Origin of the sequence: Haladaptatus sp. DYSN1 (assembly GCF_029489995.1) — an archaeon.
In the GTDB taxonomy this organism is placed as follows: Archaea; Halobacteriota; Halobacteria; order Halobacteriales; family Halococcaceae; genus QDMS2.
Genome location: NZ_CP120472.1, coordinates 287,261 through 402,603, shown reverse-complemented (window position 1 = coordinate 402,603; position 115,343 = coordinate 287,261). Strand labels below are relative to the sequence as shown.

Genomic DNA, 115,343 nt, shown 5'->3' with positions numbered 1-115,343 from the left:
GAACTCGAATCCCCCGAGCAGTTGCCCTACTACATCAACTCCTACGAGGCAAACTCGGTAAGCGGTATCTACCTCGGGTTCATGATGTTCATGCAACTCGACCCGCCGTACAACGAGGGGCTCTACCGACCCATCTCGGCGGACGTGGGCGAACCCGGCACGATGACGAACGCGACGTCACCGGCCCCGCACGTAAACTGCACGACGACGCCGAGCGAGACGATTACGGACGCGGTTCGGACGGCGCTCGAACACGCGGTTCCAGAACGCGCTGTCGCGTCCTGGGGTCACACGAGTGGTGTGAACATCGCCGGAACGAAACCCGACACCGGGGCCGCCTATACGACCATGGTGCTCGCCTCCATCATCAGTGGTGCCGGTGCCTCGAACGACGACGACGGCTGGCACTCGCGCGGGCCGCTTTGTTGCTTCGGCGCGCTGTCGAGTGGCGACGTCGAAATCATGGAGCACATGTACCCGTTCATCCTCCACCAGTACGCGCTGCGCCCCGACAGCGGCGGAGCGGGCCACCACCGCGGCGGCTGTGGCACGATCTGGGAGGTCGAACCGCGTGACCACCAGATGCAGGTCATCATGTGGGGCGAAGGGCGCAAGAACGAGACGCCGAACGCGCTCGGGTCGTACAACACGCTCACCGAACCGAAACTCGGTCGCGTCGAACACGAGACGGCGGACGGAACCGTGACCGAGTACCGCGAGAACACCATCATCGAGGTGGCCCCCGGCGAGCGGGCGCGGAACTACAACCCCGGGGGCGGCGGCGTCGGTGACCCGATGACCCGCCCAATCGAACTGGTCGAAGCAGACCTCAAAAACGGCATCGTCACCGCAGAAGGGGCGACGACGGAGTACGGTGTCGTGGTGAACGAAGACGGAACCGTGGACGTGACACAGACGACACAGCGCCGCGAAGCCGCGGCCAACGGAGGGGCGAACTGATGTACCGACTCGGCATCGACAGCGGCGGAACGTTCACCGACTTCGTCCTCGCGGGCGACGGCACGCTGAACGTCTACAAGACGCCCTCGACCCCAGACGACCCCTCGCAGGCGGTAGTCGATGGCCTCGAACTCATCGCCGCGGACCACGACACCAGCGTCTCCGGCCTGCTCGAATCTATCAACATCATCATCCACGGGACGACCGTCGCCACGAACGCGCTCATCGAACACACCGGCGCGAAGACGGGCCTCATCTGCACGGCGGGCCACGAGGACTCCCTCGAAATCCGGCTCGGCCACAAGGAGGACGGCCACCGCTACGACGCCTCCTACCCGATGGCGGAGATGCTCGTCCCCCGCCACCTCCGGATGCCCGTCCGCGGGCGCATCCTCTCGGGTGGCGAAGAACACGAACCGCTGAACGAGGAGGACGTGTACGCCGCCGTCGAACGCTTCCGCGAGGAAGACGTAGACGCCGTCGCCGTCTCGCTCGTCTGGTCGTTCGAGAACCCGGCCCACGAGGAGCGAGTCCGAGAGATTCTGGAAGCAGAACTGCCAGACGTCTACACCTCCGTCTCCGTGGACGTACTCCCGCAGATTCGCGAGTACACCCGGACGAGCACCACCGTCGTGAACGCCTACGTGAAGCCGACGCTCGACCAGTACGTCGCCCGCGTGGACGACTACCTGGAGGAGAACGGCTTTACCGGGCAGATTCGCTACATCCAGGCCAACGGCGGCATCGCCAGCAGCGAACTGCTCCGCGAGCGCCCGGCCTACGCCATCAACTCCGGGCCAGCGGGCGGGCCGGCAGCAGGACTCCACCTCGGCCAGCAGTTTGGCTCCAGCGACGTCATTACCATCGACATGGGCGGGACGAGTTTCGACGTGAGCCTCACGAAAGACGGCGCGACGGAGATTCGCAAGGACTTCGACCTCATGCGCTATCGCATGGGTTTGCCCATGTTGCAAGTCGAGACCATCGGCGCGGGTGGCGGGTCCATCGCTGCGTTGAACCGCGGCGTCCTCGAAGTCGGCCCCGAAAGCGCCGGCGCAGAACCCGGCCCGGCCTGCTACGACCGCGGCGGGACGAAACCGACCGTCACGGACGCACTGGTCGTCCTCGGCTACCTCAACCAGGAGGAACTGCTCGGCGGACGCATGCAAATCGACGCCGAGGCGTCGCGCCGCGCCATCGAGACGAACATCGCCGCAGATTCGCAGTTGGACGTGGAGACGGCCGCCGCGGGCATCCTCGAAATCGTGAACAAGCGCATGGTCGCCGGCATCCGGCAGGTGAGCATCGAGAAGGGTCACGACCCGCGTGACTTCACGATGGTGTGTGGCGGCGGGGCCGGCCCCGCCCACGCGACTGGGCTCGCGGACGAACTCGGCATCCGGCGCGTGCTCGTTCCGAAGACGGCGAGCGTGCTCTGTGCCTACGGTGAGGTCGTCTCGAACTACCGGCACAACCACCTCGCGTCGTATCCCTCGGCTATCGGGGACATCGACGCCGCAGACCTTGAGGCGCAGTTCGCCGCCCTCGAAGCCGATGCGACCGACCAGTTGCTCGCAGAGGGTATCGACGAAGAAGACATTCGCTTAGAGCGCGTCTTCGAGATGCGCTATCAGAATCAGATCAAGGAGTGTGAGGTGTCGATGCCGGCCGAGGAGATAACCGACGAGTGGCTCGCCACGCTCCGCGACGCCTTCGACCGTCGCCACGAGGAACTCTACACCTACGCCGAACCCGAAACGCCGGTCGACCTCATCAACATCGAGAGCGTCGCCCACGGTCGGGTCACTCCCCCGGACATCACCGGCGATATGCCCGAGGGGACCGACCTCGCGGCGGCACAGGAAGGAACTCGCGAGGCGCTGTTCGAGGAAGAGACGGCCGCAAGTTCGGTGCCCGTCTACGACGGCGAGCGAATCCCCGTGAACGCGAGCGTCGAGGGGCCGGCCATCATCGAGGAACCGACCACGACCATCGTGGTAAATCCTGCGTGGACCGCACGACTCGACGAGTCCGGAGTCTACGAACTGACGAAGGCAGACTAAAGCGGTCGCTCGACGGGCGAGCATTTTTTCGAAAAAGAAAGCAGCTCAGTTTTGCGCGATGTCCGTGATGTCCACGTAGCGCGTGAGCAGGTAGACGATACTGAAGATGATGATGAGCAGCGTGATAGAGAGCGCCGCTGCGTCGGGGTAGTTGAGCCCGTTGTTCACCGAGAGGTAGATGAGCGTCGTAATCGTTCCCGTCCCGCCCGAGAGGAACTGGGGCACGGTGAAGTCACCGATGGAGAGGACGAACACGAAGATGACGCCGATGATGACGCCCGGCATCGAAAGCGGCAGCGTGACGTGGCGGAACGTGTCGAGCGGGTTGCCACGCAGCGTTTCCGAGGCGTCGAGCAGGTCCTCGTCGATTTGCGCCAGCGAGATGTAGATTGGCGAGGCCATGAACACGACGAACGCTGCGATGTAGCCCACCGTCTGTGAGAACGGCGAGAACAGCAGGAACCCAAGCGGTGCGTCGATGAGGCCCCACGAGATGAGGAGTTTGTTCACGACGCCAGTCCGGCCGAGAATCGGGTACCAGCCGATGGTGCGGATGACCGCAGAGGTCCAGAACGGGATGACGAGGAACAGCAACAGCAATATGCCGCCGTTCTGGCTCATGTAGAACCGCATGTAGTAGGCGAGCGGGTAGCCGACGACGAGCGTGAGCACCGTGACCACGACGCCGATGAGGAGCGAACTCGCGAACACGCTGTAAATCGTGGGCTGGAACACAGCCTCCCACGCCGCGAGCGTGAACGTGAACTCGACGTTGAAGCTCGTGTAGGTGAGGAAGCTGTAGTAGAGGATGACCACGAGCGGTGCGAGCAAGAACAGCGCAAACCAGAGAATGGTCGGCCCGACCAGCAACTGGATTTCGCCGATGCCATTGTGCCGAATCCGCTGGGGGAGGCTTTGCTCCTGGCTGACAACTGTGTCTGATGTTTCCGAACTCATTGGTTGACGATAACGCTTATCATGAATGTAGGTTTCGGTTGGTCGTGAAAACGAAAGGGTCGTCGTGCGCTCTACGCGCTCGTGAACTCCTTCCAGCGTTCTAACATGTAGTCTGCGTTGCTCGGCCAGATCTGGAAGAAGCCAATCCGGTCGATGCGTTCTTCCACGGGACCACTGTTACGAACCTGTCCGTCCGAGGCGGGCGAGCCCTCCTCCATCGACCACTCGTACTGCTGTGGGTCGAACAGGCCGGGTTCGTCCACGGACTGGTAGGTCGCCTTACCTTCGTATGCCCAGTCGTAGTACTCTGGACCCATGCCCTCCCCGGAGTCGTCGGAGCCGTCGCGGACGAGTTCCTTGTTCGGGTAGTGGGGCACGGAGTAGCCCCATCCCTGGATGAAGCCGGGGAACCACGCGCCGTAGTGGACGTCGTTGATGAGCTGGTGGACCTCGTCTACGTTGTTGCGGTCGGACGCACCGGGGTTGAGCGGTGCGATACCACCGAACCAGTAGCGGTAGCCCTGGATACCGTCTTCCATCGTCGCGTAGGTACACGGCGTCCCGGCGCGGCGAACGTCCAGACAGGCTGGCTGCCAGATGTCGCCGATGATGGCTTCCTCACTGGACATGAGGTTCACGGAGTTACCGTACGCCACCCACGTAGAGCGGAACTGGCCGGACTGCTTTTGCTTGATGAGGAAGTCCACGGCCGCGTCGAGTTGGTCCTCGGATGGGTTGTTCAGGTCGCCCACCTCGCCCTCGATCATGTCGTTGTCCATGAGGTGCATCAGCGCCTCGGGGATGCTGATGGCAGAGGTCGCGCCCATCGCGACCTTCCCCTTGTACTGTTCGTCGAACAGCGCGCTCCACTTCGAGACGGAACTCTCGTCGACGAATTTCGGGTTGAGCCCGATCGCGTCGAAGTTGTACACGTGCGGCGGGAAGCGGAGTTCGGTCTTCTCGTCGTCAGCCCACAGTTCGTCGAGCATCGTGTCGGTCTGTGCGCCAAGATAGCTAACGCGCTCTCCGGGGTTCGTGAACAGTTCCGTAATCTTCTCTTCGTCCCATTTGTCGAGGGCGTCCTTCGGAACGGACAGACTCGCGTCGTTGTCCTTCGTGAGTGCGCCGGCACCCGACGAGTCGATGGAAAAGGCGTCGAAGTTGGCCCGGTCACCGCTCAGCAGTTTCTGCTGGGTGGTGGGGATGTCCGCCGTCGTCGTTTCGACGTCGATGCCCGTCATCTCCGTATATTTCTGTGCCTGCCCGTCCCGCACGGCCCAGGCCGGTCCCATCCACTTGAGTGGGCGAGAGCCGTCGTCGGTGGAACCGCCGCCGCCGCCACCGCCGTTGCCGTCGCCATTTCCATCGCCGCCAGTGCCACCAGTGCACCCGGCGAGTGCGAGTGCTCCTGAGACTGCGCCAGCGCGAACCATGAAGTTGCGCCTATTGATACCACTTGGCATTGTTTGTGAGTGGTCAGCCTGAGTACTTATAGATTCACATATATACACTGAGATTGGCTTGCACCAAACGTTTTTTCGGATTTCTGACTTATTTTGTCACCGTCTCGACGCATCTGCCAGCCGCCGTGATACTGGTCAGCCGGAGGTCTCGCGCCGATAACGCTATTCCAGTCGGGATGAATGGGTTGGTATGTCACGGCTAGCAGACAGAGTCGCACTCGTAACGGGTGCAAGCTCAGGAATCGGTAACTCCATCGCCGCCACGTTCGGGCGTGAGGGGGCGAAAGTGGTCGTCGCGGACGTTCGAAAAGAACCGAAACTCGACGACGAACGCTCCGTCTTCGACCAGTTAGACGACTCCGGGGCCGAATACTCGTTCGTCGAAACGGACGTGACGGACCCAGCCCAGGTGCAGGCGGCGGTTGACGTGGCCGTCGATGCGTTCGGCGGCCTCGACGTCCTCGTGAACAACGCGGGCATCTACTACCAGTACGCCGTCGGCGAGACGCCATTCGAAGAGTGGGACGAAATCCTCGACGTGAACCTTCGGGGACTGTTTCTCTGCTGTAAGGCGGCGCTCCCCGAACTCGAAAAGAGCGACCACGCGAAGATAATCAACCTCTCTTCGATCTACGGGCTGGTCGGCGGGAAAGGCAGCGGGGCGTACTGCGCCTCGAAGGGAGCCGTCTCGAACCTTACTCGACAGATGGCACTGGACTATGCCGCGGCAGAAATCAACGTAAACGCCCTCGCGCCGGGCATCATCGAGACCGCCCAGAACGCCGAGTGGCGCGAGACCGACCCCGAACTCCTCGAAGACTGGCAGCGGGCCACGCCGTGGCCGCGATTTGGCAAGCCACAGGACGTCGCCAACGCCGCGCTGTTTCTCGCGAGCGACGAGAGCGACTTCGTAACGGGAACCGTTCTGAGCGTCGACGGCGGCTGGACGGCGAGGTGATAGCATGAGTAAAATCGAATTCGTCGTCGGCGACAAGACGTACACCGGAACGCTCCTCGAAGACGAAGCCCCAGAATCCATCGCGGCGATGCGGGACTTCCTCCCGCTCGAATCCGAGATTCAACACGTCCGCTGGAGCGGCTATGCGGGCTGGGTCAACATCGACGACGTTGACCTCCCCGACATTCCACGGGAGAATCACACCGTCTACCCTTCACGGGGCGACGTGTTATTGTACCCGGGCTACCGGAACGAAAAGGAGATTCTCATCGCTTGCGGGCCGACCTGCTTCAAGAGCCCCGCGGGCGAACTCGCGGGCAACCACGTCGCCATCCTCGACGCGACCCGTGAGGAACTGGCGGCGCTCGAAGTCTCGCTACTGAAAGACGGCGCACAGGACATCACGGTTCGGATAAAATAGGCGGCCCCTTTTTGGCGTTACTTGGTTCGCCCGTAGAACACCAATAGCCCGGCGAAGGCGAGCAGGATGGTCGAGGCGATGGTGGTCACGCTCCCCAGCGCGAACAACACGGGCGTCGCCCGCGTCGCAGAGGCGATGGAGAACACTTCGAGGGGCATCGTGTTGCTCCCACCGAGGAGCAACAGGCTGCGGGTCGCTTCGTTGTACGAGAGGGTGAACGCGAACACCGCCGCGCCGAGCACCGTCGGGGCGATTTGAGGGAGGATAATCTTCCGGAACACGGTGACCTTGTCTGCGCCCATGACGCGGGCGGCTTCCTCGTTTTCGGCGAGGTTCGGCGGGAAGCCGGCGAGCAGCACGATGAGCGCGAACGGGAGCGTCCACACGACGTGCACCGGTGTCGCGAGCCAGAGCCCCTTTTCGAGCCCGAGCAGTTCGTTCAGGAACAGCGTCGCGCCGACGCCGTAGGTGATACCCGGGGTGATGATACCGAGGATGAACAGGAACAGCACGCCGCGTTGGCCCCAGAAGTCGTAGCGGTAGGCGAGCGCCGCAGCCGTCGCCAGAATCGTGGTGATTATCATGACCACGATGGCCAACTGGAGCGACCGGTAAACCGCGGACACCATCGATTCGGTCGCGAGCAGTTCGCCGTACCAGTCGGTCGTAAACTCGAGGAAGGGGAAGGTGAGTCCACCCGAGTTAAACGAGAACCCGATGACGGAAAGTATCGGGAGGTAGATGTATATCGCGATGAGCGCGGTGTACACCATGAGGACGTGCTTGATACTGATTCGTTCCCCGAGCGAAACGAGCGTGGACTGATTGCGCTGCTCGCCCGGCCGAGCGCTTTGTGTTGCCATCTACCACACCAGTTCTCGTGCAGCTATATAAATTCTCAGGAGGAGTCGCGAGATTCGTGATACGTGACTGGAACGTTTCGAGTCGGGCGCAACCGCTCAGTGCATCGCGTCTCCGCCGTCGGGGCTGAGCGTCTGGCCCGTGTAGTAGCTGCTGTCGTCGGACGCGAGGAAGACGGCGGTCGGAACCACGTCGTCCACCGTACCGAGGCGGCCCATCGGCAGTTCCGCCTCCTTCGCCGCGCGCCACTCCTCGGAGATGTCCGCGAGCAGGTCCGTCTCGATTGGGCCGGGAGCGATTGCGTTGACCGTGACCGTCGGCGCGACCTCACGAGCGAGGGCCCGCGTGAACCCGATGACGCCGCCTTTCGCCGCCGAGTAGTGGACGAGTTCCGGCGCGCCCTTGAAGCCGAGCTGAGAGGCGACGTTGATGACGCGGCCGTGGCCGGCGTCGAGCATCCCGGGAAGGACGTACCGCGTGACGAGGAACACGCCCCGGAGGTCCACGGCCATCACGTCGTCCCACATCTCTGACGACATCTCCACGAGCGGCGACTGAGTGACGATGCCCGCGTTGTTCACGAGGACGTCTGCGGGGCCGAAGCGCGACTCGAACCGCTCGACCATCGACGTGACGCTCTCCTCGTCGCTCACGTCCCCCTCGAGTGCGATTGCGACGCCGCCGGCATCCTCGATTTCCTCGACCACTTCCTGCGCCTTGCGTTCCTCCCCCTCTCCAGGTGGGTGGTTGACCGCGACCGACGCGCCCGCTTCGGCCAGTCCAACCGCGATTCCACGTCCGATACCCGCGCTCGCCCCGGTCACGAGCGCTGTCCTGTCTGCTAAACGATCCATGCGCACTACTCTCACGGGCACAGCAAAAGTGTTCGCTGCGCCGCCTGAACAATTATCACGACCGACGCTAACTAGTGGCACATGTCGAAGGAAGCCGTGTACGAACGAGCGAGCATGGACAACAGCGTGGGCTACGGCGAGCGCCCGGCGGTGCTGGTGGTCGATTTACAGAAAGGATTCACCGACCCAGAGAATCCCCTCGGTGGCGACCTCTCGGGCGTTCTCGACCGGACGAACGCCATTCTCGGGGCGGCCCACGCGGCGGATGTCCCGGTGGTCCACACCCGAATCGTGAGCAGTCACCCGACCTGTGCGGACATGGGCATCTGGCAGGAGAAGATTCCGCGACTCGACACGCTCGCGGCGGGCAGCGAATGGGTCGAGCTGGACGAGCGACTGGCCGTCGCCGACGACGACCACGTCCTCGACAAGCGACAGGCGAGTGGCTTCCACGAGACGGAACTCAACTCGATGCTCGTCGCGTGGGGCGTCGATACGCTCATCGTGACGGGGTGTACGACCAGTGGGTGCATCAGAGCCTCCGTGGTCGATGCCTGCGCCCACGGCTATCGCACCATCGTGCCCGCAGAAGCCGTCGGCGACCGGTCTGCGGCCCCACACGACGCGAACCTGTTCGACATGAACGCGAAGTACGCGGACGTCCGGCCGGTCGAAGAAGTCGTCGAATACCTCGAAAAAGGTCGCTGAGGAGGGTCAGTCTGCTTTGAACGGGGCGAACGTGTCGATGACCTCCTCGACGTTCGGCCCGAGCGAGTAGAGCGCGGGTTCCGTACAGCCAGCGTCGCAGTACTCCTGAACCTTAGCGACGCAGTCATCGGGCGTCCCGGCGGCGACGATGTTCGTGACCACTTCGTCAGAGACCAGCCTGCTCGCCCGTTCGATGTCTGCGGCGTCGGCGGGCCAGCCGCCGAGTTCCTGTTCGACCTGCGCGCCGATTTCGGGGTCGATGCCACAGGCCTTGCGGATGTGGGGTTGCTGGCCGATGTACTGGGTGACGAGGCCCCGAGCGTTGTCGATGGCCACGTCGCGGTCTTCGTCCATCGAGACGGCGATGAGTTGCGGGCGGTCAACGTCGTCGATGCTCCCGCCCTGTTTTTCGACGCCCTTCTGGAGCGCCTCCATCGCCTGCTCGTTGTGGGACGGCGGAATCAAGTAGTTCATGAACACGCCGTCGACGACGCCGAGACCGGTGAGTTCGCCGGACATCTTGTTCATCGTGAGGCCCGTCGCGCCGATGTAGATGGGGACGGTCCGTGGCTCTGCGTTTGCCCGCACGAGGTCGAGTTCGATGTCGTCGACGTCGATGAACTGCCCGTCGTAGGTGACGTTTTCTAAGTCGAGAAGTTTGCGCAGGACGGTGCAGTACTCCCACATGTAGCGAAGCGGGTTCTTGCGGTCGATGCCCACCTTGCTCGCGAGTGGGTCCCACCACGCGCCGATGCCGAGCATGGCTCGGCCACCGGAGAGTTCGTGGAGCGTCGAGAACGTCTGTGCCATGAGCGCGACGTTCCGGGTGTAGCAGTTGGTCACGCCCGGGGCGAACTTGATGGTGTCCGTCACCTGGGTGTACGCACCCATCACCGTCATCGCGTCGCGGACGAGGCGAGACTCGCCCTGCCAGACGGTGTCGAAACCGTTGTCTTCTGCGTATTTTGCGTACCGAATTTCCTCACGGATGTCCGGGCGCTCCCAGTTCCAGATGGCCAGCCGGTCGAAGGTTGGGTCTGCCATGTTAGCGCTCCTCCGCGATGTTGACAGCCGCATTCGCGAGCGTCGAGGCGGCCGAATAGCAGTCGTCCCAGCTCGTGTACTCGCTTTCGTTGTGGCTCTTACCGTTCTCGCTCACGGCGAACACCATCCCGGTGTCACAGACGCTGTGCATGTGGGTCGCGTCGTGGCCCGCACCGCTGAAGATGCGCATGCTGTCGAGTTCGAGGTCGTCTGCGGCCTGCTGAACCGCGTTTACACACTGATCTGCGAAGGTGACGCTCGGCGCGCGCATTCGCTCGTGCCACTCCCACTCGACGCCCTCGCGCTCTGCAGCCCACTCTGCCTCCTGGAGGACGCGCTGGTAGGCTTCCTCCACCACGTCGTCGTCTGCGTCTCTGAATCCCCAGGTGATGGTTACCTCGTCGGGGATGATGTTGATAGAGTTCGGCTTTACGTCCACGTAGCCGACTGTCCCGACGGTCCGTTCCCCGAGCGTGGCCGGAATCCGACGGACCGCCGTGATGACGTCCGCCGCCGCGACGAGCGCGTCCTTGCGGTAGTGCATCGGCGTCGGGCCGGAGTGGTCTGCGTCGCCGTGGAAGGTGATGGCCCCCCAGGTGAAGCCAACGATGCCCGTGACCACGCCGACGTCCTTCTCGTTTTCCTCAAGATACGGTCCCTGTTCGACGTGAAGTTCGAGGTACGCCTCGTACTCCTCGGGGGGTTCTGCGGGCAGGTCGCCCCGGTAGCCGATGCGTTCGAGTTCCGCCTCGAACACCGCACCGTTCGCGTCTGTCTTCGCGTACTCTTCTTCTATCGGGTGTGCGCCCGCCCAGACGCCGCTGCCCTGCATCGCGGGCTGAAAACGCGAACCCTCCTCGTTGGTCCAGTTCACGATTTCGATTGGGTGCGCCGTCTCTACGTCCTGGTCGTTGAGCGTACGAATCAGTTCGAGCGCGCCGATGACGCCGAGCGCCCCGTCGTAGATGCCGCCGTAGGGCTGGGAGTCGAGGTGCGACCCGACCAGCACCGGCTTTGCGTCCGGGTCGGTCCCCGCGCGGCGTCCGAACATGTTCCCGAACTCGTCGACGCGCGTTTCCAGTCCTGCCGCCTCCATCTGCGTGGCGAACCAGTCGCGAATCTCCTTGTCCTCGTCGGACAGGGCGAGTCGATGGAGTCCCCCGCCATCTGTGCCCCCGATCTGGGCTTGCTCTTTCATCGTCGCAACAAACCGGTCTCGGTCCAGTTGTACTGGCATACTATCCAATCTCGGAAGCGCAAGATAAGTATTTGCGTGGCAGGGCGAAATCCGGAGCGAAAAAGGTGGTTACTTGCCGAGGATGTCCGTTTCGAGGTCGACGTCCGGGAGGACGCTCGTCCGCTCTAGGATGATGGTGTCCCCCGCGTCCCACCCGACGGTGACCCGGTCGCCATCGACCGTGAGACGGTCGTCGGATTTGAGTTGAATCTCCTCGCTCGTCCCTGACTCGGTGGTCGCGTGAAGAATCATCTGCGTCCCAGACCCGGACTGGTAAAGTACGTCTTGAACCTCGCAGTCGAGTGTGTTCTCGGCCGTCGAATCGAGCCGGACGTACTGGGGACGAACCGCGAAGGGAACCCGCTTGCCGACGAGGCTGCTCGGTTCGGAGTCGAGATTTTCAGTACTCACGGCAAACTCGCCCAGCGCCGTCTTGATGGTGGCACGGGTTTCGTCCGCCGAGAGGCCGACGAGTTCGCCGTCGAACAGGTTCGAGTCGCCGACGAACGCCGCGACGAACGCGGTGTTGGGGCGGTTGTACACCTCGTCGACCGGCCCCGAGTGCTCGATTTTCCCGCCGTTCATGACGATAATCTGGTCTGCGAGGCGCATCGCCTGCGTCTGGTCGTGGGTGACGTAGACGAACGTGGTGTCGAGTTCGCGGTGGATGCGCAGTAACTCCCGCTCCATGCGCTTTTGGAGTTTGTAGTCCATGTCGCCGAGCGGTTCGTCGAGCAACAGCAGTTTCGGTTCGAGCACGAGGCTGCGAGCGAGGGCGACGCGCTGTTTCTGTCCCGCAGACAGTTCACGCGGCTGGCGGTCGCGCAGTTCGTGCAGTTGCATCATTTCGAGGACGTTCTCCAGTCGCTCGTCGATGGTCGCCTCCGGGAGTTTCATCCGCTTTGGCCCGTAGGTGACGTTCTCCGCGACGGTCAGGTGGGGGAATAACTGGAAGTCCTGGAACACGAGGCCGATGTCTCGCTGGTAGGTCGGCTTGTTCGTGATGTCCTTGCCATCGAGGATGACCCGACCCTCGGTCGGTTTAATCTTCCCGACCAGCGAGTGGAGCGTCGTCGATTTCCCGCACCCGGACGGCCCGATGACGACGCAGAAGTCCCCTTCCTTGATGCTAAAGGAGATGTCGTCTACGGCGAGCGTGCCGTCGGGGTAAATCTTGGTGAGATTTTCGACGCGAAGCACGTCGGTTGGGTCTTGGGCTTGCTGTCCGCCTTCCGCGTGGTCTGTGAGATTGGTTTCTGACACGATTATACCTCCATCAGGTCGTCGACGGTGACGGTATCGACCACGCTGAGCGTGGCGTATGCGATGCTATCGGTGGCGTCCCAGCCAATCGTCGTCCGCTCGCCGACGGTGTCACTCGGCACGTTGCCGGTGATGACGACCTGGAACTCCTCCGTGTCGGGACCGATAGAGACGCTGAACTCCGTCTCCTCGCCCGTGTAGGTCCGACCGACGACGGTCGCGGGGAAAGAGTTCTCCCGGGCAGTAGCGCCCTCGCCGATGGTGATGTCTTCGGGCCGAATGAGCACCATGACCTCGGTTCCGGTGTCCACGGGGCCGTTGCGAGACTCGCTTACCACCGTCCCCTGTGGGGTTTCGACGACGACGTGGTCGTCTCGCGTCTCGACGACGCTGCCGAGCAGCGGGTTCGAGTCGCCGATGAAGCGGCCAACGAACGCAGTTGCGGGATTCCGATACACCTCGTCGGGCGTTCCGACTTGCTCTATCATGCCGTGGTTCATCACGACGAGTTTGTCGGCGAGTTTGAGCGCCTGGTCCTGGTTGTGCGTGACGTAGACGAACGTACTCCCCATCGAATCGTGGATGCGGCGCATTTCGAGTTCCATGCGCTTTTGGAGTTTGTAGTCGAGGTCGGCGAGTGGGTCATCGAGAAGCATCACGTCGCACTCGCGGACGAGTTGCCGGGCGAGTTCGACCCGCTGTTGTTGCCCGCCGGAGAGTTCCGATGGTTTGTTCGCGCGTGTCTCGCTGATGGCGAGGAGGTCGAGCACCTCGTCTATCTTCTCCTGGATTTCTGCTTCGGTGTAGGAGTCGTCCGACTGTCGGAGGCCGAAGGCGACGTTCTCTGCGACGCTCATGTGGGGGAACAATCGCTCCTCGAAGTCCTGGAAGACGTAGCCGAGATTACGGTCTTCGATGGCGATGTCGTCTACGTTCTCTCCGGCGAGGTGAATCGTCCCGCCGTCGTACGGAACGACGCCCGCGATAGCCTTGAGCAGCGTCGATTTGCCGCTCCCGCTCGGCCCGACGACGACGCAGAATTCGCCTGATTTCACTCCAAAATCGATGCCCCGGAGCACCTGTTCGTTCGCAAAGGACTTTTCGAGGGCGGATATCGAGATGATATCCTCGCCTTTGCTAATTGCACTCATGAATGGTGAATCGCCAAGAGCGACTTTAATGTTTTGGGACAGTAATCCGACACGTTTCGCGTATCTTCCGAATCTTGTGTGGGGAAATTAAGCTGGCGGCTCTCGATTAGCCGAGATTATAGACGGTACAGGGCACCGATAGACCGAGGATGATGTCCTGGCTCGTGCTGCCGAGCAGAGCCTTTCCGGCCGGGCTTCGTTTTCGTCCGCCGATGAACACGTGGTCTACGTCGTGGGTGTCCACGTAGTCGATGACTTCGTCTGCCGTGTTGCCGACGAGGCCGACCACCGTCTGTTCGAGACCTGCATCTTTCACGACACGAGCCGCCTCCCTGACGACGGCGTTACGTTTCGCCATGTCGGAGGGGTCGGCAGAGTCGTACTCGAACCCGTCTAAGAGCTGTTTGAATTCACCCGCCGCGTACACCCGCAACAGGGTCACGTGGGCGTCGAACGGCGTGGCGATTTCGACGGCCAGTTCGGTCAGTTCCTCTACGTGCATCCGCTCTTCGCCGACGGCGATGAGAATTCGCTCGATCATCTGTCTGCCAATCCATTTGCACAACGACACGATAAATGTGCGCACCGGGCCTGGAGTCCCATCGCAGGCACGAAAACAGTCAGTCGAGGTCCTTCTTGAAGGTGTAACAGTAGCGGTCGTAGTCCATTCGCTCCTCGTAGAAGCGGTGGGCGTCGTCCCGCCAGAGACCGGAGGCGAGTTCGATGACCGCACAGTCGCGCGCCGTCGCCCACTCCTCTAGGAACGTGAGCAACGTCCCCCCGTGGCCCGCAGACCGGCGGTCCTCGCGAGTAACGAGGTCGTACACCCACGCGTGTTTGCCGTGGTACAGTGTCGTCGAGATACGTACCCCGCCGACGGCGAGCAGTTCCTCATCGTCGAAGAGTCCGAACAGTCGATAGCCCTCCTCGTGCATCTGCCTGAGGTAGGTCATGTACTGGTCCTCTTCGAGGGGGCGCAACTCGGACATGACGGGGTACGCCGCTCGCCACTCCTCGGCCGTCGTGAGTTCGGTCACTGTCGTGGACATATGTGTTCACCGTATTCGAGACAGTCCCACACGATAAATCATTGTTCGCCGGAATTCGAAGGGGAATCCCACAAAAACGACCCGCTCCGCCGCCTTTTATCGAGGGAAACGAGCTGGAAGCAGTCGGAGCGACCCGAGCACCTGTCATCGGTCGGTGAGAAACGGTTATGTGGGTGACCGGTAAGGTCAGTGTGTGTATGTCACGCAGTACCAGGAGTAGCCTCGCCAGTGTACGTATCGGAGTGGACGTCGGCGGGACGAACACCGACCTGATTCTCGTCACGGAGGACGACGAGTTCATCCACAAGACGCCCTCGACACCCGACCCATCGGATTCGACGGTGACCGGAATCGTCGAACTTTGCGAGCTTGCGGGCGTTGCCCCGAGTTCGGTGGAACAGATTTTACACGGCACGACCGTCGCCACGAACGCCTTGCTCGAACACGAGGGGGCAGAAACCGGGATGCTCACGACTCGCGGATTCAGAGACGTTATCCACATCGGCCGCCACCGCAAGCCACACAGTTTCTCACTCCAGCAGACGATTCAGTGGCAGGAACAACCCATCGTCAAACGACGCCATCGAAAGGAAGTCACCGAACGAATCCAGCCGCCAGGCGACGTGGTCACCCCGCTCGACGAAGACGACGTGTTGAACGCGGTGGAGGAACTCGTCGAAGACGGTGTCGAGTCGGTCGCCGTTTGCTATCTCCACTCGTACCTGAACGGAGACCACGAAGCTCGGACGAAGGAACTCATCGAGGAGCACTACCCCGACCTGTTCGTCTCCACCTCTCACGAGGTCATCTCGCAGTTCCGCGAATTCGAGCGGTTCACGACGACGGCGATTAACGCCCGCCTCGCGCCGGTGATGTCCACGTACCTTTCGCGACTGGAGCGACGACTCGGTGAGGAGGGGTTCGACGCGGAAATCCTCATCATGCAATCGAACGGCGGGATGGCAAGCCTCCAAAACGTGGCCGAACAGCCGGTGACGACGCTCGTCTCTGGGCCGGCGGCGGGCGTCCTCTCCGCGGAGTTCGAGGGCAAGCACGTCGGCAAACCGAACCTCATCATGCTCGACATGGGCGGGACGAGCGCGGACATCTCCGTCGTTCCCGGCCGGGTGCTCGAACGCGACCCGCGAGACAGCAAGGTGGGCGGCTATCCGGCGATCGTCCCCATGCTCGACATCGCTACCATCGGTGCTGGCGGTGGTTCTATCGCCTGGTTCGACGGCGCGATGGGATTCAACGTCGGGCCGAAGAGCGCGGGTGCCAATCCCGGCCCGGTGTGTTATGGCCGGGGCAACGACCAGCCGACGACGACCGACGCCCAACTCACCCTCGGGCGTATCGATCCCAACTCGTTCCTCGGCGGCACACTTGACCTCGACCACAAAGCGGCGGTAACCGCCATCCAGACGCAGCTCTGTGACCGCGTCGACCAGGAACGGTTCTCGACACCCGAACACGCCGCGCTCGCCACGCTCGAAGTGGCGAACACGAACATGTACCGGGCGATTCGCGAACAGACCGTCCAGCGCGGATACGACCCCCGCGAGTACACGATGGTTGCCTTCGGCGGTGCGGGACCGATGCACGCCGCGAGCATCGCAGAACAACTGGAGATGTCGAACGTCCTGATTCCGCCGTCGCCCGGTATCGCGTCGGCGCGTGGCCTGCTCACGGGCAACGTGAAGTACGACTTCCAGCAGACGGTGAGCCAGCGCCTCGAAACGGTCGAAGCCGACTACATCGACGAGGCGTTCGACCGCCTCGAAACGAACGGGCGCGACCAACTCTTGCGCGACGAAATCGACGAATCCCGGTGGGAGTTCAGACGGACTATCGACTGTCTCTACGAGGGACAGGGTTACGAACTGAGCATCGACTTCGAGGGCACGGATGGCGACTGGCACGCTCGAATGCGCGAGAAGTTCGAACAGAAACACGAAGCCGAGTACGGCCACTACTTCGAGGCGGACCCGGTTGTCATGCTCAACCTTCGCGTGACCGCAATCGGGGACATCCACTCCTACGAACCGCTCGACGTCGAGGCAGGTGACGAGAATCCGGCGGCGGCACAGACGACCGAAACGACGGTCTACTTCGGCGATTCGGCCGCACCCGAGGAACTGACCGTCCCGCGCTACGACCGCGAGAAACTGGCGGCGGGGAACGTCGTCACCGGCCCGGCCATCGTCGACGAGTTCGACAGCACCGTCGTCGTCAATCCGGGTTGGACGGCCACGGTGTTACAGAACGGTGCAATCGAACTGCGGAGAGAGTCATGAGTCAAGACCACCCAAAAACCGACGACCAGACCGTACAGACCAGCGCGACCGAAATCCTGAAAGGCAGGAATATCGACCCCGTGACGATGCAGGTCATCGGCGGGGAACTCGACACCATCGCCCAGGAGATGGGCTACAAACTCATCCGGTCTTCGTACTCCTCGATTATCAGGGAGAGCGAGGACATGGGCGCGGGCATCTTCACGACGGATTGTCGGGAGCTCTGTGAGAGTGACTCGACACCGATGCACGTCGGGTCGCTCATCGGCTACCTGCAGGGGATGTACGACACCTTCGAAGAACGCGGCGTCGAACGCGAGGACATCATCAACGAAGGCGACGTGTTCATCCACAACCACCCCCACTACGGGGCGAGTCACTCGCCGGACATCGCCGTCGCGGTGCCCATCTTCTACGAGGGCGAGCACATCGCGTGGGCGGCGAACACGGCCCACCACCTTGACATCGGCTCTGCGACGCCCGGCCTCGCCATCGACTTAGAGGACATGTACGCAGAGGGGAGCCTATTTCGGGCGACCAAGGTGTACGACCAGGGCGAGCGCGTGGACGAAATCTGGAACTTCATCCAGGACAACGTCCGCACGCCACGCGAGGTCATCGGCGACCTGCAAGCCCAGATTTCCTCGTGTAACGTCGGCAAAGACCGCTACCTCGCGCTCGTCGAGAAGTACGGGCTGGAGGAGATCCAGCTCGCGGGCGAGGCGCTCATGGACTACGCAGAGGCCCTACTTCGCAACGAAATCCGGAAGATTCCGGACGGCACGTACTACGCCGAGGACTATCTCGACGACGACGGGCGCAATCGCGGCAAGCGGCTGAAAATCGCCGTCGAAATTACCGTCGATGGCAGCGACATCACCGTGGACATGAGCAAGTCCGCAGACCAGACGCCGACGGGGTACAACATCCCGTTCCACGGCTCGACGGACGTGTGTATCTACTTCACCATCCGGTCGCTGCTGATGGACACCTTCGTCCGCGACGAATACCTGCCACAGAACTCCGGGACGTTCAAGCCCGTCCACCCGAAGGCGCGACCCGGCTGTATGTTCAACCCAACGCCGCCCACCTCTGCGTTCGCGCGCATCAATCAGGTGGACAAGATGAGCGACCTCATCATCAAGGCGCTCGCGGAGGCGCTTCCAGAGCGCGTCTGTGCCGGCACCTGTGGACAGGTGTACTTCGTCAGCTACGGTGGGACGGACGACGCGGGCGACTACTGGGTGTACCTCGAAGTCAACGAGGGGTCCTACGGTGGCCGCCCCGCCGCAGACGGACTCGACGCGGTCGACGCACTCGTTCACAACACGAAAAACCGACCGGTCGAAGACATCGAACTCTCACACCCGATGCGCGTCGAACGATACCACCTCCGCGAGGACGGCCACGGCGCGGGCAAGCACCGCGGCGGCCACGGCATCGTCCGCGAGTCGCGCTTCCTCACGAACGCCGTGATGACGATGGAAGGCGACGGGAACACCTACCGCCCGCACGGCCTGTTCGGCGGCGGCGAGGGAACCCACGGCGACCTCAAACACATCAAGGCCGACGGCGAGGTCATCGACCTCAACTCGAAGGAATCCGGCTACAAGTTCGAACCCGGAGACCGCGTGCTCATCAAGACGGCCAGTGGCGGGGGCTACGGCAACCCACACGAGCGCCCGGCAGAACAGGTGTACGCGGATTATCTCGATGGGCTCGTGTCAGTGGAAGCCGCCCGCGACGACTACGGCGTCGTCATCAAAGACGACGAACTCGACCTGGTGGCGACGACGGACCTGCGCTCGTCCTGAGCCAGCACCGTGGCTACCGGTGACACAATCTTTTAGCCCCGCACCACCGAATCATGACCAATGACCCAGTCGCCAGCGGAGCGCACGAAAACCCCAGAACATATCCTCGCGTCGTTCGTCACCAGATTGACCTACGAGCAGGTGCCAAAAGAATCGGTGGAGACCGTCGAACGCGCGTTCGTCGATACCGTCGGCGTCACGCTCGCCGGTGCAGTGGCCGACGCCGGAAAACGCGCCATCGCCATCGCGCAACCCGTCACCGCCGACGACGGCGGCGTAACCCTACTCGGAACCGGCCAGCAGGCCGCGCTGACTGACGCCGTCCTCGCCAACGGAACTGCGGGCCACGCCCTCGACTTCGATGACCTCTCGTGGGCGATGGACGGCCACCCGAGCGTGCCCCTCGTCGCCCCCGCGCTCGCGCTGGCCGAGCAACTCGACGCGAGCGGCAAAGACGTGATTACGGCGTTCGCCGCGGGATTCGAGGCCGAGTGCTACATCGCAGAGCCGGTGAGTCCGGCCCACTACGAACAGGGCTGGCACCCGACCGCGACGTTCGGAACGTTCGGGGCCGCGGCGACGGCGGCCCACCTGCTCGGCCTCGACGCCGAGGCGACCGAGCGCGCGCTCAACATCGCCGCGTCGATGCCGTCGGGGTTGAAGCGCAACTTCGGGTCGATGACCAAGCCCCTCCACGCCGGACTCGCCGGGCGCTCTGGCGTCACCGCGGCGAGATTGGCAGCAGAGGGATTCACCGCGGACGACGCCGCAATCAGCGGGGCGCGTGGCTTCTGGGACCGGTACGGCGACGGCGCGACCCGGGTGGCCGACCCGCCGGGCGACCCGTGGCGACTCGTCGAAACGGGAATTAGCATCAAGGCCTACCCCTGCTGCTATTTCACCCACACGAGCATCGCCGCGGCCCAGCAGCTGGTCGAAGACCACGCCATCGCGCCGGCGGACGTAGAACGCATTCGAACGGTCACGTCGCGGGGTGCGGGCGACGCGCTCGTCCACCCGATTCCCGAAACGGAACTGGAGGCGAAGTTCTCGATGGAGTACGCCCTCGCCTGTGGGGTGGCCAGTGACCGCATCGGCCTCGCCACGTTCGAGCCAGCGACCATCCGCGACCCCACCATCCAGCAGGTACGCGAACGCGCCGTCTTCGAGGTAGACGAATCGCTTCCCTACAAGTCGAATCTGGCGACAGTCACGCTGACGACGACCGCCGGGGAGACCTACGAGGCGACGCTCGAAGAACCACCCGGAACGCCGAACAATCCGCTCACTGAGGCGGAGCTGCGGGCGAAGTTCGTGGACTGTGCGACGAGAGCAGTGGAAGAATCAGTGGCAGCGGACACGTTCGAGCGGTTGCTCTCACTGCGCGACCAAGCGAGCGTTCGTGATATCCTCGCCGTGCTCTGAGCGCGGTCGAAAGAAAAAAAGCCGTTAGGTTAGTTTTCGTCTCTGAACTCGCTCGCGACGGTGTCCATCTCTTTGAACTCGACGTCGGGCTTGGTCTGCATGTGCTGGATGAGTTGTTCGAGGCGCATGATACGGTGAGCCTGCCCGATGACCTGCGGGTGCATCGTGAGGATGAACACGCCGTTGTCGACGTTGTCGTACATCCAGTCGAACTGGTCGTACCAGCGCTGGAAGATGGAGTCCTCGCTCACGTAGCCCATCCGGTGGGGACGGGCCCAGGTGAAGGTAAAGGGTGGCCAGTCGTCGCGCTGCCAGGAGACGGGGAGTTCGACGATGTCGGTGGGTTTACCGCGGTCGTAGGGGCCGTCTGGTGGAGCGCTCCACCCACCGTAGACGTAGTGGGGTTTGAAGTCGGAGGCCATCTTGCTCGAATCCCATTCGATGCCGATGTCCTCTAAAATGTCGAGGGTGTTCGCAGAGAAGTCCCAGGCTGGTGACCGGTAGCCGGTCGGTTTGCGCCCGGTGAGGTCGACGATGCAGTCCACGGCGCGTTCGACGTCGGCGCGTTCGTCCTCTTCGGATTCGAACGTTGCCGGGCCGGTGTGACTCCACCCGTGGTGCTGGATGTCGTACCCGCGGTCCCACACCTCGCCGCTGATTTCCGGGAAGCTGTCGATGGTGTGACCCGGAATGAACCAGGTCGCCGGAATGTCGTATTTGTCGTGAAGGTCGAGCAATCGCGGGGCTCCGACTTCCGCGCCGAATACGCCTCGGGAGTGTCTGGTCGGCATGTCCCACGAATCGTAGGACCACAGCCAGGTCGATACGGCGTCAAAATCGTACGATAGGCAAACGGTAGCTTTTGGCATACGTCAGGCTACAGTTCTCAGCGATATCGGTTAAACCTTTCCAGAGCTATCACCATTCCGCCAATTATCGCTCAGTCGAAAATTGCCGGTTACGAACCTGAACCTCGTGAAAACAGACGTGAAAATCAAACAACAAACGCGAGCCGGTAGGTGTGTGTCGGTGAACTAGGTGTCCCACCGGGTCCCGGGATTCTCTTCGAGGTGGTCTAAGTGCTTCTCCGCCCGGTCGTCGTAGATGGAATCGCCTGGGCCGAGCGGTTCCTTCGTGAACGTCGCGTCGATGGCGTCGTCCACCCGCAAGATGAGGTCTGCAACTTCGGTTGCGGAGACGAGCAGTCGGTGCTTGTAGGCGGTCGGGTCGAGCACGCCCGCCGCTGTCGCGTCGGTAATCTCACCCGCGGGATAGACGAACCCGAGTGCCGTCTCGCCACCCGCGCGCGCCGCACGAAGGTCGGCCAGCATCGAGAGCCGGTCGTAGCCACCATTGTAGACGAGCGTCCCGACCACGCGTTCGAGGGCGTCGGCGAAGGCTTCGACCGCGAGTTGGGCGCGGCCATCAACTGCGCGAGCGGACTCTCGGACTGCCGCCGCCATCGTGAGTTCGATTGCGCCACCACCCGGAACCACGCCGGACCGAGACGCGCCTTCACCCCGAGCGGCGGCGAGTGCGGCGGCCGCTTTTCGAACTTCTGTGGCGGCCTGCGTCGCGGGTTGCCCAGACACCCCGTGGACGACGGCGGAGACACCCGTTGCCTCGGGGCAGTCGTCGATGACGATCATGTAGCGGTTCTTCCGGCGGCCCCGACGCGGGTCGATGCGAACCTCTGAGACGCTCCCCGCGAACCCGAGGTCGGCAGCGGAGACGTCGCCCGGATGGCGGACGAGCGCGGCTCCCGTCGCCCGTGCGCACTGCTTCATTTCGAGCGGACTCACCCCGCGAACGGCGAGGATGTCCGCGTCGGCGAGGAGGCGCTGGTACGCCTGATTGATGCCCAACCGCGTGACGACGACGTCCACCCCGAGCGAGACGTAGTGGTCTACGAGCGCCCGGCGGGTTGCGGCCTGGTGGTCACGAACCGCGTCGAGTTTGTCGAGCGAATCGAGTTTTAGCGTGGCGTCTTCGTCCCACTCCGGGTCCTGCAGGCCGCCGGTGGTGTGGCCGTCGAGCAACAACACGGTGGCGTCCTCGACCCGCCGGGGCATCTCGTCGTTCGCCCGCGTGTTCCGGTCGAGAACCGCGCCGCGAACTAGCCGCGAGTCGGCAAGCGACCCTGATCCGAGACAACGGACGGTGAACGTCTCCTCGGTCGGGCGGCCGATTCGGTCTACGGCCTCCACGGCGAGTGCCGCCCACGAGTCGGCGAGGCCGCCAATGTCGTTACCCGTCATTGCGGTTCTGGCGACGGCGGCCGCCGCCCAGTCTGCGTCCTCGAACGACGAGAGCGAGCGGGATTCTGCGGCGAGCGCCGCCAGCGCCCGGTCCATCGCGAGCGCGTAGCCGTGCCGGATGTCGTAGGAATGGAGTCCCAGTTCGAGTAACTCCTCCGCGTTCGAGAGCAATGCCGCCGTCAGGACGACGCCCCCGGAGACGCCGTCCGGGATGTCCTGTCCCTCGATGGACGTGTCGCCGGGGCGCTCTGGGCCGAGAATTCGCGTGACGATGGGCGCGACGGGGTGTTCCATCGGCAGTGCGTTCAACAGCGTTGCGCCGTCGTTGGCGACGGTGTAGTCGTCCGTGGCGGGGACGCCCTTGTTCTCGGGTTGGTCGCGTGTCGCGAGTCGGTTGACGACGAGTTTGTCGCTCGACCGGGGACCGAGGGTCGATGCCAACACGTCCGCCATCGCCTGGACGGCGATGCAGTTCGCCTGGGGAAACTGCGGAACTGGCTCTTCGGCCTCGTCCCCGGCAGGTGGCCGGGTTTGTACGCTACTCATCTACCATCATGTTACTCCGTACCAATAAAAGAGTGTTCCCCCGCAGGTCGCGATTCAGACGCTCCAGTCGGGAAGTTCGCGCGCGACGAACTGACCGTGGCCGGGCTTGCCGACGACTTCGCCGTCCTTCGCGACGCACTCGCCGCGGACGAACGTCTGTTTGACCCGCCCGGTCACTTCGCGGCCCTCGTAGATGGAGAAGTCCGCCGCAGAGGCGTTGTCTTCGGCCGTGATGGTGTACGTCTCGTTCGGGTCGAACAGGACGATGTCTGCGTCGGTTCCGGGGTCGAGGGTTCCCTTCCGCGGCATGCCGAACGTCTCGGCGGGGTAGGTACTCATCACGCGGACGAGGAACGGGTAGGACAGGCCGCGGTTGTTCACCGCCTCGTCGTGGACGACCGGCAGACTGGCTTGCAGGCCGTTCGCGCCGAACGTGCTCTCCCACCAGTTATCGACGTTCTTCCCTTCGAGTTTGTAACCACAATGGTCGGTCGAGACCACGCCCAGCGTGCCCTTCGTCAGGTGTTCGAACATCGCCTCGTTGTCGTCGGGCTTGCGAATCGGCGGGGCAATCATCGCCTGGTTGCCGAGGTCGGCGTAGATCGAGTCGTCGAGGACGAGGTAGTGCGTACACGTCTCCCCGCGAACCAGCGACCCGTCGACCTGGAACTGTTCGATCACGTCCGCCGATTTCCGGCAGCTGGTGTGGATGCCGTAGTACTTCGCGCCCGCTTCGGTGGCCATTCGCACCGCGTCCTCTGCGGCCATCGCCTCGGCATAGTCGGGGCGGGACTGGGGATACCACGTCGGGTCGCCCTTGCCCTCTTCTTTGAACTGCGCGGTCAGTTCGTCGCAGACGTCTGGGTCTTCCGTGTGGAACACGCCAACCGCGTCGAGTTCGGCGATGCGCTTCAGGACGGAGTTCATGAACCCGTTGTCCAGACCGATTTCGTAGGCGGTGAACATCTTGAACGAGGTGACGCCAGCCTCCACCGCTTCTTCGAGTTCGTCGATGACGGCGGGGTCCTGGCGGGTGAGTGCCCCGTGGACGCTGTAATCGACGATTGCCTTCTTGCCTTTCTCCTGTTTCTCCGCGATACCCTCCATGAGGGTTCCCTCCTCCTCGTAGTTGCTCAACTCGCCGACCCACGCCTGCCACGCGAAGTCGATGTACGTGGTGACGCCGCCGAGGGCCGCCGCGCTGGTTCCTGTCTCGTACGTATCGACCGAGAAGTGGTCCTCGATGTGGACGTGCGGGTCGATGATGCCTGGCATGACGAGCAGGCCGGACGCATCGACGACCTCCGTCGCCTCGGGCATATTCTCGTCGCGGCCGACGGCGACGATTTCTCCGTTGTCGATGGCGATACTCGCGTCGAACACGTCGGTCGACGTGACGAGCGTCCCCCCGCTGATGACTGTGTCTACAGGCATATCTATGTCAACTCGTGACACTACAAAAAGGTTCTCAGAGGTGGCTGAATACCGTCAGGAATCGGGTGAATGGTAAACCGCTCAGTTTGCGACCTGTTCGAGCGCGGCGGCCACGCGAAGCGCCGTGGCGTCGTCGAACTGCGGCGCAACCGCCTGCGCACAGACGGGGCGGCCATCGACCGTTTCGACGGGCACGGAGACCGCCGGCGTGCCGGCGATGTTGAACGGCGCAGTGTTGCCGATGAGCGGCAGCAGGTCCGCTCGCGTCGTCGTCTCGCCGACGGCGGGAGGAAGCGTTCTGAGCGTGGGCATCACGAGCGCGTCCACGTCCGCGAAGGTGGCCGTGAGGCGCTCGCCGAAGTCGATACCCGCTCTGCGCGCCTTCGCGTATGCCCGACCGTTCGTCTTCGCGTCGAGAAAAGCCGGCGGGAGGATACGGCGGGCGACGTGGTCGCCGAGGCCACGCTCACGGGCCGCTTCGAAGGCAGCCCGCAGTTGCTCGCTGTACCCCGACCCGAATCCGCGGACGACGCCGTCGCCCGCGAGCAACCACGAGAACTCGGCGGAGCCGATATTCAGATAGGTCACTTCGAGGTTCAGGTCGAGAGAGACGGGTGTCGTCTCCACGCCGACCGCGTCGAGACGGCTCGCCACCTCGCGGACCGCGTCTGCCACCGCGTCGTCAGCCCGGTCGAATCCCGTATCCGGCAAGCCGACGGTGAGTCCCTCGAAATCCGCGACCGTGTCGCCAACGCCCTCAAGCGTGGCGCGGGCACAGGTGGGGTCTCGCGGGTCCGGCCCCGCCATCGCCTCCAGGGCGCGAGCGGCGGTGCGAACGTCCCGCGTGAGCGGGCCGATGGTATCGAGGGAGGGGGCGAAATCGACGAATCCGTAGCGCGGGACGAGGCGGTGTGAGGGTTTCGCGCCGACGACGCCACAGCACGCCGCCGGAATGCGGATGCTCCCGCCCGTGTCGCTGCCGAGGGCGACGTCGACCGTCCCCGCCGCGACCGCCGCGCCGCTTCCGGAGGACGACCCGCCCGCAACGTGGTCGGGCGCGGTTGGGTTCGTGACGTGGCCGAAGTCACTGAATTCGCCGGTCGGCCCCATCGCGAACGGTTCCATGTTCGTCTTGCCGACGAGGACGGCACCCGCGGCCAGCAACCGTTCGATGACGGTGGCGTCGAACGACGGAATGACCGAGTAGCTCGCAGAACCACAGGTCATCTCGAGGTCCGCCACCGCGATGTTGTCCTTGACGGCGACGGTGAGTCCCGCGAGCGGGCCATCCGGCGTTTCGAGTCGTGGTTCGTCGTAGACGGCGAGCATGGCGTTCTCGTCGTCTGCGCTACTGTGACCGCGGTCGGTCCCCGCCGGCGGTGCCCGGTCGTCCGCCAGGTCGGCTTCCGCGAGTGCGGCGGTCACGAGGTCCGCGAGAACCTCGTCTGCGAGGGCGAAATCGAATCGGGCCGCCTGCGTCCGCATCAGTTCGAGGTCCGTCTCGGTCATCCGCGCCTCCTGGCGCTCGCTGGTCGTCGCTTGCTCGCCATACCCATACCTCCGTGGGGGGTGTAATAAGTGCGCCGTCGGCGGCAGCGTCACGTGAAAACGACGCTCGACGGTCAGTTCACGGCGCGTGGGCTTCGATGCCCTCGACGATGATGTCCATGCCGACTGCCGCCTGTTCGTTCGTCATGACCAGTGGCGGGAGCAGGCGCAGAACGTTGCCGTGGCGACCCGCAGACCAGATGAGGACGCCGCGTTCGTAGCAGTACTGTTGGATGTCCTTGACCCGCTGTTTGAGCGGGTTGCCGTCCGCGTCACGGAACTCAGCGCCGATGAACAGGCCCTCGCTACGAATCTCAGCCAGTTCCGAATTCGCCGCGTCAGCGAGACGGCCGGTGATGTAGTCGCCGAGGTCGCGGGCGTGGGCGAGCAGGTCGTGTTCCTGGATGTACTCGATTGCCCGGACGCCACCGCGCATGGCGGGGACGTTTCCGCGGAAGGTGCCGACGTGGCCGCCGGGCCCCCACGTGTCGAACTTCTCGTGGTACATGACTGCGCCGAGCGGGAGGCCCGCGCCGCCGATACCCTTCGCCATCGTCATGGCGTCGGGAGTGACCCCCGACCACTCGGAGGCGAACCACTTGCCGGTGCGGCCGAACCCGGACTGGATTTCGTCGAAGATGAGCATGACGTCGTTGTCGTCCGCCAGGTCGCGCAGGCCGGGCAGGAACTCACGAGGTGGGACGACGACTCCGCCTTCGCCCTGTACCGGTTCGACCCAGATGCCCGCCGGATTCTCCTTGCCGCTGTAGGGGTCTTCGAGGATGGACTGAATGTGTGCGAGCGAGCGTTCACACGACTCCGCGTCGGTCGGGTACGGCGCGTGGACGACGCCGGGAAGGAGCGGTTCGTAGCCCGCCTTGTACTTCTTGCCAGCGGTCAGGCTGAGCGCACCGGCAGTCGTGCCGTGATACGACCCCTCGAAGCCGAGCATCCCGGTGCGACCCATGTTGTGTTTCGCGAGTTTGATTGAGCCCTCGATGGCGTCGCTGCCGCTTGGTCCGCCGAAGACGACCTTGTTGTGTCCCTTGAGGCCGCCGGGAGCGATTTCGTCGAGCGCCTCGATGAAGTCGAGACGGGCCTCGGTCGGGAAGTCGATGGTGTGGGTTATCTTCTCGGTCTGTTCCTGGACGGCTTCGAGGACGTACGGGTTCGAGTGCCCGACGTTGAGCACGCCGATGCCCGCGAAGAAGTCGAGGTAGACGTTTCCGTCCACGTCGCGAACAGTCGCGCCCTTCGCCGAATCGAGGGCGATGGGAACGCTGCGCGGGTAGGCGACCGCGTTGCTCTCGATGTTTCGCTGGCGCTCTACCAGTTGGTTCGACTTCGGTCCCGGGATGGGGGTTTCGACGTGCGGTGCGTCCGCGAAGTGGAGTTCGTCTATCGGCGGCCCTGCGGTCATTACGTATGCCTTACTGAGGGGACTAATATAGATTGCCACATGCACACACGGAGCTGTCATCCGTCGAACCAGTAGGCGGCGCACCTGTCACCGACCATGAAGCTCAGGTCCGAACCACAATGCGGAAGGATTAATTGGGATGTGGTGTGAGATACTGTCATGGTATCGGTTGACATCAACTGCGACATGGGCGAAAGCTACGGAAACTGGACGATGGGCAACGACGCGGGAGTGATGCCCCTCATTACGTCGGCCAACATCGCCGCGGACTACCACGCCGGTGACCCACACGTCATGCGCGAGACCATCAAACTGGCCGCAGAACACGACGTTGGCGTCGGCGTCCACCCCGGCCTGCCAGACCGGATGGGGTTCGGCCGCCGGACGATGGACGCCTCACCCGAGGAGGTGCGCGACTTCGTCATCCACCAGTTGGGCGGCATCATGGGCTTCGCCGCGTACTACGACGTGCCGGTCCAGCACGTAAAGCCTCACGGCGCGATGTACACGATGCTCTCACAGAGCGCGGACCACACACGCGCGGTGGTCGAAGGCCTCCTCGAAGTGGACCCGAGTCTCGTGTTCGTCGCCACGGACATGAACATCTACAACGTCGCCCAGGAGTACGACGCCCTCCGGTCGGTCTTCGAGGGCTTCATCGACATCGACTACCGACCCGACGGGACGCTCATCGTCGAACGACAGGTCGGCCCGCGCGACACCGACCTCATGGTCGAACGGTTCGTGAGCATCGCCACTGAGGGTGAACTCGAGACGCCATCCGGTGAGGTCATCGACATGCCGGCAGAAACGATTTGCATCCACGGCGACGGCGCGAACGCCGTCGAAATCCTCGAAGCGATTCACGCAGCAAAGGACGACTACGGCATCGAACTGGCGACGCTCGACGAAATCGTCTGAAATCCCAACTCTTTATTCGACGCCCTCGAAGTCGTCGTCTACGTATTTCGTGGTGTGCTCGCTGTCGAGGAACCGGTCGTCAGAGAGCACCGCGAGGTGGAACGGAATCGTGGTCGGAATTCCCTCGATTTTTGCCTCGTTGAGCGCCCGGCGCGCCCGGCGGATGAGTTCCTCACGGTTCTGGCCACTGACGACGATTTTCGCGAACATCGAGTCGTAGAACGGCGAGATGGAGTCGTCCTGGTCCACTCCGTCGTCCATTCGAACGCCCATCCCGCGCGGTGGAGCGTAGTTCGTGAGCGTGCCGGGGTGCGGACGGAACTCCTGGGTCGGGTCCTCGGCGTTGATGCGGAACTCCATCGCGGCCCCACGTGGGTCCACGTCTTCCTGAGCGAAGTCGAGTTCCTCGCCCGCAGCGATGCGCAGTTGCCACTGGACGATGTCGATGCCCGTCACCGCCTCCGTGATGGGGTGTTCGACCTGAACCCGCGTGTTCACTTCGAGGAAGTAGAACTCGCCGTCCTCGTACAGGAATTCGACGGTGCCGGCGTTCTGGTACCCGGCCTCTGCCATGCCCCGGCGGGCGGATTCACAGAGTTCCGCGCGCACCTCTGGCGTGAGCACGGGCGAAGGCGTCTCCTCGATGAGTTTCTGCTGGCGGCGCTGGACGCTGCAGTCGCGCTCGCCGAGATGGCGGACGTTGCCGTGGTGGTCCGCGATAATTTGGACCTCGATGTGGCGCGGGGCTTCCAGATACTTCTCGACGTACACCGTCGAGTTGTCGAAGTAGGCTTCGCCCTCGCGCTGGGCGTTTACCAGCGCGTCGTCTACCGATTCTTCGTCCTCGACGATGACGAGGCCGTGGCCGCCGCCGCCGCCGTCTGCCTTGATGGCGATGGGATAGCCGTGGTCTGCGGCGAAGTCGCGAATCTCGTCGCCATTCGTCACCGGGTCGGTCGTGCCGGGAACGATGGGGACGCCCGCTTCTTGCATCACTTTACGGGCTTTCGTCTTCTCGCCGAGTTGCTCCATGGAGTCTGGCCGCGGGCCAATCCACGTAAAGCCCTCTTCCTCGACACGTCGGGCGAAGCCTGCATTTTCCGCGAAGAATCCGTAGCCCGGATGGACGGCGTCGACGCCCGCTTCGTGGGCGACCTCGAAGATGGCATCCTGATTGAGATAACTCTTCGCCGCCGCGGAGGGGCCGATGTGGTAGGCCGCATCCGCGTGACGGACGTGTTTCGCATCCTCGTCCGTGTCGCTGTAGACGGCGACGGCTTCGACGCCGAGTTCTTTGCACGCCTGGATGACACGAACCGCTATCTCGCCCCGATTGACGACGAGTACACTGCTGAACATCTACTCATAGGTTAAAGGAGTCCCCCTTAAAATGTATGGGCAAATTATTCTCCAGCCACATGTTGCCCTCGTAACATACAGCAACTATACATAAGTGTGGTGTGAACGTTGCTCACATCGAGATGGTTGCGAATAGCATCACACCGAAATCTCTTCCAGAACCGCGATACGAACATGGCGGTGACGACTACATCTTCGTCGAGTTAGACGAAGAGATGAGTTTCGACGCCAACTTCCAGGCGATGGCGATTACCCAGGAGCTTCGCGAGTCCGACCTCCCGGGAATCATCGAAATCTGCCCGGCCAACGCGTCGTACATGATTCACTTCGACCCGGAAATAATCGCGCCGGACGACCTGGTCGCGAAATTAAAGGAGACCGCCGCGGACATCGACCTCTCCGACTATCAGTGGGAGACACGAATCGTCGATTTTCCCGTCCTCTATCAGGACGAGTGGACTCACGAGACGCTCATGCGGTTCCGTGACAACCACCAGGAGAAGGATTCGACGGACATCGAGTACTCCGCCAAAATCAACGGGTACGACTCGGTCCAGGATTTCATCGACGCCCACACGGGCGCACCCCACATGGTGACGATGGTCGGGTTCGTTCCCGGCCTGCCGTGGTGTTTCCAGATGGTCCCCCGTGACGAGCAAATCGAAGTGCCAAAGTACGTCTCACCGCGCACCGACACCCCCTCGCGGGCGGTCGGATTCGGTGGGGCATTTACCGCCATCTATCCCGTACAGGGAGCCGGTGGCTACCAGTTGTTCGGCCGCACGCCGGTCGAGGTGCTCGACGTGGACCAGCGACTCGCCGACTTCGAGGAATCGATGGTGTTCCCGACGCCGGGTGACATCCTGAAGTTCCGCCAGATTGACCGCGACGAGTACGACGAGATTCGTGAACAGGTAGAAGACGGAACATTCCGCTTCAAGACTGAACCGGTCGAATTCTCACCGGAGGAGTTCTTCAACGACCCAGCGGGTTACAACGAGGACCTCCTGGAGGTGTTGTACGAATGATAGAAGTGTTAGACGGCGGGCTCTCGACCACCGTACAGGACGACGGTCGGTACGGCCAGTACCACATTGGCGTGCCGCCATCAGGCGCGATGGACCAGTTCGCCCACAGCGTCGCGAACTACCTCGTCGGCAACGACGAAGAACACGCTACCCTCGAAATGACGTACAAGGGCTGTGAACTGCGCTTCGAAGAGGACACCGTCATCGCGTTGACGGGGGCTGAGATGGCCGGCACGCTCGGTGGCGAACCGCTCCCGATGTGGGAAGCCGTCGCTGTCGAAGCGGGCGACGAACTGGAACTCCAGTTCGCTGTCTCGGGTGCGCGAAGCTACCTCGCCGTCGCTGGCGGTGTCGACGTCGAACCGGTGATGGGCAGTCGCTCGACGTACGCGCTCATCGGCATCGGCGGCCACGAGGGTCGAACGCTCGAAGCGGGCGACACACTCGCTGTCGGGGAACCCGCCTCGAACGCCACAGACTACGTCGGTACGCGGGTACCAGACGATCACATCCCGACCTACGACGACGACGATGCGACCATCCGAATCGTCATCGGGCTCTGTGACTACCGGCTCACCGACGAGAGCAAAGAACGACTCACCGCAGAGAAGTGGAAGGTAGCCGCGGACGCAGACCGCGTCGGCTACCGCCTCACCGGGCCGGAACTCGATTTCGTCCCGCGCGAACAACCGTTCGGTGCCGGGACCGACCCGACGAACGTGGTCGACCTCGGCTATCCGGTCGGGTCGATTCAGATTCCACAGCAACCCATCGTCGTGATGCGTGATGCCGTCACAGGCGGCGGGTATGCGACGGTCGCGACCGTCATCAGCGCCGACCGCGGGAAACTCTCCCAGCGCCGGACCCACCAGGCGGTCTACTTCGAGGACGTCTCCGTAGACGAGGCGCTCGCTGCTCGTAAAGAACAGCACGCGCTGCTCGACGAAATCAAAGCGGCGGTGACCCCCTCGTAGGGGACGCCCTCGAACGCGACTGGACTGCCTGCAAAACAATTATCCCCTCAACCGACAAGATACACAGCGAATATGAAAGAAACCATCAGTGCTCCGATGCCAGGCGTATTCTACCGACGATCAGACCCCGACGACCCACCGCTCGTAGAGGAAGGTGACACCGTCAGCGCAGGCGACGTCGTCTGCCTTGTCGGCGTCATGAAGAATTTCTACGAAGTGACCGCCGAAAGCGACGGCACGGTGTCGAAGATTCTCGTAGAGAACGAGACGGAAATCGAAGCGGGCGACCCGCTCATTGAAATCGACGTCGCCTAATCTAGACGACCCGTTTTTTCTCACAGCAGACCAGCACGCTCCCGACGAGTAGCTACACGTGTAGTCACATCGGCCCCGCGTGGTGCGAATTAGCCAATCCGTCCGAGACGGAAGAGATAGGCAAACAGTCCAAACAGTCCAAACCATTTTGTACGTAAACCACGACAGCAGCAGTCAGGCACGTCAGACAGGTTTTTGTCATAGACCGTTTTTTGATATGCTAACGTGTGGCGGATGGGCGACCATCGACCGTAATACACGTTATCAATAAGAACTTCTCGATAACGCGCTTTTTTAGCAGTGTTTATCCGTAATTTACAACGTTTAATTTAATTTTTATCGATTTTTTAATATCGGTTTCAATCGAATATCGTGATACTATATAATTTTAAGTAATTTTTTCGATTGTTTAGAATAAGTAACGTTTTTTAATGACTTTTTGTGGGCAGAATCAGTAGCCATCATCAAGGCCGTAGAACTGGCGGTCCGTGAAATGGGCGGGCGACATCCCATAACAAAAGTACCGGTGTTATGCATTTGCTGACCGGCAGCGGAGATGCCGCCAGCTACGCCTCATAGAAGCATCCCGCTCTGCACTGAAACACTAATTGCCTTCAGTGAGTTTCCACAGAGCATATAAAGGTCCGGAAAAGATGGATTACGGGAAGAGAGGTACTGCGGACAGCAATGCGTCCCGAGATTCTTCACAGCAGAGTCGTGGCGATCGATAGGTGGAGTTCGAATATTCCGAACTATTATTAACGACCCCGAGAGAGGTGGTGCCATGACCAGTCGGAAGGTGACGACGACCGAACGTTCGCTCGCCCTCTTGCAGGAGATAAAACAGCGGGATGGAGCGACGTTGACCGAATTGACCGCGACCGCACCATTGGCGCGAAGCACGGTCCACAAGCACCTCTGGACGCTTCTGGACGCCGGGTACCTCGCAAAGGAAGGAGAGCGGTACGTTCTCGGACTGAAATTTCTCAATTACGGCGAGTACGCCCGTTCGCGGAAACTCGGCTACAACCTCGCACGCGAGACAATCAGGAAGCTAGCCGACGAGACGAACGAGGAAGTGGATTTCATCGTCGAGAACGACGGTCGCGGCATCGTCGTCCACGAATCGTATCACCCCCAGAGCCAGTACCAGTCCCACGGGAACACCGAATCTCGCCACGAGTACACGGGAACCTACTACTACCTCCACAGCATCGCCGCAGGCAAGGCGATTCTCGCGGAATTGCCCGACGAACGAGTTGCCGAAATCGTCGAGCAGTGGGGGCTGCCCGCCCGGACCGATCACACGATTACCGACGTGGACGTGCTCATGGCACAATTGGAGGAAGTCCGTGACCGTGGTGTGGCGCTCACCGACGAGGAGTTCGAGGACGGCATGCGAGCAGTGGGACGGCGGGTCACGTATCCCGACGGCTCGCTCCTCGGGTCGATTTCGATTACTGTTCCGAAGTACCGGATGACCGACGACGTGTTCTACGAACAGGTCCCTGACCTCCTCCGCGAGACTGTCGGTTCCCTCGAAGCCGAGATTCGGGAGGAGATGTGTCCCACTTAATAGTTCGAATAAATCGAACTGACAGCCCCGGCGAGCGAGCGACCGACGGCATCAAACGTTTTGTATCCGGGTCGCAACTCCGTGAGTGATGTCCACGTACGAGCATCTCGACTACCGCGAAGAACGTCGAACCGCCGTCATCACGTTCGACCGTGCGAGCAAGATGAACACGCTACACGGGCCAGCGATAGACGAACTCGACGCGGCGCTGGAACGAGCCGAGTCCAACGAGGATTTGCGGGCCGTGGTTCTCACGGGAAACGAGCGAGCCTTCTCCGCCGGCTACGACATCAACGACGATTCGCTGAACGAACGTGACCTGTCAGTCGCCGATTGGCTGGAACTCATGGAGTCGTACACGCACATCCGAACGATTTACGAACTCGACCTGCCAGTCATCGCCGCCGTTGACGGCTACGCGCTGGCCGGCGGGTGTAACACGGCCCTCGTCTCTGACCTGACCATCGCCACCGACCGGGCAAAGCTCGGTTATCCCGATGTGCGGATGGGAGGCCTCCCGGGCACGTTCGTCCACCCCTTCGTGATGGGGTCGCTCAAGCACGCGCGGGAGTTGTTCTATTCAGGGAAGATGGTCTCTGGACAGGAGGCAGAACGCTTCGGGATGGTTAATCGAAGTGTCCCTCAAGAGGAGCTCATGGACGAGGTGTGGGAGGAGATAAAAGCGATTCGGAAGACGCCGAAACCAGTCGTTCAGATTACGAAACACATGCTGAACGACGTGATGGAAGCCCAGGGATACAGACCGGGAAACAAACACGTAGAACATCTGGCGAGTCTCACGTCGCTTTCAGAATACGGCCAGCAATACTACCAGATTCGCGACGAGGAGGGCTTCGAGGCGGCGCTCGACTGGATGCACGAGGAGAACAAACCGTAAGGAACGATGGGGAGCGAAGATTTATACGACCGAATCGAACATTGGTAAACAGACTCCCGACGTGTGGGAGCAATCAACACACGAGAGAACCATGACAGCAGCCAATAGCACGGTTCGCGAACGACCCGCGGACCTCTCGCGAATGCTCGACCCCGACAGCGTCGCCGTGGTGGGCGCATCGAACGAACCCGGAAAGCGCGGTTATCAAACAATCCTCGACCTCGAGGACGCTGGCTTCGACGGCGAAATCTACCCGGTGAATCCAAAGTACGACGAAATCCGCGGCCGCGAGGTGTACGAGTCGGTCGCGTCGCTTCCGGCCGCGGTGGACCTCGCGTTCATCGCAACCCCCGCCTCGACCATCCCGTCTATCGTGGCGGATTGTGGGCGCGCGGACGTGGCGGGAGCGGTCATCATCGCCGCCGGATTCAGCGAAGTCGGCGAGCAAGACCTCGAAACCCGCGTGCTCGAAACCGCCCGAGAGCACGGCGTCAGAATCATCGGGCCGAACATCCAGGGCATCGCGAATCTACACTCGGGGCTGAATCTCCTCGGTGGCTACGACCTCCCTGCGGGCAATCTGGCGTTGCTCTCCCAGAGTGGGAACGTCGGCCTCGAATTCGGGTCCCACGCAAACGTGCTCGGCGACGTGGGGTTCAGCCTCAGCATCGGCATCGGCAATGAAACCGACCTCCGGTTCGACGAGTACCTCCCGTACCTCGACGACCACGATCAGACGGACGCAATCGTCCTCTACGTCGACGGGATGGAAGACGGCCGACAGTTCCTGCGAGCGGCCAGAGAGACGGTGACGGAGACCCCAATCGTCGTCGTGAAAGGTGGCGTGACGGATGCCGGTCAGCGGTCTGCGGCCTCCCACACCGGTTCGCTTGCGGGCGAGGGGGCCGTCGTCGATGCGGCGTATCGGCAGGCGGGTGTGGTGCGGGCAGAGCGGTCAGACGAGGCAATCGCGATCGCGAACGCACTCGCAAATCTCCCGCCCGCCGCAGGCGAAAACGTCGCCATCCTCACCGACGGCGGTGGGAACGCGACGCTCGGGGCAGACGCACTCATCAACCGCGGACTCTCGGTGCCCAAACTCACGGACGAAACCCAAGCTCGACTCCGCGAGCTCGTCCCAGACGCCCCGAACCTCTCGAATCCGGTGGATATGATGGGACTGCAGGGTGACGGTGACCTCTCTATCTTCTACGAATTCGCGAAGATTCTCGTCGAAGACCCGAACGTCGACGCGCTCCTGCTCGCCGGCGCATTCGGCGCGTACGAGACCTACGGACCGGGTGACAGCGAAACAGACCAGGAGCCGGCCGTCGCCCGTGATATCGCCTCGCTTACGGAGACCACCAGCGTACCCATCGTCGCCCAGTGCATTTACGGCGGCGAAGGGTCGCCCGCGCTGTCGGCGTTCGAATCGGCCGGCATCCCGACCTTCGGTTCGATAGACACCGCCGTCACGGCTCTCGAAAAGGTCGTCCAGTACGGCAGGCATCTCGACGAAAGCGCACGGAAGTCGGACTTCACCTTCGACTCAGGAGCCACCGAACGACCGGACGAATGTGACGGCGGTGCGACCACGACGCTCTCTGAGTACCGGTCGCGGAAACTGCTCACGGAGGCGGGTATCGAAGGCGCACCCTACTCGCTCGCCGCGTCGAAAGCCGAGGCCGTGGCCGCGGCTGAAACGTTCGACGGGCCCGTAGCGATGAAAGTTGCCTCACCGGATATCGTCCACAAAACGGAGGCGAACGCGGTCAGTCTCGACGTGACCGGCGACGCAGCAGTCGGGGAGGCGTACACCGACCTCGTCGAGAACGCGAGGGCCTACGACCCAGACGCGGAACTCGAGGGTGTGCTCCTTACGCCGATGCTCGACGAGGGCACGGAATTCATCGTCGGCGTCGTCAGAGACCCCGAGGTCGGACCTGTCGTCATGTTCGGCGTCGGTGGTGTGTTCGTCGAAGTGCTGAACGACGTGGCGTTTCGCGCACTTCCGCTCACCGAGTTCGACGCCCGACAACTGCTCGACGACATCGACGCGCAGTCGTTCCTCGACGGCGTCCGCGGCGGCACGGGCGTGGACCGAACTGCACTGGTCGACCTGCTTCTGGACGTCTCTGACCTCATCGAGTCACACCCCGACATCACGGAGCTCGACCTGAATCCCGTGTTTGCATACGAGGATGGCGCAGCAATCGTCGACGCGAGCGTTCGGCTCGCAGACCGGGGCTGACCGTGATTCCGACGTACATCGTCTACGCGCTGATTACGATGGTTTCGTGGGGAGTGTGGGCGATTCTCGCTGGGCAAGCACTCGATTACGCGAAGGCCGGTCCGGTGGTGATGCTCACTTATCTCACCGGTTTGCTCATCATCGTCGCCGTCCGGCACGAAACGGCCACGGCTATCAACTCACACTGGGGGGTCCTCCTCGCAGTGGGCGCGGGAATCGCGATGTCCGTCGGAACGCTCACCTTCTATCGGTCGCTGTCCGCCGGCGGCGGAAGCGTCGCGACGGCAATCGCCGGCCTCTACTTCCTCGTCACGACGGTCCACGAGATGGTCGTGCTCGGGACGCCGCCGAAACCGACGAAAGTCGTGGGAATCGCCCTCGCTGGTGCGGCAATCGTGTTTCTCGTCCAGTAACGACCGCACGGGGACAATCTTTATTTGCGTCATCCACCCATGACAAGCTATGGCACGTTGGAACGACAGCGCAACAATCGAGCTGAGCGGAGCGGGTGGCGAAATGAACGCCCTTCCTGCGGCGGCGTTCACCGACGAATCGGTTTTCGAAGACGAGATGGCATCCATCTTCTACGAAAGTTGGCAGTACGTCGGCAGTGTGAACGCACTGAACGAACCGGGGGATTACTTCACGAGCGATGTCGCAGGGCGCTCGGTCTTCGTCATTCAAGATGACGAGGGCGAGGTGCGTGCGTTCGACAACGTCTGTTCCCATCGCGGCAGCAAGCTCCTCTCTGGGTGTGGAAATGCGACCAGAATCCAGTGTCCGTACCACTCCTGGACGTTCGAGAAAGACGGCACGCTCTGTAGCACGCCCGCCCAGTTTGCAAACGCCGTCCGCAATCCCGAACTCGAAGACGAGGACGTCTCAGGCTTCGACGCCGAGTCGAACAGCCTCCACGAGATACACGCCGCGTGTCTCGGGCCGTTCGTGTTCGTCAACCTCGCCGACGACCCGACGCCGTTTTCGGATGTCGTCGGCGACATCCCAACAGAACTCGCGGGGTACGGACTCGGCGACCAGAAGGTAGCCAAACATCGGGAGAAGGACCTCGCGTGCAACTGGAAAGTGATGGTGAGCAATTACCTGGAGTGTGACCACTGCCACGCGAACCATCCGGACTTCGTCCGGTCGGTCGATATGCAGGCGTACGATATCGAACTCGACGAGTACTACTCGACCCAGCGCGCGCCAGTCCTCGACGGCGGCGAAGAAGTCGGAGAGACGTGCTTCTACTTCATCTGGCCGAACACGACGATAAACATCTACGAGGCGGGGAAGGGATGTGCCGTGTACCGTATTTCTCCGCGCGACCACGAGCAGACGGTTCTCAGAGCCGACTACTACTTCGAAGACGAGGAGATTACGCCAGAGCGCGAGGAGATAATCGAGACCAGTTTCCAGTTGCAAGCAGAGGATTTCGAACTCGTCGAACGCCAGCACGAGGGGCTTGCCTCGGGAGCACTCGCACAGGGCCGACTGGGCCCGAACGAACACGCCGTCCACCACTTCCACCGACTCGTCCAGCGCCACCTCTCAGAGTGAGTTCGACGTTCGTCGAGACACAGTTTTATTAGCGACGAGTGTGACGCGGTAATCGTTACGCTGGAGCACACCGACCAGCGTGGTTGAACCATGAACGACCTGACACCACCTGCAGAAGTCGATAGCGTCGCTGTTTCCGAGTTGTTCGAAACTGACCAGCTATTACCGCGAGGAGCCGCCTTCGTACCGGGAGAGACCGAGATTCCCGACTACCAGTTCGCCTGGGGCATCACGGGAGACGAAGACGGGGAACCAGAACACGGCGAGCCGCTGGATGACGGTGCGGAGAAAGAGATTATCGTCCCCGTCGAGGACCCCGGACCGAACGAAGCGTTGCTCTACATGCTCACCTCCGAGGTGAACTACAACGACGTCTGGGCAGTCACGGGAATTCCCGTCTCTACCTTCCAGCAACACGAAAGCGACTGGCACATCACCGGGTCGGGCGGCCTCGCACTCGTCGTCGAAACGGGCGAGGGACTGGACGAACAGGGTCGCATCGAAGTCGGCGACATGGTAAACGTCTACGCCGGGCAGTTCGACGCGCTTTCCCCGAAGGCAGGTCGCGACCCGATGTTCTCGGACTTCACGATTCAGGGCTATCAGACGCCAGACGGGTCCCACCAGCAGTTTATGACCGCCCAGGGGACGCAGCTCTACGAGCCACCCGCGAACCTGGACCTCGATAAGGCGGGCAGCTACATTCTGACGATGGGGACTATCTATCGCGCCCTGTTCAACACGCTCGACGTGTCGCCGGGGAAGCGACTGTTCGTCGAAGGCGCGTCGACGGGGACGGGACGCGACGCGGTACAGATGGCCGCGAGCAGCAATCTCGAAATCACCGGCCTCGTTTCGAGCGACGACCGAGCGGCGCGGGCGAAGGAGAACGGCGCTGACGCGAGCATCAACCGTAAACAGGACGCCCTCGCCGACGCGATGTGCATGGTCCCGAACGACCCCGACGAGTGGGACGACTGGGAGCAAGCGGGCGAACCGCTCCTCTCAGAGTTCCGCGAAAAGAACGACGGCGAACTCGCAGACTACGCTGTTTCACACGCCGGGGCCGAAGCGTTCTCTCGCTCGTACCAACTGCTCGCAGAGGGTGGTCGGCTCACCTTCTACGGTGCCTCGACCGGCTACGAGATGGCCTTCATGGGCAAAGGCGGCGCGACCACGCCAAAGAGCGTGTTCGAACGCGCGGGTCTCAGCGCGGGAGACGGCGCACTCGTCTGGTACGGAACTCCTGACCACGTGGAGGGCGACCAGGACGCGGTGGGCGCACAGGCAATCGAGGCGGCACTCGACCGCAATGCCCGCGTCGCGGTCCTCACCGAGACCGACTCGCAGGCCGAGCACGTCGGCGCGACCTACGACGTCGCTGGCGTCGCGAGCATCGAGACGATTCGCGCAGAAAGCGACGGCTTCGAGTTCGTCAGGTCGCTCCCTGAACTCCCCGCCCCGTCCGAACCGGACGCACTCGCAGCGACGGTCGGCGAATACATGGGGAAGATGTTCAAGCCACTGGGCATCGCGCTCGGCGGCATCCTGAAGACGCCGAACAACCCACGCGGGAACCCAGACGTCGTCTTCGAGCGCGCAGGGCAAAACACGCTCGCCGTCTCCACAATGCTCTCTGCGCCGTATCAGGGTTCGGTCGTGTTCGCAGAAGAGATGGCTGACAGTCGATACTCGTTCTACGCGCCCCAGGTCTGGATGCGCCAGCGGCGCATCTACATGCCGACGACCGAAATCTTCGGCACCCACATGAAGAACACCTACGAGGTGTGGAAGATGAACGAAGACATCGAACTCGAAACGTTCGACGTGCCAGAAACGCACCTGACGCCGTGGGACGATGCGCCGAAAGCCCATCAAGAGATGTGGGAGAACGCCCACGAGGAAGGCTCCTACGTCATCAACCACGCGCTTCCTGAAAGCGGGTTGGAGAGCAAGGAAGCGCTATTCGACGCCTGGGATAGCGAGTAGCGACTCACTCGCCCAAGAATTCTGCCGTTCGACGCTGCGTTTCTGGCTCTTTGTACGCTGTAATTGCGTGATGGATGGCGCGCGCCATCTCCTCGTCGAGATTCTGCGGCCTGACGCCGTGAATTTGGCGCTTGGCCATGTCCATCACGTAGGTCGGTTGGCCTTCCAGTCTGTCTTCGAGCGCCTCGACTTGCGTCTCGAACGCCTCGGCTGACTCCGCGACTTCTTCGACGAGTCCGATTTCGTGCGCCCGCTGGCCGTCTATCAGTTTGCCAGTCATGACGAGATATTTCGTCATCCCCTCCCCAATCATGCCGGGCAGTTTCTGTGGGCCGCCCTGGTCCATCGAGAACCCGAGGTTGGCTTCCGGTAAGCCAAGTTGTGCATCTGCGTGGGCGACGCGAATGTCGCACGATATGGCGAGTTCGAGCGCCCCGCCGAGTGCGTAGCCGTCGAGTGCTGCGACGACGGGCACGCCGAGCGATTCGATGGTTCTGAGCAACTCGTGAGTTACCTCGTACTGATCGCGTATCGTCCGCGGAGTCGCTTCGCCCCACTCCGGAACGGGACCGACGTCCACGCCAGCGGAGAAGTGGTCGCCAGCACCGCGGATAGTGACCACCGAGAGCGACTCGTCGTCCTCGAATCGCTGAAATACGTCGAGGAGATCCGCGTACATGCCGGCGGTAAGCGCGTTGTTCTTCTCCGGCCGGTCGATTGTGACTGTCGCTTTCTCTCCCTCGGTCGTGACCGCTATCTGTGAGGTCATACGGCAGGTGGTTCCGACGGGTTGCCATTAAGTGTAATGGTACCACGCAACACGAAGTCGATGGAAGGCTACGTTTGACCAGAAATTAGTTGCACCCAACCCACCGTCCCGACGAATTTACAGATTCCACGTAATTAATGAATGTAATGAACGACAACTACTATTACCCACCACCGTGTGTGATAAGTCGTCATGCGACTGTGGCACACACTAGGACTAGAGGAAGCAGACCGCGCTGAGCGGTGGCTGTTTTTCCTCACGATCGGGCTCGTCGTGGGCCTGGCGAGCGTCGGGGTCGCCAGGCCGACGTTGTTGAGTGAAACGATGAACTCCACGTTCGACTTCGTGTTGCTGAACTTCGGCTGGTGGTTCATCATCCTCGGATTCGTCCTCTCGCTGGTGATGCTGTTTCTCACCTTCGGGCGATACGGTCGCCTGCGCTTTGGCGGGGAGAACGCAAAACCAGAATTCGACGTCCTCTCGTGGTTCTCGATGGTGTTCACCGTCGGGTTCGCCTCCTCGGTCATCTTCTGGGGTGTCGCAGAACCGATTTACATCGTCAACAGTCCGCCTGACCCCCTCCCCGTCGCGGGCGCACCAGTAGAGAGCGTGGCGCTCGCGTTTATGTTCCTGCACAACATCCTGCCGGGACTCATCGCCTGGTACATGCCCATCGCCATCGCGTTCGGGCTCATCGTCTACACCCGCGGTTCCCACGAGTACAAGATTAGCGCGATGCTGGAACCGGTGTTAGACCGGGAGAAGTACGGCGCAGTGTATTGGATTACCGACCTCGCCGCGATGGTCGCCATCGTTGGCGGCCTCGCCACCTCGCTCGGATTCATCGGAAATCAGCTTTCGACCATTATGGGAACCGTCTACGGAATCGGTTCCGAGACGGTCACACTCGCGCTCTTTGGCATCATCGGACTCGTCTTCATCGGTGACGTTTGGCTCGGACTCCGCAACGGGATTCGAAACATGGCGCGGGCGACGGTCGGATTCATCGTCGTCCTGTTCGCCATGCTGCTCGTCCTCGGCCCGACGATGTTCATGATAAACCTCGGCATCGACGCGGTCGGCGTCTGGCTGAACAACATCGTCCGAATGGCGCTCTACACCGGCCCAGTCAGCGAAGGAACGTGGGCCCAGGAGTGGACCAGTTTCTGGTGGGCCTGGTGGGCCGCGTGGGGTATCTTCACCGGTAGCTTCGTCGCCCGAGTGTCGAAAGGCAGGACGATTCGCGAGACGTTCATCGTCCTCGGCATCGCGCCGACGTTCTTCCTCGTGATTCAACACAGCATTCTCGCCGGCTGGGCGCTCGCACCGGGGAACAAAGAACCGATTTCGGCGGCGCTAACCTCGGGTGGCATCCCCGCCGCCCTCGCGGAAGCGATTACGATTACGCCACTCGCCTCGGTGCTCGGCATCCTGTTCGTCTTGGTGTTGTCCGGCTACCTCCTCACCTCACTCGACTCAGCCGTCTTCATGCTCTCCTCGATAAACATCGGGGACGAGGAACCGAACGCCCGGAACCGCGCGTGGTGGGGGCTCGTGCTCGCCTTCCTCGGCGTGATGACGCTCGAACTCCCCGGCGCACGGGCGCTCGAGTCGTTCTCCGCCGTGTTGGCGCTGCCGTTTACGATATTCTTCCTCGTCATCTGCTACTCTACTTATGTCGCCGCACGGGAGTACTATCAGGACGTCTTCGGAACCGACCGGGACGCGCTGTTCACCGAGTACACCGAAGAATCCACACAGCGCAGTGAGGCTGATTCGGTCGTCGGGAGCGATGACTGACGAAAGCGCCAGCCTCGATGTGAGCAATTCGGTCTGCGAGTAAAAGAGATAAACTACGAAAATCTAGCAGAAGACCACCCTCATTTGTCAAAATTCTATTCAGAAGAATATTGTAACGGCGACCGGTACACCGTCAGTGATGGATCCAATCGTCATCGTCGGCGGGGGCATCGTCGGGGCAAGCGTCGCCTACCACCTCCGGGATGCCGCGCGGCCCGTCGTGCTGTTCGAGCAGAACTCCGTCGGTTCGGGCGCGTCGGGTGATTCGGTCGCAATTTTCGTGTGGCACCAATCTGAGCCAGACCAGTCGAACCACCGACTTCGGGAACTGGCGTGGGAGACCTACGAGCCGCTGGTTCGAGACGGGACGTTCAGTTTCGAACAGATCGGAACGTTCGACGTCGCCTTCACCGAGGAAACCGCAACTGCCCTCGAAGCCGCGGCGACGACGCTCGACTCCTACGGCGCCCGGGCCGAATGTATCCCGCCGTCGTCGTTGGCAGACCATGGCGTCGAACCAACAGGAATCACGGGGGCGTTGCACACGCCCGACGACGGCTACATGGACCCGTCTGAAATCATCCACTACTTCCTCGGAGAAGCCACGGCGAAGAATCTCACCGTCGAAACGAAAACGAAAGTGACCGACGTTCGCACGTCGGACCGGGGAGTCGAGGGTGTCGAAACCGCATCAGAATTCCAGCCGGCGGCTGCGGTCGTCAACGCCGCCGGCCCGTGGGCCCCGACGGTGAATCGAATGGCCGAGGTCTCACTCCCACTTCGGCACAACCGCGGGCCAATCGCCGTCCTCCAGAAGGACGAGCAGTTCTCGCTTCCGTTCGTCCAGTTCGAAGACGGACTCTACCTGCGTGGGGAGGGAGACAGGCAGGCGTTCGCCGGACGATTCGGCGCGAGTTACGAGGCTGCGAGTGAGTTACGCCCAGACGAGGCCCATCCCATCGACCACGAGTTCTACCTCGACATCCAGACTCGAATCAAGGAGTCGATTCCAGCGCTCGCGGACGCACAACTCGTAAACGAGTGGGTCGGCATTCGAACACTCACGCCCGATGGAGTCCCTCTCGTCGGCGAATCGTCAGTACCAGACTTCTACGTCGCCTGTGGAATGAACGGACTCGGTGTGACACTCGCGCCAGCGGTGGGTGAAGTACTCGCCGCACAACTCACCGACAGCTCAGTCGATGCGTCACTGAAAGCGTACCTCGACCCAGCCCGACCAGAGGCGACGCAGTAGGCAGCTCCCGTTTATATCGCGTGTAGCAGTTATTGAGAGGTAGCCAGTACCAAGAATTTATTATAGCAATATACAGTTTATTTGTACGCCACCGGACCGCAGTATGGCGATTTTTCCGAATTGCGAGTGTTCCGAATCCACTATTGATTATTCCAATAGTCAACACCAGAATTTAGTACCCCGCCTCCGTCTGTTACTCCAACTCCATGCCCACGCCCCACGACACGCCTCCCACACCCGATTCCGCCGATTCTACGACCCACCATTCCGACCACGACTCCAGGGGTGAACCCATCCACGACGCCCTTCCAAGCTTCATCGCGAGCAAGTCCAAAGGCGAAACCGGGTCGGGCAATTACCAGCGAAACGCCCGTCGCGTCGTCAGTCAGTGGACGACCTGGGTAGCAAACCGCGGGGTGGAAACGTTTTCGGACCTCGACGTCCGAACCATGCGGGCTTACGCCCGGTATCTTGCCCAACGAGTGCGGAGCGGGGCGATCATCGCCTCGACGGCCCACAACTACTACGCCACCGTCCGTGCGTTTCTGACCTGGTGTGTTCGCGAGGAGCTCGTAGAGGAAAATCCTGCGGCGAAACGACGGGCGGAGGAGGAACTTCCCGACCGGTCGGAAGGGAAAAAGAAGGCTCCAGAGCAGTTCTGGTCGCCTCGCGAACGTCGCGAGATACTTCGGTTCGTCAACGAACGCGCCTACGAGGCGGTCGAAACCCAGGGGAGCCAGGCGGTCGAAGAAACGCGGGACAGAGCCCTCGTCGCACTCCTCGCCTATTCCGGCGTTCGCGGTGCAGAGGTGTTCAGCGCCCCTGGTGACAGTCGGAGAAACGGACTTCGGTGGGAGGACATCGACCTCGACGCGGGCATCCTCACCGTGCTCGGGAAATCTCAGGAGCGAGAACCGGTCCAGCTCCCGCCGCAGGCCCGTGACCCACTCGCCCGGTATCGTGCGATACTGGACCCTCCGCGCCCGGAATGGCCGGTGTTCCCGACGCGAAGTGTGCCGACCCGCTATCGAACCGTCCGTGAGAGGCTCGAAAATAGGGGTTCGAAGCAGCAGACATCGAGGAACTTCTCGATGCGCACGATACCGAGGAACTGCTCCGCGCGTACGACATCGTCCCGCCGTCGCTGACGACGACCGGTGCGCGAGCAGTGATGAAACGATTGTGTGAGACGGCGAACCTGAAAGTCGACGGCGACAGCGACTACTTGACGCTCCACGGTGCGCGTCGTGGCCTCGGCGAGACGCTGTATCGAGAGCATGGGCCGGCGACCGCCCAGCGCGCGTTGCGACACAAATCACCCGAGACGACGTCTCGTGCCTACGCCCACATCGAAACAAGTGACCTCGCAAAGCAAGTGGGGGACGTGCTCGACGAAGTGGACGGGACATAGTCCCAGAAACGGTCAAAATTCTGTTAGACGTGGCAGTTGAAGAGGAAAATGAGCCAAAGCGTCCGACCAATACGAACCGTCCAAACCATGCGAATTGGTCAAATTCGTAGAACGGTTCCTGGGAGCCGAGAGGGACAAATTACGCAAAGTGTCCAAACTATCCAATTCAGACAAACCGTTTGTGATGGGCGATTCACTCCAACCAACCAAATCGGGTCGAGTGAGTTTGGCGAGACAAACTCGCGTAGGTTGCCAGAGAGTGAGGGATAGATCCCAGAAAGACAGGCTATTCAGAGGGAGGCGCAAAAGTTCTATTCGTGCATAAATAGAATAGTTGTCAAATCTATCAAAAATATCCCAACTGTCAAAACTGTGTTGTGCCTGTTGATGTATGCGTAATAACTTCAAATCCAAATATCCAAACTGGCAGAGCCGTACGAACCGAAAATAGGAATTAGACGTTCGTAAACAAATTTGGTTATTTAGGCGGCGAGCTGGCCCCCACCCTCGTGGACAACAGCGACGATGTGGTCGAAACCAGAGCAAGTACCGCAGATCAATCCGTCCGAACTGTCCGAATTGACCTATCGACGTAGTTCTATACAAACCATCCAAACCATCAAACTTGAATTGGCTGGATAGGAAGGTAAACCCGTTTGTACTGATTCGGACAGTCGAGTGCCTTCGCCGGCAATCCGGAGGTCAGCGTTTGAAACAGTCAGGTTTGTCGAAATACTTATCTGAACGGTAGGTGTGGAAAATATTGCGGGAGTATGAGAGACATTCACAAACAGCCACACGGCGCGGGCGAGAATAGTCAATTGAATGGCATTTATGGGGAGCGACTGTCGGTCGGGAGACGAGACATCGTGAAGGGGGCCGCACTCATTGCGGCGCTCGGACTGGCGAGTTCTGAACGGGTTCAAGGAGCGGCCACGACTGCTGAATCAGGCAAGACGCGGGCGACCTACTACACGCCGGACCGGGTGCAGAACGCACGCGAGAACATCGAACAATACGACTGGGCGAGAGCGGAGCGAGACGAAGCCGTCGCACAGGCCGACGAGTTCCTCGACAGACTCGGGCTGGAGGGGCTCTGGTCGTGGGTGACCTCACAGAAGCTACCCCGGTCGTGGACGCCGAACGAGGGAAAGAACATCCACTACGGAGCGTGGCAGCCAGTAGACGGTGAGCGATTCAAAGTCACTGACGGAAATTGGACACTGCCCACGAATGACTTCGAATCGTACTACCAATCCGGACTGGATGAGAGAGGGTTCTTCGAACCGGAATTGGGCGACGATTCACTGTTGGTCAACGAAGAACACCCAGAGATGGGCGAAGGCTGGGGCGTCGACGACGGGTACGGTTTCGTCGACGATGCAAACGACCTGGGGGCTGGGGCGGGCACGCAGTGGAAACCGGTTGCGTTCTGGAATCTGGAGACGATGTGGAAACAACTCCGAGGGGTGATGCTGCCAGCGTTCCGAGACGCCTACCTGTTCACGGGTGACAAGCGGTATTCGCGGGCGGGAACCATTCTGCTCGACCGGATGGCCGACATCTATCCGACCCTCGACCTGAGCGCCTACATCTGGCCGGACGGATTTCAGGCGTCGCACGGCTTCACCGGCGAGGGAAAGTGGGCGGGGTCGATTTCCGAGGCCGCCTGGGCGGACGTGTACTGCCAGGCCTACGACGCAGTGTTTGAGGGGCAACCCGACGATACAGAACTCGTACAGTTCCTTTCGGCGAAAGCCGACGAGTACCCCGGCCTCGGCGATAAAAGCACGCTCGGGGTGATTCGCGAGAACATCGAGGAGCGACTCGTAAAGGAGGTACTCCCTGCGGTCAAAGACGCCCAGTTGCGCGGCAACTTCGGCCACCACCAGTCCGCCCTCGCGATGTCTGCCCGTGTCGCGGACGAACCGGACGGCTACACGAAAGAAGCCCTCGAATTCATGTTCCGCGCGGGAGACCTCCATCAGGAAGACGATGGGACGTACTGGGGTGACTGGTACATCACCGGTGGCGACGTTATGTCGGCCCTGGTGGGCCGGTTCGACCGAGACGGAATGGCAGACGAGTCCTCGCCACACTACAACCGCGTCGTGTTCAGCAACGTTCTGAAGGCAGGTCAGTATCTCGAAGGGTACGACGCCTACAGTGGGTCGAATCTCTTTGCCAACCCCAAGTTCAAGCAGATGTTCTATCCGTGGGGCGACCTCGTTATCCTCGACAACTACACGCCGAGCATCGGCGACCACGGACTCGCCGGCCAGAACGGCACGCACCTGCCGAGAAACAATCTCATCGACGGGTACAGCGCCTACGGTGGGACGGAACTCGCACAGACGGCGTACTACGCCAACGGGGGAACGACCGCGGGCATTCAGGGTGATATATTCGACGAGGACCCGGCGCTGGCAGAGCAAATTCAGGCAATCATCGATGCCGAGGGCCCACTCGACTTCGACAGCACGAATCAGCCTGGCTACGGGCTCGCTGTGCTCCGCGACGGTGAGAACTACACCAGTTCTGACTGGGGGACTACGTATGGCTACCACGGGCTTTCGGTGGTCGAACAGACCGCGGAAACCACGTGGTTCTCGGGGAGCGGAACGCTCCAGTTCAACGCCACAGAAGCTGGCGAGCATATCACGTTCGAGTTCCAGGTGCCAGCAGGCGACGAGTATCGGCTGGACTGTTCGCTGTTCAAAGCGTCCTCATACGGGAGATACGACATCGAGGTCGACGGAGCAGTCGTCCACGACGATTTCGATTTCTACTCGGCGCAGACCGGCACACGAGACTTCGATGCACTCTCGTGGGTTTCACTCGACGCCGGGACGCACACGATCACCTTCCGGAACGACGGGAAGAACCCGGAGTCCTCGAACTATAAAATGGGCATCAGAAAGCTCCGTCTCATGACCAAAACAGACGTCGCCGCCAAGCGACGCTCCGAGGAGCAAGGGAATCTGAAACGTGCGGTCTGGCTCTACTACGGGCGAAATTCCGGGGAAACCGGCACCTACCACACACACGGCGACACGCTCAACCTCGGCATCATGGCCCACGAACTCGACCTGGCCCCCGACCTCGGTTACCCACACACGTTCGACGACCAGATCTACAATAGTTGGCTGCGCGGGACCATCAGTCACAACACGGTGATGGTAGACGAACGCCGCCAGCGACCCGAATGGGCAGGCGAACCACATCACTTCGACCACACAGACCGCGTCCAACTCATTGACGTTTCCTCGGACGATGCCTACCCGCAGGTAGACGCCTACCGACGGACCACGGCCCAGATACGGGTCGACGAGGCGGACTCCTACGCCGTCGACTTCTTCCACGTCAACGGGGGAACGGACCACCACTTCAGTTTCCACAGCGCGAAGACGCCGAGTCCGCACCTCGAATTCGAACTGCAAGACGGCGTCTCGGAGTTCGTCGTTCGCGACGGGGCAGGAGAAGTCAAACCGACCAAGCGTGCTGCCTACAGCGACGAGACGGCCATCACGTTTGCCGACCCGAGCGGCGACGCACACGACTGGCGTGGCCTGGCCATAGACCACGGAACGAGCGACGTGACCGTCGAGACGTACATCAAATCCGCCGTCACGGGAGAGAACTTCTACTGGCACCACAACCACTCGGTGTACCTCGGACGCGACGGAGACGGCCGCCACGTCGTCGCCGGCATCGGCAATCAGGCGGCAGGACACGACCCACGAATCGGCATCTACTACCCCGAGGAAAATGCGTGGGGCGATTACACCGCAATCGAACGCTGGGACAAGGACGCCTGGTACGAACTCTCGGTTTCGAAGACTGGAACGGCGGTCGATATCGCGCTCACCAGCGCAGACGGCAGCCAGACGCACGCGAGCGGGACGTTCGAACTCGCGAGCGACACCGACGCCGCCGTCGGCATCTTCGGCGGCATCGGGAAGGGCCAGACCGGGAACCTCTACTTCGACGAGGTAACGGTCGATGGCTCCGTCGTCGAGTTCTTCGAGACGACGTTCGTCACGAATTCCGGAATCGACACGACGGGCCTCGACCTCGTCGAACAGGACGGTGGTACGTACGCAGGGGCGGACGTTCCCTTCGGCGACGCCGCCTACAACGAGGCGAACGCGAACGCATTCAACTATTTAGAGCGAGTCTCCCGCGACGAAAATCCGGAGGAGAGCATCGCCGTCGAGTGGAACGTAGCGGACCACTGGAACGCGAGAGACGACGACGCAGAAGACGTCCGGCTCAGACTGACGGCATTCACTGCATTCGACGACGTGTCGCTCGCAGACGGGCGGCCACCCAACCGCGCGGGCAACCCGGAGACGCTTCGCTACCTGCTCGGCCACCGCACGGGTACCGACCTCGAATCGACGTTCACCTCGGTCATCGAACCGTACGACGGGCCACGATTCGTCGAGTCGGTAGAGCGCGTTCCGGTCGAGGTGGTGCCAGCGGACGACGAGGACGGCGAGCGACCCGAAGAATTCCACGGTGCCGACGCGAGCTCGGCACCGGATGCGGTCCGTGCAGTGAAAGTCACCCTCGCGAACGGGCGCACCGACTACATCGTCCGGACGGACTCGGCTGACCAGTTGTACACGGTCGACCGAGAGTTCCAGGTGAACGGATTCTTCGCCGTCTACTCGCTCGTGGATGGTGAAGCGGAATACGCCTACCTCAACGACGGCACCGTGTTGCGCCCCATTCACGCGAAAGAAGGGGCGAACGAGGACGAGGTGTACGAAGCGAGCAAACCGCTCGTCCAGCAGTCGAACGGCGCGTTCGAGGGCACACTCGTGGACTTCACGAAGTCCCTCGGCCTGGAGAACGAACTCGTCGTGAAGGTGTCGAAACAGCCGAGCGAATACGACCTCGAATCGCTGGCCGAAAAGTGGGTGTACGTCGATGCGGAGACGAATCGAAACGGGGCCTACGAAGTCCTCGGCGTGACAGACATCTCGGGCAATAGAGTGACGCTCGACATCGGCGAGAAGACGACCGTCCGTGAGTTCGTCGACCCACAGGACCCGAGCGCCGGCTACGAGTACATCGTCGCTACGGGCGCGGCAGTTACCTGCCCGACGAGTCTCACCTGGCGCGCAGACTGAGCGGTCGCGGCAAATCCCATTTTTTCGCCACCCAACCCGGTCGCGGTGAGCAATCCATCTTGTTTCCCGGAAGCCCACACTGGTGTTTCGAGTTACAAAACGCCGATAATAGCAGCGAAAACCCACGCACTGGAGCACTGTTGTAGAGAAATCGGTACCGAGTGATTGCCCAATCTGTAACAGCAGTACGGCTGTTATTGGCGACGGGAGACAGTGAGTGAGTGCCGACGAACAGTGTCGGCAACTGCGTCCCCGCTTGTTGTTTTTTCCAGCAGCCGAGTGCGTGTTTGGTGATTTGAAACAACGCGACTGGACGTGGAGAGCGTCGTGGTAAAGACGAGTGGAAAACCGAAAAGCACCGCAGCACGTGGCCTCGACTTAAGCCAGCGATGGCCGATACGGTGACGGATGCACACGGGGTGGCGTGAACTAGCCAAACCGTTCCGAATCGCCAAACGAACTGAGGGAAATTGCCGCCGAGGAAACCACCGGATACGGCCACCAATTCAGGTTGAATTTGACTCATTCCGCGCCGAGCGGCGTTTCGAAGGGTGAAACAGCCGTTTTGAACGGTTGCGGTGAACGGGAGCGGGATACTTATGCTCCGACGGGCAGAAAATTGTGGCGATGACTGACACGAGAACGACACGGCAAGTGAGCGGTGTGCCCGCTCCTGGGACTGATGACAGCCCAACTGTGGACCACCAGCGGAGGTCACGATGAAGGAAATCAGCACCGACGACGCACCGGCGAGCATCGGCCCCTTCTCGCAAGGAATCGTCGATGGCGACCGAATCTACGTCTCCGGTCAGGGGCCGGTGGACCCGAAAAGCGGCGAGATAATCGAGGGAGACATTCGCGACCAGACGGCGCAGACGCTCGAGAACGTCGCGGCAGTGTTGACGGCGGCGGAGGCATCGCTCGACGACGTGGTCAAAGCGACCGTGTTCGTCCGCGATATGGCCGACTACGCCGCTATCAACGAGGTGTACGGCGAGTACATGACCGCGCCGTACCCGGCCCGCAGCACGGTCGAAGTGGCCGACCTGCCCATCGACATCGGGGTTGAAATCGAAGTCATTGCGAGGGCGTGACCGATGAAAGCAATCGCCGTCCATCGCGGCGAGACCACCCCACGTGTCGTCGACGTTCCGCGGCCGACGCCCAACGTTGGTGAAGTGCTCGTTCGAACGCTCCGCGTCGGCATCGACGGGACCGACCACGAGGTCATCGAAGGCAACCACGGCGGCTATCCAGCGGGGGCAGACCGTCAAATTCTGGGCCACGAAGCGGTTGGCGTAGTCGAAGACCCAGGCGATTCGGCGTTCGCGGAGGGCGACCTCGTGGTGCCGACGGTCCGACGACCGCCGGGCGACTCGAACCCCTACTTCGAACGCGGCGAACCCGACATGGCTCCAGACGGGATGTACGTAGAGCGGGGAATCGCCGGCGCTGACGGTTACATGGCCGCGTACTTCACGAGTCCACCTGAATTCCTCGTCCGCGTCCCCGACTCGTTCGCCGCGTTTGGCTTTCTCGTCGAACCACTGAGCAACGCAGAGAAGGCGCTCGAACACGCCGTCTCCGCCCGGTCTGCGTTCGACTGGCAATCCGAGAGCGCGCTAGTGCTCGGTAACGGCCCGCTCGGCTTGCTAACGGTGGCGTTGTTACAGAACTCGTTCGACCGCGTCTATTGTCTCGGCCGCCGGGACCGGCCGGACGCCACCATCGACATAATCGAGAAACTGGGAGCGACCTACGTCGATTCGCGGGAGACACCGGTTCCAGCGGTTCCGGACGCCCACGAGGGTATGGATTTCGTCTTCGAGGCGACCGGCTACGCAAAACACGCCTTCGAGTGTATCGACGCGCTCGCCCCGAACGGCGTGGCCGCGCTGCTCGGCATCCCCGAAAACTGGACGTTCGAACTCGACGGCGGGCGGCTCCATCGAGAAATTGTCCTCCAGAACAAGGCGCTCATCGGGAGCGTGAACTCTCACGTTCCGCACTTCGAGGCGGCGGCAGATTCGCTCGTGTCGTTTCCCGACTGGTTTGTTGATGCGCTCATCACCGACGTCAACCCGCCAGAACAGGTCGCCCGCGCCTTCGAACGGCGCGACGAGACTATTAAATCCGTCGTCGAGTTCGCCACAAAGTGAACGCGAACCTCACCGATCCCCAACCACGGCGTCGATGACTGCGCCCCACAGCGTCGGCAGGTGGTCCCAATCGAGGAACGCGTCGGGTGCCCAGTGGGGTGCACAATCGGTCGCGTAGGCGAAGGTTCCGCCCGCGCCGTGGTCGCCGACGACGAGAAACGGATCGTCCCCGACAGTCGCCCAGACGTCCGCCCCGGGGTCAGCGGTGAACCGGTTGTAGCCGAGAATCGTGGGCCACTCTGCAGGCAGCGATTCGACGGGAGTCGCGACGTTTTTCGGCGTGACGCCAGCAGGCGTCTCGACGCGGTCGTCGCCCTGTCCGATGGTGACTGGCAGCGCCTTGCCAACCGGTGTGGTTCCGTAACGAGCCTGCCCACCTTTCCCCGCGAAACTCATGTACCCGCCGACCATCCCGAGCGCACCGCCATCGGCGACCCACGATTCGAGCAGCGCACAGCGGTCTACATCCGTCTCGCCCCCGGCTACTTGCGGGGTAATCTGGAGCGTGTCCGCGCCGACGTCGCTCAGAATCACGAGGTCGTAGGCGTCGAGTTCGCCCCTCGTTCGGGGAAAGTCAGTGGCCGCGACGTGACACGGCTGGTAGGTCACCGACGCACCGGTGGCTTCGAGCGTCTTGACGAAGCGGCCGGCAGCCTCTTCGTAGGTGCTGTCTCGGAGCACGTTCTGTCCCTTGATTTCGAACTGGAGCGTCACCCACGACTCCCCAGCGAGGAGAACCTCGACCATGGCAGACCGTACAGCAACCGGGCCGATAAGCGTGGCGCCGCCGGCTTACTCGCTGACGAGCTCGAATCCCACCTCGCGGAACGTCGCCATCGCTTCGGGGGAGAACTTGCACGTCGCCACCTCGTAGCCGCCGTCTGGGAACGCCGTCTGGGTGGGAAAGTAGCCGACGTAATCGTCCGCATAGCCGGCGACGAACAGGGTGTCCGCGGTCGCCGCTGCCTTGAAATCGAGGCCGTGCTGGACGAACGCTTCGCCGGGAATCGTGAGAAACGCGAGCGGGCCGAGTTCGACGTGCGACAGGCGCGTTTCGAAGGCGTCGACACCCCAGTCGTCGAGTCGGAGTTTCTCCTCTGCGTACCAGCGGTCGAGGAGGAGGTCCGCCCGCTCGTCGTCGGCCGACTGGAGTTCCGAGAAATCGGGGCGGTCGCCACCACCACCGAGTCGCTCGATTTCCGCGGTCAGGTCGTCGTATCTGGCCTGCAACTGGTCGCGCGAGTCGAGGTGCTGGATGGCGAGCGACAGTGGTTCGTGGGAAATCGAAATTTCCGGAGTCGAGAGTGGCGTACCCTCTCTGGCGTCATCGAGTGCCGTGAGCGCCGTCTCCGCGATTGCCTCGCCGACGCCCGCCATGTAGTCGTAGAGGTCGTCACCCGACCGCCGACTGCGGCTGTCTCGGGGGTTGATTTCTGCCGCCGCGCCGTTTACGAACAACGTCTCCATGTCCGTCTCCGCGCGAACCCGGTCGTAGAGCGTCCCCGGCCAGTCGGCGCTCACGAGCGTCTCCCGAGCGTTCGTACAGACGGGATGGCAGGCGAAGTTCACGACGAGCACGTCAGGGCCGGACTCCGTCGTGACCGACAGAACCGCGAGCTCGGGATCAATTGGACCGGATTCGTCGCGGCGGTTGTGCTGAACCGTGTCGTTGTGGGCGTGCCCCACGCTGAGCGCCGCCGGTTCCAGTCGGTCGTGTGCCGCCTCGATAGCGGCGACGGTGGCGGATTCGACGGTGGCGACGTAGTCGGTTACCTCCACGTCGTAGGAGAGCAGTGGATTCACTTCGAGGAATTTGCCGGGCATGTACGGTGCGGCGTGAGTGTGCGTCGCCGTGACCAGCACGTAGTCCAGTTCGAGGTGGGCGACGCGCCGCCTGACGGCCGCCGTGAACTCCTCGAAGACGTTCAGAAGGTCGAGGCTCACGAGCGCGAACGAGGTGGTCCCGTCGTCGAAAACGAGCGCCTTCGCCGAGAGCGGCGAGTGAACACCGGTCGAGACGCGCTTTCGGGTGCCGGGACCGTAGCCGCTCAACTGGCGCGGTTCTGCCGGCGTGCAGTCTCGGGCGGCGTAGCCAGCGCGTAATCGAGTCATACGTGCCCATCCACCACGCTCGCTCGCAAAACTCTTTCCCACCGAGTGACAGGCTGTGACACAACGTTTATCGTGTCAGCCCGACGGAGTTCTATCGATGATAGCTATTGGAATCGTCGGCCGTGGACTGATGGCCAGAACCCACGCGCTCAGGTACGCCCGTCTCCCGAACGCGGCGGTGGTCGGCGTAGCCGCCCGCGGGCGACCGACCGACTTCGCCACCGAGGTCACCGACGGCGCGACGGCCTACCCCGACGCCGAGACGATGTTCGCTGACGCGGACCTCGACGCGGTCGACATCTGTACGCCGACGGACACTCACCGCGAACTGGTCGAAGCCGCCGTGGACCACGGCCTCGCGATTCGCTGTGAGAAGCCACTCGCCCGAACCCTGACCGACAGTCGAGCAATCGTCGACGCCGTCACCGCGGCAGACGTGCCGTTCTGCCCCGGTCACGTCGTCCGCTTTTTCCCAGAGTACGAGACGGCGAAACGCCGCATCGAGGACGGCGTCATCGGCACCGTCGGAAACGTCCGCGCCTTCCGCGAATCACCCTTCGCCGCGCTGGGAAGCTGGTACCAGAATCGCGCTCGAAGCGGCGGGGCACTGTTCGACCTCGCGCTCCACGACTTCGACTTCCTGCGATGGGTCTGTGGCGACGTCGAGCGCGTGTTCGCCCGGCGTTCGGTGGTGGGCAACGAGGAGTACGCGCTCACGACGCTCCGATTCGCAGACGGCACCGTCGGCCACGTCGATTCCCGGTGGAGCGACCGGGAGGACGGTGAACTCCTCACCCGGTTCGAGTTCTCGGGAACCGACGGTCACATCGACTATGACAGCACGGAATCCAATCCAATCGAAGTGAAACGCGGCGAGGTTCCACCCTTGAGCGACCCGGTAGAGATGCCGCTTGCGACCGACCCCTACACGCGCCAACTCGAACACTTCCTCGCGTGCGTGGAGGGGGATGCGACACCCCGCGTGACCGCCGCGGACGCCCTCGAATCGGTCACGGTTGGGCTCGCCGCGCTCGACTCCGTGGAACGAGGGGAACCAGTTTACGTAGACGAGTTCGACGGTATAGCCGGAGGGACTTCGTGAGCGAACAGTCCACGCTCTCAGTATCTGACGCCACAGGAGACGAACCCACCTGGTCGCTGTTCGTCGCGGGGGATTGCTGTCTCGACGAGCAAGCAACGGACCGCCGATTGCTCACCCCGGCGCTCGAATCCCGGGTGAGGGCGGCAGACTGCGCCGTCGTCAATCTCGAAGCACCGATTCCTACGGACGGCGAACCGATACCGAAGAGTGGTCCGGCGCTCACGACGGCCTCGGAGACGCCCGCCCTGCTTGGAGAGAGTGGCTTCGACGTGGCGACGCTCGCCAACAACCATAGTTTCGATTACGGCCCCGAGGGAGTTTTCGAGACGATTGCCGCCTGTGAGGAGGCGGGCCTCGCGACGGTCGGGGCGGGAGAGGACGCGAGCGATGCACTCGCGCCGGTTCGAACGACCGTCGCAGGCAGTGTGGACCTCGCCGTGTTCAGCGTCTGTGAGCGCGAGTTCGGCGTCGCCGGAGCGGAGACGCCGGGAACCGCGTGGAGCGACCACCCGGCGATAGACGACGCGATTCGAGACGCAGCCGAGACGGCGGACGTCGTGGTGGTACTCGCCCACGGCGGCGTCGAGTACGTCCCCTTCTCGCCGCCCACCCGCCGCTCGCGGTTGCGCGACTTCGTGGACGCGGGGGCCGACCTCGTCGTCGGCCATCACCCCCACGTCGCCCAGGGGTGGGAGCGATACGAGGACGGCCTCGTCTTCCACAGCCTCGGGAATTTTCTGTTCGACCGGCAAGCAGCGGGTGAGACGACCGGTTGGGGACTCGCACTCGACGTGGAATTCGCCGGTGACGCCATCGCAACCGTCGAACTGGTTCCGACCGAAGTCGAGGATGGAATTGTCGCCGACCTGGGGGCGAACCGGTCGAGTGCGGCCCATCTCGACTACCTGCACCGTCTCGCGGCGTGTACGGCGGACGACGATCGGTTTTCGGCGTACTGGCAGTCGGTCGCCCACAGACTGTTCTACGAACGCTACTGGAACTGGTTGCGACCGGGGTTCGACGAGGACCGACTCCGCGAAATCGACGGGGGACGAGACGGTAGTCGAGACGACGGGGCAGCAACCAACGACCGCGAGGAGTTGCTCGCACTCCTCAACGTGGTCCGCAACGAATCCCACCGGGCGGTGGTGACCACCGCGCTCTCGCTGATGACTGACGAACGCCCGGACCACCGGACGAAGGAGACGACCACGACGGTCGAGGAACTGCTGACGTGGACGATGCAGGACGAGCCGTGACCGAGCGTTCCGTCCTCAAATTTTATATGTCGAGGCGACGCGGTAGTGGCATGGTACGCAGAGTGACACGAACGCCAGCGAATAGACCGGGACGGCCGCCGAGGTGGGAACGATGACCGTCTCAATCGGCCTGCTCTCGACTGCCCACGTCCACACCGGCGGGTTCGCGACCGTTCTCTCGGAACTCGACGACGTGTCGTTCGTCGGTGTCGCGGACGACGACCAGGACCGTGGGGCCGCGGTCGCAGACCGGTTCGACGTAGACCTGCTCTCGACCGACGCGCTCCTCGACAGAGCGGACGGCGTCGTGGTCTGTTCGACGAACGCGACCCACGGCAAGTGGGTTCGCGCCGCCGCTGAGGCCGGCGTGCACGTCCTCTGTGAGAAACCACTCGCGACGACGCTCGCTGAGGCCCGCGATCTCGTCGAAACCTGTGCGGAGGCGGGCGTGACCCTTGGAATGTGCATGCCACTTCCCTTCACCGAACCGGCCCGCCGCGCACGGGAGGCCTATCAGTCGGGCGCAATCGGGGAGTTGGTGCTCGCGACGGGGACGAATCGCGCGAAACTCCGCAATCGCCACAAAACCGGCTGGTCCGCGGACCCGGAGCACGCCGGCGGTGGCGCGGTGATGGACCACACCGTCCACATCGTGAATCTCGTGCGGTGGATTACCGGCGGTGAGGTCACGCGCGTTCACGCCGAACTCGCCACGATGGAGGCGGACCTCGACGTGGAAGACGTGAACGTACTTTCGATGGAGTTAGACGACGGCACGCCCTTCACGCTCGACGGGTCGTGGGACCGGCCCGAATCCTGGGACTACTGGGGAGATGCCACGCTGAACCTCGTCGGCACGGACGGCGAACTCGCCATCGATTGCTTCGACTACACCTTCACCGAAACCCGCGACGGCGGCGAGTCGCCGGGCATCAACTCGGTGTACTGGGGCGACGAACCGAACGCCGGCCTGTTCGCCGACTTCGTCGCGGCGATTCGTGATGGCCGCGAGACGGTCGTGACCGGCCGCGATGGCCTGCGCGAGGCGGCCGTTTGCCTCGCTGCCTACGAGTCAGCGGCGTGCGGGGAACCGGTGTCGGTCGCCGACTGGGAGGACGTCGATGCTTGAGACAGGGGAGACGTATTTAACGATTGCCGCGAGAGAGTACGTGTACGCAGATGACTGAGATTGGCATCGTCGGGTTAGACACGAGTCACGCGGAGGCGTTCGCCTCCGTGCTCGACGAGATGGCGGACGTGACCGTGAGCGGGGTGTGGGACGGCAATGCCGTCCGGAGCGACGAGTACGTGGAGGCGTTCTGTCGCGACAACCGCGCGACCCGGTACGACGACGTGGCCGCCCTCGCCGAGTCCGTGGACGCCGCGATGGTCCTCACCGTCGATTGGGAGTCCCACGTCCCGCTCGCGACGACGTTCCTCGATGCGGGCCTTCCGACGATGGTGGACAAGCCCATCGCCGGAACGGTGGACGACCTCTCACGACTGACGGCTGCGACACAGAACGCGCCCCTGTTCGGCGGTTCTGCCGTTCCGTTTCACCGCTCATTCGCGGATTTCCCCCGCGGCGGACGCGGCCGCACACTGTACGCCGCCGGGTTCAACGATTACTTCTACTATCGCGTCCATCTCACCGACACGATTCGCTTCCTCGCGGGGCAAAACTGGACGCGGGTGAAACGCGCCGCGGAACCGGGGACGACGGTCGATGTCGAATTCGAAAATCACACCCACGCGACGCTCCGCTTCGACGGCAGTCCCGACGATGGGATGTTCAGCGTCCTCGATGTGGGTGAAACGACCAACGCTGTAGCCATCGAAAGCAATCGCGATTCGCTCGCGGCGATGTATCACCCGTTCATTGAGTCGTTCCTCGACGTGGTGGCCGGCGAACGCGACGACACCGACCGACTGCTCGACGCGGCGACGCTGCAACTCGCCGTCGAAGCGACCATCGACACCGGCGACGCGATTACGCCTGAAAGCGAGGCGCTGGCCGCGATATCGGTGGACAGCGCGCCGTTCCTCGCAGACTACAATCCGTACTACTGAGCGCAGTCACACACGCCGTTTTCGCCCCCTCGTTTTATGCTACCGGCACACACACTCGGACTGTGACCCGTGTCGGAATCGCGGGGACGGGTTTCATGGCCCGAACCCACCTACAGCAGTACCGTGAACTGGGCGCGAACGTCGTCGCCGTCGCCGCGACGAGCGACCCGACCCCGTTCGTCGAACGCCACGACCTCGAAGCAACCGCCCACACGAGCGTCGCTGACCTCTGTGAATCGAGCGAGGTGGACTGTCTCTCCATCTGCACCCCAACCGACACCCACCGCGAACTCGTCGAATGCGCCGCAGACCACGGCATCGACGTGCTCCTCGAAAAACCGATTGCGGGAACCCTCGCGGACGCCGCCGCAATCGAACGCGCCGTGAGCGAGAGCGAGATTTCGCTGCTCGTCGGCCACGTCCTCCGGTTCGACCCCGGCTACGAGCGGGCCAAAGACGTGGTCGAAACCGACGGAATCGGTGCGCCCGGCGTCGCTCGCGCTCGACGACTGTCGCCGTTTCCCGACTGGGGATCAGGCGACTGGTACGCAGACCGCGAACGAAGCGGCGGGCTGTTCCTCGACCTCTCGATTCACGACCTCGACTATCTGCGGTCGTTGTGGGGGCCGGTCGAGCGCGTGTTCGCCCGGCGAACCGCCGGCGAGAAATTCGAGCATGGATTCGCGACGCTCCGCTTCGAGAACGGCGCGGTTGGCTACGTCGAGGCGTCGTGGGCACAACCAGAAGCTCGGAAACTCACGAGCGAACTCGAACTCGCCGGAGATGGTGGCGTCGTCGAACTTTCGAGCGACGACCACCGGCCTGTTCGAGAGTTCACCGACGACGAAGTCCGGGTCGAACGGCCGGTTTCGGCTGACGGCTACCGCCGGGAGGTCGAACACTTCCTCGCGTGCGTCGAATCGGGTGAACGACCGGCTGTGACAGTGGACGAGGCGACGACCGCGCTCAGACTGGCACTCGCGGCGAGGGAATCCGCAGCTAGCGGGCGACCAGTCGCGCCCGAGGAGGTGGACAAATGACGACGCCGCTCGGCATCCTCTCTGCGGCTCACGTCCACACCGACAGTTACGCACGCCTGCTCTCTAAGATGGACACAGTCGAACTCGTCGGCGTGGCCGACACCGACGACGAACGCGGACGGGAGTTCGCGACCCACCACGGCATCGAATCCCTGCCAACTGACACGCTACTGGACCGCGTGGACGGCGTCGTCGTCTGCTCGCCGAACGCCATGCACGACCGGTGGATTCGCGCCGCTGCCGAGGCCGGCGTGCACGTCCTCTGTGAAAAACCGCTCGCGACGAACGTCGAGACGGCCACCGACGTCGTGAGAATCTGCGAGGAGGCGGGGGTCCACCTTGGGCTCGCCATGCCGCTTCGATTTTGCGACGCGGCGCAGGCGGCGAAGGCCAGACTCGACACCGGCGACCTCGGCGCGGTGCGGGCGGTGTCGGGGACGAATCGCGGGCAGATGCCCGGTGGCTGGTTCGCCGACCCCGACCTCGCCGGCGGCGGGGCGGTGATGGACCACACCGTCCACATCGTGGACCTCGTCTACCACCTGACCGGCCAGCGCGTGACCGAGGTGTACGCCGAGGTGGACACGCGATTCCACGAGATTCCGGTCGACGACGTGAACGTGCTCTCGATGGAACTCGAAGACGGCACGCAGTTCCTGCTCGACGGATCGTGGAGCAGACCCGAACACTGGCACACCTGGGGAGACGCGACGGTCGAACTACTCTGTGCCGACGGCGTGCTGTCGGTGGACTGCTTCGACCAGTCGCTCGCCCACACCGCAGACGACGGCGACGAGCCGGGCCGGCGCACCCAGTTCGTCGGCACCGACCCGAACCGTGGCCTGCTCGAAGACTTCGCCACAGCGGTCGCCGAGAACCGTCCGCCTGCCATCCCAGGAGCAGACGGCGCAATGGCCACGGCGGTCGTCGCGGCCGCCTACCGCTCAGCGGAACGCGGCGAGCCGGTCGCCGTGGAGTACTGACGTCGCGGCGACGACTCGTTTTTGCGGGCACCAAGAACTATACACTGCGTGGTCGTCGTCTGCCCATGGAGTCAGTTAGACTCGGTTCGACCGGTATCAAGACCGCACCGCTCTGTCTCGGGACGTGGCGCTTCGGCCTCGAACGCGACGGCGTCCTCGAAACCTCCCGGGAGGAGGCCCACGAACTCCTGGACGCCGCCTACGACCGTGGCATCGATTTCATTGACACGGCGAACTCCTACGGCGGCGGCCGCAGCGAGCAGTGGATTGGCGAGTGGCTCGACGACGTGGACCGCGAAGACGTGGTCCTCGCTTCGAAGGTGTACTGGGCGATGCAAGGCGGTGAGAGTCGGAACCTCTCGCGGAAGAACATTCGCGCGGAAATCGAGGGCAGTCTCGACCGCCTCGGCACCGACTACCTCGACATCTACTACATCCACGCGTGGGACCCAGAAACCCCGATAGCAGAGACGCTGTCGGTCCTCTCTGACCTCGTTCACGAGGGGCGCGTCCACTACCTCGCGGCGAGCAACACCGCTGCCTGGCAGTTGACGAAGGCGCTCTGGCAGAGCGACGTGCACGGCTGGGACCGCTTCGATATCGTCCAGCCGAAGTTCAACGTCGCGTATCAAGAATCACCCGACGAGGTGCTCTCTGTGTGCGCAGACCAGGACCTCGCGGTCTGTCCGTACTCGCCGCTCGAAGGCGGCTTCCTCACCGGAAAGTACGAACGCGACGGCGACGCTCCGTCCGACTCACGCGGGGCGCGAGAATCCTGGGAGGGGCGCTTCGAGGACCGCCAGTGGCGGGTGCTCGACGAGGTTCGCGACATCGCGGACGCGAAAGAAGTGACGCCCGCACAGGTGGCGCTGCGCTGGCTCATCGACCAGGAGGCGTACACCTGCATTCCCATCGTCGGGGCGCGAAGCGTGTCGCAACTCGACGAGAACGTCGGAGCCACGGCGTTCGAACTCTCGGGAGAGGAACGCACTCGCCTCACGGACGCCTACGAGGGGGAGTCGGCGTAGCAAAAAAGCGGGAAACAGAGATTCAGAGCGAGGTCGCGTTGATTTCGATGACGTTGACGGTGTGGTAGATTAGCTCCGAGATTTCCTCGAGTCGGTCGTCCGACATTCGACTCGTCGGGCCGATGACGCTGATGGCCCCGTAGACGCCACCGTCCTGATTGCGGATGGGCGCGCCGACGCCGACGAGACCCGGAATCGTCTCCTCGCGGTTGTAGGCGAACCCGGTCTCTCGGACCTGTTCGAGTTCGTCGCGCAGTGCCTGTTCGTCGGTTATCGTCTCGTTGGTGAGCGACTCGAAGTCGGTCGCTTCGAGGATGGCGTTCAGTTCGGACTGGGGTTTGTACGCGAGAATTGCCTTGCCCACGGCGGTGTGATAGAGATTGTTGCGATAACCGACGTAGAGTTGCGTGCGCACGGCCTGCTCGCCGCTCGCCTTGTAGAGACAGATACCCTTGTGCTGTTCTTCGACGGTGAACAGCGCCAGTTCGCCGCTTTTTTTGGCCAGTTCGTCCACCTCGTCGGTGACGAGGTCGTAGAGGGCGTGGCGGTCTCTCACGCGGTGGGCGACGTCGATAAAACGCAGGCCGAGGCGGTACTTGCCTGCGTCTTTCACGACGTAGCCGTTTTGTCTGAGCGTCGCCAGGTGACAGTGAACCGTCCCCTTCGAGATGCCAAGTTCGTTCGCCAACGCCGTCACACCCACCCGGTCGTGTTCCTGGAGCGCGTCGATGATATCGAGGGACGTCTGGACCCCCTTCACCGGATTGCGCGCTTCGTTCGTCATCATTGTTTGCTAGCATCTCACGATTCGAGCATAAATGTTTGGGATTAACAAACACCTTGATTCGAACGACCACCCTCGTGGAGTTGAGAAATGCTGGCAGAGCGCGAACCGCGCGGCGTCGCCGGCCGTTTTGGACGGAGAAACGAGGCCGGTGCGTGGTGGTTTCGATGGCCGGAGGCACAAACTATAATTAACCAGTTATCCAACGATTCCCATGGCTCATCTCACGAGACAGTGTCTAGCACGAACCGGCCGACGCGCCACGGGAGACCGGTGGACCACGGTGGTCGCCCGATGAAGTTCGGCGTCTTCCTCAATCAGTACTACACGGAAGCCGGTGAGTTCACCGAAGCGGACCTGTTCGAGCAGGCCGACCTGATGGAAGCGGTCGGCTTCGACTCTGCCACCGTCGGCGAACGCCACGTTCACGAGGAGGGGTTCGTCGAACCGATTACGGCCCTCGCCGCCCTCGCCGCCCGAACCGAGTCGCTCGAACTCGGAACCGCGGCGATGCTGCCCGCCCTCTACAACCCGCTTCACCTCGCAGAGCAGGTGGCGATGATAGACGAGTTCTCCGGCGGCCGGATGAACTTCGGAGCGGCGCTTGGCTACCGCGAGCGCGAACTCGCCCCCTTCGACGTGGAGATGGACGAGCGCGTGGGGATGTTCCTCGAATCGCTGTCCGTGCTGCGACGGCTCTGGACCGAGGATTCGATCACCCACGACGGCGACTACTGGTCGTTCGACGACGTGTTCATCAACCCGCGACCCGACGACCTGCCAATCTGGATTGGTGGCCACGCCGACATCGCCATCAAGCGAGCGGCCTACCGGGGCGACGCCTGGATTGCAAGCGCCTCCTCGACTACCGAGGACCTGCGACACCAGATTGGCGTCTACGAGGACTCGCTGGAAGAATTCGGCATGTCCCGCGAGGACAACGACGTCATCCTGATGCGCGATTGTTTCGTCGCCGATTCGGTCGAAGACGCTCGCGAGACCATCGAACCGTACCTGCTCAATCTCTACGAACTGTACGCCCGCTGGGGGCAGACGTACATGGACGAACACGAGGTGTCGGTCGATTACGACGAACTGAACGAGAAGTTCGTCATCGGGTCGCCGGAAGCGTGTATCGAGCAACTGCGCGAATACGAGGACCTCGGGGTGGACCACGTCCTCATCCGGTGTCAGTTCCCCGGCCAGCCACAGGATACGACTCTCGCCTGCCTCGAACGGTTCGGCGACGAAGTCATCCCGGCGTTCAGGTGACCACATGACCAAACGCATCGGTTACGTCGGCCTCGACCACCACCACCGCGCGCCCTACATCGAGAGCATCCAACACTTGGACGCCGAGGTGACTGCCGTGGCAGACCCGGACACCCACCCCGAGGACGTGGAGGCAGATTCACTCACGGAGGTTCCCTACTACCGCGATGTCCCGTCACTGCTCGACGGGGCGGACGTGGACCTGCTCTGGGTGACCCTCTCGAATCGCGAGACCCCCGCCGCCATCGAAGCGGCGGTCGAACGCGGCGTGGACGTGTTCACCGAAAAACCAGCGGCCCGCTCTGCGAGCGAGTTCGAACCGGTTGCCGAGGCTGTCGCCGCGAGCGACGCGACGGTCGGTTTCTCCTACGCCTGGCGAGGCCACCCCTTCTCGAAACGGCTGGCCGACCTCGTGGCGCGAGGGCACTTCGGAGACGTGAAGTCGTTCGACGTTCGGTTCGTCGCCTCGCAGTTAGCCACCCGAAACACGGACCACTACCTCTTCGACCGGGCGGCGAGCAGGGGCGGCATCGTCCAGTGGCTCGGCGTCCACTGGATTGACCTCGTGCCCTGGATTCTCGACGACCCCATCGTCCGCGTCAACGCCCGAATGCGGGCCGACACGCCCGCCGTGGACGTCGAAGACGGAGCCGTTCTCCAGTTCGAAACCGCCTCGGGCATCCTCGGTTCGCACACCTGTGGCTACTACCTCGGCGAGGGACGCTACGACACGGAAGTGAAACTCTACGGAGAACAAGGAAGCGCCTCGTGGGACCCAATGGGTCCGACCTTTGGTTTCGATGGAGAAACCGAACTCCACCTGTCGAAGACCGACGAAACGGGCCGCCACCATGAGGAACAACTCGTCCACGACTACCGACCCGTCTCCGGCTACGGCGGCGAGTGGGGCCTCGCGTTCATGGACCAGTTCCTCGCCGCCTGCGACGGCCGCGCGTCCAACCCGGCTGACGTGACCGACGCGATGCGCGTCCTGCGCGTCCTCGACGCCGCCTACGAATCAGACCGGACCGGCGAGTGGGTAGCCGTCGAGAGGGAGTAGGCGGAGTTACGACGGTTCAGGACTGGACGACTGTTTTTCGTTCGCCGGTTCGGTACAACGCTTCGACCACTCGCTGGACCGAGAGGGCTTCTTCGAGCGTGCCGTGGGCAGGCGGGACATTTCGTTCGACGGCAGCGAGAAATGCCTCGTCCTCGGGAGCCAGCCAGTCTGAGGTCTCAGTTGAAACTGTCTCCGCCGCAGCCCCGTCGCCGGGGAAGACGCGAAGCGTCTGAGTGGCGATATCGAGGTGTGCGCCGCCCTCGTCGCCGCGGACGACGAGCGACTGGGCAGATTCGCAGTGGGCCGCCCAGGAGACTTCGAGCGCGAGGCTCTGTCCGCTTTCGAACCGGACGAGGCCGCTCGCGCTATCCTCTACGGGCAGTGGGTCGCGCTCGGTGCGGACACAGCCGAACGTCTCGGTGACCGCCGGAAAGTCGAGGACGGCCATCGCGAGGTCGAGGACGTGAATGCCCACGTCGAGCAGCGCACCGCCGCCGGCAAGGTCGGGGTCGGTGAACCAGCCGCGTTTTGGCGCACCCTGGCGCCGAAGGTAGTTCGCTTCGACGTGGTGTACCGTCCCGAACTCGCCGCGTGCTGCTCGGTCGAGCAACTCGGTGACGGCGTCGTAGTAGCGCATGACCAGCCCCACCGTGCAAAAGGCGTCGCTGTCTCGGGCAGCGTCGGCAATTCGCTCTGCGCTTTCGAGCGTGTGCGCGAGCGGTTTTTCGACGAGCACGGGGATGTCACGGGTGAGGGCTGAAACGGTAAACTCCTCGTGGAAGGCGTTCGGGACGGTGACGACGACGCCGTCGAGGCCGTCTTCGTACATTGCTTCGTGGTCGGCGTACACTTGCGTCTCGAACCGGTCTGCGAAGGCGGCGCGAGCGTCGGCGTTGATGTCCGTGCCCACGACCATCGCTCCGGCGTTAGTGAGGCGGCTAGCGTGATTCGACCCCATCGTTCCGAGTCCAACGACTCCGATGCGTGGCGGCATACACGACAAAACAGGAGCGGAGGGTATAACGATTATGTGCCGGCAGCTTCGATGAGCGCGGTGAGGCGTTCGTACTCTTCGCGCGCGATTTCCTCGTCCGTGAGCGACGCGGAGGGCGGGATGTGGCACTCGTTGGTGAGGTAGCCGTCGTAACCCATCTCGGCGAGCGTTTCGACGACCGCGTCGTGGTCTGTGTCACCCTCGCCGAGCAGGGTCGGTTCGTACCAACCCATCCCCTTTCGCGTGTCGATTTCGAATCTGCCCTTCCCGTCGCCGTCCGGGACGGCGCGTTCGTCTTTGACGTGGACGTGACAGAGACGGTCGCCGAGTTTCTGGACGGATTCTGCCCCGCTCGGGACGTGTGAGATGTACATGTTCCCGGCGTCGTGGATGGCACCCACATTGTCGCAGTCGACCATGTCGAGGAAGCGAAGCGCGTCCTCGCTCGATTCGACCAGCGTATTGCTGTGAATCTCGATACCGAGTGCTTTGCCGTGGTCGGCAGCCACGTCCGCAGCCTTCTGATACCACTCGGCGGCCGTCTCGTAGTCGGCGTCAGTGGCCTTGTACGACCCCGGCCCGCCAGGCCCGTGGCGGATGAGACTCACGTCGAGCACGTCGGCCAGTTCGCAATAATGTTCGAGTTCGTCGAGTTCTGCCTGCCGTTCCGCGTCCGACTTCCCGACGTAGCCGCCCGTGTAGGTGGCGATACACGGGACGGTGAGGCCGAGGTCGTCCAGGTGTTCGCGCAGGTCGCGAGCCTCGTCGAGCGTGGTTTCCGGGCCGAGGTGGTTCGCAGACCCCGTCAGTTCGACGCCGTCGTAGCCGATGTCCGCGGCGAGTCGGCAGGCGTCCTGCAGGGACTGGTCGCTAAACACCTTCGTGAGGATGGCTGTCTGCATCCCGTGTACGTCTCGTGGCAATCGTCTTGTATCTTCGGGAGGCGTCGAGAACCCTCTCGACGGCCGCGCTACTCCCCGAAATCGAGCGTGGTCGTCGTCTCGCCCCGTAATTCGTCGCGGGTCTCGCCGAACTCCGTGGTGCAAAATCGATTGTCGATGCGTGGGTAGTCCGCCAGTTCGATTTCCCTGCCGTCGACCGTGAGCGGGCCGTCCCACGAGAATTCGACCGTTCCGACGGTCGGGGACTCGTAGGTTACGTTCGTGCCCGACCCCGCCACCGAACTCCCAGTGATTGCTTCGACGAATTCGTCGAACGAACCGTGTTCGGTGGCCGACCCGAGTTCGCACAGCCACGCCGTTTCGGTCCCGTCGGCGACGAGTTCGTAGGGCTCGTTGGTCGCCCCGGCATCGATGGGAAGCAGGTCGGTGACCGCCGGGTCCGGGTCGCGCCAGCGAGTCGGCGTGGTCGCGGCGATGGCGACGTATCCGTCGTCAGCGCGGCCGAACTGCCAGTCGTCGCCCGACACGAACTCGTCGAAGGCGTATCGCGGGACGAACGCGTGGGTGTACGACGTCTCCGCGAAGGATGCGTCGAAGCCCGGAATGTCGGGCACCGGGTGGGGAGGCGTGCCGACGCGAAATAGGCAGCAGAGGACGTTTTCGTATGCTGCTGCACGCGGGTGCAGGCCGTTTCCGCACCAGTAGCCGTCGGGGCCGACCGATTCGAGCGGCCCTTTCGGGTGGTTCGCGAACACAGGTGCCCGACCCGCGAGCGTCGCCTGCCAGACGTGCTGCTGGAAGCCGAACTTCCCCTTGCGGAAGTCCTGGGCGCAACTCAGCATGTACTCGGGGCGACGAGAGGTGTACACGTCGGCTTGCGTCATGGCCGTGTTGTTCGGGTCGGGGTCGTAGTCTGGATGATTCGCGAAGGTCTCGTGGTACGCCGCAGCCCCGGAAATTTCCGGCAGGCGCTTCTCGTATGTGGGTGAGACGCGGGCGAGCGCCGCGTCCACGACGTCCCGGTGGCCCATCGCGAGTGCGCCCCAGAAGAATAGTTGGTCCTCGCGCGAATCCGGGTCGAGGCCGTAGGCTGTGGCGTCCTCTACGTCGAGGCTGTGGCGTTCGCGCGTTTCGACCCTCGGTGTGAGTGCCGCTTCCTGGACGACCGGCGGGACGCGATAGTCGTCAGAAGCGAGGGCAACCGCTGCGAGGCTCAGCGATTGCTCGACCGTGCCCGCACCCCAACAGAGGTACTGAAGCGCACTCGTCGGTTCGCGCAGGGGGTCGAGGACGTACCGGGCGTAGGTTCGCCCATGCGTGCTCCCGAAAACGCCGCGATGGGAATTGCACGCCACGTCGAACAGGGTGAGGTCGATGAGCGTTCGACTCCGTTCGCGGAGGGCGGAGTCGGCCGCGAAGACAGCGAGGTTCGCGAGCGCGACGAGGTCCTCGTCGTAGTAGGCGTTCGAGAGCCACTCGCTGAACCCGAATCGGGCCCGCCATTCCAGCCAGCGGTCGATGGCGGTTCGTGCCCGTTCACGATGCCACGACCCCGGCTTTCCCGTCACCGCGAAGGTCGTGTCTGGAAACAACTGGCCAGCGAGCAGTTCCGCCGTGTGAAACAGAATCTGGTGGTTCTCCGTGCTGAACCACATCTCCGTCGCCGCGTCGTCGAACCAGTAGACGAACCCGCAAACCGCCTCCTGAATGGCGGTGCGAAGTGCGGGCGAGAGACGCGGTGAGTCGGCGTACCGGTAAAGGAATCTGAGAAGCGCGTTCAGGCCGAAATCGGCGCAGTCGGCGCGTCGCTCCACCACCGAGAGAGTCGCCTTGATGTTCGACTCGTCGACTGGCGGCGGGTCGTGACCCCGGCGGGCCAGTTCGAACTTCGGCAGTTCGAGATACGCCGCCGAGTGGTCGGGCACGTCAGAAATCGTGTGGTCTCCGGATTCGTGGGCGTAGAAGCGGAGCAGTCGCTTGCGGAGTGGCTCGGGGTCGACCGAATGTGGCGAAGGGGCCATCGGACACGAGAGACAACCGATTCGGAGGGACATAGTTCTGCCCCCGACAGGCGAGAGGTGTTACCACCGGACAAACGCTTAATACTTGGAGAAGAAACAGGTGAGGCGATGAGCGAGTTAGCATTGCACGGTGGACCGAAGGCAGCCGACGCCCTCGAAATTCCGACGTGGCCCCAGACCCGTGAACAGGACAGAGAGAACGTACTCGACGCGCTCGAATCGGGCGAGTGGTGTCGCAACAACGGCAACGCCCAGTGGGTCGAACGATTCGAAGACGAGTGGGCCGAGTACCACGAGGCAGAACACGCCATCGCGGTGGCGAACGGGACTGTCGCGATTCAGGTCGCCCTCCGGATGTGCGACGTCCGGCCCGGCGACGAGGTGCTGTTGCCTCCGTACACCTTCATCGCGACGGGGAGCGCAATCACCGCCCTCGGCGCGGTGCCGAAGTTCGTGGACGTGGACCCGGAGACGTACAACGTGGACCCGGCGTCGGTCGAAGAGCAAATCACGGACAAGACCGTCGGCATGGTCGGCGTCCACATCGCTGGCTACCCGATGAATTTCGACGAACTACTTCCCGTCCTCGACGAACACGACCTGTTTCTCGTCGAGGACGCGGCCCACGCCCAGGGCACCGAGTGGCGCGGCAAGAAAATCGGAACCTTCGGCGACGTCGGGACGTTTTCGTTCCAGGAGACGAAATCCCTCTCCGCCGGCGAGGGCGGCGTCGTCATCACCGACGACGAACTGCTCGCAGAGCGCGGCCACCTGATTCACAACATCGGCCGCGTGAGCGGGAAGGCGTACCGCCACTACGAACTTGCGGGCAACTGTCGCATGACCGAATTCCAGGGGGCGTTGCTCTGCTCGCAACTCGAACAGCTCGAAGCGCAGAACGAAACGCGCAGGGAGAACGAGCGCATCCTCCGCGAGGAACTCGAGACCATAGACGGCGTCTCGGCGAAACCCGACGACGACCGCATCACCGCACGGGGCTACTGTCTGTTCGACCTCAAGTACGACCCGGCTGCCTTCGGCGGCCTCTCGCGCGACGATTTCCTCGAAGCACTCAACGCCGAGGGCGTTCCGGGGGGCACTGGCTACACCTACCCGATGTACAAGCAGCCGACGTTCTCGCGGGAGAAGGTGAATGCGCTCGTGCCGGACGACGCCGACGTGCCCGCGTATCGCAGTCTCCATCTGCCGGGCGTCGAGGAAGTCGTCGCCACGAACATCACCTTCTCGCACGTGATATTGCTGGCGGAACCGGAGGGGATTCGGGCCATCGGCGACGCCATCCGAAAGATTCAGCGCAACGTCGACGAGCTGCTGTAAGTCCCGAGTCGAACCGACTCAAAGCGTCGCTCGATAGGAGACGAACTCGATGGCCGGTTCGAAGCCGAGTTGGGCGTAGTATCCCCGCAATCCGTCGGCCACCCCGTCGATGACCATGTGCTGGTAGCCCCGCTCGCGGAAGGCCGCCATCACGTTCGCGATGAGGAGGAGTCCGTGGCCCTCGCGCCGACGCGATTCAGCGACACCGATTGGCCCCAGCCCGCAGGTCCGTGGGCCCCACTTTTCGACCCAGTTGAGGCACGCAGAGAGGACCGGCGAGTCTGCCGTGCCGGTGCGTGCGAACGCCACGACTTCGCCCTCGTCTCTCACGACCCAGTAGTCGTCCACGCCTCCGGGGTGAGTGCAGTTTGCCTCGACCTGAAACTGCCAGCGACCGGGGAACTCGCGTGCCATAAAGTCGTGGAGGGCCGGCTCCGTCGCCGGCTCGACAGGTCCGACGTCGACGCTCGCGGACAGCGAGCGGTGCTCGCTGAGTCGCTCGTCTGTCCCTGGTGCGCGCAGGTCGCAGTAGAGGTCGGCGACTGTCCCGCCGGCCTCGAAGTCGACGGCTTCGAGCAGGTCCGTGTAGTGGTCGTGGACAGGTCGCGGCAACGCAGGCATGAACTTGCGGATGTCGCTCCCGAGGATGACGGTGGTGACGCCCCGGTCACGCAGGTGGGAGAGCGCGGTTTCGAGCAGGTCAGCGCCGTCGTCAGCCACGTCGCAGGCGACGGGGTCGAGCGTGAACAGACTGAGCCACCCCGTCGTCGCGTCTTCGTACCCGGGGACGGGCCGTGAGAGATGTTTCGTGATGGCAAAACCAACCGGGGCGTCGCCGGATTCGGGAACAACGCCCCAGACGGTCGCGGAGACGCCGGGCGCGGGCATGAAAATTCGCTGTGCGGCGAGTCTGCGGGCGAACGGGACGGATGGGTGAATCGCGTTCCAGCGGTCGATACAGTCGAGAATCGTCCGTCTGGTGGTGAGTCGCGTAATCTCCATTCGAAAAGCCACAGCGCGCGGTGTAAAGAGCGTTACCCCGGTGGAGGGCGAAGGGGTGTTGAGTGAGGGCCGAAGCGGGTTTTCAGTGGAGGACCGAAGCGAATTTTCGCGAAGTCGGTGCGAGGCTACTGGTAGATTGACTCGACGCGCCAGTTTTCGATCGGCGTGAAGCGAGTCGCGGAGAGGTCAACGTCGTGGCCGAAGGGTGCGGCGAGTACCGAGTCGATGCGGATGCGACCATCGCGGATGTCGAGGGTCGGGAAGCCGTCTTCGTGGCGGCGATAGAGGTCGTCGTGTGCATCGAGGACGTTGTCCTGAACCTCCGTTGGAAGCATGCTCAACCCTCGGTAATAATGGTGTCCATTGCGCTCTACGTGGTCCATCCCGAGCGTCGCCATCACGGCGAGGTCCTCCTGTAGTTCGACGGGACCGAGCGTCGTGAGGTCCTCGCCGCTCATCAGATACTCGCGGTTGCCGTCGGTGCGTCGCCGGTGTTCGATGAGACAGCGATTCGCGATGCCCTTGAACACGCCCTTGCAGTTTTTGTGACTCGTGCCCGCGTAGCCACAGTCGAGCGCCGTCGCGAGACTGGTGACGTGGTCGTCGGATTCGTCGATGATGACCGGCGGGTGGTCTGCCCACTCGGCGAACACCCGTCGCGTCTCGTCGCTAAAGGCCTCGTCGCGCGAGAGTGGTTGTTCGACGTAGAGCAAGTTGTCGAGGAACGAATCGAGGTCTGCATCTGCTTGCATCGTCTCCCACTGCTCGCGAAATTCACCCACACTTCCGTACTGTTCGTTCGCGTCGAGCGTGAAGGCGTAGTGTGAGAGCGAGCTGTCGGAGAGAAGCGTGTGAATCCGTCGAAGGCGGTCTGCATCGCCCTCGTCCGCGGCGAGTTTAATCTTGAAGTGGGCGACGCCCTGTTGTTCGACGTACTCGGAGAGGGTCTGTGGAAGGCCATCGTCGAGGCGGTCGGCTGGTTCGACGTCGGCGGGGACAAGCGGGTCGCTCAAACCGACGGTGTGGCGGACGGCAATCGACCGGGTGGGTGAGTCGGGCAAGAGGTCGGTTGGTTCCACCCCGTCGAGGTCGTCGTAGATTCGCCCGAGGTCGATGCCGAGTGTGTTCTCGTGAACGGCATCGGGAAAGGCGGTGTCGGTGGCTTGACAGAACGCGTCGATGAGTGCCTGTTCGACCAGGCTCACTCCGTAACTCCAGAGCAATGGCGGGTGAGGGGTGTCCGCCGCCCAGTCACCGACGGCGTCGTAGAGCGACCACCACGCGTCGAAGACTGTCGGTTCTGCGTCCGCAGATTCCGCACGGTCACAGGCGGCCTCGAAGACGGTTACCATGTCAGCGACGCCTTCTTCCATACCCATGTCGGGATTCTTGTGGAACCACATCGGCGCGAGGGCACCCATGCTCAGGCCGGTTTCGCGCACACCGTCTACGTCGGCGGTGAGTTCGAGCAGTATCTGTGGCCCCTCCGCGACGTGGACGTTCCCAAAGTGAAACGTCATCCGTCGCGTCATGTTCAGGACATACAGGTTCGTATCCGTGATGGAGACTCCCATACATGCACCTCACCTCGCGCCGGTATAAATGTCCCTCATCCTGGAGGTTCTGGAGGCACTCGCGTCCACAGCACGTCGCAGCGACCACCCGACCACGCCCCCGTGTGTGACCGGGCGACACACTTAGTTAGGTACAGCCGTTTGGTAAGGTGTGATAGATATCGCCCCGCTCTCTCCGAGTGACGTAGACCAGGCCCTCCGCCTCTCGACGCAGGCGGGGTGGAATCAAACCGCGGCCGACTGGAACCGCGTTCTCTCGTTCGACCCAGACGGCTGTTTCGGCGGGTGGGTGGACGACGAACTCGTGGCGACGACGTGCGTGGCCACGTACGACGACGCGGTGCGCTGGGTCGGCATGGTGCTCGTGGACGAAGCTCACCGCCGGCAGGGCTACGGGACGGCCCTGTTCGAACGGGGATTAACCTACGCCACCGACCGGGAAGACGTGGCTATCGGCCTCGACGCCACCGAGTACGGAGCGCCACTTTATCGCGAGTTCGGATTTCGCGGCGAGACCCCAATCGAACGCTGGACGGGGCTGCTCGCTCCGGTTTCGACGTCGCTCGACGCCGCAGTCGTCCAACCACAGTACGTCGAAGCGCTCTGCAAACTCGACCGCGAAACCCTCGGCGTGGACCGCTCTGCGCTGTTGACCCGCCTGCTCTCCGAGGTGGGAACTACGGCCATCGGCGTCCGCGATGGTGAGGACCTCCGTGCGTACGCGGTGGTTCGGCCGGGACTCGAACGCCCACAGGTCGGCCCCATCGTCGCCCACAGCGGCCCCGAACTGTCGGCGCTCCTTAACCGAATCGAAGACATGCTCACAGACCCCCGCGTCATCGTAGACGCGCTGCCGACCGACGATACTGTGGACCGATTTCGTGAACACGGCCTTCGCCGGAAACGGAGTCTCGTCCGGATGACACACGAGTCGGCCGACCCGCTGTTGGCCGCGCCGTCGGTTCGCGCAGCCGTCGGCTTCGCCTGGGGCTAGCGGTCACACAAAGGTTTACTGCCCCGCTCCCCGTCGGTGCACGCAGATGAACCGAACCTTTCTGCAGAACGTCGATGGGTTCTACGACGTCGAAGACCAGCTTCCGCGATACCTGCGGCGACTGGCCGCGACGCACTTCGAGCGAGCGAACCGCGAACGAGACGCGGTCGATTCGCGACGGGCAGCGCGGCGGCACGGGGAGACGGCACGTGCCAACTTCTTCGACGCACTCGGCGGCCTGCCGACCGAACGCACGCCACTAAATCCGACGATAACCGACACGCTGGACCGTGACGGTTATCGCGTCGAACTGGTCGTGTTCGAGAGTCTCCCGGACGTCCACGTCACGGCGAACCTGTACCTCCCGGACGACGCCGACGAACCGGTCCCCGGTGTCCTGTTTTTCTGTGGTCACTCGGACGCCGGCAAGGCGGCCGCAGTCTACCAGAAGGCGTGTATCGAACTCGTTCAAAATGGGTTCGCGGTACTCGCCGTGGACCCAATCGGGCAGGGCGAACGCCACCAGTTTTTCGACCCGGAGACCGGCGAGATTCCGCGCCGGAACGTCATCGAACACTCCTACCTCGGCCACCAGTGTATGCTCGCGGGGACGAACCTCGCGCGCTACTTCGTCTGGGACGCGATGCGAGCGATGGACTACTTGCGCGAGCGGCCCGAAGTCGACCCGGACCGCATCGGCGCGACGGGCAACTCGGGCGGCGGGATGCAGACGGGTTACCTCATGCTCGCAGACGACCGCCTCGCTGCGGCCGCTCCCTGCTGTTTCGTCACCTCGAAAGAAGCCTACATGAAGACTGGTCAGGCCCAGGATGGCGAGCAAATCATCTGGCGAGCAATCGAACGCGGGCCGCGCTACGACGACTTCCTCACCGGATTCGCGCCGAAACCAGTGTGCATCGGTGCGTCGCAATCAGACTTCCTCTGTATCGAGGGTGCCCACCAGACCTACGAACGGGCGAAACGCGCCTACGAACTGTACGCTGCGCCCGCCGCTATCGATCTCGTCGTCTCGCCGACGACTCACGGCCTCGACCCAGTGCTCCGGGAGGCGGTCATCAACTGGTTCCAGTCGCACCTGCAGGGGATTGCGCCGGATTTCGAGGCTGGCGACCCGGAAACCGAAACTGAATCCGCGCTCACCTGCCTCGAATCGGGCGAGGTGAACGCCGCGTTTCCAGCGGAGCGACACGTCGTGGACCTCACGCGAGAATACCTCGACGGGAGTAATCCAACTGAACCGCGAGCGGTGGCCGACGCAGACGGAACGCCGATGCGCAAACTCGTGAGAGAGCGATTCGACTTAGACCGGATCGCACCACCGCGCTTCCCCCGAGTCATCGAGATGGAAGACGACGGCGACCTCGTCTGGGAGAAAGTGTTCTTCAGGAGCGAATCCGACATCGTGACGACCGGCGTGCTGGTTCGCGACGAGCGGGTTTCCTCCGCAGAGAGCGTGCCAACCGTCGTCCTGTTGAATCGCGGAACCGACGACCTCCCCGAGTACGAGCAGGCGGTCCGCACGCTCGCCACAGAGCGCGGGGCGGTGTTCGTCTTCGACGTCAGAGGGGAGGGCGGCGTCCGCGCTCGTGACGTAAACACACCGCTCGCAAACGGTGGAGAGTACTACGACACCCACGGAACGGCGTACAAACTCACGTCCGACGCGCTCATGTGTGGCACGTCGCTCGTGGCGCTCCGCGTCTTCGACGTGCTGCAAGCGGGCGATTACCTCGCAAACCGGTTCGGAACCGACGACCTCGGTGTCGTCGGGGTCGGAACTGGCACCTTCCACGCGCTGTACGCCGCCGTCGCAGACCAGCGATTCGGCACTGTCCTCGTCGAGGACGTCCCCACCTACTACGAACGGGCCACGAACCGAGAGGTTCCAATCGACCACGACCTGCTCCAGTTCGGCGTTGTGGGAGAACTGGACATTCCGCAGTTGCTCCCGGCACTCTCCGAGCGCGAGGTGACGGTTACGAACATTTCGACAGACCACTTCGGCTAACTAGGCAACTGTTTTACCCCATGCGCGGGAGGTACACCCATGCGATTCGGACTGTGTACCATCTCGAATCAGGAACGGTCGGTTTTCGACGTGCTCGCGAGCGCGGCCGATGCGGGCTACGACGGCGTCGAAATCTGGGGCCGTGACCACGTCGGCGACGGAACCGCCGCCACCTGCCGCGAAATCGCCGAAGCGGCCGAAAAACGAGGGCTCGAAATCCCAGTGTACGGGTCGTATCTTCGGCCCGGAACCGTCTCGTTCGCGGAAAAATTGTCCCACGAACTGGCAGTGGCCGAGCGACTCGGCGCGTCGCTCATCCGCGTCTGGCCGGGCGAACAGGAGTACGGCGACCACAGCGAAGCCCACTTCGAGCAGGCGGTAGCCGACCTCGAAACGCTGACCCGACGAGCGACGAAACGCGGCTTCGGCGTCACCGTCGAGAAGCACGAGGGAACGCTCTCGAACACCCGTGAAGGCGCAGAACGACTCATTACGGCTGTGGACGACCCGAACTGCGGATTGAACTGGCAGCCGCTGTTCTCGATGCACCCAGACGATTTGCGCGCCGAGGCCGAGGCTCTGGCACCGCTCTCGAACAACGTCCACATGCAGGCCGTTGGCGAGCGCGGGACCCGCGACCGCTGTGCGCTCTCCGAGTCATTTTTCGACGTCGAGGCGGTTCTCGAACCGTTCGAACGGGCGGGATTCGAGGGCTACGTCAACGTGGAGTTCGTGCGCGGGGATTGTGAATACGACGCGGCTATCGAAGCCGATCTCGACTTTCTCGAAACTGCCACCTGCTGACGATTTTCGTACAACGAAGAAACGACTAAATATCAGACAGTGCATGTGTTTGTTAATGTCTGACTCAGAAGATTCCCAAAAGCGGTCAGTGACAGATTCGACTCGCGGGAGATCACGACGGCGACCGATGCAGAATCGCCGAGATTTTCTCAAAACAGCCAATTTTCTCGGCCTCCTATCATTAGTCTCGTTTGGCGGAGAGGTGACAGGAACCAGTCGGGCCGCACTCAGTCAGCGAGAAGGCAAAGCCCAGAGCACCCTGTATTCAGATGACCGTGTAAAAGCGGCTCGGAACAACGTCGCGCAGTTTTCGTGGGCCCGTTCGAGACGCGACAGCGCCGTCGAAGATGCCGAGGATTATTTGGCCGTGTTCAACACTGACGAAGCTCTCTGGTCACTCGTGACGACACAGGATGTTCCACGGAGCACCCACGTGACGCCGCCACCGCCGGACACCCCGCTAAACGATGCCCACATTTCTGAACGAGTAACCGACGCGCTCTGGGGAACGTCGACGATTCGGTCGCCGTGGGAACTCGTCGATTCGACGAGCGAGGTCCAACGAGAAGACCTCTTTTTTCCGGGGAAATCGGCCTGGGAACTCATCGAACCCGCGACGGGACGGACCTTTCCGACGAACGATTTTCAAACATACTACGACAGTGGCGTAGACGAGTTCGGTAATTTCGACGCTACTCTCGCGGACGAGTCACTGCTCAAAAACAAACGATATCCAGAGAAAGGCGAAGACTGGGGTGTCGACGACGGCACGGGCTGGGTTGACGAGGCGGGTGAGCTGGGGAAAGCAGGAACGCGCTATCATTTCGTGGCGTTCTACAACCGCGTGTATCGCTGGCAGACGATTTTTGACATGCTCGTCGCATTCCGCGATGCGTACGTCTTTACCGGCGAACAAAAGTATGCCCACGCAGGGGCGATTCTCTTAGACCGTATTGCGGACGTATACCCGGACATGGACGTTTCCGTGTACGGGTACGACGACGGTTTCGTGGCGAATCACGGCTGGACAGGGCAAGGAAAGATATTCGGCTGTCGCTCGGAAGCAGTCGCTGTCAAGACGCTACTCACCGCGTACGACGCGTTCTATCCGTCACAACCAGCAGATGACAGACTCGTCGAGTTCCTCGCGCGCAAAGCGAGTGAGTACCAACTGGGGGAGAAAGATTCGCTGGAGAAGGTTCGAGCCAATATTGAGACGAACATCGTAGAAGAGGTATTGCCCGCTGTCGAACGACACCAGATATACGGCAGGCCGGCCAGCCACCTTACAGCCCTCGCGCTGTCTGCTGTCGTCGCTGACAGCCCGGGAGGGTACACGACAACAGCACTCAACTTCCTGTTTTCTACCGGTGAAATATCACACGAACCGGACGGGTCCTACTGGGGCCAGTGGCGTATTTCCGGGGGCAATCTCATGGAGTTGCTTTTGGAAACAATCGACAGAGATGGGCACGCCGACGGAACCCCCCAGTACAATCAAGCGTTAGCACACGCACTTCAGCAACTGACCCGCATCCTCGAAGACTATCCTGGCTACGACGGCCCAAAACTTACAGAGAACGTGAAGATGAAACGGCTCCTCGAAAATCAGATTCCGCTGGTATTGCGAGAACAGTACATCCCAAACAGCGGTAATGACGGGCGACCCGGAAAGCCGAAACTTGGGTTGCGAACCGATTCGTCTGTCGCTGCGTTCGAAGCGTACGAGGACCCGGTGTTCGCCAAGGCTGCGTTCCTCGCGAACGGGTACGCCTTCGACGGGATGCATGGCGACATTTTCAGTGTGGACCCAGCTCGCGTCGGCGAATCAATTCAGGCTCACATCGCGGCCAGCGGCCCGCTCGAATTGTCGAGTACGAATGTCCCGTCATTCGGGTTCGCCGCCCTCCGTGATGGGGAACACTACATTCAAGGTGGCCTCCGCGTCGTCGACCAGTTCCCCGAGATGCCGGTCGTCGAGAAAACGGTTGGATACAAAATATACAGCGGGAGTGGGACACTCCAACTGGAAGCTAACGAAGCAGGTCACCGAATTACGTTCGAATTCTCTGTCCCCGCAACCGACACTTACGAGGTCAGCTTGAAGCCGTTCGAAGCGACGAGTTACGGACGGTACGAGGTCAGCATCGATAGGGAGGTACTCACCGAGTACGATTTCTACACTCCCGAGACGGGCGTGAAACCGTTTCGAGTTCTCGAAAGTGGCGTCGAACTTTCCGAGGGAACACACGAACTCACCTTCCAGAACATGGGAAAGAACGACGCCTCGTCAAATTACAAAATGGGGGTAATCACGTGTCGATTCCTGAACGAAGCAGCGGTGCGGGAGCGTGAACTCAAAGAAGAGCGAGGGAACACACAACGGTCGTTCTCGCTCACGTACGGACGGACCACCGATGGGGGGAGCGGAATCCATCGAACGCACCGAGACATGCTGTCGGTGGGTGTGCACGCGTACGGACTGGACCTGGCTCCCGACCTGGGTTATCCCGAGCGGACAGAACGGTGGCCCGAGCCCTCGTCGCCCGACGAGCGACCGCAGTGGCCACAGCGTATCCACTGGACCGAAAACACGGCGAGTAATAATACCGTCGTCGTCGACGGAGAACCACAGGAAGACGGCGCGACCGGCTTTCCACGGCACTTCGTCGAGACTAAGAGAGTGAGTCTGATCGATGTCTCGGCACCAACTGTCTATCCAGGTGTAAATTCCTACAGACGGGTGACGGCGATGGTAAACGTTGACGAGTCGAACTCGTACGCGGTCGATTTCTTCCACGTGAGTGGTGGCGACGAACACGTCTGGAGCTTCCATGGCCCAGCAGGTGAGGTCGAAGCGAACGGCGTGACGCTGTCTGCACAGCAGAGTGGGACGTACGCCGGACCTGCAATCGACGCACCTGGCCGGGGAGAAACGACTGCCTACGACGAACAGGCAGGTGACGGTTTCAACTATCTCTCGAACGTCGAGCGAACCGCGAACCCACCCGAACAGCTGAGCTTCGATTGGCACGCGAGGGACACCTGGGGAGTGACCGCAGAGACGGAGGAGACCGACATTCACCTGCGGACAACGTTGCTCGGGAAGGTTGCTGAAGTTGCACTCGCGGACGGGCCGACACCGCTGCTCCCTGGGAATCCACCGACGCTGCGCTACGGCCTCGCAAAACGCACAGGAACAGACCTCGAAAGTGTGTTCACGTCGATCGTAGAGCCGTACCGGGAGTCACGATATATTACAGATATCTCCGCGGTTCCAGTCGAGTTGGCCGAGGACGGAGCGACAGAAGAGAAAACGCAATCACACGCCAGGGCAATGAAGGTGGTATTGAAAAGCGGTCGGGCCGACTACGTCGTGTTTACTGGTGACCCGGATTCGATGTACGTCGTCGATGGCCGAATCCGCGTGAAAGCGTTTTTCGCACACCTCTCGGTGAAAGACGGCGAGGCCCAGGGCGCTACCGTCGTGGACGGGACTCATCTCGCGATGCAATCATCTGAAACGGATGGCCCGCTCGTTCAGCGACCATACGGACAGCGTCGGGGGCGAGTCGAAGGATTCACCACCGATCTTGCCTTTCAGAATAAGCTGGTAGTGAAGCTAGATGGAGATATATCCGCGAGTGAGCTTACAGGAAACTGGGTGTACGTCACCCAATCCGACGGAAGCGAAGAGGCGTACGAAATCCGCGATGCGACTGAGTTAGGTGGCAGTCGCGTCGCGCTCGATGTCGGAGAGCAAACGTTCGTGGATGGGACGACGGAAAGCGCTGAAGCTACGGACTACCAGTACGCCGTCGAAGAAGGGGCGGAGGTGACAATACCACTTTCGTGGCAGTGGAAACGCAAATCATGAGTGTCAACTGGAGTTCGAATTTACCAGTTTGCGTGCTGAAATTTAAGTAGTCATCAACCGTCGAGAGGGTATGGGACCACCGACATTACAGGAGCTACAGTCCCGGCGGCCGTTCGAGGGGATATTCGGCGACAGCGTCCTCGGAAGCGACCCAGAACCGGAACTCCTCGCGACTCGCTCGTTCGACCAGTTGACCCACCAACTTCGCCATTATGCGGCTTCGAACCCGGCGATTTCACTCAAATCGATTGGGACCTCCAACGGAGGGCGAGAGATATGGCTCGTCTCGATTGGTAACGGAGAGACTGACGTTCTCTTTGCTGGCCAGCAACATGGAAACGAACCCACGGGCTGTACGTCACTAGTCGCCTTGATTCACCACCTCGCGACCGGTGCCTGTGATTCCTACCTCGAGTCGGTGACAGTCCACGTCGTGCCGAGAATGAATCCGGATGGAGCGGAGTCGAATGCACGGACGAACGTCGACCCGGACGTTCCCAGTTCGAATGCCGGAGCAACTGGCGAGGGATTTTTCGTCTCAGAGTCCGGCTGGGACCTGAACCGGTATCACTTCCCCGATTGGACGCAGAGTCGGCTCTACGAGCATCACCCAGAAACGTATCCAGCAAACCCAGTTCCCGAATCGCACGCATTGACAGAACTCGTCGCAGCACTCGACCCCACCTGGTTCGTCGACGTCCACAACCAAGGGGAAGGAAAGAAAACGCCAAGCGGGGAAGACATCACGCACTCGATAGTCTGGCCGATTCTCGGGTCTCAACAGCTACCTACAGAAGGACTCACACTATCGAAGCAACTGTGTGTTCGAATCTTCGACCAACTGAACCAGTATCACTCACCTGTCGTCAGCCGGTATCCGGCCACTGCCTCCTACCCTGGCGTCGCGCACAAGGCATACAGCCTCCAGAATCGAGGAAGCATTCTGTACGAGACTGTGATGACACCATCCCATGCACAGTATCGGAGACAGGCATTGACGACGCTGACCACGTTGCTTTCCCTCGTCGGCGCGACCGCCAGTGGTGAATTGTACGAGATAGACCCAACACGTACCGACGAAATCCCGCCGGTCGCCTGAACTTACACCTGTGTCTCGGAGTCTGGGCGATAATTCAACCAACCCATACGTTCAAAATTCCCGGTGATTGTTGCAGCATGACATATACTTAAACGATACGTTGGTGTTGGCTGAAACGATGTCGAGCCATGATGACACACCGCAAGGTAAAACTATCGACTGGGCTGACGCGGCCACGGGCGACGGGTTACTCGACCCGGACAGATTGTTACCGGACACCGACCGACGACGATTCCTGAAGGCGTCCGGCGTCGCCGCGCTGGGTTCGCTCTTCGCAGGTGGGGCGAGCGGCGCAACACCGACCACGAACACCGCGGGGAAGACGAGAGTGACGTACTTTACAGAAGCAGACAGACAGGCGGCGAGAGAGAACGTAGAGAACTACGAGTGGGCGAAAGCAGAGCGCGACGACGCCGTCTCGCAGGCGGACACCGTACTCTCTACATTCACGCTGGACGACCTCTGGCGGTACGTTGGCTCTCAGGACATCCCACGGGCCGCGTTTCTGGCGAATGGGAACGCTGGGTACTACCCGTGGGAGAGCGAGTGGGGGCCGAAAGAACCACTTCCCGATGTCAGCTACGCGACGAAGCCCGGAGAGCAGTGGAAGATTACGAACGGCGAGTACACCCTGCCGACCAACGATTTCGAGGCCTACCGCGAGAGCGGAATGGACGACGAAGGGAAGTTCGACCCGACGCTCGCCGACGACTCGCTGCTCGTGAACGAAGAACACCCCGAGATGGGCGAGGGCTGGGGCGTCGACGATGGAACGGGCTGGGTGGACGAGGATGGCGACCTAGGCACGGCCGGGGTTCGTTGGGTTCCGGTCGCGTGGGCGCACCACTGGAACACCATCTACGGCTATCGCTCGATGCTGAACGCGCTGTACCAGGCGTATCTGTTCACCGAAGAGCAGCGATACGCGCGGGCCGCGACGGTCGTCCTCGACCGGGTTGGGGACGTGTACCCCGAGTTCAACCTCCTCGACACCGTACAGTTCGAATCCGGTGGCTATTCGTATCTGAACGGGTTGCCGATTAGCTCACACGGCGGGACGGGCCGCGGGAAGCAGGTCGGGTCCATCTGGGAGTCGTTCTGGGTGAAAGCCGTCCTGAAAGCCTACGATGCCGTGTTCCCCGGTCAGGACGGGGACGCGGAGCTCGTCGAGTTCCTCTCAGGAAAGGCTGCGCAGTATCCCGGGCTGGGGCCGAAAGACTCGCTTGCCGACGTGCGGCGGAACATCGAAGAAGGATTGCTCCAGCAGATTCTCCCCGCGATGAAGAACGCGCAGATTCGCGGGAACTTCGGGAGTCACCAGACAACGCTCGCGCTCTCTGCGATTATCCAGGATATGCCAAACGGGTACACCGCAGACGCCCTCGACTTCCTGTTCCAGGCCGGCGGCCTCGAATACGAGGACGACGGAACGCCGTGGGGCAACTGGTACATCTCCGGCGGTGACGTGCTCTCCTCGATTCTGACGAAGTTCGACCGCGACGGCCATCCCTACGAGGGGAGCATCCACTACAACAGTCTCGTCGCGAGCGCGCTGCAGGGGACCGCGGATGCGCTGAACGGCTACGACGCCTACGAGGGGGCAGACCTGTATCAGAACCCTATCTTCAAGCAGTCGTTCCAGACCCAACACCAGGTCACGTTCCTCAACAAGTTCGTCCCGAAGTACGGGGACAACGCCGGGGCCGGCGAACCCGGCTTCGAGAACATGATCGGCGTTGACAACCTCGTGCGTGCCTACGACGTCTACGGTGGCGACGACCTCGCTCGCTGGATTTACCTCCGGAATCGCGAGTCCATGGACGGTCTTCGGCAGGGCATCTACAACGAGAACCCGAATTCGGTGAAAGCAGACATCGAGGCGATTCTGGAGGCGAAGGGACCGCTCGACATCGGTAGTACACAACTAGCCGGACAGGGACTCACCGCGCTTCGGAGCGGTGAACCGGACGTTGGCCGCGCCGTCTGGACGTACTACGGACGCAACGGCTTTGGCCCCGACTCTGGCTACGGTGCGGGTCACACACACCGAGACACGCTCAACATCGGATTGTTCGGTCACGGACTAAATCTCTCACCCGACCTTGGCTATCCAGAGGAGACGGGTAATTGGCCAAAGCGGTGGAACTGGACAGGGAACACCATCAGCCACAACACGGTTCTCGTGGACGAACAACGCCAGGACAAACAGTGGGTCTCGACACCCCGCCACTTCGACCACACAGACCGCGTCCAGTTGTTCGAAATCGACGCCGCGAACGTCTACCCACAGTGCGAGCAGTACGAGCGGACGACGGCGCAGGTGACCATCGACGACGAGAACTCCTACGTCGTGGACTTCTTCCGGGTCGATGGCGGCGACGACCACATTTTCAGTTTCCACGGCGGGACGGTTCCCACCGACCAATTCACCTACGAACTGAACGAGGGCGTCTCCGAGTTCGTGGTTCGAAACGGTGGCGGGTCGCTCGAAGCCTCCCGCGAGAAATCGTACTCGGGGACGTGGTCCACTCGCGTCCGCGACCCCTCGGGGGACGTTCACGACTGGCGCGGCCTCTCTGTCGACACCGGGACGAGCGACGTGGACGTGTCCGTGAAAATCAACACAAGCGTCACCGGCTACAACGACTACTGGCACCACAACCACTCGGTATACCTCGGACAGGATGGGGACGGCAAACACGTCGTCGCCGGCGTCGGCAATCAGGCGGCAGACGACGACCCGCGAATGGGACTCTACTATCCCGAGGACAACACGTGGGGCGACCACAAATCGATTGCCGATTGGGAGAAAGCGACGTGGTACACGCTCAACGTGTCGAAGACCGGCACCAGCGTCGAGGTGTCGCTCGGAGACGAGAGCGGGACGACTCACGACGCGGGAGCCTTCACACTCCCGAGCGACACCGACGGCGCCGTCGGCGTCTTCGGCGGCATCGGGAAGGGACAGACTGGAGCGCTCTACTTCGACGACTTCGTCGCGAACGGGTCGGCCTACGACTTCTTCTCGACGAACTACACGGAGCAGGCGGGCATCGAGACAGCCGGCCTCGACCTCGTGGCGCAGAACGGCGGGACCTACGCCGGAACGTCCGTTCCAAAGCCGGGATACGGCGAAGACACCACGTACAACGACGAGGTTGGAAACGGCTTCAACTACCTCTATAACGTCGAGCGCGACGACGCGCCGGGCGAGTCGTTCGCCGTCGATTGGGACCTCGAAGACTACTGGGACGTGCTGGACGAACCGGCGGACGTCCATCTCCGGATGACCATGCTGACCGACGTCGACGAGGTGGCCATCTGCAACGGTGACCCGCCACAGCGGTGGGGCAATCCGGAGACGTTCAAGTACGTGCTCGCCCGTCGGATGGGGAATGACCTCTCGACGCAGTTCACCTCCGTCTTCGAGTCCTACGACGGTGAGCGACAGGTCGAATCCATCACCGAAGTTCCGGTTGCGAGCGACGACCCGACCGCACGGGCGGTGAAAGTCGAACTCACGACCGGTCAGACCGACTACGTGGTGAGCGCGTCGAACCACGAACTGGAACACGCCGTCGGCGACGTGTTTAGCTTCGTCGGCGCGTTCGCTGTCTACTCGACCGACGTGGACGGAAGTCACAAACACGCCTACGTCCACGACGGGAAACTCCTCATCGCGGGCGGTGACCAGCTTATTAACGAGTCACAAGGTCGAATCGAAGGCACAGTCGAGGACTTCACGCGCGATCTCTCGATGGAGAACGTCATCGACATCAAGACCACGTCCGGAAATAGTCGCCTCGCTGAGGCCGACGGCATGTGGATTTACGCGGACGCAGTCGAGATGCGAAACGGTGCATACGCGATTCGTGGCATCGAATCGGGCGACGCAAACCGCGCCACCGTCGATATCGGCGAGCGAACGACGGTAAAGGAGTTTATCGACCCGAAAAATCCCGACGCTGGCTACGAGTACATACTCGAAGCGGGCGGTGAGTTCGTCATTCCACTCAGCGCCAGCTGGTCGGCCTGAGAACTGCGAATTCACCCTGTCGGCGTTTTTCGGACGAATCTTCAAGACCCGTGCCTGCGAGGTACAAATTGACATGGCGAGCAAGCGCGAGCAGTATCTAGCGAACGCGGTGTACGACAAGGACGAACAGCCAGTCTCTACGCTCATCGACGCCCATACCCACATCGGGCAGGTGCGCCAGTACGACCTCGGGGTGACGCCAGAGCGAATGATCGAGTACATGGACTCCCACGGCATCGACAAGGCGGTCCTGTTCCCGCTCGAATCGCCCGAGGGCTCTGCCTACCTCATCACCACGCGAGAGGTGCTCGCGGCCGCCTCCCGGTTCCCAGACCGATTCATCCCGTTCTGTTCTATCGACCCCCGGTCGCACCCCTACTACGACGAGTCGCGATTCGAGGACGCCATCGCGGAGTACGTGGACCTCGGCGCGCGCGGGTTCGGGGAACTCAAGTGTGGTCTCCCGGTTGACGACGAGCGGATGCAGACGCTCTATCGAATTTGTGGCGAGCAGGACTTGCCCATCCTGATGCACATCGACGACCAGTGCTGTACGGACGAACCCGGCCTTCCCGGCTTAGAGCGGATGGTCCAGCAGTATCCCGAGACCAATTTCATCCTGCACGCACCCGGCTGGTGGGTCCACATCTCTGCGGACGTCGAAGCGGGCGACCTCGGACGGTATCCAAAAGACCCCGTCGTGCGCGGGGGTCGGTGTGACGAACTGCTCTCCGAGTACGACAACCTGTACGCTGATTTCTCGATGGGGTCCGGGTTCAACGCGCTCACCCGTGACGAAGCGTACGGTCAGGAGTTCCTCTCACGCCACCACGAGAGCCTCATCTTCGGCTCTGATTACCTCTATCCCGGCCAGCCGGTGATGCAGTTTGGCTTCTTCGCCGAGTTCGACCTCTCGACCGACCAGTGGGAGAACATCTGCCATCGAAACATCGAATCACTCCTCCTGTAGGGCAATTCGACCGCGAATTTTTCCGAACGACGGTCACACGCACCGACCACCGGAGAGCCAACGGTTTGACGGTACGAAACGGCTGCAGAGTTCCGAATGGGGCGGAAGATAAGCGGATCAGAGCTGCTCCCAGCTGCCGTGGCGCGTCGAAAAACAGCTTGCGAAAATGTCGGCGGTCAAACGACGGTGAGGAGCGTTCGTTTGGGGTAGCTAAACGGAATCGAAATTGGGCGCGAAGCTCGATGCCCTTCGGCCTCGTCGAGTGAGCGTCAAATCGAAGGGCAGGTGACCTGCTGCTATCGGTTTTTCGAGGGTGTCAAGACTCAGATTTTACATCTGTACGTTTGTAATGTTAATGTCGAGGTAAGAGCCATACATAGGGGCAGATATTGACTGGTAAACACCCACATACGTTCCCAATTTGCCCGTCTAAGAGGGTTTGAAGGGTAGATACAACCGTTTCGAATATTGTTTAGTAATTCAAAACAGCATATCGTTCACCCGGATGGGTTCGAGGCGGCTGGCGACCAGCGCGATAGTCACAGACGAATAAATGGAGGTCGCGCCCGATTTATAATGATTAATGGCATCGTTTGTGTGGGGGAATCGAGAGGCTGTGTGCGTTTCGCGTTTCCAAACGATTATTGGAACGAGAGCGGTGAGTTGCCCGAATCGAGGGGAGCGGTCAGGACGGCAAAACGCGGCGCATGACACGTGGCACCAAAATACATATATCGCCTTCTGTGAATTGTGCGTATAGCTGATGAGGTACTACATCACCCGCATTGGGCAGGCAGTGTTCACCCTGTTCGCGGTCTTCACCATCTCGTTTTTCATGTACCGGCTGCTCCCCGGAGGGCCGGTCGAGGCGATGCGCCAGCAGATGGTATTGGAGGCCATGTCAACAGGCGGCGAGGTCGATATGCAGCGCATCAATCGACTCGTCGAGATATACACGGGCATCCAACCCACGGAACCGCTTTACGTACAATACTTCAACTACATCCGGGACATCGTGCTGTATCAGGACTTCGGGAAGTCCATCTGGAAAAACCAGCCGGTGTTCCAGATTCTGTTCACCGCGATGCCGTGGTCCGTGTTCGTGAGCATCTACGGGCTCCTGCTCGGCTTTACCACGAACATCCTGCTCGGGTCGCTGATGGCCTACAGAGAGGGGGGCCGATTCGACAAGACGATGTCAATCGTGGCCACGATTTCCACCTCTGTTCCCTACTACGTCGCGGCAATCTTGATGCTCTCGTATCTCGCCTTCGAACTGGGCTGGTTCCCGACCGGCGGGCGATACGACTCGCAACTCACCTCACCGGGATTCAACGTGCCGTTCATCGTGAGCGTCATCAGGCACGCCGCGTTGCCCATCCTCACCGGGTTCGTCGTCGGCTTTGGCGGCGGTGCACTCGCCATGCGCGGCAACAGCCTTCGCGTGATGGGTGAAGATTACATCCGTGTCGCCCAGTTGCGCGGACTGAGCGAGACGCGCATCGCGACGCGGTACGTGACGCGCAACGCCATCCTCCCGATGTACACCAGTCTGATGATTGGAATCGCGAGCATCTTCAGCAGTTCCATCATCATGGAACAGATCTTCAACTACCCCGGTGTCGGCTGGTACACCTTCGGGGCAATCGAAAACCGCGACTACCCACTGCTGATGGGCGTGTTCATCTTCTTCACTGTCATCACGCTCATCGGAGTGTTGATAGCAGAGTTCACCTACGGGTTCATCGACCCACGGGCAAGCACCGGCGACAAGGAGACGTACTGACCGATGAGCAAAGACCCACAGCAACAAAGCAACAGAACGCAAACGAGCATCTTCGACCACGGTGGAGACTTCACCGGACAGACGAGCACTCGGTCAGAGCGCGCCTACCGGCACGCAGACCAGTACGTCCTCGCGCCGATTCGCGTCGGCCTCACCGACTGGCGAATGCCCGTTGGCGGCATCATCGTCTGCTTTTTCATCCTGCTCGGGACGATCGGCGTCGACTACGTGCCTGCACCGAAGACGAGCGACGGTGTGCCGAAAACTCCCGCGTTCGTCGATTGGGCCGTCCCGCTCGGCACGGACAATCTGGGGCAGGGCGTGGCCAAACAACTGGTCCACGCGACGCCGGCCATGCTCAAGATGGCGCTCGCCGGGGCAATCGTCGCGACCGGCCTCGCCGTCATCATCGGCACGGTTGCGGGGTACAAAGGCGGAACCGTCGATTCGGTGCTGATGACCCTCACTGACGTGGTGATGACCATTCCCGCACTCCCGCTAGTCATCGTACTCGCGGCCATCTACCAGCCAAAAGACCCCTTCGTGGTGGGGATGATTCTCGCCATCGACAACTGGCCGGGCCTCGCCCGGGCGCTCCGGTCGCAGGTGCTCACCATCCGCGAGGAGTCCTACATCGAAGCGGCGCGGACGATGGGGATTTCCTCGCCGACGGTGCTCGGACGTGACATCGTCCCGCAGATGATGCCGTACATCCTCATCAACGCAGCAAACGCCGCCCGGACTGTCATCTTCGAGTCCGTCGCACTCTACTTCCTCGGCTTCCTGCCGTTCTCGACGTTCAACTGGGGCGTGATGCTGAACCTCGCCTACCAGGCCGGTGCGATGTCGAACATCGACCTGTTCGGCCACTGGCTAATCGCGCCGATGGTCACGCTCGCGGTGTTCTCGTTCGGACTCATCCTGTTCTCACAGGGCCTCGATCGCGTGTTCAACCCGCGACTGCGAGCGCGACACGCGAAAACGGTTTCGAGCGACGACCGAACCGACATCAGCAGCGATTAGTCGGTTCGGGTTTTCCGTTCCGTCGCACCCTCCACCGGAAAGAAATTAATTTTCACATCCCAATGTCGTCAAAATAATAGAGTATATATACGTTAACATTGAACAATGCGGTGTATATGGACAGTGCTAGTAATACGACTCCGAGCGGACGGAAGCGAGACGTTTCTCGACGCACCTGGCTCCGTGGCCTCGGCGTCGCGGGAATCGGGGCAATCGCCGGCTGTAACGACACGGGACGGTCGGGTACCACAAACACTCAGACCGGTGACCCACCAACTAACGCGAATGGCGAACCGATGGAACCGGTCATCGACGAAATCATGGGTACCTCCGCGATTCCCGCCGACATCCAGTGGAATCCGTGGGCGACGCCGTGGTCCGGAAATCTCGCTGGATTCGCGATGGAGTACGGCGGGCTGTTAAGCGCGAAGGGCGAACTGATTCTCTCCGGGTTCGACGATTGGAGTTTCGACGGTGACGAGAACGCACTCACAATCGTCCTCGACGAAGAGCTGAAAAACTGGAATGGTGACCGGTGGACAGCCTCCGACATGATGGCCTACTGGGGCGTCGTCCACCACCAGGCCCCCGAGTCGAGCCAGTGGGAGCAACTGGAAGTCGTGGACAAATCGACCGCGCGGTTCTACTACAAGGAACCGCAAAATCCCGACCTGCTCAAGAACGTCGCGATTCACGGCTCAATCATCGGCTGGAACGAGGACATCTGGGGGCCGTGGGTCGACCGCTACAAGGACGCCGCAGACCAGGACGAACGCGACCAAATTAGCAAGGAACTGGTCGAGACCATCATCCCACACAGCGAGTTCCAGGAGAAAGGGCTTGGCACGAGTCCGTACAAATTGGACGCCATCACCGAACAGGAGGTCATCTTCAAGCGGTGGGACGGCCACCGCCTCGCGGACGACATCGAAATCGAAACCATCCGACGGCCGTACGCGGCGAATCAGGCCCGCGAGGACGAACTCATCACGAGCGACCAGGTGGACTTCGAGAACGGGCCGCTCAACCAGCGCTTCGAGGGGCAGGTGCCCGACTACATCCAGAACCTTACGACCTGGCAGGGCAAGTGGCTCATCAAGATGCTCATCAACTGGCGCAACCGCGAGTACCTCCAGGACGTGAACGTCCGCCGGGCGATGGCCGCCGTCATCGACACGGAGGCCGTCGCGACGAGCGTCGGATCGGGGAACCCCGTCAAGGTCCACTCCGGGATGGACTACGGGTTCACCGAGAAGTACGCTGGCAACCAGATGGACAAGTACATCGACTACGGTTCGAAGGCGGACTACGAACTCGCAGACGAGTACCTCGCGAAGTCGGGCTACTCGCGCGAAAACGGGACCGTCGTGGACGAGAACGGGGACGAACTCGAAAAGCTTCGCTTCGTCGCGGGAACCGCGAAGTCGTGGTTCCTGCCGGCACAGGTCGCCTCCGCACAACTCAAGGAGTACGGGTTCAACGTCGAGTTCAACTCCGTCGAACGGGGGACGAAACTCGACATCGTCGAGAACAAGATGGGTGACTGGGACCTGAGCACCGAAAGCCACTACGCAGGCAGCACCTACCACCCAATCTCCTACTTCAACTGGGGGTCGTTCTGGGGCTGGCGACTGGCGAAAGGTCGGTTCGGCGCGGCCGCCGGGTCGAAACAACAACTTAGCGAGTGGCTCGACCAGGGTGAGGAGTTCTCGCCGTACAACGGCAAACCGCTCACGCCCGAGGTACCGACCGAAATCGGCGCACAGGACCTTTCCGGGGAGACCAAGCGGGTCAACGTCTTCGAACTCTACGAGGAAGCCCACACGCCGATTTCACAGGAGCGAACGAACGAGATTATTCAGGACCTGAGCTGGGCGTGGAACTTCTACGTTCCGGACATCGACCTGTACAACGCCCAGCAGGGCTGTTGGGCAGACACGAAGAACTTCGATTGGCCGGACGACGAGACGGTTCTCCAGATCGTCAACGGCGGCGGGCCCGGCTACTGCGTCCAACACGGACTCACGAAGTACAACTACAAATGACAGTCTCCCCGCCTTGACGGGCGAGGAGTCCCACGTTGGGATGTTCTGGTATACGACGTGTCGCACTCGAATACCTGCTCGGGATTGCTGCTACCGACTTCGGCTTTGTATGTGAGCAGCCAGGTGAAGTGGTCGAACACTCACCTGCCGAGGCCCAAACCGCACAATCAAGTTCTACTGCCAAGGACTATCAGAACCCGGAGAATGAGTGTCGCAATCCCGAGAACTCCGAGAGACGGGTCAAACGGTAGCGATCTGCGTTCTGCTGGTCGCATTATTTAATACGGTGCTGGGACGAAATTCCCCATGACTCGGTACTATCGCCACGAGGAGGGAGCATCGGGAACCGCCGTCGTGGAGCTGCAACCTGAGATCCGAAGCGAGGCGACTATCGACCCGAACCTGTACGGAAAGTTCGCCGAGCACCTCGGCTGGAACATCGACCATGGGATGGAGGCACAGCTTCTCTACAACCCGACGTTCGGTCGGTGGCGATTCCGGACGAAGAACGCGACCGAAGACGGTGGCTACGTCGGCACGACTGACCCGAAACACCGTCGCGCGATGATCGAAAGTCACGCCGCTCACCTCGACTTTCCAGCAGCGGAGGAACTCGAATCAGCTGTCGCCGACGGACTTGCTTTCTGGTGGATGCGGTTAACTGGGGGCACGGACGAGGTGGTGGTCAGCCCTGACGTTGGCCCTCACGGGAACCGAGCCCAGCGGGTCGAGATTCGAAACGCTTCACCGGAGGCGGCACGTGGAATCTTCCAGTGGCTGTATCTCCCCCTGCAACGTACCACCGTGTACGAATACTCGATCACGGCACGCGCCAGAACAGGCACGAAAGCGACGCTGACACTCGGGCTCTCTCTGGTCGACGAGGACGGAGTGCCGACGACTAAGCTCGCATCCGACGCGGTCACCGTTCGTGACGAGTGGTCGACCGTCGATGGCCGACTCGGGGTGCCGCCAGCTAAAGAGCCCGAACCGGACGGCCTCCTCGCAGTCACCATCTCGGCCACGGCTGACTGCAACGTCGTGATAGACCGCGCACTCCTCTATCCAGACGATCACGTTGGTGGTGCCGACCCGGACGTCGTCGGGTTCTTGCGTGAGTCGAAACTCCCGTTGTTACGCTGGCCGGGCGGGAATTTCGTCTCCGACTATGATTGGCGGGACGGTATCGGTCCGAAGGCCGAACGGCCGACGACCGCCAACCCCGCATGGGGCGGTGTCGAGCCGAACCTCTTCGGCACCGACGAGTTCGTCGCGTTTTGCGATGCAGTTGGCTGTGAACCGCTCATTTGCCTCAACGCTGGGACTGGCACAGCCGTTGAAGCGGCCGCGTGGGTGACTTACTGCAACAGTGACGCCGACGAGACAGCATTGGGTGCACTCCGGGCCGCCCACGGATACGAGGAGCCGTTCGACGTGAAATACTGGGAAATCGGAAACGAACTCTACGGCAGATGGCAGCCCCATTGGACGACCCCGGACGGGTACGTGGACAGGTACCAGCGGTTTCGGGAGGCAATCCTCGCAGCCGACCCGGGGGTTACGGTGCTCACCTGCGGCGCAGACCCCGACTGGAACGAGCACCTGATCGCGGAAGGGGGGACGGATATCCGAACGATCGCGACCCACATCCTCGCGGGGCCGACCGTGCCGGACGACGTTGACAGAAACGACTTCTACCACGCGCTGATGGGGTACACTGAACAACTGCGCGAGAGACATGCCGAGCTGGTAGCCGAAATGCGCGCAGCCGGAATCGAAGACCCACACTACGCCATCACGGAACTCCAGCTAATCCCCTTCCTCGAGTCGGACCGCGGGACGCACGTGCTCCCACCGCCGTGGCGGGGAAGTCGACATCACCCAGCTACCGCGGAACTCCCGGGAAAAAAGACCATCGCGGAGGCAATCTTCGATGCGTGCATCATCCACGACTGCATACGCAGCGAAGGCGTCGCGGAACTGGTGACCCACTCCGCAACGGTCAATCACGGCGGCGGCCTTCAGAAACACAGAGAACGCGTCTGGGCGGACCCGTGTCACTACGGTCACGCGATGGGAGCCGTCCTGTTCGAAAAGCAGCCACTCGGTGTGACGGTGACCTGCGAAACCGTCTCTACCGATCGGCCCTTCGACGCCATCGAGTCCGTCTCCGACCTCCCTGTTCTCGACGCGCTCGCGGCAGTCGACGAGGACGAACTGGCCGTGATGCTCGTCCATCGTGGCAGCGGCGTCGGCGACGTGGAGACGACGCTCGACCTCGCCGGACTCGTCCAGGACGGGACAGCGGCCGTAACGACAATCGACGCGGAGACGATGCACGCGGAGAACACGCTCGAGAATCCCACTCGGATCGCTCCCCGGACGACGACCCGGCCTGTTCGAGGGGATGAGGTTGTGGTCACGGTTCCCGAATATGGGCTCGTCCAGGTCGTCGTCACAGGGAAAGAGTGAGAGACGGTGTCCGCCGGAGACGACCGATGGTCGTTCGTCACAGTCACTTCGGCTGGCATCGCCGCAACAAGCCGCCAGTGACCGCGCCGACGACGGCGACGGAGATGAGGTCGAGAATCACGATGACGTAGGTTGCAGAATCGGGTTCGACGACGGTGAGCGAGATGAGCAAAAGCGGGAGCATGACCCCACAGAGGCCAAAGACGGCCCAGAGCGCGGATTCGTGGGCGCAGAGATTGTCGAACACCACCGCGCGGAAGCCTCGGTTCATGCTCATCGACTACACGGCTGGGCATGTAAAACGTGCTGTCGACTGGCGCAGACGGGAGTTAGGCTTCGAAGTCGTCGGGAAGCGTCCCCTTCCCGTCCCAGATGGCCTGCAGAAGCGAGGCGAAGAACGTAGTTCGCTCGGGATACTCGCCCTGTGGGGGCGTCGTCATGGGTTTCGCCGCGAGCGCCTCGACGAATTCGCCGGGGTAGTCCATCGAGGCGAGCGTCTCAGCGACGTCGAAGCGCATCGTGTTGTCCTCGTCTAAGTCGAGCCACGACGCGACGTTCGCTCGTTCGTCGTAGGTGACGGCGTACGTCTCGCCGCCGAGCAGCGTCTCGATGTCAGCGAGGTCGCCGACCCGAAGTTTGCCATCGTCTCGTTCGACGTACACCGTTCCGTCCTCGAGTACCGTGTCGTATCGATCCATCGTGGCTACACTGGAGGGGCGGACGCCATAAGCGTACTGTCCTGCGCTAGCACAACACTTAGATGGGAGTTTCTCGTTAGTAATGACATGGCATGGAATACGACACCCGCCGGACGCAGTGAAAGCGCCGGGTTGGTAGAGCGAGTCGTGGTGGCGCTCAGGCGCTCGTTTTTTCTCTCGTTCGCGACCTTCGGGGCGTTCCTCCTCGCACTCGGCTACACGTTCGAGTTGCTGTGGATGGTCGGCTACCCGGTCGAGGACGGCATCATCGCGGGAATGTTGGCCATCTGGGGAGCCACCGCGCTCTTCATCGGTGGCATCGGGTACGGCGTGTTGCGCTACTTGCGAAATTACTGATGACGGGACAACAATTATTGACACAGACGAAGAAACCAACACCCGAAGCAATGAGTGATGTTGTCAGTGGCCATGGGTGCCGACCCGCCGCCACAGTCGAATCCGTCCGAGGTGAATCGAGTGGCGCATAACCAGCGGTCGCGGACGGCGAGTCGCACGTCAGGGGATACCATCCTCGAACTGCGCGATGTGACGGTGCAGTTCGACATGGACCGTGGGCAATCGCGCGTCCTCGACAGCGTGAGCATGGACATCTATCGGGAGGAGATTCTCGGTATCGTCGGCGAGTCGGGGTCGGGGAAGTCGATGCTCGCCGCCGCCCTGTTAGACGCCGTCGTCGCACCCGGGATGGTGGAGGGAGACATCACCTACTACCCGCGAAACGGCGACCCGGTGGACGTGCTCAACCTTCGCAAAGACGAGTTGAAGAAGCTCCGATGGAACGAAATCTCGATGGTGTTCCAGGGGGCGATGAGTTCGTTCAATCCGACGATGAAGATTCGCGGCCACTTCGAGGAGACGATTCACGCCCATCGGGCGAGCTACGGAGAGCGGATGGAACACGCCTATCAGCTCCTCTCAGACCTCTATCTCGACCCGGAGCGCGTGATGGACGCCTACCCACACGAACTCTCGGGTGGGATGAAACAGCGGGCGCTCATCGCCCTCAGCCTGCTGCTCGAACCTGAGGTGCTGGTGATGGACGAACCCACCGCCGCTCTCGACCTGCTCATGCAGCGGTCGATTCTCACCCTGCTCGCAGACCTCCAGGAGAACTACGACCTCACCGTCGTGTTCATCACCCACGACCTGCCGCTTGTCGCGGGGCTGGCAGACCGCCTCGGCGTGATGTACGCCTTCGACTTCGTGGAGTACGGACCTTCCGCAGACGTCGTCGAGAAGGCGGCCCATCCCTACACCCGGGCACTGCTCCGATCGGTGCCGAGCGTTGACTCCTCGCTCGACGAGATGCGCCCCATCGAGGGGGAGGCCCCCGACCCGGTGAACGTCCCGTCGGGATGTTCGTACCATCCCAGGTGTCCGCTCGCGGACGACCACTGCGTCCAGAACGACCCACCCTTCGGCGACGTTGGGGCCGACCACGAGGCGGCGTGCTTCTATCCGACGGAGTCGCGTGAATCCATCGAGTACAGCCTGCTCACCGACGTAGAGGGGGTGCAAAATCCGTGAGTCGGAAGCCACTCGTCTCCCTCGACGACGTCGAGGTTCACTTCCAGACCGACAGCATTCTGGACCGGGTATTCAAACACGAGCAGTCAGTCGTGAAGGCAGTCGACGGCGTCTCCCTCGACATTTACGAGGAGGACGTGGTCGCGCTCGTCGGCGAATCCGGCTGTGGGAAAACCACGCTCGGGAAGACGGCGATTGGCCTTCAGCGCCCGACCGGCGGGGCAGTCAAATATCGCGGCCAGGACGTCTGGCAGGCCAAAGACGGAGCCGACCCAGACATCGAATACGAGGAGATTCGTCGGTCGTTGCAAATCATCCACCAGGACCCCGGGAGTTCGCTGAACTCGAATCGCACCGTCCTCTCCTGTTTGTCGGACCCACTCAAACGGTGGCAACCCGACATGGCCGCGGACGAACGCGAGTACCACATCCACCGCCTCTTAGAACGCGTGGGCATGAAGCCAGCAGAGGACTACGCAGGACGCTTCCCGCATCAGCTCTCGGGCGGGGAGAAACAGCGCGTCGTGCTCATCCGTTCCATGCTGATGGAACCGGACCTCATCCTCGCAGACGAGGCCGTCTCCGCGCTCGACGTGAGTCTTCGCGTCGAGATGATGGACCTCATGCTCGAACTGCAAGACATCGTGCAAACGTCGTTCCTGTTCATCGCCCACGACCTCTCGAACGCACGGTATCTGGCGGCGAAAGCAGACGGGCGTATCGGCATCATGTATCTCGGTAAACTCGTCGAGATTGGCCCGGCAGACGAGGTGCTCGCGAACCCACAGCACCCCTACACGAAGGTGCTCATGTGGGCGACGCCGCCGCTCGACCCCGAACTAGCGCGGAAGGCCCAGCGCACGAACCCACCGGTCAGAGAAATCGATATCCCGGACCCGAAGAATCCGCCGAGTGGCTGTCGGTTCCACAACCGCTGTCCGGAAGCCAGAGAGGCCTGTAAACGGCAGACACCGACGCTCATCGCGACCGACGAAGCGACGCAGGCGGCGTGTTTCAGACTCGACGAACACCACGAGTACTGGCAAAGCGCGCCACTCGACAGCGAGTCCGCGTCGGAGTTCGAGGCACTCGACGACGCGGACGGGACGGCCGTCGGCGGCGACGACTGAGGCTGGCACGGCCCTTCGAAGATTGCTCCTTTCCATACAGCTAATATCGAATCGTTCACAGGTTCACGGGTGGAGTGCCCTATCCGAGATGTATCACATACAGCAGCCGAGCCGACCCGACCTGCCCTCCCCGAACTGTAACCGTCGAACCGGCGCGGTGACGCGCCAGAGAGGAGCGGTGTTGCCCGATGGCGGCTAGAAGCAGAGAGGAGTTGCTCGTCGCGGAGCGCGAAGAGGTTGATTGGCCGATGCTTCGGTTGTTCCGGGAGTACGGGCGGCGATTTCCCGTCCCCATGGGCGTCGCCCTCGCTTCGAACCTCGTCTCTCCTGTGCTGGTGCTCGTGCCCGCTTACCTGCTCAAGGTGGCCATCGACTCGCTGTTCACGCAGGAAGCGCCGTTCGCCCTCCCGCTCGTTCCTGATGTGTGGCTGCCAACGACCACGGCCGACCAGCTCGTGTTGTTGTTCGGCCTGCTGGTCGCAACGTACGGCCTTCGCGCCATGCTCACGTGGACGGGCAGTTGGGGCTGGGCGCTGTTCGCAGAAAACGTCCAGCACGCGCTTCGGACGGACGTATATGACAACATCCAGTACCTCGGGCTCGAATTCTACGCCGACAAACAGACCGGCGAACTCATGGCCATTCTCGCGAGCGACGTGAATCGCCTCGAAGGGTTCCTGAACGGCTGGGTCGGGCGCATCATGAACATCGTCGTGCAGGTGGTGGCCATCGCCATCGTCATGACGGCTATCAACTGGGAACTCGCGCTCGTCGCGCTGTTTCCCGCGCCCATCCTCCTCGTGGTAAGTTACAAGTTCATCGAGAAGGTGCGCCCGAAGTACCGAGACGCCCGCGAGACGTTCGGCGAACTCGCCTCTCGGCTAGAGAACAACGTGAGTGGCATCGAGGTGGTGAAATCGTTCACGACCGAACCGTTCGAGTCAGAACGCGTTCGAGAATCGTCGGCGAATCACCGCGACGCCCGCTGGAACGCGCGGCGCTGGGGAGTGCGCTTTGGCCCGACGCTCACCTTCATCAACGGGTTTGGCTTCGCCTCCGTCCTCCTCGTCGGTGGCTGGTGGCTCCTCATCGGCCCGCCGCTGGTGTTCTCCGGGGCGGTCACCGTCGGCGTCATCGTCATGTTCTTAGACTACACGCGCCAGATTCAGGCGCCCATGTCCGAGGCGGGCGTGTTGCTCAACAACTTCGAGCGAGTGAAAGCCTCTGCAGAACGCGTCTACGTCCTCCGAGACTACCCCTCGCACATCGAAGAACGCGCCGACGCGATGGAGCTGGCGGGCGTCTCCGGCGGCGTGACCTACAAGGACGTGACCTTCACCTACCCCGACGGCGAGCAGGCACTGACGGACGTGTCGTTCGCCGTGAAACCCGGTGAAATGGTCGGCCTCGTCGGCCCGACCGGTTCGGGTAAATCGACGGTGATGAAACTCCTGTTGCGCTTTTACGACGTGGACACGGGGGCAATTCGTGTGGACGGCCACGACGTGCGCGACGTCTCGCTCACCAGCCTGCGTCGCTCCATCGGCTATGTCAGTCAAGAACCGTTCCTGTTTCCGGGGACGATTCGCGAAAATTTGGCCTACGGGATGGCCGCCACAGACGCGGAAATCGTCGCCGCGGCGAAGCGAGCGAACGCACATGAATTCATCAGCAAACTCGAAGACGGGTACGAAACGGAAGTCGGCCAGCGCGGGGCGAATCTCTCCGGGGGCCAGCGCCAGCGCATCGCCATCGCCCGCGTTATCCTGAAAGACCCCGAAATCATCGTCCTCGACGAGGCGACGAGCCACGTAGACAACGAGACGGAACTGCTGATTCAAAACAGCCTCGCCGAACTCATCGCAGACAAAACGACGTTCTCGATTGCCCATCGCCTCTCGACGGTTCGCCGGGCGGATCGCATCCTCGTCCTCGAAGATGGACAAATCGTCGAACGCGGCAGCCACGAACACCTGCTCGCCGCGGACGGCCTCTACGCGAACCTCTGGCGGGTGCAGGTGGGCGAGCTCGAGTCGTTGCCCGACGCGTTTCTGGAGGCCGCCCAGAAGCGAGACGCTCGCTGAGTGCGTGAGCACGCACCAGCAGAGAGGGAAGGGTCAGTTGGGAATGTCGAGGCCGAGTCTGCGATACTGATTTTCCGGCACGTTCAGTTCCGCGAGTGCCTCGTTCAGTAACGACCGCATCCGTGATTCGGTCGCGCTGTCCGTGCCCACGAGATCGGTGGTCTGTTCGGGGTCACGCTGCGTGTCGAACAGCATGGGCGTGTCCTGTCGGGCAAAGGATGGCCCCGAATACCGCCAGACGGGACAGTCGGTGAACGAGAGGAACTGGCCCGATTCTGCGTCCTGTTTGGGGTCGAGCGGTTTGAAGTTGCCTCGTGGGTTCATCATCGACGTCGAGTGGCAGACGGCGTCGACCGACTCGTCGCATGGGTGGAAGTAGGTGTACCGGCCGTCGGTGACGTTGACGCTCGACCCCCAGTAGCCGTAAAGCGCCCAGTCGCGGTGGGCATCGCGAGCGCCGGTGAGCAACGGGTGAAAACTTCGACTGTGGGCGTGGGCTCGAATCGGTGCGTCGAGGGCGTCGAGAATCGTCGCGTAGAGGTCGACCGCGGTGGTGAGCGCATCGACCCGCTCGCCGTTGTGCGCACCGTCGGGATACCACACCAGCAGGGGCGTCCGCGCGATGACGTCGTAAAGCGGCGCGCGCGGTTTCCCAATCCAGCCGTGTTCGCCGAGATAGTGGCCGTGGTCGGCCGTCACGACGACCATCGTGTCGTCCCACGCCTCAATTTCGTCGAGTGCATCGAGAACGCGTCCGAACCAGCGGTCGACCATCGTCACCTTGCCGGCGAACTGCGAGCGGACGAACGCGAGTTCGCGGCCGGACAGTTCTGCGAGTCCTTCGTCGACACGACCGTAGTGGGGCCAGAAGGTCAGCTCCGGGTCGCGTGGGTCCTCCTCCGTGTACATCGAGGCGTAGGGTTCGGGGCAGTGGAACGGTTCGTGAACGTCGAAGCTATCGACGTAGGTGAACCACGAGTCCCAGTCGCGGTTCTCGCGGAGCCATCGGGCCGTGAAGTCGAACACCTTCGGCGCGAAAAAGTCGGCCTCGTCGGTCTGGTCGAAGCGGGAGACGTTGCGGGCGTACTGCGCCCGGTTGATGTATTCGAGGCCGTCGGCCGGCCAGCGGTCGGGGTCGGTGGTCTGACGGAGGAGGGCCTCGTCTTCGGGAATTCGAGGGGCCGTCCGCCAGGCGTCCGCCTCGTGGCCGCGGATGAACTCGAAGCCGTGGAAGTCCTCGTAGTAGCCGTGGGCCCCGTGCTGGAAGTAATGGTAGTGGTCGGTGACGAGTTGGGTCAGCACGTCCGCCTCGCGGGCCGCCCGCGGAAGGGTGACGTCGTAGGCTTCGACCGGTCCCCACGGCCGCCAGAGGAAGTCTTTGACCCCTGTGAGCCACTCCCGGCGGGCCGGCATGCACGCGAGACTGCCGACGTAGTGGCTGTCGAAGACGGCCGCGCGCTCGGCGAATCGGTCGAGATTGTCCGTTTGGACGTCGAATTCGACCGACCGGCCTCCATAGCAGGTGAGGAAGTGTCGCGAGAGGCTATCGATGGAGATGAACAGGACGTTCATGGCTCCGTCACTCCGACCGACCGCAGGATTTCGGCGTGCGTTTCCCCCGTATAGAGCGTTCCGTCGACCGCCAACATCGCCGACTCGTAACAGCGTCCACATTCCCAGAGACAGGGCCGCGCTTCGCACACCGTGGGCAACGAACCGCGCACCGCACGCGGGACGTTGTCGATGCAGTACTCGATGAGGTCTGGCATGTGAACGGCTACCAGTGCAAGGTGCATATAGCTGTGCGTCAGGGTCCGGGCGACCGGGAGATTGATTGAAGTATCTTCAATCCGTTGACTGGTTATGGATTGGTCGAACGAAGAGGCGGCGACCGGTCGGTGGACCCGGCTGGCGACCCGCCTCGAACAGCTCGGGCCGGCGCTCGTCCTCGCCGCCGTCGTCGTCGGGCCCGGGAGTATCGCACTGAGTACCATCGCCGGCAGCCTCTACGGCTACCAGTTACTCTGGGTGCCCGTCGTCGCGACGACGTTCATGATCGTGTACACCTGGATGGCCGCCCGAATCGGGCTGGTCACCGGCAAGACGCTGTTTCAGGCGACGCGCGAGCGGTTCGGAGCCACAGTTGCCACCCTCGGCGGCCTCGCGGGCTTCCTCACGATTCTGGCGTTTCAGGCCGGAAACACGGCGGGAATCGCCTTCGCCGCGAACGCGCTGTTTGGCTTTGACGTCCGCCTCTGGGCGTTGCTGTTCACCGCCGTCGCCTTCGGCTTCGTGCTGTTACCGAACCTCTACGACAAACTCGAACTGCTCGTCAAGGTCGTCGTCAGCGTCATGCTCGTCTCGTTCGTCGGCACGCTCGCGCTCGTGGGCATCGACTTGCAGGCGGCGGCCGCCGGCCTCGTTCCCGGCTTTCCCGACCGGGCGAGCATCTTCCTGACACTCGGGATGGCAGCCACGACGTTCTCCATCGCGGCGGCGGTCTACCAAACCCACCTCATGCGCGAAAAGGAGTGGGGTCCAGAGCGTCTCGGCGTCGAGGGTGCAGACACCGTCATTGGCATCGCCCTCCTCGGCGGCATCGCGATGGTCGTCCTGCTCACGAGCGCGAGCGTCATCCACGGGACGGGCGACGCCGTATTCTCGGCACAGGCGATGGCGAGTCAACTCGAACCACTCGCCGGGCCGGGCGCGTTCTACCTGTTCACGATTGGCTTTTTCTTCGCGAGTCTCTCCTCGCTCGTGGTGAACGCGCTCATCGGGGCGACGCTCCTCGTGGACGGCCTCGGCAAATCGCCAGCGATGGACGGCCGCCCGGTCAAACAGTGGACGGGCGTGGCGATGGCGGTGGGACTCGCCGTCGTGGTGCTGTTCGGTGGGTCCCCCGTCGAACTCCTCCGCGTCGCCCAGGGGCTCGCAATCGTCGCGTTCCCAATCCTCGGCTTTCTGGTCCTCGCGCTCGCCAACAGCGAGCGCCTCATGGGCGACCACACGAACGGAACAGTCGTCAACGCTCTCGGCGCGCTCGGCTATCTCGTCATCGTCGCCATCGTGGGGAACTACCTGCGTGAAGTGGTCACCGCACTCTGAACACGGCGATAGCTCGGTGACGGGGGTTGTCAACGAGAATTGATTGGATAAATATAAGGTATCGGGGCAGTTCATTGTTTGTGAATGTCACGCAATAGCAATGGTGATTTCGACACTGACCAGCCCGCCGAACCGACGACCGACACCAGGCCGCCGTCGTCTATTCATCGACGCTCGTTTCTCGCGGCGACAGGGGTGCTTTCGCTCGGCGCGCTCGTGCCAGCTGCTTCGTCCGTGGGTGCGGCGGAACCCGCGGACACGCTGAACGCGAAGACGCGAACCACCATCTGGACCGCGGCGATGCGCGAGAACGCCCGCCGCAACATCGACCGTTACGAGTGGGCGCGCGCGGAGCGAGACAGCGCCGTGGCGCTCGCAGACGATTATTTGGACCGATACAGTTTGGACGACCTCTGGAGCCTCGTCACTTCCCAGAAGATTCCGCGCTCGGGCGGGACGCGCGGGGAGCGAAGCGCCCTTGGGGGCATCTCCGACCCGGGGACGACCCGAGCGTGGAAGATGATTTCCGCAGACGGCTACACCCTGCCGACCAACGACTTCGCCGCCTACCGCGAGAGCGGCCTCGACGACCGTGGGATGTTCGACCCGACGCTCGCCGACGACTCGTTGCTCGTGAACGAAGAACACCCCGAGATGGGCGAGGGCTGGGGCGTCGACGATGGGTACGGCTGGATTGACGAAGCCGGCGACATCATGGGCCCAGGGACGCGACTGAACCTCGTCGCCTATTACAATCACTGGCACGTCTGGCGGCCCGGGGGGATATTGCGCATCGTCCGCGCACTTTCCCGGGCCTACCTGTTCACCGGCGAGCAGCGCTACGCGCGGGCCGGGACAGTCCTGCTCGACCGCATCGCCGACGTGTACCCCGAAATGACCATCGCGGACTACCAGCAACCAGACTACTGGAACAACCACGGCGGCCGACAGACCGGGAAGGTCATCGGCGGTGGGTGGGAACCGAATCTGGTTCGGGACATCCTGCGGGCGTACGACGCCTTCTTCCCCGGACAGGAGGGAGATGCTGAACTCGTCACCTTCCTCCAGTCGAAAGTCGAGCAGTATCCCGGACTCTCCGCGAAAGATTCGGTCGAGAAGATTCGTTCGAATATCGAGGACGGCTTCGTCAGGCAGATGCTCCCGGCGGCGAAGAACTCACAACTCGTCCTCACCCGGGGTCAACTCAGCACGGTTGCCATCTCCGCCCGCGTCCTCGACGAGCCAGACGGCTACACGAGAGACGCCCTCGACTACATCTATCGCCCCGGCGAGGAGAAGTTCGTCGGCGACGTGTGGAACGAGGAACCGGAAAACTGGATTACGACGGGCGGCAACATTCTCGCGCCGCTCGTCGATTCGGTGGACAGAGACGGATACTTCAACGAGACGGCTCCGCTCTACAACAGTATCCGACAGAGTTCCATCCGGCAGGTCGCAGACGTGCTCAAGGGCTACGATGCCTTCTCGGGGTCCGACCTCTACCAGCACCCGAAGTTCAGACAGACGCTGCTCCAGAACGCCCACCTCATCCTGCTCGACCAGCACACGCCGGAACTCGGCGATACCCACGTCCAGGAGTCGGGCAACTATCTGAACAAGGCGAGCATCACGAACGGCTTCGACCTGACCGGAGACGACATCTACGCCCAACTCTGGTACTACCTGAATGGAGATACGACGACCGGCATCCGCGGCGGCATCTTCGAGTCGGAACCGGAAACTGTCGGTGACCAGGTGCAGGAAATCATCGACGCCGATGGGCCACTCGACCTCCCGAGCGTGAACCTCGCGGGATACGGCTTTGCCGCACTGCGCGACGGGAAAAACTACCTCATGCGGGATATCGGCGCGGTGCAGTACGACTTCCTCTCGGTGCCCATCGTCGAGAGTTCAGTCGGGACGAAACGTTTCGAAGGCAGCGGCGTGATTCAACTGGAAGCCTACGACGCAGGCGAGCACATCACCTTCGAGGTGGAGGTGGCTGACGCAGACAGCTACGCCCTCGAATTCACCTATTTCGAGGCGACGAGTTACGGCATCTACGACGTGCTCGTCGATGGGGAAGTCGTGGGCCGCCACGACTTCTACTCCCCGCAATCGGGGATGCACGGCGAGTTCGACCGGTTCGCAGCCGACGTGAACCTCTCCACAGGAACCCACACCATCACCTTCCGAAACGTCGGCAAGCATCCCGACTCCTCGAACTACAAGTTCGCGGTCGGCAAACTGCGCCTGCTCGACCCTGCGGCACAGGAGGCGCTCGCCGAAGTCGAGGAGAAGGGCAACGCGAAACGCGCCGTCTGGCTCTACTACGGCCGAAACAGCCTCGTCGCGGGTGGCACGTTCCACTCTCACCGCGACACGCTGAACCTCGGCGTCGCGGCCCACCAACTCGAAGTTTCCCCCGACCTCGGCTACCCGGAGGAGACGGGCCACTGGCCGAAACGACTCAACTGGACGGCGAACACGGTGAGCCACAACACCGTCACTGTAGACGAAGAAACGCAGCACTCTGCCTGGTCCGGCCTGCCCCGACACTTCGACGGGGGCGACGAACGCGTCCAACTCGTCGACGTCGAAGCGCCCGAAGTGTACCCGCAGACCGACAAATACCGCCGAACGACGGCGCTCGTGAACGTGGACGACCAGCGGTCATACGCGGTCGATTTCTTCCGCATCGTCGGCGGCGACGACCACGTGTTCAGCTTCCACGGCTGGGTCGGCGACGTGGAGACGACGGGTCTCAGCCTCACCCAGCAAGCAGGCGGATCCTACGCGGGCGAAACCGTTCCATTCGCAGACCCCACCTACAACGAGACGGTTGGAAGCGGCTTCAACTACCTCGACAACGTCGCTCGCGACGACAATCCAGCCGCGAAGGTGAGCGTAGACTGGGACATCGAAGACTACTGGGGCGTCCGAGCAACCGACGCGGATATTCGCCTTCGCCTGACCTCATTCGGCCCGTTCGACGAGGTGGCGCTCGCGGACGGCCACCCGCCACAGCGCGAAGGGAACCCTGACCACCTTCGCTACGCCCTGCTCAGGCGGTCTGGAACCGCGCTCAAAAGCACGTTCGCGTCACTCATCGAACCCTACGAAGGCGAGCGATTCGTCCAGTCGGTCGAGGAAGTCCCCGCCGTCCCCGAAGACGAGACGAACGGGACGGCGCGAGCGCTCAAAGTCACACTGACGACGGGGCGAACCGACTACGTCGTCTTCACGACGGCTCCGCAGACGACTCACACGGTGGACGAGACGTTCGACTTCCGCGGGTTCTTCGGCCTGTACTCGACGGAAAACAGCGAGTCCGAGTACGCCTACGTCAACGACGGCACCCACCTCGAACCGCTCGGGGAGAAGCCACTCATCAACCAGCCCACGGGCCGCGTCCGCGGGTTCGTCGAGGAGTTCACGAAGGGAATGAAATTCGACAACGAACTCGTCGTCCGTGTGGCCGACCGCTACCAGAACAGAATCGACGACATCTCGGGGTGGGCGTTCGTCGATAACGACGGCAGCGGCGGGTGGCGAGGCGACGACGACCCCGAGACGCCCATCTGGGGGCGCGGCAAGCGCGGCCTCGGAAACGGGGCGTACGAAATCAAAGGCGTGAGCGAGCGAGCGGAGAATCTCGTCACCCTCGACGTGGGCGACCAGACATTCGTCCGGCAGTTCGAAGACCCGGACCAGCTCGAAGCCGGCGGCTACGAGTACATCGTCGAAGCGGGCGACGACGTGCTCATCCCACTCACTGCTGTCTGGAGTCGGGACTGAGGGCGGAGGCGTCCCCACCTTCCGAACGACCGCGACGCAAGCATACAAGTACCAGTTGTGAGTATGACAACATATGACAGCTGTTACTGTCGCCTTCATCGGTACCGGACCGAATCCAGAGAATCCGCAGTGGGGAACCAGTGCGGCGATGGCCTACCGCCACGCCCGCGCCTACGACCACCTCGACCAGTGTACACTCGTCGCCTGCGCCGACCTCGTCCGCGACCACGCCGAAGCTTTCGCCGAGGAGTTCGGCTTCGACGCCGTTTACGAGGACTACGGCGAGATGCTCCGCGAGGTACAGCCGGACGTCGTAAGCGTCTGTACGCCGGTGCCGACCCACGCGCCCATCGTCACCGACGTCGCGGCGAGCGGCCACGTCCGCGCCATCCACTGCGAAAAACCGATGGCGAGTGTCTGGAAGGACTGCGAAGAGATGGCCGCCGTGTGCGACGAACACGACGTACAGCTCTCGTTCAACCACCAGCGCCGATACGCAGAAGAGACGGAGACGACGAAACGACTGCTCGACGACGGCGAACTCGGGGACATCGAACGGTTCGAAATCGGCGGCCTCAACCTCTTCGACTTCGGCAGCCACCTCATCGACCTCTGTAACTACTTCAACGGCGAACGCCCCGCCGAGTGGGCGCTTTGCCAAATCGACTACACGGAGGAGAACGTCCGCTACGGGACGCACAACGAGAACCGCGCGCTCGCGAGTTGGGCGTACGAAAACGGCGTCAACGCACTGCTCGCGAGTGGAAGCGACGCGGACCTCGTCGACTGCCTCGTCCGCGTGTGCTGTACCGGCGGAACGGTCGAACTGTGGCCGGACGACGGCGAGGCGACCATGCGCGTCCGCCGAACCGGCGAGGAAGCGTTCGAGGAGTACGAGTGCGACGAGCGCCAAATGATTCTCGGCGCAATCGAAGACGTGGTCACCAGCCTGCAGGACGGCACAGAACCCCTCGTCTCCGCGGCGAACGTGCTGAACGCGAACGAGATTATCTTCGGCTGCTGGGAGTCGGTCAGACAGCACGGGCGCGTCGAATTCCCGATCGACATCGACGACAACCCGCTCGAATCGATGGTCGAAGACGGGACTTTCACGCCTGCTCCCAAGGAGTGAGTTGCGAGCTGAGGTGAATCGACGGTCAGCGAGAGTGCGACGGTGACTGAAGTTGGCGCTCGCCCGATTCGACGAGTTCGGCGAGTGCATTGCCCTCGGTTTCGAGCGGAAGGTCGATGCGACCCCGTCGCTTCGCAGACTCCCAGACGGCGAAGACGAGTTCCGTCGCTCGCATCCCATTTTCGGCGCGAAGGGACGACGGCGTCCCCGAGCGATACGATTCGACCACGTCCCGCAGGGCGACTTGCTGGCCGTTCATTGGCGGGACGTCGAGGGCCTTCCAGCCGCCGTTGTCACAGTGGAGGACGCGCACCGTCGGGTCCTCCCAGAAGCGAATTTCGACGCGCGCCTCGCTCGTGAGCAGGCGCAGTTGCGGGCCGAGCACCTCGCTCGCGTGCTCGCCGGTCGCCGCGAGACCCGACACGCCCGAGTCGTACATCCAGAGGGCGAGGCCCTGGTCTTCGCTGTGCATGTCGGTGTACCACACGTTTTCGGTGCGGTAATCGACCTGTCCGAGCACCCACGAGACGGGCGTGTCGCCCGCGAAGTAGTTCGCGAGGTCGATGTTGTGGATGCCGGTTTGCATCAAGTCCGCACGCGAGACTTCGACGCGTTCGAGGCGGCCGAGGTCGCCGCTGTCGAGGAGGTTTTTGACGGCTTTGACCGCCGGACGGCCGCGATTCTGGAAGTTGAACGTGAGCGCGACGTCCGCCTGCCGACAGGCCTCGACGATGCGCTTGCAGGCACCCCACGTCGGGGCGATGGGTTTCTCGCAGTGAATCGCGCCGACAGCATCGCTCGCAAGGCAGTCTTCGACGAGCGGTTCGTGGGTCTGGGGCGGCGTGCAGATGCTCACGAGGTCTACGTCCATCGACGCGAGCAGTTCCGCGTGGTCGGTGAACACGGCCGATTCGGGGAGGTCGAATTCGTCAGCGAAGGCAGCCGCGTTCTCGGCGTCGATGTCGGCACATCCGACGACGTGACAACCTTCGACGGCTCGGTAGGCGTGAGCGTGGCGGTAGCCCATCGAATAGCCCTTGTCGTCTCGCGTCTCGTCCGGAGCGGGGCCGGTCCCGATAATTCCGACTCTGGTGGAAGGCATCGTTATCGACTGGTCGTCGTCCAGCGTGAAATAACCCCCTGAAGGCACTAGCCGGGAAGGCAGTCGATTAGAGCCGGCGAATCAACGTGTAGGTTCCCACGAGCGAGAGCGCGAGGCTACCGATGATGACGGCGAGCGCACCGATGAGGCCGGCGACGTGTCTGAGCCCGGTCTCGCCGGGGGGAGCGGGGCCGGCAATCGTGCCGATGACGAAGCCAGTCACCAGCAACACGAGTTCGAAGACGAGGAACGCCGAGAGCAGTTTGTGCTCGGCCAGTGTGGCGAGCAGGCCGCTCGAACGTGGTGCGTTCGTGGCCGTCTGCGTAGAGTTCGACATACTTGCATATCCAGCCGGGAGAGCATAAGTACTGTGTTACCGTGGACCACCACACAGCCAAAAAAAGGAAGCGCGACCGGGCCGGTCAGTGCTCTGCGACCGTGTCTGGGGTCGTCTTCATGTGCCGCGCCCTGATGCGCGGGTTGAAGATGCGGTCCATGCCTTGACCGAACAGGATGAGCCCGAGCGAGAACACCACGATGGTCAGGATTGGGACCAGAATCCAGTGGACGGCGTTCATGTTGTACCACGTCGCAGACGAGTAGGCGCTCTGAAGCATCACGCCCCAATTCGCCGTCGAGTAGGGCAGAATGCCGAGGAAGTAGAGTGCCACCGAGGAGATGATGACGCTGCGAGCACGGCCCACGAAGTTCACCATCACGAGCGGCATCAGGTTCGGGATGATGTCGATGAACAGGATGCGCGGCGTGGACAGTTGCATCGTCCGAGAGGCTTCGACGTAGGACTTGTTGCGAAGCGTCAACACCTGCGAGCGAAGCGCCCGGGCGAAGCCAGCCCAGCCGTTGATGGTGAGGATGATACCGACGACGAACGGATCGCGCGGCTGGAGCAGCGTCGAGATGACGATGATGAGCGGCAGGCCGGGAATCGTCATCAGGATGTCTGCAATCGTCATCATCGCCCGGTCGATGGACCCACCGGCGTAGCCAGCGAACACGCCCCAAATGAGGGACATTCCGGTGGCGAACACGGCTCCACCGACGACCATCTTGAGCATCGCGGGCGTCGCGTGAACCGTCTGGGCGAACAGGCTCTCGCCGAGGTCAGAGGTGCCAAGCGGATACTCCATGGTCTGGAACGGCTGGAGCAACACCGGCCCCTTGCCCGCTTCTGGCGGGGCGACGACGAGGACGCCGACGGTGCCCATCAACACGAACACCGTGATGATGCTGAGCCCGACGAGCGCCCGCCAGTCCTTGCTGATGACGCGGAAGGTGGTGAGCACTTTCTCGTCGAACGCCCGCCAGTACTGCTCCCGGCGGGAAAGCGACGTTCCCGAAACTGCGGTGAACGGCGACCCGGCGTCCGGCGTTTCGATGCCGCCATTCGACGCCTTGCGCGAGTCAGGTTCGTCCGCGCTGGTGGAGACCGCCGACACGAGACCGTCGCGAATCCCGCGGACGAATCGAACGAGTGATTCGAGCGAGATGCCGCCGCCGTAGGACTCGCGGGTGGAGCTGCTGCCCGCCCGTGGGTCGACGAACCCGTACGTGAGGTCCGCGATGTAGACACCGACGATGACGCCGATCGTGATGAACAGGAACGACCCCATCATGAGGGGATAGTCGCGAGCGCTCACCGCCTCGAACATGTAGTAGCCGATGCCGGGGTAGTTAAACAGCGTCTCCAGGATAATCGACCCACCGAACAGCGACCCGATGGAAATCATCATGCTCGTGTACATCGGGAGGATGGCGTTGCGGCCGACGTATCGCGTCGAGATGATGCCGTCTGGCAACCCGCGCAGGCGGGCGACGCGGAGGTAATCCTCCCCGAGGACGCTGATGCTGTTCCCGCGCATTCCGAGGGCGATGCCGCCGATACCGGTGATGACCAGCGAGAGAATCGGCAGCGCGCTGTGCTCGATGATGGTCAGGATGAACGGGAGGGTGAATCCCGGTTCCGCGTGCGCGCCGACCCGGCCGCCGATGGGGAACCAGTCGGTCGAGTACGAGAAAATCCAGAGCATCACCACCGCAAAGACGTAGTAGGGAACCGATTCGATGAGAATCCAGGAGATGGAGGAGGCCACGTCGAAGCGCCCGCCTTCCTTGTACGCCATCGCCGCGCCGTAGGCGATGCCGATGGAGAAGATGATGACCATCGACACTGCAGAGAGGTAGATGGTCCATGGCAACGCCTGGATGATGATATCGAGTACTGGTTCCTGATACCAGATGGAGATGCCGAGGTCACCCTGAAGCATCGAGGACATGTACGAGATGTACTGGACGTGGAGTGGCTGGTCGGGCCGCAGATTCGTGTAGGACTCCATCATCACGTTGAGTTGCTGGGGGTCGATGTCCTGGTTCATCATCTTCGCCATGAAGTAGTCCTCTGGTCCCCCGGGCATCCACCGAACCATCACGAAGGTGAAGGAGATGACGCTGAACAGCGTCACGATGGCTTGGACCGTCCGACTGAGTAGATATCTATTCGAAGGCATGTGGGTATCGTTGGGTTAGGTTGAATCGTTCGGGAACCGATAAATACGTGCGGGGTAGCTGGGTTACTTCGACTTCGCCTGTAACTTCCCTTCGCGAATCATCTCGCGAGTCATCACGCCGTAGCGCGTGCCATTGTATTCGTCCTTGTTCGGGTAGTTCCAGGCGTCGCTGGTGACGACCTGCTGGCGCGTCTCGTGGGAGACGGGGATGACGAACATATTCTGGTTGAACACCCAGCCCAGTTCCGTGATGAGTTCGGCCTCTTTGTCGCCGCTCGCCTTCTGCAGGGCGGAAATCTTCTCACGATAATCGACGGTCTGGAGGTCGCCGTTCGGGTCGCCAATCGGGTACGGCGCTTGCACTTCAACCTCAGAGAGGCGGTTCCAGGCCGGGCCGCTCGTCTCGCCGCTGTAGAGGAACTTGTAGTCGTAGTACGGAAGCGGATTCCACCGCTCACCGAACGCCCAGCTCGCGATGGTCCAGTCGCCCTCGCGGTAGCGCTTCCAGTAGGTGGAGGCATCAGAGACTTTCATCTCCGCGTTGATGCCGAAGTCGTTCAGTTGCTGGACCGCGATGGTCGATTCTTTGATGCGGTCCTGTGAGTTCGAGTCGACTGGCAAGACGAGGTTCCACTCGTCGCCGTTTGGCATGTACACGGAGTCGTCTTCGACAGAAAAGCCAGCATTCTCTAAGTGTTGAGTCGCCTTCTCTGTGTCTGGTTCGTAGGTGGAGAATTTGTCGAGCGTGTCAGCAGGAATATAGCTTTCCGTGACTGAATCTGGCATTCCAGTGAAATGAGTGACGGGCGTTGCAACGAAGTTAGACGCCTTCGCCATCTGCTGTTGGTCCAGGATGTAGTTGAGCGCCATCCGGACGTCGCGGTTGCCGTAGACGTCGTCGTTCATCATGAACATGATGGCGTTGCCGCCGAACTTCGGCGTAATCCAGGCGTCGTGGTGGTCCGGCAGTCCCTCTAAGAACTCGTTGGACATCGCCCACACCTCGGCGTCGAGTTTGTCTGCCTTGAGCAGCGACATGAGGGCGTTCGCGTCACGGACGATCTGGTACTCGAGTGAGTAGTTCAGGTTGTCCGCGTTCGGGTAGTGTTCGTTCGGCTCCATGAGGACGAACTGGTTGTTGAACTCCGACATCTTGAACGGCCCACTCGTCTTCGCGTGGAGGTCCTCCATCGAACTGTCCCACGGATTGATGGTGAGTTCCTGGAGTTCCTTCTGGATGGCCTTCGTCTCGTCTTCGGAACTCGCTTCGTCGAAGCGTTTCGCGTAGTCGCCGTAGAGCGACTCGGGCGTGCTCGCGGCCGAAATCAGGAACTCCATGCCGAGGATGTTCCTGCTCGTATCGGGGGCAGTGAGTGAGATTTCGACGGTCCGGTCGTCAGTCGCCTCGATGGAGTCGAACAGTTCGCCGACACCATACTCCATGCCTTTGAGAATCTTGTAGTGGGTGGCGAAGTCGTGTGCCGTAATCGGGTCACCGCTCGCCCACCCGTAGGAATCCGACATCGTGACCGTCAAGATACCGTCAGCGACGGAGAACTCCTCTGCGATACGCGGGAGGAACTCGCCAGTTTGGGGGTTAAACTGCATGTACCGGTCGATGGCGATGGCCGAAATCTCCCCACCCTTTCGCTGCGGATTGTAGCCGTTCATCCCCCACGAATTCTTCTCGAAAGGCATGTTCGGATTCGACGCCATGGTGAGTTTGTTGTCCATGACACTGTCACCACCATCACCAGTGCCAGTGCCAGTGGTGTTTCCGGAGTCATCCGTGCTGGTACACCCCGCGACTGCCCCGGCAAGGCCGGTGGCTGCCGTCAGCCTGAGCAGTCGGCGGCGGGAGATAGCATCGTCGCTCGTACGGAGAGTTCGCTCGTGCGCCATGCATGATAGTTATTGACCAACATATTAACCATTTCCCAAAGTGAAATAATTCAAGAAGTAAATATATGAGTAAAATGAACCTGTTGGAGGTGCGGACAGTCACCTGGCTACAGGGATGCCGGATCGCTGACCTGTTCGAGCGACGTTCCGTCGCTAAATCCCTCCGGGCGGTCTTCGAGCCGTGTGACCAGCCGACTGCGCCAGCGTTCGAGGGTCTCCGCGTTCTCCGGTTGCGTTGAGAGATCTATCTCTTCACCGGGGTCTTCGGCCAAGTCGAACAGCAGCTCCTCACCGGTGACGGGGTTCCAGACGTACTTCGTGGTCGCATCGACGAGGTAGTGCATCGCGTTGTCGTCGTGGTAGATAGGCCCGTGTTCGCCGTGGTAGAACTCGCGCCACGGGGCATCGGGGTCGGTCGAAAGTGCTCCAAGGTCGCGACCCTCCACGGACGGCGGGATATCGGCACCGGCGGCGGACAGCAGCGTCGGCATGACGTCTTCAAGGCCGACGGGTTCCTCGACGAATCGCCGCTGGGAGGTTGCCATCGACTCGGGAAATCGAAGGATGAGCGGGACCCGAGCGGAGCCCTCGTATGCGTAGGTCTTTCGCCAGAGGAGGTGGTCGCCGAGCATGTCACCGTGGTCTGAGAAGAAGACGACGACGGTATTCTGGAGTTCGCCACGCACTTCGAGGTCCCTGAGGAGTCGGTTTATCTGGTGGTCGACGTGCGTAATCGAGCCGTAGTAGCCAGCCCGGGCGCGCTGTTCGACCGTCGCGGGCAGGTCGGCACACCACGCGCTCGGTTTGGGATGGTCGGGAACGTACTCCCCGTAGACGCGCTCCGCCCAGTCGCCCCGGTAGGGGCCGGGCAGGTTCCGGTCTGCGTACATGTCCCAGTAGGGCTGGGGCGCGTCGAACGGCTGGTGGGGTCGAACGTACGAAACGGTGTGGAAGAACGGGCGCGTCGGGTCGCGTTTCTCGAAAAATTCGAGCGCGCGGTTCGTCGTCCACGTCGTCGGATGGAGCGATTCGTCGAGGTGCCACGGGCGGGGGTCCCACGAGTTACGGCCGATTCCGTGGGCGGTTTCACTCGAATTACCGCCGGTTTGCCGGTCGAGCCACGCCGAGTAATCGTCCGCCTCGCCCGCCAATCCCGCGTGGAGGACGATATGTTCGAAGCCGAAGTGGTTGCGCTGTGGCAGCGAGTGGGTCTTGCCGGTCAGTCGCGTCTGGTAGCCAGCGGCGGTGAGTAATTCCGGCAGCGTGTTCGCGAACGACCACGGTTCTGTCGTCCAGTTCGGACACCCGTTCGTCGCGGGCGTCTGGCCGGTCCAGAGACATCGCCGTGCTGGAATCGACGACGGTGCGGGGGTGTACGCGCGACTGAACAACGTCCCCGTCGCCGCGAGGTGGTTCAGGTTCGGGGTGTGAACGATCGGTTCCCCGGCCCCGTCGTGGGGTGTTGCGGGGTCCGCACCGATGGTGTCGCCTCGCTGCTGGTCGGTC

General features: G+C 62.2%; 87 protein-coding genes (2 of these 87 running past the window's edge). 53 read left to right on the top strand and 34 right to left on the bottom strand.

Annotation, left to right across the window (positions count from 1 at the left end; translation table 11 throughout):
- Positions 1-960, top strand: the 3' portion of a protein-coding gene (locus P0648_RS19490; RefSeq protein WP_276248854.1) for a hydantoinase B/oxoprolinase family protein. The gene continues 807 nt to the left of window position 1, outside the view; only the last 960 of its 1,767 coding nucleotides appear in the window; its start codon lies beyond the left edge, outside the window; its stop codon occupies positions 958-960.
- Positions 960-3,023 (top strand): hydantoinase/oxoprolinase family protein, encoded by a 2,064-nt coding sequence (locus P0648_RS19485; RefSeq protein WP_276248853.1) that lies wholly within the window; start codon positions 960-962, stop codon positions 3,021-3,023. The genes P0648_RS19490 and P0648_RS19485 overlap by 1 nt, the downstream gene beginning before the upstream one ends.
- Before the next feature lie 45 nt (positions 3,024-3,068).
- Here the strand turns inward: P0648_RS19485 and P0648_RS19480 are convergent, their stop codons facing one another.
- Together P0648_RS19480 and P0648_RS19475 are read right to left on the bottom strand one after the other, a co-directional pair.
- Positions 3,069-3,980, bottom strand: a complete 912-nt coding sequence (locus P0648_RS19480) for an ABC transporter permease (RefSeq protein WP_276248852.1) — start codon at positions 3,978-3,980, stop codon at positions 3,069-3,071.
- A gap of 71 nt (positions 3,981-4,051) precedes the next feature.
- Positions 4,052-5,443, bottom strand: coding sequence for a substrate-binding domain-containing protein (locus P0648_RS19475; RefSeq protein ID WP_276248851.1), 1,392 nt, complete (start codon positions 5,441-5,443; stop codon positions 4,052-4,054).
- Between the two features lie 190 nt (positions 5,444-5,633).
- Between P0648_RS19475 and P0648_RS19470 the strand changes: the two genes are divergently transcribed.
- Positions 5,634-6,401 carry an SDR family NAD(P)-dependent oxidoreductase gene (locus P0648_RS19470; RefSeq protein ID WP_276248850.1) on the top strand — a complete coding sequence of 256 codons (768 nt, stop codon included), beginning with the start codon at positions 5,634-5,636 and terminating at the stop codon, positions 6,399-6,401.
- 4 nt (positions 6,402-6,405) lie between these two features.
- Complete coding sequence (locus tag P0648_RS19465; protein ID WP_276248849.1) at positions 6,406-6,822, top strand: DUF3830 family protein; 417 nt, start codon at positions 6,406-6,408, stop codon at positions 6,820-6,822.
- 17 nt (positions 6,823-6,839) lie between these two features.
- On the opposite strand, the gene P0648_RS19460 is transcribed toward P0648_RS19465, so the two are convergent.
- Together P0648_RS19460 and P0648_RS19455 are read right to left on the bottom strand one after the other, a co-directional pair.
- Positions 6,840-7,685 (bottom strand): ABC transporter permease, encoded by an 846-nt coding sequence (locus P0648_RS19460; RefSeq protein WP_276248848.1) that lies wholly within the window; start codon positions 7,683-7,685, stop codon positions 6,840-6,842.
- A 96-nt stretch (positions 7,686-7,781) separates the two neighbouring features.
- Positions 7,782-8,537 (bottom strand): SDR family NAD(P)-dependent oxidoreductase, encoded by a 756-nt coding sequence (locus P0648_RS19455; protein WP_276275001.1) that lies wholly within the window; start codon positions 8,535-8,537, stop codon positions 7,782-7,784.
- 81 nt (positions 8,538-8,618) lie between these two features.
- Here P0648_RS19455 and P0648_RS19450 point away from each other — a divergent pair, with 81 nt between their 5' ends.
- Complete coding sequence (locus P0648_RS19450; protein ID WP_276248846.1) at positions 8,619-9,245, top strand: isochorismatase family protein; 627 nt, start codon at positions 8,619-8,621, stop codon at positions 9,243-9,245.
- Between the two features lie 6 nt (positions 9,246-9,251).
- Here P0648_RS19450 and P0648_RS19445 read toward each other — a convergent pair whose 3' ends face one another.
- From P0648_RS19445 to P0648_RS19420, 6 genes are all read right to left on the bottom strand, one after another.
- Entirely contained in the window at positions 9,252-10,289 is a 1,038-nt protein-coding gene (locus tag P0648_RS19445) for an LLM class flavin-dependent oxidoreductase (RefSeq protein ID WP_276248845.1), read from the bottom strand.
- Between the two features lies 1 nt (position 10,290).
- Positions 10,291-11,526: a Zn-dependent hydrolase gene (locus P0648_RS19440; RefSeq protein ID WP_276248844.1), complete on the bottom strand. Its 1,236-nt coding sequence runs from the start codon at positions 11,524-11,526 to the stop codon at positions 10,291-10,293.
- Positions 11,527-11,595: 69 nt separating this feature from the next.
- On the bottom strand, positions 11,596-12,789 hold the full coding sequence (locus P0648_RS19435; RefSeq protein WP_276248843.1) for an ABC transporter ATP-binding protein: 1,194 nt from the start codon (positions 12,787-12,789) through the stop codon (positions 11,596-11,598).
- A 2-nt stretch (positions 12,790-12,791) separates the two neighbouring features.
- Positions 12,792-13,940 (bottom strand): ABC transporter ATP-binding protein, encoded by a 1,149-nt coding sequence (locus P0648_RS19430; RefSeq protein WP_276248842.1) that lies wholly within the window; start codon positions 13,938-13,940, stop codon positions 12,792-12,794.
- 106 nt (positions 13,941-14,046) lie between these two features.
- On the bottom strand, positions 14,047-14,481 hold the full coding sequence (locus P0648_RS19425; RefSeq protein ID WP_276248841.1) for a universal stress protein: 435 nt from the start codon (positions 14,479-14,481) through the stop codon (positions 14,047-14,049).
- A 79-nt stretch (positions 14,482-14,560) separates the two neighbouring features.
- Positions 14,561-14,989, bottom strand: coding sequence for a GNAT family N-acetyltransferase (locus P0648_RS19420; RefSeq protein WP_276248840.1), 429 nt, complete (start codon positions 14,987-14,989; stop codon positions 14,561-14,563).
- Between the two features lie 197 nt (positions 14,990-15,186).
- Between P0648_RS19420 and P0648_RS19415 the strand changes: the two genes are divergently transcribed.
- Genes P0648_RS19415 through P0648_RS19405 form a run of 3 tightly spaced genes read left to right on the top strand, consistent with a single transcriptional unit; the run spans position 15,187 to position 20,525 of the window.
- Positions 15,187-17,286 carry a hydantoinase/oxoprolinase family protein gene (locus P0648_RS19415; protein WP_277506113.1) on the top strand — a complete coding sequence of 700 codons (2,100 nt, stop codon included), beginning with the start codon at positions 15,187-15,189 and terminating at the stop codon, positions 17,284-17,286.
- Positions 17,283-19,100 (top strand): hydantoinase B/oxoprolinase family protein, encoded by a 1,818-nt coding sequence (locus P0648_RS19410; RefSeq protein ID WP_276248838.1) that lies wholly within the window; start codon positions 17,283-17,285, stop codon positions 19,098-19,100. The genes P0648_RS19415 and P0648_RS19410 overlap by 4 nt, the downstream gene beginning before the upstream one ends.
- 60 nt (positions 19,101-19,160) lie before the next feature.
- A complete protein-coding gene (locus tag P0648_RS19405) occupies positions 19,161-20,525 on the top strand; it encodes an MmgE/PrpD family protein (protein WP_276248837.1) in 1,365 nt (454 codons plus the stop codon).
- Between the two features lie 29 nt (positions 20,526-20,554).
- Here P0648_RS19405 and P0648_RS19400 read toward each other — a convergent pair whose 3' ends face one another.
- From P0648_RS19400 to P0648_RS19380, 5 genes are all read right to left on the bottom strand, one after another.
- Positions 20,555-21,394: a polysaccharide deacetylase gene (locus P0648_RS19400; protein WP_276248836.1), complete on the bottom strand. Its 840-nt coding sequence runs from the start codon at positions 21,392-21,394 to the stop codon at positions 20,555-20,557.
- Between the two features lie 165 nt (positions 21,395-21,559).
- The gene (locus P0648_RS19395; protein ID WP_276248835.1) at positions 21,560-23,329 is read right to left on the bottom strand and encodes a TCP-1/cpn60 chaperonin family protein; all 1,770 of its coding nucleotides are present in this window, start codon (positions 23,327-23,329) and stop codon (positions 21,560-21,562) included.
- Positions 23,330-23,383: 54 nt separating this feature from the next.
- On the bottom strand, positions 23,384-24,763 hold the full coding sequence (locus P0648_RS19390; protein WP_276248834.1) for a dihydroorotase family protein: 1,380 nt from the start codon (positions 24,761-24,763) through the stop codon (positions 23,384-23,386).
- An 81-nt stretch (positions 24,764-24,844) separates the two neighbouring features.
- Positions 24,845-26,272 carry an amidase gene (locus tag P0648_RS19385; protein WP_277506111.1) on the bottom strand — a complete coding sequence of 476 codons (1,428 nt, stop codon included), beginning with the start codon at positions 26,270-26,272 and terminating at the stop codon, positions 24,845-24,847.
- Between the two features lie 118 nt (positions 26,273-26,390).
- On the bottom strand, positions 26,391-27,731 hold the full coding sequence (locus P0648_RS19380; protein ID WP_276248832.1) for an aspartate aminotransferase family protein: 1,341 nt from the start codon (positions 27,729-27,731) through the stop codon (positions 26,391-26,393).
- Between the two features lie 159 nt (positions 27,732-27,890).
- Here P0648_RS19380 and P0648_RS19375 point away from each other — a divergent pair, with 159 nt between their 5' ends.
- Entirely contained in the window at positions 27,891-28,652 is a 762-nt protein-coding gene (locus tag P0648_RS19375) for a LamB/YcsF family protein (protein WP_276248831.1), read from the top strand.
- 12 nt (positions 28,653-28,664) lie between these two features.
- On the opposite strand, the gene P0648_RS19370 is transcribed toward P0648_RS19375, so the two are convergent.
- Complete coding sequence (locus P0648_RS19370) at positions 28,665-30,011, bottom strand: acetyl/propionyl/methylcrotonyl-CoA carboxylase subunit alpha (RefSeq protein ID WP_276248830.1); 1,347 nt, start codon at positions 30,009-30,011, stop codon at positions 28,665-28,667.
- Between the two features lie 122 nt (positions 30,012-30,133).
- On the opposite strand from P0648_RS19370, the gene P0648_RS19365 reads away from it, so the two are divergent.
- The 9 genes from P0648_RS19365 to P0648_RS19325 all read left to right on the top strand — a co-directional run bounded on the left by P0648_RS19365 (position 30,134) and on the right by P0648_RS19325 (position 40,602).
- Positions 30,134-31,039 carry an allophanate hydrolase subunit 1 gene (locus P0648_RS19365; RefSeq protein ID WP_276248829.1) on the top strand — a complete coding sequence of 302 codons (906 nt, stop codon included), beginning with the start codon at positions 30,134-30,136 and terminating at the stop codon, positions 31,037-31,039.
- The gene (locus P0648_RS19360; protein WP_276275007.1) at positions 31,036-32,013 is read left to right on the top strand and encodes a biotin-dependent carboxyltransferase family protein; all 978 of its coding nucleotides are present in this window, start codon (positions 31,036-31,038) and stop codon (positions 32,011-32,013) included. The genes P0648_RS19365 and P0648_RS19360 overlap by 4 nt, the downstream gene beginning before the upstream one ends.
- 72 nt (positions 32,014-32,085) lie before the next feature.
- On the top strand, positions 32,086-32,328 hold the full coding sequence (locus P0648_RS19355; RefSeq protein ID WP_276248827.1) for an acetyl-CoA carboxylase: 243 nt from the start codon (positions 32,086-32,088) through the stop codon (positions 32,326-32,328).
- Positions 32,329-33,112: 784 nt separating this feature from the next.
- Positions 33,113-33,904, top strand: coding sequence for an IclR family transcriptional regulator (locus tag P0648_RS19350; protein ID WP_276248826.1), 792 nt, complete (start codon positions 33,113-33,115; stop codon positions 33,902-33,904).
- 88 nt (positions 33,905-33,992) lie between these two features.
- Positions 33,993-34,802, top strand: coding sequence for an enoyl-CoA hydratase/isomerase family protein (locus tag P0648_RS19345; protein WP_276248825.1), 810 nt, complete (start codon positions 33,993-33,995; stop codon positions 34,800-34,802).
- A 91-nt stretch (positions 34,803-34,893) separates the two neighbouring features.
- Positions 34,894-37,053 carry an acetate--CoA ligase family protein gene (locus P0648_RS19340; RefSeq protein ID WP_276248824.1) on the top strand — a complete coding sequence of 720 codons (2,160 nt, stop codon included), beginning with the start codon at positions 34,894-34,896 and terminating at the stop codon, positions 37,051-37,053.
- 2 nt (positions 37,054-37,055) lie between these two features.
- Entirely contained in the window at positions 37,056-37,466 is a 411-nt protein-coding gene (locus P0648_RS19335; protein ID WP_276248823.1) for an EamA family transporter, read from the top strand.
- 49 nt (positions 37,467-37,515) lie between these two features.
- Complete coding sequence (locus P0648_RS19330; protein WP_276248822.1) at positions 37,516-38,613, top strand: aromatic ring-hydroxylating dioxygenase subunit alpha; 1,098 nt, start codon at positions 37,516-37,518, stop codon at positions 38,611-38,613.
- Positions 38,614-38,703: 90 nt separating this feature from the next.
- Entirely contained in the window at positions 38,704-40,602 is a 1,899-nt protein-coding gene (locus tag P0648_RS19325; protein WP_277506101.1) for a zinc-binding dehydrogenase, read from the top strand.
- A gap of 4 nt (positions 40,603-40,606) precedes the next feature.
- On the opposite strand, the gene P0648_RS19320 is transcribed toward P0648_RS19325, so the two are convergent.
- Positions 40,607-41,371 (bottom strand): enoyl-CoA hydratase/isomerase family protein, encoded by a 765-nt coding sequence (locus P0648_RS19320; RefSeq protein WP_277506099.1) that lies wholly within the window; start codon positions 41,369-41,371, stop codon positions 40,607-40,609.
- Positions 41,372-41,563: 192 nt separating this feature from the next.
- On the opposite strand from P0648_RS19320, the gene P0648_RS19315 reads away from it, so the two are divergent.
- The 7 genes from P0648_RS19315 (at position 41,564) to P0648_RS19285 (ending at position 53,134) form a co-directional block, all read left to right on the top strand.
- A complete protein-coding gene (locus tag P0648_RS19315; RefSeq protein ID WP_276248819.1) occupies positions 41,564-43,171 on the top strand; it encodes a BCCT family transporter in 1,608 nt (535 codons plus the stop codon).
- Positions 43,172-43,310: 139 nt separating this feature from the next.
- Complete coding sequence (locus tag P0648_RS19310) at positions 43,311-44,426, top strand: FAD-binding oxidoreductase (protein WP_276248818.1); 1,116 nt, start codon at positions 43,311-43,313, stop codon at positions 44,424-44,426.
- A gap of 206 nt (positions 44,427-44,632) precedes the next feature.
- Positions 44,633-45,574, top strand: coding sequence for a phage integrase SAM-like domain-containing protein (locus P0648_RS19305; protein ID WP_277506097.1), 942 nt, complete (start codon positions 44,633-44,635; stop codon positions 45,572-45,574).
- A 23-nt stretch (positions 45,575-45,597) separates the two neighbouring features.
- Positions 45,598-45,837, top strand: coding sequence for a hypothetical protein (locus P0648_RS19300; protein WP_277506095.1), 240 nt, complete (start codon positions 45,598-45,600; stop codon positions 45,835-45,837).
- A gap of 773 nt (positions 45,838-46,610) precedes the next feature.
- The gene (locus tag P0648_RS19295) at positions 46,611-50,975 is read left to right on the top strand and encodes a heparinase II/III family protein (RefSeq protein WP_277506094.1); all 4,365 of its coding nucleotides are present in this window, start codon (positions 46,611-46,613) and stop codon (positions 50,973-50,975) included.
- 719 nt (positions 50,976-51,694) lie between these two features.
- The gene (locus tag P0648_RS19290) at positions 51,695-52,069 is read left to right on the top strand and encodes a Rid family detoxifying hydrolase (RefSeq protein WP_277506093.1); all 375 of its coding nucleotides are present in this window, start codon (positions 51,695-51,697) and stop codon (positions 52,067-52,069) included.
- Between the two features lie 3 nt (positions 52,070-52,072).
- Positions 52,073-53,134 (top strand): glucose 1-dehydrogenase, encoded by a 1,062-nt coding sequence (locus P0648_RS19285; protein ID WP_276248813.1) that lies wholly within the window; start codon positions 52,073-52,075, stop codon positions 53,132-53,134.
- A gap of 9 nt (positions 53,135-53,143) precedes the next feature.
- Here the strand turns inward: P0648_RS19285 and P0648_RS19280 are convergent, their stop codons facing one another.
- Together P0648_RS19280 and P0648_RS19275 are read right to left on the bottom strand one after the other, a co-directional pair.
- On the bottom strand, positions 53,144-53,881 hold the full coding sequence (locus P0648_RS19280; protein WP_276248812.1) for a glutamine amidotransferase: 738 nt from the start codon (positions 53,879-53,881) through the stop codon (positions 53,144-53,146).
- Between the two features lie 45 nt (positions 53,882-53,926).
- Positions 53,927-55,246, bottom strand: coding sequence for a neutral/alkaline non-lysosomal ceramidase N-terminal domain-containing protein (locus P0648_RS19275; protein WP_276248811.1), 1,320 nt, complete (start codon positions 55,244-55,246; stop codon positions 53,927-53,929).
- A gap of 97 nt (positions 55,247-55,343) precedes the next feature.
- On the opposite strand from P0648_RS19275, the gene P0648_RS19270 reads away from it, so the two are divergent.
- From P0648_RS19270 to P0648_RS19240, 7 genes are all read left to right on the top strand, one after another.
- On the top strand, positions 55,344-56,348 hold the full coding sequence (locus P0648_RS19270) for a Gfo/Idh/MocA family protein (RefSeq protein ID WP_277506092.1): 1,005 nt from the start codon (positions 55,344-55,346) through the stop codon (positions 56,346-56,348).
- Positions 56,345-57,607 carry a CapA family protein gene (locus P0648_RS19265; RefSeq protein WP_277506091.1) on the top strand — a complete coding sequence of 421 codons (1,263 nt, stop codon included), beginning with the start codon at positions 56,345-56,347 and terminating at the stop codon, positions 57,605-57,607. Before P0648_RS19270 ends, P0648_RS19265 begins: the two co-directional genes overlap by 4 nt.
- Before the next feature lie 112 nt (positions 57,608-57,719).
- On the top strand, positions 57,720-58,736 hold the full coding sequence (locus tag P0648_RS19260; RefSeq protein WP_277506090.1) for a Gfo/Idh/MocA family protein: 1,017 nt from the start codon (positions 57,720-57,722) through the stop codon (positions 58,734-58,736).
- A gap of 50 nt (positions 58,737-58,786) precedes the next feature.
- Positions 58,787-59,677, top strand: coding sequence for a Gfo/Idh/MocA family oxidoreductase (locus tag P0648_RS19255; protein ID WP_276248807.1), 891 nt, complete (start codon positions 58,787-58,789; stop codon positions 59,675-59,677).
- A gap of 62 nt (positions 59,678-59,739) precedes the next feature.
- Positions 59,740-60,717 (top strand): Gfo/Idh/MocA family protein, encoded by a 978-nt coding sequence (locus P0648_RS19250; protein ID WP_277506089.1) that lies wholly within the window; start codon positions 59,740-59,742, stop codon positions 60,715-60,717.
- Positions 60,714-61,700: a Gfo/Idh/MocA family protein gene (locus tag P0648_RS19245; protein ID WP_276248805.1), complete on the top strand. Its 987-nt coding sequence runs from the start codon at positions 60,714-60,716 to the stop codon at positions 61,698-61,700. The genes P0648_RS19250 and P0648_RS19245 overlap by 4 nt, the downstream gene beginning before the upstream one ends.
- Before the next feature lie 65 nt (positions 61,701-61,765).
- Positions 61,766-62,728: an aldo/keto reductase gene (locus P0648_RS19240; RefSeq protein ID WP_277506088.1), complete on the top strand. Its 963-nt coding sequence runs from the start codon at positions 61,766-61,768 to the stop codon at positions 62,726-62,728.
- 22 nt (positions 62,729-62,750) lie between these two features.
- Here P0648_RS19240 and P0648_RS19235 read toward each other — a convergent pair whose 3' ends face one another.
- Positions 62,751-63,515, bottom strand: a complete 765-nt coding sequence (locus tag P0648_RS19235) for an IclR family transcriptional regulator (RefSeq protein ID WP_276248803.1) — start codon at positions 63,513-63,515, stop codon at positions 62,751-62,753.
- A 291-nt stretch (positions 63,516-63,806) separates the two neighbouring features.
- Between P0648_RS19235 and P0648_RS19230 the strand changes: the two genes are divergently transcribed.
- Together P0648_RS19230 and P0648_RS19225 are read left to right on the top strand one after the other, a co-directional pair.
- Positions 63,807-64,784 carry an LLM class flavin-dependent oxidoreductase gene (locus P0648_RS19230; RefSeq protein WP_276248802.1) on the top strand — a complete coding sequence of 326 codons (978 nt, stop codon included), beginning with the start codon at positions 63,807-63,809 and terminating at the stop codon, positions 64,782-64,784.
- A 4-nt stretch (positions 64,785-64,788) separates the two neighbouring features.
- Complete coding sequence (locus P0648_RS19225; RefSeq protein ID WP_277506086.1) at positions 64,789-65,844, top strand: Gfo/Idh/MocA family protein; 1,056 nt, start codon at positions 64,789-64,791, stop codon at positions 65,842-65,844.
- A gap of 16 nt (positions 65,845-65,860) precedes the next feature.
- On the opposite strand, the gene P0648_RS19220 is transcribed toward P0648_RS19225, so the two are convergent.
- From P0648_RS19220 to P0648_RS19210, 3 genes are read right to left on the bottom strand one after another with little or no spacing between them, the layout of a single operon-like run.
- Positions 65,861-66,838, bottom strand: a complete 978-nt coding sequence (locus P0648_RS19220; protein WP_277506085.1) for a Gfo/Idh/MocA family protein — start codon at positions 66,836-66,838, stop codon at positions 65,861-65,863.
- A gap of 32 nt (positions 66,839-66,870) precedes the next feature.
- Positions 66,871-67,761 carry a sugar phosphate isomerase/epimerase gene (locus P0648_RS19215; protein WP_277506083.1) on the bottom strand — a complete coding sequence of 297 codons (891 nt, stop codon included), beginning with the start codon at positions 67,759-67,761 and terminating at the stop codon, positions 66,871-66,873.
- A 47-nt stretch (positions 67,762-67,808) separates the two neighbouring features.
- On the bottom strand, positions 67,809-69,794 hold the full coding sequence (locus P0648_RS19210) for a hypothetical protein (RefSeq protein WP_277506082.1): 1,986 nt from the start codon (positions 69,792-69,794) through the stop codon (positions 67,809-67,811).
- A 75-nt stretch (positions 69,795-69,869) separates the two neighbouring features.
- Here P0648_RS19210 and P0648_RS19205 point away from each other — a divergent pair, with 75 nt between their 5' ends.
- Positions 69,870-71,099 (top strand): DegT/DnrJ/EryC1/StrS aminotransferase family protein, encoded by a 1,230-nt coding sequence (locus tag P0648_RS19205; RefSeq protein ID WP_277506081.1) that lies wholly within the window; start codon positions 69,870-69,872, stop codon positions 71,097-71,099.
- Positions 71,100-71,117: 18 nt separating this feature from the next.
- Here the strand turns inward: P0648_RS19205 and P0648_RS19200 are convergent, their stop codons facing one another.
- Together P0648_RS19200 and P0648_RS19195 are read right to left on the bottom strand one after the other, a co-directional pair.
- Complete coding sequence (locus P0648_RS19200) at positions 71,118-72,101, bottom strand: GNAT family N-acetyltransferase (RefSeq protein ID WP_277506080.1); 984 nt, start codon at positions 72,099-72,101, stop codon at positions 71,118-71,120.
- Positions 72,102-72,226: 125 nt separating this feature from the next.
- Positions 72,227-73,675 (bottom strand): hypothetical protein, encoded by a 1,449-nt coding sequence (locus P0648_RS19195; protein ID WP_277506079.1) that lies wholly within the window; start codon positions 73,673-73,675, stop codon positions 72,227-72,229.
- Between the two features lie 151 nt (positions 73,676-73,826).
- Between P0648_RS19195 and P0648_RS19190 the strand changes: the two genes are divergently transcribed.
- The 11 genes from P0648_RS19190 (at position 73,827) to P0648_RS19140 (ending at position 94,810) form a co-directional block, all read left to right on the top strand.
- Positions 73,827-74,669, top strand: coding sequence for a GNAT family N-acetyltransferase (locus P0648_RS19190; RefSeq protein WP_277506078.1), 843 nt, complete (start codon positions 73,827-73,829; stop codon positions 74,667-74,669).
- Between the two features lie 46 nt (positions 74,670-74,715).
- Positions 74,716-76,698 carry a S9 family peptidase gene (locus tag P0648_RS19185; RefSeq protein ID WP_277506077.1) on the top strand — a complete coding sequence of 661 codons (1,983 nt, stop codon included), beginning with the start codon at positions 74,716-74,718 and terminating at the stop codon, positions 76,696-76,698.
- Positions 76,699-76,737: 39 nt separating this feature from the next.
- The gene (locus P0648_RS19180) at positions 76,738-77,502 is read left to right on the top strand and encodes a sugar phosphate isomerase/epimerase (RefSeq protein ID WP_277506076.1); all 765 of its coding nucleotides are present in this window, start codon (positions 76,738-76,740) and stop codon (positions 77,500-77,502) included.
- Between the two features lie 202 nt (positions 77,503-77,704).
- Positions 77,705-81,379, top strand: a complete 3,675-nt coding sequence (locus tag P0648_RS19175) for a hypothetical protein (protein ID WP_277506074.1) — start codon at positions 77,705-77,707, stop codon at positions 81,377-81,379.
- A gap of 70 nt (positions 81,380-81,449) precedes the next feature.
- The gene (locus tag P0648_RS19170) at positions 81,450-82,478 is read left to right on the top strand and encodes a M14 family zinc carboxypeptidase (protein ID WP_277506073.1); all 1,029 of its coding nucleotides are present in this window, start codon (positions 81,450-81,452) and stop codon (positions 82,476-82,478) included.
- A 118-nt stretch (positions 82,479-82,596) separates the two neighbouring features.
- Positions 82,597-86,514 carry a heparinase II/III family protein gene (locus tag P0648_RS19165; RefSeq protein ID WP_277506072.1) on the top strand — a complete coding sequence of 1,306 codons (3,918 nt, stop codon included), beginning with the start codon at positions 82,597-82,599 and terminating at the stop codon, positions 86,512-86,514.
- A 73-nt stretch (positions 86,515-86,587) separates the two neighbouring features.
- Positions 86,588-87,484, top strand: a complete 897-nt coding sequence (locus P0648_RS19160) for an amidohydrolase family protein (protein ID WP_276248790.1) — start codon at positions 86,588-86,590, stop codon at positions 87,482-87,484.
- A gap of 763 nt (positions 87,485-88,247) precedes the next feature.
- Positions 88,248-89,270 carry an ABC transporter permease gene (locus tag P0648_RS19155; RefSeq protein ID WP_276248789.1) on the top strand — a complete coding sequence of 341 codons (1,023 nt, stop codon included), beginning with the start codon at positions 88,248-88,250 and terminating at the stop codon, positions 89,268-89,270.
- 3 nt (positions 89,271-89,273) lie between these two features.
- Positions 89,274-90,293, top strand: a complete 1,020-nt coding sequence (locus P0648_RS19150; protein ID WP_276248788.1) for an ABC transporter permease — start codon at positions 89,274-89,276, stop codon at positions 90,291-90,293.
- 116 nt (positions 90,294-90,409) lie between these two features.
- The gene (locus tag P0648_RS19145; RefSeq protein WP_276248787.1) at positions 90,410-92,338 is read left to right on the top strand and encodes an ABC transporter substrate-binding protein; all 1,929 of its coding nucleotides are present in this window, start codon (positions 90,410-90,412) and stop codon (positions 92,336-92,338) included.
- 306 nt (positions 92,339-92,644) lie between these two features.
- Positions 92,645-94,810, top strand: coding sequence for an alpha-L-arabinofuranosidase C-terminal domain-containing protein (locus P0648_RS19140; RefSeq protein WP_277506459.1), 2,166 nt, complete (start codon positions 92,645-92,647; stop codon positions 94,808-94,810).
- A 43-nt stretch (positions 94,811-94,853) separates the two neighbouring features.
- Here P0648_RS19140 and P0648_RS19135 read toward each other — a convergent pair whose 3' ends face one another.
- Positions 94,854-95,081 (bottom strand): hypothetical protein, encoded by a 228-nt coding sequence (locus P0648_RS19135; protein WP_276248785.1) that lies wholly within the window; start codon positions 95,079-95,081, stop codon positions 94,854-94,856.
- Positions 95,082-95,139: 58 nt separating this feature from the next.
- Positions 95,140-95,508, bottom strand: coding sequence for a hypothetical protein (locus P0648_RS19130; RefSeq protein ID WP_276248784.1), 369 nt, complete (start codon positions 95,506-95,508; stop codon positions 95,140-95,142).
- Positions 95,509-95,595: 87 nt separating this feature from the next.
- On the opposite strand from P0648_RS19130, the gene P0648_RS19125 reads away from it, so the two are divergent.
- The 4 genes from P0648_RS19125 to P0648_RS19110 all read left to right on the top strand — a co-directional run bounded on the left by P0648_RS19125 (position 95,596) and on the right by P0648_RS19110 (position 100,270).
- Positions 95,596-95,865 (top strand): hypothetical protein, encoded by a 270-nt coding sequence (locus P0648_RS19125; RefSeq protein ID WP_276248783.1) that lies wholly within the window; start codon positions 95,596-95,598, stop codon positions 95,863-95,865.
- Between the two features lie 57 nt (positions 95,866-95,922).
- Positions 95,923-97,056, top strand: coding sequence for an ABC transporter ATP-binding protein (locus tag P0648_RS19120; protein WP_276248782.1), 1,134 nt, complete (start codon positions 95,923-95,925; stop codon positions 97,054-97,056).
- Complete coding sequence (locus tag P0648_RS19115; RefSeq protein ID WP_276248781.1) at positions 97,053-98,186, top strand: ABC transporter ATP-binding protein; 1,134 nt, start codon at positions 97,053-97,055, stop codon at positions 98,184-98,186. The genes P0648_RS19120 and P0648_RS19115 overlap by 4 nt, the downstream gene beginning before the upstream one ends.
- Positions 98,187-98,374: 188 nt before the next feature.
- Positions 98,375-100,270, top strand: coding sequence for an ABC transporter ATP-binding protein (locus P0648_RS19110; RefSeq protein ID WP_276248780.1), 1,896 nt, complete (start codon positions 98,375-98,377; stop codon positions 100,268-100,270).
- Between the two features lie 33 nt (positions 100,271-100,303).
- On the opposite strand, the gene P0648_RS19105 is transcribed toward P0648_RS19110, so the two are convergent.
- Together P0648_RS19105 and P0648_RS19100 are read right to left on the bottom strand one after the other, a co-directional pair.
- Positions 100,304-101,842, bottom strand: a complete 1,539-nt coding sequence (locus P0648_RS19105; RefSeq protein ID WP_276248779.1) for a sulfatase-like hydrolase/transferase — start codon at positions 101,840-101,842, stop codon at positions 100,304-100,306.
- Complete coding sequence (locus P0648_RS19100) at positions 101,839-102,039, bottom strand: hypothetical protein (RefSeq protein ID WP_276248778.1); 201 nt, start codon at positions 102,037-102,039, stop codon at positions 101,839-101,841. Before P0648_RS19100 ends, P0648_RS19105 begins: the two co-directional genes overlap by 4 nt.
- Before the next feature lie 94 nt (positions 102,040-102,133).
- Between P0648_RS19100 and P0648_RS19095 the strand changes: the two genes are divergently transcribed.
- The 3 genes from P0648_RS19095 to P0648_RS19085 all read left to right on the top strand — a co-directional run bounded on the left by P0648_RS19095 (position 102,134) and on the right by P0648_RS19085 (position 108,308).
- Positions 102,134-103,378 carry an Nramp family divalent metal transporter gene (locus P0648_RS19095; protein WP_276248777.1) on the top strand — a complete coding sequence of 415 codons (1,245 nt, stop codon included), beginning with the start codon at positions 102,134-102,136 and terminating at the stop codon, positions 103,376-103,378.
- A gap of 84 nt (positions 103,379-103,462) precedes the next feature.
- The gene (locus P0648_RS19090; protein ID WP_277506452.1) at positions 103,463-107,176 is read left to right on the top strand and encodes a heparinase II/III family protein; all 3,714 of its coding nucleotides are present in this window, start codon (positions 103,463-103,465) and stop codon (positions 107,174-107,176) included.
- Positions 107,177-107,249: 73 nt separating this feature from the next.
- Positions 107,250-108,308, top strand: coding sequence for a Gfo/Idh/MocA family protein (locus P0648_RS19085; RefSeq protein WP_277506451.1), 1,059 nt, complete (start codon positions 107,250-107,252; stop codon positions 108,306-108,308).
- Between the two features lie 25 nt (positions 108,309-108,333).
- On the opposite strand, the gene P0648_RS19080 is transcribed toward P0648_RS19085, so the two are convergent.
- From P0648_RS19080 to P0648_RS19060, 5 genes are all read right to left on the bottom strand, one after another.
- Positions 108,334-109,410 (bottom strand): Gfo/Idh/MocA family protein, encoded by a 1,077-nt coding sequence (locus P0648_RS19080; RefSeq protein ID WP_276248774.1) that lies wholly within the window; start codon positions 109,408-109,410, stop codon positions 108,334-108,336.
- A gap of 67 nt (positions 109,411-109,477) precedes the next feature.
- A complete protein-coding gene (locus tag P0648_RS19075; protein ID WP_276248773.1) occupies positions 109,478-109,747 on the bottom strand; it encodes a hypothetical protein in 270 nt (89 codons plus the stop codon).
- Between the two features lie 85 nt (positions 109,748-109,832).
- On the bottom strand, positions 109,833-111,935 hold the full coding sequence (locus tag P0648_RS19070) for an ABC transporter permease subunit (RefSeq protein WP_276248772.1): 2,103 nt from the start codon (positions 111,933-111,935) through the stop codon (positions 109,833-109,835).
- Between the two features lie 63 nt (positions 111,936-111,998).
- Entirely contained in the window at positions 111,999-113,837 is a 1,839-nt protein-coding gene (locus tag P0648_RS19065) for an ABC transporter substrate-binding protein (RefSeq protein ID WP_277506449.1), read from the bottom strand.
- 107 nt (positions 113,838-113,944) lie between these two features.
- Positions 113,945-115,343, bottom strand: the 3' portion of a protein-coding gene (locus P0648_RS19060) for an arylsulfatase (RefSeq protein ID WP_277506448.1). The gene runs 32 nt beyond the window's last position; the window shows 1,399 of its 1,431 coding nt (coding positions 33-1,431); its start codon lies off the right edge, out of view — the gene reads right to left on this strand; its stop codon occupies positions 113,945-113,947.

Excerpts from the sequence above, each read along its gene's own strand:
- P0648_RS19485 (WP_276248853.1), top strand. The coding sequence starts at position 960 with ATGTACCGACTCGGCATCGACAGCGGCGGAACGTTCACCGACTTCGTC.
- P0648_RS19480 (WP_276248852.1), bottom strand. The coding sequence starts at position 3,980 with ATGAGTTCGGAAACATCAGACACAGTTGTCAGCCAGGAGCAAAGCCTC.
- P0648_RS19475 (WP_276248851.1), bottom strand. The coding sequence starts at position 5,443 with ATGCCAAGTGGTATCAATAGGCGCAACTTCATGGTTCGCGCTGGCGCA.
- P0648_RS19470 (WP_276248850.1), top strand. The coding sequence starts at position 5,634 with ATGTCACGGCTAGCAGACAGAGTCGCACTCGTAACGGGTGCAAGCTCA.
- P0648_RS19465 (WP_276248849.1), top strand. The coding sequence starts at position 6,406 with ATGAGTAAAATCGAATTCGTCGTCGGCGACAAGACGTACACCGGAACG.
- P0648_RS19460 (WP_276248848.1), bottom strand. The coding sequence starts at position 7,685 with ATGGCAACACAAAGCGCTCGGCCGGGCGAGCAGCGCAATCAGTCCACG.
- P0648_RS19455 (WP_276275001.1), bottom strand. The coding sequence starts at position 8,537 with ATGGATCGTTTAGCAGACAGGACAGCGCTCGTGACCGGGGCGAGCGCG.
- P0648_RS19450 (WP_276248846.1), top strand. The coding sequence starts at position 8,619 with ATGTCGAAGGAAGCCGTGTACGAACGAGCGAGCATGGACAACAGCGTG.
- P0648_RS19445 (WP_276248845.1), bottom strand. The coding sequence starts at position 10,289 with ATGGCAGACCCAACCTTCGACCGGCTGGCCATCTGGAACTGGGAGCGC.
- P0648_RS19440 (WP_276248844.1), bottom strand. The coding sequence starts at position 11,526 with ATGCCAGTACAACTGGACCGAGACCGGTTTGTTGCGACGATGAAAGAG.
- P0648_RS19430 (WP_276248842.1), bottom strand. The coding sequence starts at position 13,940 with ATGAGTGCAATTAGCAAAGGCGAGGATATCATCTCGATATCCGCCCTC.
- P0648_RS19425 (WP_276248841.1), bottom strand. The coding sequence starts at position 14,481 with ATGATCGAGCGAATTCTCATCGCCGTCGGCGAAGAGCGGATGCACGTA.
- P0648_RS19420 (WP_276248840.1), bottom strand. The coding sequence starts at position 14,989 with ATGTCCACGACAGTGACCGAACTCACGACGGCCGAGGAGTGGCGAGCG.
- P0648_RS19415 (WP_277506113.1), top strand. The coding sequence starts at position 15,187 with ATGTCACGCAGTACCAGGAGTAGCCTCGCCAGTGTACGTATCGGAGTG.
- P0648_RS19410 (WP_276248838.1), top strand. The coding sequence starts at position 17,283 with ATGAGTCAAGACCACCCAAAAACCGACGACCAGACCGTACAGACCAGC.
- P0648_RS19405 (WP_276248837.1), top strand. The coding sequence starts at position 19,161 with ATGACCCAGTCGCCAGCGGAGCGCACGAAAACCCCAGAACATATCCTC.
- P0648_RS19400 (WP_276248836.1), bottom strand. The coding sequence starts at position 21,394 with ATGCCAAAAGCTACCGTTTGCCTATCGTACGATTTTGACGCCGTATCG.
- P0648_RS19395 (WP_276248835.1), bottom strand. The coding sequence starts at position 23,329 with ATGAGTAGCGTACAAACCCGGCCACCTGCCGGGGACGAGGCCGAAGAG.
- P0648_RS19390 (WP_276248834.1), bottom strand. The coding sequence starts at position 24,763 with ATGCCTGTAGACACAGTCATCAGCGGGGGGACGCTCGTCACGTCGACC.
- P0648_RS19385 (WP_277506111.1), bottom strand. The coding sequence starts at position 26,272 with ATGACCGAGACGGACCTCGAACTGATGCGGACGCAGGCGGCCCGATTC.
- P0648_RS19380 (WP_276248832.1), bottom strand. The coding sequence starts at position 27,731 with ATGACCGCAGGGCCGCCGATAGACGAACTCCACTTCGCGGACGCACCG.
- P0648_RS19375 (WP_276248831.1), top strand. The coding sequence starts at position 27,891 with ATGGTATCGGTTGACATCAACTGCGACATGGGCGAAAGCTACGGAAAC.
- P0648_RS19370 (WP_276248830.1), bottom strand. The coding sequence starts at position 30,011 with ATGTTCAGCAGTGTACTCGTCGTCAATCGGGGCGAGATAGCGGTTCGT.
- P0648_RS19365 (WP_276248829.1), top strand. The coding sequence starts at position 30,134 with ATGGTTGCGAATAGCATCACACCGAAATCTCTTCCAGAACCGCGATAC.
- P0648_RS19360 (WP_276275007.1), top strand. The coding sequence starts at position 31,036 with ATGATAGAAGTGTTAGACGGCGGGCTCTCGACCACCGTACAGGACGAC.
- P0648_RS19355 (WP_276248827.1), top strand. The coding sequence starts at position 32,086 with ATGAAAGAAACCATCAGTGCTCCGATGCCAGGCGTATTCTACCGACGA.
- P0648_RS19350 (WP_276248826.1), top strand. The coding sequence starts at position 33,113 with ATGACCAGTCGGAAGGTGACGACGACCGAACGTTCGCTCGCCCTCTTG.
- P0648_RS19345 (WP_276248825.1), top strand. The coding sequence starts at position 33,993 with ATGTCCACGTACGAGCATCTCGACTACCGCGAAGAACGTCGAACCGCC.
- P0648_RS19340 (WP_276248824.1), top strand. The coding sequence starts at position 34,894 with ATGACAGCAGCCAATAGCACGGTTCGCGAACGACCCGCGGACCTCTCG.
- P0648_RS19330 (WP_276248822.1), top strand. The coding sequence starts at position 37,516 with ATGGCACGTTGGAACGACAGCGCAACAATCGAGCTGAGCGGAGCGGGT.
- P0648_RS19325 (WP_277506101.1), top strand. The coding sequence starts at position 38,704 with ATGAACGACCTGACACCACCTGCAGAAGTCGATAGCGTCGCTGTTTCC.
- P0648_RS19320 (WP_277506099.1), bottom strand. The coding sequence starts at position 41,371 with ATGACCTCACAGATAGCGGTCACGACCGAGGGAGAGAAAGCGACAGTC.
- P0648_RS19315 (WP_276248819.1), top strand. The coding sequence starts at position 41,564 with ATGCGACTGTGGCACACACTAGGACTAGAGGAAGCAGACCGCGCTGAG.
- P0648_RS19310 (WP_276248818.1), top strand. The coding sequence starts at position 43,311 with ATGGATCCAATCGTCATCGTCGGCGGGGGCATCGTCGGGGCAAGCGTC.
- P0648_RS19305 (WP_277506097.1), top strand. The coding sequence starts at position 44,633 with ATGCCCACGCCCCACGACACGCCTCCCACACCCGATTCCGCCGATTCT.
- P0648_RS19300 (WP_277506095.1), top strand. The coding sequence starts at position 45,598 with ATGAAACGATTGTGTGAGACGGCGAACCTGAAAGTCGACGGCGACAGC.
- P0648_RS19295 (WP_277506094.1), top strand. The coding sequence starts at position 46,611 with ATGAGAGACATTCACAAACAGCCACACGGCGCGGGCGAGAATAGTCAA.
- P0648_RS19290 (WP_277506093.1), top strand. The coding sequence starts at position 51,695 with ATGAAGGAAATCAGCACCGACGACGCACCGGCGAGCATCGGCCCCTTC.
- P0648_RS19285 (WP_276248813.1), top strand. The coding sequence starts at position 52,073 with ATGAAAGCAATCGCCGTCCATCGCGGCGAGACCACCCCACGTGTCGTC.
- P0648_RS19280 (WP_276248812.1), bottom strand. The coding sequence starts at position 53,881 with ATGGTCGAGGTTCTCCTCGCTGGGGAGTCGTGGGTGACGCTCCAGTTC.
- P0648_RS19275 (WP_276248811.1), bottom strand. The coding sequence starts at position 55,246 with ATGACTCGATTACGCGCTGGCTACGCCGCCCGAGACTGCACGCCGGCA.
- P0648_RS19270 (WP_277506092.1), top strand. The coding sequence starts at position 55,344 with ATGATAGCTATTGGAATCGTCGGCCGTGGACTGATGGCCAGAACCCAC.
- P0648_RS19260 (WP_277506090.1), top strand. The coding sequence starts at position 57,720 with ATGACCGTCTCAATCGGCCTGCTCTCGACTGCCCACGTCCACACCGGC.
- P0648_RS19255 (WP_276248807.1), top strand. The coding sequence starts at position 58,787 with ATGACTGAGATTGGCATCGTCGGGTTAGACACGAGTCACGCGGAGGCG.
- P0648_RS19245 (WP_276248805.1), top strand. The coding sequence starts at position 60,714 with ATGACGACGCCGCTCGGCATCCTCTCTGCGGCTCACGTCCACACCGAC.
- P0648_RS19240 (WP_277506088.1), top strand. The coding sequence starts at position 61,766 with ATGGAGTCAGTTAGACTCGGTTCGACCGGTATCAAGACCGCACCGCTC.
- P0648_RS19235 (WP_276248803.1), bottom strand. The coding sequence starts at position 63,515 with ATGATGACGAACGAAGCGCGCAATCCGGTGAAGGGGGTCCAGACGTCC.
- P0648_RS19230 (WP_276248802.1), top strand. The coding sequence starts at position 63,807 with ATGAAGTTCGGCGTCTTCCTCAATCAGTACTACACGGAAGCCGGTGAG.
- P0648_RS19225 (WP_277506086.1), top strand. The coding sequence starts at position 64,789 with ATGACCAAACGCATCGGTTACGTCGGCCTCGACCACCACCACCGCGCG.
- P0648_RS19220 (WP_277506085.1), bottom strand. The coding sequence starts at position 66,838 with ATGCCGCCACGCATCGGAGTCGTTGGACTCGGAACGATGGGGTCGAAT.
- P0648_RS19210 (WP_277506082.1), bottom strand. The coding sequence starts at position 69,794 with ATGTCCCTCCGAATCGGTTGTCTCTCGTGTCCGATGGCCCCTTCGCCA.
- P0648_RS19205 (WP_277506081.1), top strand. The coding sequence starts at position 69,870 with ATGAGCGAGTTAGCATTGCACGGTGGACCGAAGGCAGCCGACGCCCTC.
- P0648_RS19200 (WP_277506080.1), bottom strand. The coding sequence starts at position 72,101 with ATGGAGATTACGCGACTCACCACCAGACGGACGATTCTCGACTGTATC.
- P0648_RS19195 (WP_277506079.1), bottom strand. The coding sequence starts at position 73,675 with ATGGGAGTCTCCATCACGGATACGAACCTGTATGTCCTGAACATGACG.
- P0648_RS19185 (WP_277506077.1), top strand. The coding sequence starts at position 74,716 with ATGAACCGAACCTTTCTGCAGAACGTCGATGGGTTCTACGACGTCGAA.
- P0648_RS19180 (WP_277506076.1), top strand. The coding sequence starts at position 76,738 with ATGCGATTCGGACTGTGTACCATCTCGAATCAGGAACGGTCGGTTTTC.
- P0648_RS19170 (WP_277506073.1), top strand. The coding sequence starts at position 81,450 with ATGGGACCACCGACATTACAGGAGCTACAGTCCCGGCGGCCGTTCGAG.
- P0648_RS19165 (WP_277506072.1), top strand. The coding sequence starts at position 82,597 with ATGTCGAGCCATGATGACACACCGCAAGGTAAAACTATCGACTGGGCT.
- P0648_RS19160 (WP_276248790.1), top strand. The coding sequence starts at position 86,588 with ATGGCGAGCAAGCGCGAGCAGTATCTAGCGAACGCGGTGTACGACAAG.
- P0648_RS19155 (WP_276248789.1), top strand. The coding sequence starts at position 88,248 with ATGAGGTACTACATCACCCGCATTGGGCAGGCAGTGTTCACCCTGTTC.
- P0648_RS19150 (WP_276248788.1), top strand. The coding sequence starts at position 89,274 with ATGAGCAAAGACCCACAGCAACAAAGCAACAGAACGCAAACGAGCATC.
- P0648_RS19145 (WP_276248787.1), top strand. The coding sequence starts at position 90,410 with ATGGACAGTGCTAGTAATACGACTCCGAGCGGACGGAAGCGAGACGTT.
- P0648_RS19140 (WP_277506459.1), top strand. The coding sequence starts at position 92,645 with ATGACTCGGTACTATCGCCACGAGGAGGGAGCATCGGGAACCGCCGTC.
- P0648_RS19135 (WP_276248785.1), bottom strand. The coding sequence starts at position 95,081 with ATGAACCGAGGCTTCCGCGCGGTGGTGTTCGACAATCTCTGCGCCCAC.
- P0648_RS19130 (WP_276248784.1), bottom strand. The coding sequence starts at position 95,508 with ATGGATCGATACGACACGGTACTCGAGGACGGAACGGTGTACGTCGAA.
- P0648_RS19125 (WP_276248783.1), top strand. The coding sequence starts at position 95,596 with ATGGCATGGAATACGACACCCGCCGGACGCAGTGAAAGCGCCGGGTTG.
- P0648_RS19120 (WP_276248782.1), top strand. The coding sequence starts at position 95,923 with ATGTTGTCAGTGGCCATGGGTGCCGACCCGCCGCCACAGTCGAATCCG.
- P0648_RS19110 (WP_276248780.1), top strand. The coding sequence starts at position 98,375 with ATGGCGGCTAGAAGCAGAGAGGAGTTGCTCGTCGCGGAGCGCGAAGAG.
- P0648_RS19105 (WP_276248779.1), bottom strand. The coding sequence starts at position 101,842 with ATGAACGTCCTGTTCATCTCCATCGATAGCCTCTCGCGACACTTCCTC.
- P0648_RS19100 (WP_276248778.1), bottom strand. The coding sequence starts at position 102,039 with ATGCCAGACCTCATCGAGTACTGCATCGACAACGTCCCGCGTGCGGTG.
- P0648_RS19095 (WP_276248777.1), top strand. The coding sequence starts at position 102,134 with ATGGATTGGTCGAACGAAGAGGCGGCGACCGGTCGGTGGACCCGGCTG.
- P0648_RS19090 (WP_277506452.1), top strand. The coding sequence starts at position 103,463 with ATGTCACGCAATAGCAATGGTGATTTCGACACTGACCAGCCCGCCGAA.
- P0648_RS19085 (WP_277506451.1), top strand. The coding sequence starts at position 107,250 with ATGACAGCTGTTACTGTCGCCTTCATCGGTACCGGACCGAATCCAGAG.
- P0648_RS19080 (WP_276248774.1), bottom strand. The coding sequence starts at position 109,410 with ATGCCTTCCACCAGAGTCGGAATTATCGGGACCGGCCCCGCTCCGGAC.
- P0648_RS19075 (WP_276248773.1), bottom strand. The coding sequence starts at position 109,747 with ATGTCGAACTCTACGCAGACGGCCACGAACGCACCACGTTCGAGCGGC.
- P0648_RS19070 (WP_276248772.1), bottom strand. The coding sequence starts at position 111,935 with ATGCCTTCGAATAGATATCTACTCAGTCGGACGGTCCAAGCCATCGTG.
- P0648_RS19065 (WP_277506449.1), bottom strand. The coding sequence starts at position 113,837 with ATGGCGCACGAGCGAACTCTCCGTACGAGCGACGATGCTATCTCCCGC.